This window comes from Chromohalobacter sp., from assembly GCF_039830575.1.
GTDB lineage: Bacteria > Pseudomonadota > Gammaproteobacteria > Pseudomonadales > Halomonadaceae > Chromohalobacter > Chromohalobacter israelensis.
On record NZ_JBDOOX010000014.1, the window covers coordinates 1 to 113398 of the forward strand.

The window sequence follows — 113398 nt, forward strand, 5'->3', positions numbered from 1 at the left end:
AGCGCCCACATGAATTACCTGATCGACTTGTTAAAGAGCATCTCGTTTTCGCCAAAGCGCCTAACGAGGAAGGCGTATTCTACCGATACCGCCGTGATTGTCAAGGCAAAATGCCTGTCGGGACAATCCGTCACCGCGTCCGAACATCCGCGCGATGAGTGGCGACTCGAGAGATGCGCATTTTACCGAAACCGGCGCGACTGTCAAGCGAGATCGTTCGGAGCGAACCTGAAAATCTCAAGCAAGTCAGTCACTTGCGAACCTCTTCCACCGCTGGCCACGAGGTCCGTCGCCGGCAGCGGATGCGTACTTTACGGATCCGCCGCCGTGAACGCAAGGGGGCGAGACAAAAATAATGCCTCGAGATCACTCGCTTGTCACACGTCCGACATCAACCTGTGCCTGCGGGCTTGTCGCCTCCAGGGGGCGGCTGACGTCATGAAGCAGATCGAGAATCGAGCGGTAGGGAATGCCGGCATGCTGGCTCAGCCCCATCTCGCAGGTACGCGAGTTGGAGTACCCCGCCTCGCAGCCACGCACGGCATCGGCCAGCCCCCGTAGTGCCGACGCGTTCAACTCCGGCACCGTGAACCCTTTGTCGCCGGCAAACCCGCAGCACGTGATGTCCGGAGGCACCACGACGTCGTCGGCGCAACGTTTGGCCAGGGCGAGAAACTTGTCATCCAGTCCCATGCAGGTGCTCGAGCAAGTGATGTGCAACGCAATACGCGCCCGCTTCGGCGTGATCGACAGGCGCGGCAACAGGTGGTCGTGCGCGAACGCAACGGGCTCTTGTATCTGCAGCCGCTTATCCAGCCGCTCACGCATGCGCTGCGTGCACGGGCTGGTATCGCACAACACCGGATAGCGCCCATTCTGAGAGGCCAGCAACAGCTCACGGTTGAGCTCGCGCGCCTTGTGATCCGCCTCGGCGAACTGCCCCCGGGACTGAAACGCCATGCCACAGCACAGGTGGCCGATCATCGCCGGCATGACGACCTCGAAACCGGCCTTTTCCAGCAGCGCCAACGTGGTCCGGGTCACGGCCCGGGCTTGCGCATCCTGGCGCGAGGTACCGAAGACGCGTGTGGCACAGGCAGGCAGATAGACGACCTTGTCGCCCCGGCCGACGGGCGGCTTGCCGGCACGGCGCTCCAAGATGCGCACCGGTGCCGGCCCGGGAAGACTCGGCGACCATTGCGGTAAACGTGCCCCGCTCAGGTGTCGCGCCCCTTTCGACAACGCTCCCATCAAGCGTGTCCCCAGCACGCCATGGGTCAGGTCGAGGACGCGCAGTCCGCCCCGTCCCAGTCGCGTGGTCCCTGAAAAGTGGCGGCCGATGAGGTGCGCCGCGGCACCGTGTTCGGCGACCTGCCGGTGCCGCCATTCACGCACGAGGTCCCCGGTATTGATCCCGACCGGGCACTGCGTGGCGCACAGGCCATCCGCCGCACACGTATCGATGCCCTGATATTGGTAGGCGTCGCGAAGCGTCGCCAGGCGCGATGCGTCCTCCTGCCCACCGGAGGCTTCGAGCCGCGCCATTTCGCGTTGAATCACGATGCGCTGACGTGGTGTCAGGGTCAGCTCCCGCGACGGACATACCGGCTCGCAGAAGCCGCATTCGATGCACTTGTCCACAATGGGATCGGCGGCAGGCAGCGGCTTGAGGTTGTGGATATGCTGCTCGGGATCGCGACTCAACACGACATCGGGGTTGAGTACATTATCCGCGTCGAAGAGCGCCTTGATACGCCACATCAACGCATACGCCTCGGCGCCCCACTCACGCTCGACATACGGCGCCATGTTGCGCCCCGTCCCGTGCTCCGCCTTGAGCGAACCGCCATACTCGTCGGCCACCAGGGTCGCGACGTCCTCCATCAATGCGGCATATCGCTGTATCTCGGCCGGCGTCTCGAAGCCCTGGGGAAAGACGAAGTGCAAATTGCCTTCCAGCGCATGCCCGAACAGGATGGCGCCCTCGTAGCCATGGCGCCGGAATGCCTCGGTCAACGCCGCCACCCCGGCCTCGAGACATTCTATCGGGAAGGCGACATCCTCGATGATGACCGTGGTTCCCACGTCACGCACCGCGCCCACGGCAGGAAACAGTCCCTTGCGCACTTTCCAGTACCGCGCGTACTCCTCGGGATCGCGCGTGAAGCCCAGCGGCTCCAATGTCTTGATGCCCTCGAGCGCCGCGTGCACCGCCGACATCTGCTGTGTCAGCGTCGCCTCGTCCTCGGCACGCACATCGATGAGCAGTGCCGTGGCAGCGGCGGGCAGCGTCTTGAGGCGCTCCGGCATGCCTGGACTCCCCTCCACCGAGCGCAAGGCCGCTCGATCCATCAATTCGACCGCCGACACCGGCGCCGACTTGAGCGCGAGCGTGGCTCGACACGCCGTGGCCATGTCGGGGAAGAAGGCCAGCGCCGCCGTTTTCAGAGGCGCATCCGCCACGGTGTCGTAGGTAATGGCACTGATGAAGCCGAGCGTTCCCTCGGAGCCGATCATCAGGTGGGCGAGAATATCGAAGCCATCCTCGAAATCGACCAGACTATTGAGCGCGTAGCCGGTGGTGTTCTTGAGCCGGTACTTGTGACGAATGCGCTCGGCCAGCGGCGCGTTTTCCCGGGTCTCTCGCCCCAGCCGCTCCAATGCCTCGAGCAGCGCGGCATGCGAGTCGCGAAATGCCGCCCGGCTATCCGCATCCGCGGTATCGAGCAGCGTGCCGTCGGCGAGAATGACGCGAATGTCACGCAGCGTGCGATAACTGTTCTGTGCCGTGCCGCAGCACATGCCCGAGGCATTGTTGGCGGCGATCCCTCCGATCATGCAACTGTTGATCGATGCGGGGTCGGGACCGATCTTGCGCCCGTAAGGGGCCAGCAACTGGTTGGCGCGGGCCCCGATGATGCCGGGTTGCAGGCGGATCGCCCGTCCCGCGTCGAGGATGCGGTAATCGCGCCACCCCTGATTCAACTGAACGAGCACCGAGTCGGTCACCGCCTGCCCGGAAAGCGACGTCCCCGCCGTGCGAAACGTCACCGGCAGGCACCGACGCCGGCACTCGGCGAGCACGCCCATCAGTTCTTCTTCGCTGTCGGGGCGGACGACCAGTTGCGGGATCAATCGATAGAAGCTGGCATCGGTGCCATAGGCGAGCAATCGCAGCGGGTCGTCAATCAGGCGCTCGGCGGGCAGGATCCCGCGCAGTGCCTCGTGCAGCTCTTCGTAAGGCTTTTTCATCATGAGTCCCGATCGGTCGACAGCGAAAGCAAGACCGGGGCATCGACCGCCACCCCGTTGCGCCCTTGTCTCGGCGGCCCAGGCGCTCGCGCGACGACGGCACCCGAGCCGCGATCATTACAGGCTCGGCGAAAGCGTGCGTTCGATCGACGCCGCCGCAGACCCGGTGACCAGCGAATCCGAACCCAGCTCGGCGATGGAGCGCGCGCCGGTGAGCGTCATCGCGACCCGCATCTCCTTCTCGAACAGCTCGAGCAGGTGGGCAACGCCCGCCTCGCCGGCGGTGGCCAGCGCATAGATATAGGCACGCCCCAACAATATAGTATCAGCCCCCATGGCGATCATCCGCACGACATCGAGCCCATTGCGCACGCCGGAATCGGCCAGGATGGCCAGGTCGCCCTTGACCGCATCGGCGATCGCCGGCAGGGCACGCGCGGTGGAGGGCACACCGTCGAGCTGACGGCCGCCGTGATTGGACACGACGATGCCATCCGCGCCGAAGCGCACCGCATCACGGGCATCCTCGGGGTCGAGAATGCCCTTGATGATCATCGGCCCGTCCCAGAACTCGCGGATCCATTCCAGATCCTTCCAGGAAATGGAAGGATCGAAGTTGTTGCCGAGCCAGGCAATGTAGTCTTCGAGCTCCGTCGGCTGGCCGCGATAATCGGACACGTTGCCCAGATCGTGCGGCCGGCCGTGAAGCCCCACGTCCCAGGCCCAGGACGGATGCGTCACGGCCTGCAGCATGCGCCGAAGGCCCCCGTGCTTGCCGCTCATGCCGGAGTGCGCATCGCGATAGCGCGCGCCGGGCACCGGCATGTCGACCGTGAAGACGAGCGTCTTGACGCCGGCGGCCTTGGCACGCTCCAGCACATGCTTCATGAAGCCCCTGTCCCGCAGTACATAGAGCTGGAACCAGAGAGGCCGCTCGATGGCCGAGGCCACCTCAGCGATGGGACACACCGACACCGTCGACAGCGTGAACGGGATGCCTTTCGAGGCCGCGGCGCGCGCCGCCTGCACCTCGCCGCGCCGGGCATACATGCCGGCCAGCCCCACGGGGGCCAGGGCGACGGGCATGGCCAGAGGTTCGCCGAACAGCTCGGTCTCCAGGGACAAATGGGACATGTCCTTCAATACGCGTTGACGCAACGCGATACCGGCAAGATCCTCGACATTGCGACGCAGCGTATGCTCGGCGTAGGCGCCCCCGTCGGCATAGTGAAAGAGAAAGGGCGGAAGGCGTCGCTTGGCGGCGTGACGGTAGTCCGTGGAAGCGGAAATGATCATGACGAACCCTGTGCAAATGAGGCGCTGGCGATGAGCGATCGCCGCGGCAACATCTCTAGCCTCGGCGATATTGGTATTACCAATTTACAATATACATCGGATCAACTTTATGGCCGGTCATTGGCAAGGTCAACTCGCGAACAGCGGCAGACGGCGAAACCGGCTCATACTTTAGTCACTTGCTTCCGCAAATGCCCTGCTGGCTCTGCATCAGCGAGACTCCATGCCCATTCGCAGGAGGCTTGGGGCAGCGCGTGCAATCGCGTAAAATTGGTAATACCATTTATCAGACGATCACTACACTGGCGATCCTACGCCCAGCAACGAGCAGCGTCCCATGGCCTATCAACGCGTCAGACAACCTCGCCTCGCCGATGTCATCACCGAACGGCTCGAAGCCATGCTCCTCGAAGGCAGCCTCAAGCCGGGGGAGAAACTGCCCCCCGAGCGTGAACTGGCCGAGCATTTCGGCGTGTCGCGCCCCTCCCTGCGCGAGGCCATCCAGAAGCTCGCGGCGCGCGGCCTGCTGACCAGCCGCCAGGGCGGCGGCACCTTCGTGTCCGAGCAACTCAACAACAGTTACAGCGATCCGCTGCTGGAAATGCTCGCCCGCCACGGCGAGTTCAATCTCGACCTGCTCGAGTTTCGCGACGCACTGGAAGGCATCGCCGCCTACTATGCCGCCCTGCGCGCCACGCCGGCCGACAAGGCCATGTTGAAAACCCGCTTCGAGGCCCTGGAGGAAAGCTACCGGCATCCCGACCGTGCCAGCGACCCGATGCGCGAGGCACGTGCCGACGCGGCCTTTCACCTGGCCATCGCCGAGGCAGGCCATAACGTCCTGCTCCTGCACACCATGCGCGGCCTGTTTCACCTGCTGGAAAAGAGCATCGTCGCCAACCTGGCCCACCTGTTCGAGAAGCCCGATTCTCGCGACCGCCTCATGGACCAACACCGCGCCCTCTACGACAGCATCATCGCCGGCCACGCCGACGAGGCCCGGACACGTGCCCACGAACACCTGATCTTCGTCGAGGAGGGGCTGCTGGAGCTCGAGCGCGCCGAAACGCGCGCCCAGCGTGCGCAGCGTCGCTCCCAGGGGCTTCCCGAACCCCGGGCATGAATCGTACCCGTCAGCGAGTCGTCACGGCGAGGGCCACAAGGCCACGCCACGCCCTACCAGCTCCCACAGCGTGGTCCAGGGCGGCAGCCAGGGCGCGAGGGCGACCCCCAGCAGAAGCATCAGCACGGCATTGCCGGGTTCGCGGTAGTCGAACAGCTTGAAGGCGGTGCCGAAGGAACGCTTGAGCCGCGAGCCGACCAGGTCGACGCTGTACAGCTCGTCGAGCAAGAGGTGAATCACCGCGCCCAGGCTCAGCGCCATGCCCTGCGCCCAGGCCATCGGCGCCGGCTGAGCCAGCAGATGAAAGCTCATCGCCGCCGTGCCCATGCCGCACAGCAGACTCGCGAGCAGCGAGTGCCAGACGCCCCGGTGCACGGTGAACCGCTTGAAGATGGCGCCGGCGAGGTAGCGTACGCCGACGTACAGCCCGCCGCAGGCCATGACCAACGGCCCCGGCGCCAGGCGCGATTGCAGCCATAGCGCCCCGGCGATCACCGCCAGGACCGCCAGCAGCGTGAAGATCAGGCGGATGGCATGCGAGTGGTCGGAGTCGATGTCGGGCAGGATCCCGCCAAACGCCGTCAGCACCGCCAGCGGCCAGCCTTCGTTGAGACTCCACAGGCTCGCCTGCCATCCCGCATAGGCCGCCAGCGCGCCGCCGCCCAGGGCAACGCCGAAATGTGTACGAAAGTTGGCCATGGCCCGCCCGAAACGCCCCTCGACAATACTGGATGAAAAACCAGATTATGCGGCTTCGCGACGAGACAAAACAATGCGTTGAACGAGAAAAGACGGACCGCGCAGGCCATGCCGGCAGCGTTACACGGAAGGCTGGGCCAAGTAGTCGTCCTTGAGCTTGACGTAATTGCCCGCCGTATACGTGAAGAACGCGCGCTCGCCCTCCTTGAGCGCGCGCAGCGGCTTCGCAGGGTTCCCGGCATAGACGTGCCCGCTTTCCAGGCGCTTGCCCGGTGTCACCACGGCTCCGGCGGCGATGATCACCTCATCCTCGACGACCACGCCATCCATGACCGTGGCGCCCATGCCCACCAGTACCCGACTGCCGATGGTGCACCCATGCAGCAGCGCCTTGTGACCCACCGTCACGTCGTCACCGAGCGTCAGCGGATAGCCCTCGGGGTTATAGTCGCTGGCATGGGTGATGTGCAGCACGCTGCCATCCTGGATGCTGCAGCGCGCACCGATGCGGATGCGGTGCATGTCGCCGCGAATCACGGTCATCGGCCATACCGAACAGTCGTCCCCCAGGGTAACGTCGCCCAGCACCACGCAGGCGGGGTCGAGGTAGACCCGTGCGCCCAGGCGCGGCGTCATTCCCTGAAACGTCCGCAGTGTCATCAGCTGTCTCCTTGTCCTGTTGTCGTTGCCAATAGGGTGGCATGCCTTGCGGCGGCTCCCCTCACCAAAGCGCCGAGAGCAGTACGATCACCAGCAGTGGAATCGACACGTAGCGCACCACGCCGCGCCATAACCGGAAACCGCCGGGCCCGGCATCCAGCGCTCGCATCGCTTCGCTGGCCGGCATGACCCAGGCGGCGAAGATCGCGATCAGCAAGCCGCCGATGGGCAGGAAAATCTCGGGCGGCACCGTGGTCACCAGCTCGAAGAAGTTCATGCCCGCAACCCATGTCACCTCCGACAGGGTCGAGAACGAAAACACCGACAGCAAGCCGACCATCCAGACCAGGGTGCCGATCAGCGCCGTCGCCTTGCCCCGCTTGAGGCCGGCATCGGTGAAGATCGCCACCATCGGCTCGGCCAGGTTGATCGACGAGGTCCAGGTCGCCAGCAGCAACAGCAGGAAGAAGACGCCCAGCCATAACGACCCGCCCGGCAGGTCGGAAAAGGCGATCGGCAGAGTCACGAACATCAACCCCGGCCCCTCGCCGGGATCCATGCCCTGCGAGAAGACCACCGAGAAGATCGCGATCCCCGCCAGCAGCGCCACGGTGATATCCAGCACGGCCACCGCCATCACTGCACGTGGCAGGCTCTGATGGTCGGGCATGTAGGCGCCATAGGCCATCAACGCGCAGGCGCCCACCGCCAGGGTGAAGAATGCATGTCCCATGGCATTGAGCACCACGCTCAGGGTGATGGCATCGAGGTCGGGCGCGAACAGCCATGTCATGGCGGTGCCGAAGCCATCGGTCGTCACGGCATAACCGGCCAATACCACCAGCAGGATGTAAAGAAGCGGCATCAACAGGTTGTTGAGTCGCTCCAGGCCACCGGAAATGCCCGCCGCGACCACCGACATGGTCAGCAGCATGAAGAGCGTGTGATTGAACGTCATGCGCAGCGGGTCGGCGAGGAAGGCCTCGAAACTGGCCCCGATTTCAGCCGGCGTCCGGCCACTGAAGTTGCCGTTGACCGACTCGATCAGATACTCGATCGACCACCCCGAGACCACCGAATAGAACGACAGGATGAAGAACACCGTTATGGCGCCGAACAGCCCCAGCCAGCGCCAATGCGGCGACACGCCCGCGTGACGCGCCAGGTGCGCCAACGATTGCATCGGCCCGCGACGACCGGCACGCCCCACCAGGATCTCGGCCATCATGATCGGCAGCCCCAGCACCATCACGAACGCCACGTACAGCAGCAAGAAGGCCGCTCCGCCGTTTTCGCCCGTCATGTAGGGAAAGCGCCAGATGTTGCCCAGCCCCACGGCCGCCCCGGTCACCGCGAGAATGAAGGCACGTCGCGACCCCCAGCGTTCCAGCGTTTCACTCATGGCGTTGTATCCTTCGTCGCACGACTCATGGCGCACCCGCGCCGAAAGCGCCAAGCCTAGCAGGCGCGGGGATGGCGGCCAATTGCCGCAACATTGAAAGCAGCCGGGGCCACCCCCACCTATGCTTCATTCACACGTTCATATCGAGGTGCCCATGTCACGCAACCCCTTGCTCGAATCGCATGTCCTGCCGCCGTTCGATGACATCCAGCCCGAGCATGTGGTGCCGGCCATCGAGCAGCTCCTGGCGGAGAATCGCCGTGACATCGAGGCCCTCGCCCAGCAGTCGCAGATCAGTTGGGAAAGCCTCGCCGCACCGTTGGAGGCCCTCAACGACCGGCTCTCCCAAGCCTGGTCGCCCGTGTCGCACCTCAATTCCACCATGAACAACGAGGCGCTGCGCGAGGCATATCAGGCCTGTCTCGCCATGCTGTCCGACTACAGCACCTGGCTCGGCCAGCACCAGGGACTGTTCGAGGCCTTCACGCGCCTCAAGGAAAGCGACGAATACGCACGTCTCGAGGAGGGCCAGCAGCGCTCCATCGACAATACCCTGCGCGATTTCCGTCTCGCCGGTGTCGATCTTCCCGAGGACCGGAAACGCCGCTATGGCGAGATTCAAGCGCGCCTGTCGGAACTGGCCAACACGTTCTCCAATCATGTGCTCGACGCCACCCAGGCATGGCACCTCGACCTGACCGACGACACGCGCCTTGGGGGCCTGCCCGACAGCGCCCTGGCCACGCTCAAGGCCAATGCCGAGGCCAAGGGCGTCGACGGTTACCGCATCACGCTCGACTTCCCCAGCTTCTACCCGGTGCTCTCCTTCGCCGACGACCGCGCGCTGCGTGAAGAAGTCTATACCGCCTTCGTGACCCGTGCCTCGGACAAGGGCCCGCACGCCGGGCGTTTCGACAACGCCCCGATCATCGAGGAAACGCTGCGTCTGCGTCGCGAACTGGCCGAGCTGCTCGGCTTCGACACCTATGCCGACTATTCGCTGGCCACCAAGATGGCCGACTCGCCCCAGCAGGTACTGGGCTTCCTCGGTGACCTGGCCGATCGTGCGCACCCCCAGGCCCAGCGCGAATTCAACGAGCTGGAGGCCTTCGCCCGCGAATCGCTGGGACTCGAGACGCTGAAGCCGTGGGATATCGGCTATGCCAGCGAGAAACTGCGCGAGGCACGCTATGCCATCTCCCAGGAACAGCTGCGCCCCTACTTCCCGGCCCCCAGGGTGATCGAGGGACTGTTCCAGGTTACCGGCACGCTGTACGGCATCGATTTCGCCGAACGTGACGACGTGCCGCGCTATCACCCGGACGTGCGCTACTTCGAGATCCTCGACGGTGATACGCCCATCGCCGGCTTCTACCTCGACCTGTATGCCCGCGAAGGCAAGCGTGGCGGTGCCTGGATGGACGAATGCCGTGTGCGGCGCACCCGCGAGGACGGCAGCCTGCAGCTGCCCGTCGCCTACCTGACCTGCAACTTCACGCGCCCCGTGGGCGGCAAGCCCGCCCTGCTCACGCACGACGAGGTGCTGACGCTCTTCCACGAGTTCGGGCATGGCCTGCACCACATGCTGACGCGGCAGACCGTCGCCGATGTCTCCGGCATCAATGGCGTCGCCTGGGATGCCGTCGAGCTGCCCAGCCAGTTCATGGAAAACTTCTGCTGGGAGCGCGAGGGGCTGGACATGATCGCCGCCCATGTGGATACCGGCGAAAAACTGCCTGACGCCCTGCTCGACAAGCTGCAGGCCGCACGCAACTTCCAGTCAGCCATGGGCATGATGCGCCAGCTCGAACTGTCCCTGTTCGACTTCCGCCTGCATCATGAAAGCCAGGCGCCCAGTGCCGACGAGGTCCAGGCCCTGCTCGACGACGTGCGCGACAAGACATCCGTCACGCCGCGCGTCGACTTCAACCGTTTCCAGAACGGCTTCGGCCATATCTTCGCCGGCGGTTATGCCGCAGGCTATTACAGCTACAAATGGGCCGAAGTCCTCTCGGCGGATGCCTACAGCGCCTTCGAGGAAGCCGGCATCTTCGACACGGCGACGGGCCAGCGCTTCCGTCAGGAAATTCTCGAACGGGGCGGTTCGCGCGACGCCGCCGCCTTGTTCGAAGCCTTTCGGGGACGTGCACCGAGCATCGAACCGCTACTGCGCCATTCCGGCATCGAGAGCGCCGAGGCGGCCTGACGGCGCGTTCGAGCCCAACTTTCGACCGGGCCGCACGCCCGGTCGCCGTTTCAAGAGGAGTGCGTGATGACGGCTACCCCCAAGCGTTTCATCGCCGGCGCCATCTGCCCGCGTTGCGCGGCCATGGACCGCATCCGTGCCTGGGAGCAGAACGGCATTCGCTACCGCGAATGCGTCTCCTGCGATTATCTGGAACAGCTGGCCATCGACGAAAACGGGTTCGCCACGGACCTGCCCACACGCGTCAATCAGCCGCGCGAGGAAGACACCTCGGACGACATCCAGACCGTTCGACTGATCGACCCGAGTGACGGCAAGACGCACTGACGCCGAGCCGCGCGGCACCGTCATGGAATGAAAAAGGCTCCCGATCGGGAGCCTTTTCGCGTTGCGCCATTACCGAGGTGCCTTCACTGGGACCAGGTGCCGCAGGCGACACGCTTGCCGCCGCCACCCAGCTTGGGTTCATCGCTGTAATTGTCACCGCCGGCGTGCACCATCAGCGCACGGCCCTGGAGATCGGATGCTTCCAGGCGTGGCGCCAGCACCGGAGTCGTGGCATTGCCGTCGTCGTCGACCATCAAGACCGGCAGATCTCCGAGATGCCCGTCGCCGTAAGGGCCCTGGTGCGTGCCGGTGTCCTCGGGATCGTAGTGGCCGCCGGCAGCACCGCCCGGCACCGTTTCCCCGTCCTGCTCCGAAGGCTGGCAGCTCGGGTTCATGTGCACGTGGAACCCGTGCATGCCGGGTTCGAGACCTGACAGATCCGGGGTCAACAGCAGGCCGTAGTCGGTATCCTCGAGCGTGACGCTGCCGACGCTGTCGCCGGTGCCTTGCGCATTGACCTGATGCAGCTCGATGTCGTGTTGCGCTGCCTGGGCACTGCCCAGCATCAGCAAGGCGCCACCGAGGCCGAGTGCCATCTGCGAGATACGTAGCATGCCTTTCTCCTGTCCATGAGTGAGACGTCTACGTGTGTCAGGCTAGACGACAGCCGCGAACGGCGCCATGACTCAGGTATCGCAGCGCAGGTTGTCGAGCACCCGCAGCGCCGGCGTCGCCTGGTTCAGTGTATAGAAGTGCAGCCCCGGCGCACCGCCATCGAGCAACCGCTGGCAGAGGCGCGTAACGACCTCGCTGCCGAACGCCTGGATGCTCTCGCTGTCATCGCCGTAGGCCTCCAGCTGCTTGCGGATCCAGCGGGGAATGTCCGCGCCGCACGCGTCGGAAAAGCGCGCCAGCTTGGTGTAATTGGTGATCGGCATGATGCCCGGCACGATCGGCGCCTCGACGCCCAGTGCCCGGGCACGCTCGACGAAGTGGAAGTAGGCGTCGGCGCTGAAGAAATACTGGGTGATGGCCAGATCGGCCCCGGCCTGCATCTTGCGCACGAAGTTCTGCAGGTCGTGCTCGTAGCTGGGGGCCTGGGGGTGGGCTTCGGGATAGGCCGCGACCGCGATCTGGAAATGGTCACCGGTTTCCTCGCGGATGAACTCGACCAGCTCGTTGGCATAGCGCAGCTCGCCCATCCCCCCCATGCCGGAAGGCAAGTCGCCGCGCAACGCCACCAGGCTGTCGATGCCCGCCTCGCGAAAACTCGCCAGGCGCTCGCGCAACTCGCCCTTGTCGCTGCCGATGCAGGACAGGTGCGGCGCGGTGTCGATGCCGCACTGGCGCACCGTCTGCACGGTCTCGAAGGTGCGTGCCTGCGTCGAGCCACCAGCGCCGTAGGTCACCGAAAAGAAACGCGGACGCCGCTCGGCCAGCGTGTCGCGCACGCCTTTCAGCTTTTCCCGTCCCGCCTCGGTGCTGGGTGGAAAGAATTCGAAGCTGACGCCCAGCGGATGCTCGCGAGTGCTCATCGTACAACCCTCTTCGTGACATGGCGCGACCGGCATCGGGTCACGTGACTAATGGATGCCGCGCATTCTGCCGTGCCCCACCCGCGCTGACCAATGAAAGTTTCTCGGCTTGGCATTAATCCGGATCATAGCGCACACGTATACCGCCCCGCTCAGGGGTGCGTGGTCGACGTGACCTGGCAATCGCCACCGGTCAGGCACGCCTCACCCTCGACCTGCAGGGTCGCGTGGCTGATCCCGAAACGCTCGTGCAGGCGTGCATAGGCGGCCTTGAGCATCACCGCATGCGACATGTCATCGCGCACCACCAGATGCAGGCTGAGCAGCGGATCCTGCGGCGTCAGCCCCCAGACATGAAGATCATGCACGCTCACCACGCCCTCGATGTCCTCCAGGGCCGCGCGAATCCCGTCGACATCGATCCCCTCGGGGGTGCCTTCGAGCAGGGTGTGGCCCGAACGCCGAACGATCTTCCAGGCGCCGCGCAGAATCAACGCCGCCGCCAGCATCGACAGCAACGGGTCGATCGGCATCCATCCGGTCGCCATGATGACCAGCGCGGCCACGATGGCCGCCACCGAGCCCAGCAGGTCGCCCATGACGTGCAGCAACGCCCCGCGCAGGTTGAGATTCTCATGGTCGCCGCCATGCAGGATCCTGAAGACCACCACATTGACCAGCAGCCCCAGCACCGCGATGGCCAGCATCGGGGCAGCCATGACCTCCACCGGCTGAAAGAAGCGCTGGACGGCGGCGATCAGGATCCACACCGCAATCCCCAGCAACGTCAGCCCGTTGATGAAGGCCGCCAGCACCTGAAAACGCTGGTAGCCAAAGGTACGCCGCTTGTCCGGCGCCTTGTCGCCCATGTAGAAGGCGAACAACGCCAGCCCCAATGAAAAGCTGTCGCTGAACATGTGCCCGGCATCGGCCAGCAACGCCAGCGAGCCCGAGATCCACCCACCGATCGCTTCCGCGAGCATGAAGCCGGCGGTCAGGTACATGGCGAGCTTGACGCGCTTGGCGCTGTCGGCGGTGACCGTCGGCGCGTGCTCGTGGTGATGGTCGTGGTCGTGGTCGTGGTCGTGGTCGTGATCATGCGGCGCATGATCGTGACCGGAAGACGAATGTCCCATTGGCGTCATGCCTCTCGGTGACTTTTCTCCAGTGTAATGTCTGGAGTGGACTTCAGGGTCAATCGTCGGAGACCGTGATACGCCGCGGCGCACGCAACCAGCCACTGCCGATCAGCATGCCCAGCGTGATCAGGCCGGCGGCCAGCACCAGCCACAGGGTCGCGGTGGCATAGCCGGCCGCGATCAGCACCAGCGTCGAGAGCAATGGCGTGAAATACGCCAGCAGCCCCAGCAGGCGAAGGTCGCCGTGCTTGACGCCCACGTCCCAGGTGAAGAATGCGCTTCCCACCGGGCCGAGGCCCAGACCGATCACCCCCAGCCAGCCGATGCCCTGCGGCCACCGCGTGGGCTCGAACCACCAGTGGCACAGCCCCGCCAGCACGGCCGTCACCAGGCAGAATCCACCCACGGCCGCCGTGGGAACCGCACGAGTGGCACGCGACAGCACCGAATAGCCGCTCCACAGGAAGGCACAGGCAAAGGCAGCGACATAGCCCAGGGTGCTGCCCGAGGCGCTGACATCGCCGCCCACCAGCAAGGCCGCGCCCACAAAGCCCAGCAACGCCCCCACGATATGGCGCACGCGCAGATGCTCGCCCGGCAGCAACGCCACGAACAGCACGATCAACAGCGGCCACAGGTAGCTGATCAGCCCCGCGTTGGCCGGAGGCGCGTTCTGCTGGGCCACGAAGTACAGCGCGTGATAACCGAACAGCCCGCCCACGCCCAGCGCCCAGACGCGCGGCGGCTGGCGCAGGGGCGCGCGCAGCGACTCGCCGCGCACGCGCAGCCACACCACGAAGCACAGGAAGGCCAGACCGAAAGCCAGCGCGGTGAGCAGAAACGGCGGCACCGGCCCCGCCAATTGCGTCAACGCCGCCAGCAATGCCCAATTGAGTACCGTGGTGGCACCGATCCAGGTGGCACGGCGAGACGCGGACTCCTCGAGTGACATGTCGACTCCCCTTGCAGATACGAACGAGCGCTCAGCCTGCCATGCGCGCGGCCCGCAAACTTGTCGAATCCTGACCCGAGGACGTCCGCATTGGGTGCATTGCCAGCGCATCAGGGACAGGGCAAAGCGAAGGTTTCTGGCCATGGATGGCAAACCTGGTGTCCAGGAACGGGGGCACAGCGCCCTCGCGAAGCCCCGTGGCTGAAAAAACACCGATGAGGCAGCGGCCCTCCCTTTTTCCAGGTCTGCCCAACAAGGCGCATAACGGGCATCATGGTCGCTCATCATCAGGAATGCCGCATGTCTCACGTCGACCTTTCCCAACCGCTGTGGATGCTGCTGATCTTCGTGGCACTGGGCTGGCTCTGCACGCGCCGGCTGGCCATCGACCCGCGCCCCATCGCCACGCTGCTGATCTATCTCATCGCACCGCTGACCTTCTTTCGCGGGCTTTATCTGGGCGAGCCTTCGCCGGCCTTGCTCGGTCTGACGGCCGGCATGTTCGTGCTGGCCAGTCTGCTGTGCCTGGTGACTCATGCCGTGGCGCGGCGTGGGTTCGCTCCGCAGGAGGCCGCCCTGCTGGCGTTCTCCGCGGGTACCGGCAACACCGGTTATTTCGGGCTGCCGCTGGCCATGGTGCTGCTGCCGCCCGAGGGCGTCGCCGCCTATCTGTTCTGCCTGCTCGGCATCACGCTCTTCGAGTTCACCGTGGGCTTCTACATCAGCGCACGGGGCCGATTCTCGGTACGCCAGAGCCTTGGCAAGATCGTGCGTCTGCCACTGGTCTACGCCTTTCTGGCAGCACTCGGCGCCCATCACCTGCCATGGTCGGTGCCTGGTGCGGTGATCGAAGGGCTCGACTACTTTCGTGCCAGCTATACCGTGCTCGGCATGATGATCATCGGCATGACCCTCGGCGGTGTCTCGCTGCGCGAGTTCGATGCCCGCTTTCTCGCCGCCAGCATCGCCGCGCGCTACGTGATGTGGCCGCTGGTGATGCTCGGCCTGGTGCTCGGCCTGCAGGCGACGACAGGGCTCTCGACGACGATGACCGGCGTGCTGCTGTTGCTGGGGGTGGTGCCCATGGCGGCCAATGTCGTGGTGATCGCCATGGAGCTCGACATGCGGCCCGCCAAGGGCGCGATCGCCGTTCTCGTGACGACCGTGGCCGCGCCGCTGGTGATTCCGCCCTACCTCGACATGCTGTGGCGACTCGCGGGCCTCGACTAGACACTGGACGGCTGACGTTGCCGCCACTGGCGCGGCGAGCATGCGTGGTGGGCCCGAAAGGCGTGTGCGAAGTGTGCGCTATCGTGAAACCCGCAGGCTTGTGCAATCTCGGTGAGCGTCAGCCGGGGGTCGCGCATCAGCTCACAGGCACGTTGAAGACGCCGCGCGGTCAACCAGGCGTGCGGGGCGACCCCGGTCAAATGCCGGAAACGGCGTGCGAAGGCGGCCTCCGTCATGTGACAGCGCGCCGCCCAGTCGCGTATCCGCCAGGGATACGCCAGGTCGGCCTCGACTGCCGGCAACAGGTGCAGCAGCCGCAGGCGTGGCGAGGCATGCCGCGTCCGGCCTTGCGCGAGCAGCGCATGCAGACGGGCCGCCAACTGGTCGGGACGCGCCTCGAGGAGCATCTCGCCCCCGCCCAGCGCCGCAGGCGGCAGGCGACGCGGCGCGATATCGGCCAGTCCGGCCGCCTCGCACCAGGCCACGGGCAGATCCAGCACCAGGGTGCGGTTGCGTCCCGGCGCCAGATAGTGATGCTCGCTGCCGCTGGGAATGGCGACCCATTGCCCGGGCTCCACGTGCGCCCCTTCGCCGCCGGCTTCCAGCTCGACGACGCCCTCGAGCCCGATCAGCCACTGATGGAACCCGTGACGATCGGTCAAGACGCGATCCGGATATTCGCGCACCTCCACGCGCGGCATGCCGCCCTCTTCCGTCATGGCATTCCCTCACTCGGCCAGGAACCCGCCGGCCGCCCCATAGACGCCGGCGCCCACCAACGTGGCCAGCCCCACGTTAGGCGTCAAACGCTGCACCAGCAACACCGCCGCCGCGCCCAGCGCCAGGCGCACCCCGCCGCGCCAGTGCGGCGCCTGCCACCACAGGTCGCTCATCGAGAGGACGATCAACGCCGCAATGGCGGCAAGCCCCAGCGCTCCGAGAAAGCGGCTCAGCCAGCCCTCGCCACGCGCCAGGCGCGTTCCGGAGAGCAGCGGCAGATACCGTATCAAGAAGGTGCCCAGGCCCGCCGCGACCACGATGCTCCACCATGTCATGTCGTCGCCTCCTCGGAGCATGCGGGGCGAGGTCGACGGCTGCCCACCGCGGCTCCCGCCAGCATGCCGACCAGCATGGCGACATGCCCCGGCCACCACACCATTCCCAGCAGCGTAGCGCCGGCGGCCACCGCCACCACCGGCCATCGCGCACGACGCCACGCCTGCGCCAGCAAGGCCAGAAACAACGCCGGGAGCACGAAGTCGAGCGCCTGCGCCACGTAGCCGCCATCGCTTGCCCACCCCGCCCCGACACCGGCTCCCAGTGCCGTACCGCCGACCCAGGCCAGATAAGCGCCCGCGGCAAGCCCGAGACACCAGGCGGGGGAGAGGGGCCGGGACGCTCCTTTCGCCATCGCCGTCGCGAAGACCTCGTCGGTCAGCCCGAAGGCCAGCCAGGGCGCCAGGCGGCGCGGCATCGAGGTCAGCCGCGTGGCCAGTGCCGGTCCGTAGAACAGGTGGCGCAGATTCATCATCACCACGGCCGACAATACCGTGAGTCCGCCGCTGCCCGCGGCCATCATCGCCACCATCACGAACTGGCTGGCGCCGGCGAAGACCAGCAACGAAATCGCCACCGCCTGCCACGGCGACAGTCCCGCCTGCACGCTGATCACCCCGAACGAAAACGCGATCGGCGCATACCCCACCGCCAGCGACACGCTGTCACGCAGGCCGCGCCGGCCCGACCGCCACGCCGAGACCGCTACCGCATCATCGCTCATGCGTCCTCCCACTGCTGCGGATAGAGAATCGTCACCATCGCCTGCGTTGCGCCCAGCAAGGCTTCGTAGCGATGGTCGAGATCCGCGTCGAACTCATGCTGTTCGCCCGCGCGGCACACGGCCAGCGCCCGGGGCGTGCCCACGCGCAGTGTTCCCTCCACCACCATGACGCGCTCGCGCACGCCACGCGGATGGCCTCGCGAATGCTTGATTTCGCCCGACGCGAGCTGCATGAGATACACCTCGACCCGCGGCGATTGCCGTCCCCGGGCCACGACCTGCACCTGCCCGCCACCGGGCTCGCCGACCGTCACACCGCCTGTTTTCTCGGCCAGCAGCTCGCTGAACGTCACCCCCAGCGTATTGGCCAGGGTCCAGAGCGTTTCGATGGTGGGATTGCCGCGACCGGCCTCGAGCTGCGAGAGCGTCGACTTGCTGATCGCCGCTCGTTCGGCCAGCGCGCTCAGCGAGTAACCGCGCGCCTCGCGGAGACGGCGCAGGTTGGCGACGATGACGGGAGTCGGTGATGGCATGCGGCATCCATTGAAAAGAACGGTTTCGTTCTTTTTAACGAACGACAGATCAAAAAACAAGGGCGCCCGAAGGCGCCCTTGCCTGCCCGATCACGCCACCTTGGGCGTTTCCTGCTTGGCCAGCAGGAAGAGTCCCAGCGCGATGACCGCACCAATGACGTCGCTGATCAAGCCGGGGTAGATCAGCGTCAAGGCCCCGGCCGCCGCCAGCAGGCGCCAGAAGGGATTGAGAGGACGACGCAGGTAGCCCTCCACCGCCACGGCCAGCAGCAATACCCCGACCACGCCGGTGACGACGACCCACAGGATGTTGGCCAGCGTGGCGTCGATCATCAGCATGCTGTGCGCGAACACGAACATGTAGGGCACCACGAACCCGGCGATGGCCAGCTTCATGGCCTGGAAGCCCGTGGCATTGGGCGAGCCGCCACTGATGCCGGCACCGGCATAGGCAGCCAGGGCCACCGGCGGGGTCAGATTGGCGAACAGCCCGAAATAGAACACGAACATGTGCGCCACGAAGATCGCCGTCTCGTTGCTGCCCGCCAGCTCGCGGAACAGCGGCAGGTTGAGCAGGATCGGCGCCGCCATGGTGCTGGTGATGATATAGGTCGGGATGCTCGGCAGCCCCATGCCCAGCACGATGGACGCGATCATGGTCAGGAACAGGGTCACCAGCAGCTGCAGCATCGGAATGGGAATCTGCTGTCCCAGCGCCACCACCGCGTCGGCGGCTTCCAGGGCGATGCCGGTGAGCGTGGCGATCCCCACGATGATGCCCACCGCGCCGCAGGCCACGGCCACGGGAATGGCATTGCGCACGCCATCGTGCATCGCATCGCGGCAATCGGCGATGTCCATTTTCTCCGCCACCAGGCCGAGCTTGGCACGCAAGGCATTGATCGCCACCGGCACGGCGATGATCACGAACAATGCCCAGCGGCTTGCCGTCATGTCGGGCTGGGCATATCCCTCGAGCAAGGCGCGCCATTGCGGCTCGAAGATCAGCAGCGCCAGAATCGCGCTGACCCCCAGGGTGACACGACGCGTCCCGCAGATCAGCACGGTCGCGGCGATCGACCAGAATGCCGCGAAGAACGGGGCGCGACCGTCGAAGAGCAGCCACAGCAGTACCACCATCGGCACCAGCAGGTGGCCCCGCTTGAGCATGACGGCCTTGAGCGGCGTCAGTTCGGAACGCGGAATGCCCTCCAGCCCGTTGCGCAGGGCGCGCAGATGCACCTGGAACAGGACCCCGAGGTAGAAGAGCAGCGCCGGGATGATGCCGGCCAGGATCACCTGGGTGTAGGGCACCGACAGCACCTCCGCCATGATGAAGGCCGCCGCCCCCATGATCGGCGGCAGGATCTGCCCCCCGACACTGGCCGAGGCCTCGACGGCCCCCGCGAAATTCGGCTTGTAGCCGGTACGCTTCATCAACGGAATGGTGAACGCGCCGGTGGTCACGACATTGGCGATCGCCGAACCATTGATCGACCCCAGAAAGCCGCTGGCGATGACCGCCACCTTGGCCGGCCCGCCGCGGGTATGTCCTGCCACGGCAAGCGCCAGGTCATTGAACAGCTGCCCCAGCCCCGACTTGCCCAGGAAGGCGCCGAACAGGATGAACAGAATGATATAGCTGGCCGATACCCCGATGGCGGTGCCCAGCAGGCCTTCGGTGATGAACACCAGGTGCGACATCACCTGGCGGCCGGTTGCCATGATGATCGTTTCATTCAGCTGTGGATAGAACGACAGCTTGGCGTAGAACCCATACACCAGAAAGATCGTCGCCAGCAGGGTCAGCCCCCAGCCGGTCGCGCGCCGGGTGGCGTCGAGCACCAGCAGGATGGCCAAGAAGCCCACCAGCATGTCGATGTCGTTGATCCGCCCCGCCGAGGCGATGACGCGCTCGGAAACCACCAGCATGTAGACGCCGACACCGAATGCCAGCACCGCGAGGATGGCGTCACCCCACGGCACACGGTCGCGCGCGCCCTTGCGGGTCAGGGGATAGAGGATGAACGTCAGCCCCAGCAGGGTGTAGAGGTGGATGCTGCGCTGCGCCACGTCGACCAGCGGGCCGGAAAACGACGTGTACAGGTGGAACACCGCCAGCACCACCGCCACCACGGTAACGAACTTGAGCACGAAACCGGGCAAGGCGTCGCGCACCAGGCTCTCGCGATCGAACTTTTCCAGCGCTTCCTTGACCGCCTTGTCATCCCCTTCGGCGGCCTGCGCGTATTTCTCATCGGACATGATGACCCTCGTTCCCGTCTTGCGGGAGATTACGACAACCAGGGACGCACCAAGGCCGGCAATGCCTGCCACAGGGGCGCCCTGAGAATGCTGAACGTCAATATCGGTGGGGGCTCGTCATGCGCCAGCGCGAACGTGTGGCCGGCGTAACGCATGCGATAGCGCTCGGCGGCGGCAGCCTGGACGGCGAGCGGGTCGACAACGCGGTCGATCCCCGTCATCACGACCCAGCCATCCTCGAGATGGGTCTCCTTGCCCGCCGAGGCCGGCACGCCCGCGCCGAAGGTCTTGAAGCGGGTACCGGTGATTTCGATGGCGCCATCGCCGGTCACCTCGAACCACTCTTCCCAGTCTTCCTTCTCGACCGAGTGCATCCAGCGCAGCGTAAAGCGCGTGCCTTCCCACCCCGGAAAGGCATACCGCCACTGGGCACCGTCGCGCACCACGAGCCAAGGCAATGGATAAGCAAGCGTGGCGACCATTACGGTCGCCACGGCGAGTGCTATCCAGCCTGTCTTACGTCTCATGCGTATGGCCACTCATGCCTTGCAAGACGGCCATACGCCGAACGAGGGCAGGTTAAGACCCGGTGCCGGCGCTGTCCGCATCCTCGCCATCGCTCGACGCATCGTCTTCGGAGAGGGTGTCGTAGAACGCCTGTGCCCCGGGATGTACCGGCGCCACCAGGTTCTGGTTCATGGTCTCGGGATCGAACTGCTTGAGCGCGCCCACGGAGACGTTCTCGGAATTGAGGTAATCGTAGAAGCGCGCGGTCAGTTCCTCGGCGACGTCATCCCGCATGTCGCTGCCGACGATCAGCATGTTGCGGATCGCCACGGTATCGACTTCCGCATCGAGGTCGTAGCGCTCGGGAGCGCCCGCCGGCAACGTGTAGGTCTCGTAGTACGGATAGGCCTCGAGCAGCTTGTCCGCCACCTCGCCGGTGACCGGCACGAAGGTGATATCGGTGCTCTGCATCAGCCCGGTGATGCTCGAGTTGGGCACCCCGGAAGTAAAGAAGGCCGCATCCAGGTTGCCGTTGCTCATGCCGGTCACGCTATCGGCATAGCCGGTGTGGCTGACCTGGGCCAGGTCGTCGTAGCTGAGCCCCGCGGACTCGATGACCTTGGCCGCGCTTTGCTCGACCCCGGAACCGACCTTGCCGACACCGACGCGCTTGCCCGCGAGGTCGGAGATGCTCTCGATCCCGCTATCCTCGGTGGCCACGACCTGTACCACGTTGGGGTAGAGCCCTGCCAGCGCCTGGATATCGGCCGGCTGCCCGTCGAACTGGTTTTCGCCGTTCACGGCGTCATAGGCGACGTCGCTCATCACGATGGCGACCTGGTTGAGGCCGTCGGTGATGTTGTTGATGTTCTGCACGGACGCCCCGGTCGAGACGACCTGCACATCATCGACCAGATCACTGGCCTCGAAGACGCTCTTGAGCGCGCCGCCGATGGGATAATAGGTACCGCCGGTACCGCCGGTGCCGAAGATCAGGCTGACCGCATCGGCGCTTGCAGTCTGCGTGCCGTCTTCGCCGCTCTCGCCATTGCCGTTGCCGCCATTCCCCTCGGACGCCTGTTCCTGGGAGGTCGTCTCACCGTTCTGCGTCGTCTCGTCGGCATCGCCGCTGTCGTCGCCGCAACCGGCCAGCAAGGCACCGGACAGCCCCAGCGCGGCCGCCAGCATCAAAGTACGAGTCGCCATAGCCAATCATCCCTTGGTTGTCCACGAAATCGTGGTCGTTGAAATATCGACTCCCTAGCTTACGAGGCACGACGAATGGATACCATGTCAGCACCCCACCTTACGACCAAAGTAGTATATGCTCTCGCCGTCGACGGGTTGCCATCAGGCGACGGGCGTCCTACGCAAAAGCCCCGGCGAACCGGGGCTTTGCGGACGATGGCGCGACACACCGCTGCATGTCGCTCGATGCTCGTGTCGAGGCGTCCTCAGAGGCCTGCCGCCTGACGCAGCGCGTCGGCGCGGTCGACCTTCTCCCACGGGAACGCCGTGAAGGTCTCGACATGCTGCTTGCCGCCCACGTCGGTCCAGGTGTAACTGGTCTCGAAGGGCTCGCGGCCGAAGTGACCATAGGCGGCCGTCAGCTGATACATGGGATGCAGCAGGTCGAGCATGCGCGTGATCGCGTTGGGGCGCAGATCGAAATGCTCGCGCACCAGCTCGACGATCTTGGCATCGCTGATCTTGCCGGTACCGAAGGTATCCACCGACACGGAGGTCGGCTCGGCCACGCCGATGGCATAGGAGACCTGGATCTCGCAGCGCTCGGCCAGGCCCGCCGCGACGACGTTCTTGGCCACGTAGCGGCCGGCGTAGGCGGCGCTGCGGTCGACCTTGGAAGGATCCTTGCCGGAGAACGCGCCACCGCCATGACGCGCCATGCCGCCGTAGGTATCGACGATGATCTTGCGGCCGGTCAGTCCGCAGTCGCCCACCGGCCCGCCGATGACGAAGTTGCCGGTCGGGTTGATGTGATACTTGGTGGTCTCGGTCAGCCATTCGGCGGGGATCACTTCCTCGATGATCTCGCGCTTGACCATTTCGCGCAGCTCGTCCTGATCGATGTCCGGATCGTGCTGGGTGGAGAGCACCACGGCGTCGACGGCACAGGGCTTGCCCTGCGCGTCGTAGCGGAAGGTCAACTGACTCTTGGCGTCCGGGCGCAGCCACGGCAGCAGCCCGTGCTTGCGCAGCTCGGCCTGGCGCTCCACCAGCCGGTGCGAGTAATGGATCGGCGCCGGCATGTAGGAATCGGTTTCGTTGGTGGCATAGCCGAACATCAATCCCTGGTCACCGGCTCCCTGATCCTCGGGTTTGGAACGATCGACCCCCTGGGCGATGTCCACGCTCTGCTTGCCGATCAGGTTGAGCACGCCGCAGGTGTTGCCATCGAAGCCCACGTCCGAAGAGGTATAGCCGATATCGTTGATGACGCGACGAACCAGATCTTCCAGGTCGACCCAGGCGGAGGTCGTGATTTCGCCGGCCACGATGGCGACACCGGTCTTGACCATGGTTTCGCAGGCCACGCGTGCCTGCTTGTCGCGGGCGATGATGGCATCCAGCACCGCGTCGGAAATCTGATCGGCGATCTTGTCCGGGTGTCCCTCGGAGACGGATTCGGAAGTAAACAGGGAGTATTCGTTCATGGCGTCCTCGACTCTCTCTATCACGTGCTGGCGAGCCGGAACACGACCGCCATCGAAAGGAGATGAAACTACGCCGCAGGCCACCCGGAATGGCGGGCACGACGCATGACAGGTCCGGCGCGAGACGAAGCCGGCTCGGGGGTGCAGAGTTTACACGCTGGCTGACTAGCTGCCTAGCGATTGGCGACCGGCGGCATTTGATGCCACGCGGCTTCTCGGCGACAATACCCGACCGAATTCCCGGGGCCCGCCGAGGCGGCGTCCCCGCTCGATATCGGCGGCGCTGGAAGAAGCCCGTGCGTACCCGCGTACGGCCATCTCCCCGCGTCGCTTTACCCGATGCCGTAGGCGAGGAGCTGACCAATGCCGTCCCGTTTCGAAATGGCCAATGCCATTCGCGCCCTGTCCATGGATGCCGTCCAGAAGGCCAACTCCGGCCACCCCGGCGCCCCCATGGGCATGGCCGATATCGCGCAGGTGCTGTGGCACGATTACCTCGCGCACAATCCGGCCAACCCGCACTGGGCCAACCGCGACCGTTTCGTGCTCTCCAACGGGCATGGCTCGATGCTGCTCTACTCGCTGCTGCACCTGACCGGCTACGACATCTCGCTGGAAGACCTGCAGAACTTCCGCCAGTTGCACTCGAAGACCGCCGGCCACCCGGAACTCGGCTATGCACCGGGCATCGAGACCACCACCGGCCCGCTGGGCCAGGGGCTGGCCAACGCCGTGGGCATGGCCATCGCCGAGCGCACCCTGGCCGCCCAGTTCAATCGTCCCGGCCATGACATCGTCGACCACCACACCTACGTCTTCGTCGGCGACGGCTGCCTGATGGAAGGCATCTCGCACGAAGTGGCCTCGCTGGCCGGCACCCAGGGGCTGGGCAAGCTGATCGCCTTCTACGACGCCAACGGCATCTCCATCGACGGCGAAGTCGAAGGCTGGTTCACCGACGATACCGCCAAGCGCTTCGAGTCCTACGGCTGGCACGTGGTGCCCAACGTCGACGGTCACGACCCCGAGGCCGTCAAGGCCGCCATCGAGCTGGCCCGCACCAACGACGACAAGCCCAGCATGATCATCTGCAAGACGATCATCGGCTTCGGCGCGCCCAACAAGCAGGGCAAGGAAGAGAGCCACGGCGCGGCGCTCGGCGAGGACGAAGTCGCCGCCGCGCGCGAGCAGCTCGGCTGGTCGCATCCGCCCTTCCACGTGCCCGAAGACATCTACCAGGCCTGGGACGCCACCCAGCGCGGTCGCGAGGCCGAAGCCGACTGGGACGCGCGTTTCGCGCGCTATCAGGCGGCCTACCCGGAAGAGGCTCGCGAACTCGAACGCCGCCTCAAGGGTGAACTGCCGGCGGCGCTGACCAGTGAAAAGCTGATCGAAGAGGCCCAGGAAAAAGGCGAAAGCCTCGCATCGCGCAAGGCATCGCTGGCGTGCCTCAACGAGCTCGGCCCGCAACTGCCCGAACTGCTGGGCGGCAGCGCCGACCTTGCGCCCTCCAACCTGACCTTCTGGAAAGGCGCCAAGGCCATCACGCAGTCCGAGGCCAGCGGCAACTACCTGCATTACGGCGTGCGCGAATTCGGCATGGCCGCCATCATGAACGGTATCGCCCTGCACGGCGGCTTCGTGCCCTACGGCGCGACCTTCCTGATCTTCATGGAATACATGCGCAACGCCGTGCGCATGGCCGCCCTGATGGGGCAGCGGGTCATCCATGTCTTCACCCACGACTCCATCGGTCTGGGCGAGGACGGGCCGACGCACCAGCCCATCGAGCAGCTCACCACCCTGCGCTCGACCCCCAACCTCGCCACCTGGCGCCCCTGCGACGCCGTGGAGACCGCCGTCGCCTGGGACGCGGCTCTCAAGCGCCAGGCCGGCCCCAGCGCTCTGGTGCTCTCGCGCCAGGGATTGCCGCATCAGGCTCGCAGCAAGCAGCAGCTGGCGGATATCGCGCGCGGCGGGTACATCCTGAAGGATAGCCAGGGCACGCCGGCGCTGATCCTGATCGCCACCGGCTCCGAGGTCGGGCTGGCGATGGACGCCGCCGCCGAGCTGGAAAACGCCGGCACGCCGGTGCGCGTGGTTTCCATGCCGTCCACCGACACCTTCGACGCCCAGGACGCCGACTACCGGGAAGCGGTATTGCCCCGTGCCGTCACCGCCCGCCTGGCCATCGAAGCCGGACATCGTGACTTCTGGTTCAAGTACGTGGGCCTCGACGGACGCATCGTCGGCATGACCACCTTCGGCGAATCCGCGCCGGCGGGCGACCTGTTCAAGCACTTCGGCTTCACCGTCGATAATGTCGTCGCCGAAGCCAAGGCGCTGTTGTCGTGAGCGCTGCTGCCTGGCCGCCGGCCAGGCAGTGACTCGGCACCCGTGACTGAAAACGCCCGGCAAGCATGGCTTGCCGGGCGTTTTCGTTGGGGCCGCGTGTCCGCGGCATCGCCGTCCAGATCAGTCGTCGAGATAGGCGGCATGCAGGACACGGTCAGCATGCCCCAGCCGGCTGGACGCCGTATTGTGCTGGTGCCAGTAGGGATACAGCAGCGCCGGACGGCTGACTTTCTCGATGGCGGCGATCTCGTCGGGCCCGAGCGTGAGCTCGGCGCTCGCCAGGTTGTCCTTGAGCTGCTCATCCTTGCGGGCGCCGATCACCGCAGTGGACACGCCGGACCGGGTCAGCGTCCAGGCCAGCGCCACCTGGGCGGCGGACACGCCGTGCCCGTCCGCCACCTCGACCAGCACGTCGATCAAGTCGAAGAGCCGGTCCTCATCGTGGATCGGCGGCTCGGTCCAGCCCTGACTGAACCGCGTGCCATCGAGATGGCGCTGGTCGCGGCGATACTTGCCCGAGAGCAGGCCGCCGGCCAGCGGGCTCCAGACCATGGTGCCAAGCCCCTGGTCGACGGCCGCCGGCATCAGTTCGTACTCGGCGTCGCGAGCCTGAGCGGTGTAGTGGATCTGCTGGCAGATCGGTTTGATGAAGTCGTGCCGCTCGCAGACCTGAAGCGCCTTCATGACGTGCCAGGCGGACCAGTTGGAAACGCCGTAATAGCGAATCTTGCCGTCGCGCACCAGCTGATCCATGGTGGCCAGCGTTTCTTCCAGCGGCGTGCTGCCATCCCACTGGTGCATGAGGTACAGATCGAGCCAGTCGGTCCGCAGACGCCGCAGGCTGGCCTCGCACTGGCGCAGGATATGGTGACGCGACAGCCCCTCGTCATTGGGGCCGTCCCCCATCGGGAAACGCACCTTGCTGGCCACCAGCACCGACTCGCGCCGGTCCGCGAGTACCTCGCCGAGGATCTCCTCGGAGCGCCCCTCGGAATACATGTTGGCGGTATCGAAGAAGTTCACGCCCCGCTCGGTAGCCATGTCGACCTGGCGCTTGGCACCGGCGAGATCGGTCTCGCCGACGCTGGCCATCTTGCCGACGCCGCCGAAGGTCATGGTGCCCAGCGTCAGTGATGATACGCGCAGACCGGACTGGCCGAGATGACGATACTCCATGCTGACTCTCCTGATTGATGACGAAATGGCGACCGTCACCTGCATCTCGCGTGAAGACGGCCGCCCGGGCGACGATCAGCCCTCCCGCGCGGGAGGTGCCATGAACTCGGGGCCCACGGGGTCTGTGACGTGCTCGTCGATGATGGCATCGATATCGCGCAGATCGCTGGCAGTCAGCGACCAGCCGTCAAGGGCGTCCAGGGGCGCCACCTGGTCCGGGCGCCGCGCTCCCCACAGAGCGATGGCATTGGGATGGGAGTCGAGCACCCAGCGCACCGCCAGGGCCAATACCGGCTTGTCGTGACGCTCGCGGGCGAGCTGCGTCAGCGCCTCGACCGCCGCCAGGTACTGCGTGAAACGGGGGGACTGGAACTTGGGATCGGATTGACGCAGATCGTCGCCGGTGAAGGCCGAATCCGCGTGCATCTTGCCCGTCAGCAGACCGCGGCACAGCGCACCATAGGCCAGAAAGACCAGCCCCTCGCGCCGCGCATAGGGAATGATGTCGCGCTCGGCGTCGCGCTCGAACAGGTTGAGCGGCGGCTGCACGCTGTGCAGCGGCGCCACCCGGCGAAAGGCATCGCACTGCTCAGCGCTGAAGTTGCTGACGCCGATCGCGCGGATCTTGCCGTCACGATAGAGGCGCTGCATGGCGCTGGCGGTTTCTTCCATCGGCACACGGGGGTCCGGCCAATGGATCTGGTACAGATCGATCGCTTCGGTGCGCAGGCGCCGCAGCGAGTCTTCCACTTCCTTTTCGATGCGCGCCGCCGAGGCATTGCGGACCACGCCGTCGCTGCCTTCCTGCCACTCGAGCGCCGTCTTGGTGGCGAGCACCACCTTGTCACGCTGCCCGTACTCGGCCAGCGCCCGACCGACGACCTCCTCGGAATGCCCGAACCCATAGGCCGGCGCGGTATCGATCAGCGTAATGCCGCGATCCAGGGCGGCATGAATGGTACGCACCGCATTGGCGTCATCGGCACCGCCCCATTTCCAACCACCGATGGCCCAGGTGCCGAGCCCCACTCGTGATGGCGTGAGGTCGGTCCCCGGTATGGTGATGCTTTCCATGTTGCTCTCCTTTGCCTGTCGACGGCATGCGTGCCGCTGCCTCGAAACGCTATCAAGCGTGGTCGCCGGCGGTGGCTTTGACAAGCAACGAATTCTGGCCCTAGGCTAAGCGCAACTTATCCTGGGGGAGCCGAACATGGCGCGAACGCTTCCGCCTCTGGGCGCGCTGCACTGCTTCGAGATGGCAGCGCATCACGGCAGCTTCGCGCGCGCCGCGAAGGCACTCACCCTCACACCGGCGGCCGTCAGTCAGCAGATACGCCAGCTCGAGTCACGCCTGGGCACGACACTGTTCCTGCGCCACCCACGCAGCGTCGAGCTCACGCCCGCCGGCAGGGAATACGCCACCGCCATCGGCCTGGCCCTGGATCAGATCGCCGTGGCCACCGAGCGCGTCGTCGGACACCATGCGCCGCACCGGCTGACGATTGCGACCACCCCTGCCTTTGCTGCCAAGTGGCTGGTCTCCCGCCTGATCGATTTCCAGGGCCGGTACCCGGACCTCGAGGTGCGTCTGGTCACGTCCAACTCCCTGGCCGATATGGCACGCCAGGACATCGATGTCGCGATACGTTACGGGCAGGGCCGGTGGCCGGGCCTGGAAGCCACGCCGTTGATGCATACCGACCTGTTTCCGGTATGCAGTCCTGCGCTGCTCGCTCGGGGCCCCTCGCTCATCCGACTGTCGGACCTGCGAGAACATGTCCTGCTTAGGCTCATGCACGATGAATGGCCCACCTGGCTACGCCACATGGGGATATTGGAGGGGGAAGAGCTGGAGACCGGCGAATGGCGTCCGGGTCCCCGCTATGCCGACGCGGGGCTGATGATCCAGGCGGCCCTCGCCGGCCAGGGCGTGGCACTCGGCCAACGCGTGCTGGTGGCCGACGATCTCACCGCGAAGCGGCTCGTGCGTCCTTTCGAGGCCACGTTGCCCAGCGCCCAAAGCTATTGGCTGGTCATGCAGCCCGGCAATGCCGGGCTGCCCAAGGTGCGCGCCTTCCAGGCATGGCTGGACGAGGCGGTCAGCACGTGGCGTCTATCGATCACCGCCGATGGTGGCGCGGCTCAGAACGCCCAGTCTTCGTCCTCGGTGCGCTCCGAACGCCCGATGACGTAGGAAGAACCGGAGCCGGAGAAGAAGTCGTGGTTTTCCTCGGCTCCCGGCGAGAGCGCCGCCAGGATCGCGGGATTGACCGCTTCGGTGGCGCCGGGAAACAGCGGCTCGTAGCCCAGGTTCATCAACGCCTTGTTGGCGTTGTAATGCAAGAACGCCTTGACCTCTTCGGTCAGCCCCACGTCGTCGTAGAGCGATTCGGTGTAGTGCACCTCGTTGTCGTAGAGCTCGAGCAGCAGGTCGAAGGTGGCATCCTTGATCTCCTGCTGGCGCTCGGCACTTTCCCTGGCCAGCGCCTGCTGGAACTTGTAGCCGATATAGTAGCCGTGGACCGCCTCGTCGCGAATGATCAGGCGAATCAGGTCGGCGGTATTGGTCAGCTTGCCGCGACTGGCCCAGTACATCGGCAGGTAGAAGCCGGAGTAGAACAAGAACGACTCGAGGAACACGCTGGCGACCTTGCGCATCAGCGGATCGTCCATGCGGTAGCGGTTGAGAATCAGCTCGGCCTTGTTCTGCAGGTGCGGATTCTCCTCGCTCCACCGGTAGGCGTCGTCGACGTCGCGGGTGGCGCACAGCGTCGAGAAGATCGAGCTGTAGGAGCGCGCGTGCACCGACTCCATGAAGCTGATGTTGGTGAACACCGCCTCCTCGTGGGGCGTCACGGCGTCCTCGATCAGCGTCGGTGCGCCGATGGTTCCCTGGATGGTGTCGAGCAGCGTGAGCCCCGTGAAGACACGGATGGTCAACGTCTGCTCCTGCTCGGTCAACGTGTTCCACGCGCTCACGTCGTTGGACAGCGGCACCTTCTCGGGCAGCCAGAAATTGGCGGTGAGACGGTTCCAGACCTCGAGGTCCTTCTCGTCCTGCAGACGGTTCCAGTTGATGGCATCGACGCGCGTCAGGTGACGCGGTGTCGCGGTAGCGGTCATGGCGGTTCTCTCATTGCCGACGGCGAGGCTGGCCGGTCGCCACGCCTCGCCGATGATCGTGATGGAAGTGTCTATGGCTCGGGCACGTCGCCTGCGGTCACAGGGTGCAGGAAACGCAGCCCTCGACTTCCGTGCCTTCCAGTGCGGCCTGGCGCAGACGCACGTAGTAGAGCGTCTTGATGCCCTTGCGCCAGGCGTAGATCTGCGCCCGATTGATGTCGCGCGTGGTCGCGGTATCACGGAAGAACAGCGTCAGCGACAGGCCCTGGTCGACGTGCTGCGTCGCCTCGGCATAGGTGTCGATGATCTTCTCGGGGCCGATCTCGTAGGCGTCCTGGTAATAGTCCTGGTTGTCGTCGTTGAGATACGGCGCCGGGTAATAGACGCGTCCCAGCTTGCCTTCCTTGCGGATCTCGATCTTCGACACCACCGGATGGATGCTCGACGTCGAATGGTTGATATAGGAGATCGAACCGGTCGGCGGCACCGCCTGGAGGTTGCGGTTGAAGAGCCCATGCGCCATGACCGAGGCCTTGAGCTCGCGCCAGTCCTCCTGGGTCGGCACATGGATGCCGGCCTTGTCGAACAGCTCGCGAACACGCGCGGTACGCGGGCCCCACGCCTGCTCGGTGTACTTGTCGAAGTAGACGCCGCTGGCGTAATCCGACGCCTCGAACCCGGCAAAGGCGCGACCGCGCTCGATCGCCAGACGGTTGGAGGCACGCAGCGCATGGTAGGTCACGGTGTAGAAGTACAGGTTGGTGAAGTCCAGCCCTTCCTCGCTACCGTAGTGAATGTGTTCGCGGGCCAGGTAGCCATGCAGGTTCATCTGCCCCAGGCCGATCGCATGCGACTGCTTGTTGGCCTCGGCGATCGACGGCACCGAGCGGATGTCGCTCATCTCGGACACCGCGGTCAGCCCACGAATGGCGGTCTCGACCGTGGCCCCGAAATCGGAGGAGTCCATGGTCTTGGCGATGTTCAGCGAGCCGAGGTTGCAGGAAATGTCCTCGCCGATGCGCTCGTAGCCCAGGTCCGCCTCGTAATCGGACGGCGTGTTGACCTGGAGGATCTCCGAGCACAGGTTGCTCATGTTGATGCGCCCGGCGATCGGGTTGGCACGGTTCACCGTGTCCTCGAACATCACGTACGGATAGCCCGACTCGAACTGGACCTCCGCCAGCGTCTGGAACAACTCGCGCGCGTTGATCTTGGTCTTGCGGATACGCGCATCGTCGACCATCTCGTAGTACTTCTCGGTGACGCTGATGTCGCCGAACGGCTTGCCGTAGACGTTCTCGACGTCGTAGGGCGAGAACAGGTACATCGGCTCGTTGCGCTTGGCCAGCTCGAAGGTGATGTCCGGAATCACCACGCCCAGCGACAGCGTCTTGATGCGGATCTTCTCGTCGGCGTTCTCGCGCTTGGTGTCGAGGAAACGCAGGATGTCCGGGTGGTGCGCGTTGAGATACACCGCGCCGGCCCCCTGACGCGCGCCCAGCTGGTTGGCGTAGGAGAAGGCGTCTTCGAGCATCTTCATGATCGGAATGATGCCCGAGGACTGGTTCTCGATATGCTTGATCGGCGCTCCCGCCTCGCGGATGTTGCTGAGCAGGAACGCCACGCCGCCGCCACGCTTGGAGAGCTGCAACGCCGAATTGATGGAGCGCCCGATGGACTCCATGTTGTCCTCGATGCGAAGCAGAAAGCAGGACACCAGCTCGCCGCGCTGCTTCTTGCCGCAGTTGAGAAACGTCGGCGTGGCCGGCTGGAAACGCCCATGGATGATCTCATCCACCAGCTGCCGGGCCAGCGCCTCATCGCCCTGCGCCAGGGTCAGCGCGACCATGCAGACGCGGTCCTCGAAGCGCTCCAGATAGCGCCGACCATCGAAGGTCTTGAGGGTGTAGCTGGTGTAATACTTGAAGGCGCCGAGGAAGCTCTGGAAGCGGAACTTCACGGCATAGGCGCGCTCGAACAGCGACTTGATGAAAGGAAAGTCGTACTGATCGAGCACTTCCTGCTCGTAATAGTTCTCCGCGACCAGGTACTCGAGCTTTTCCGCCAGCGTGTGGAAGAACACGGTGTTCTGATTCACGTGCTGCAGGAAATACTGGCGCGACGCTTCACGGTCCGCGTCCAGCTGCAGGCGGCCCTGATCGTCGTAGAGATTGAGCATCGCATTGAGCGCATGGTAATCCAGCGTCTGCGTCGCCCGGCTCGCCTCGACGGCGGGTGTCTTCTCGGTGAGTTCCACGGTGTCATCCAACATCTGTCATCTCCATCGCCAGGCACGCGCGCACCTTGGCGACATCCTCGGGCGTTCCCATCAATTCGAAGCGGTGCAGCAACGGCACCTCGCACTTGTGCGCCACCACGCGACCGGCCAGGCCGAAGGCGGCACCGAAGTTGGTGTTACCACCGGCCACCACGCCCTGAATCAAGGCGCGATTGCGGGGATCGTTCAAGAAACGGATCACCGGGCCCGGCACCGCCGTGCGTGGGTCGCCATCGCCGTACGTCGGCAAGATCAGCACATAGGGGCGCGTCACGCGCAGCGGTGCGTCGTTGCGGCTACGCGGAATGCGCTGGGCCGGCACGTCCAGCTTTTCGACGAAGCGCCGCGTGTTGCCCGACTGGGTGGAAAAATACACCACATCGCACATGTTGCCCCCCTGCATGCTCACGCCAGCTGACGAATCAACTCGGGACGAAATCCGGACCAGTGTTGCTCATCGGGCGTCACCACCACCGGCAGCTGACGATAGCCCAGCGATTCGACGGTCCGTACCGCCTCGGGGTCCACGCTGATATCCACCACCGTGTAGTCGAGTCCCTGCTTGTCGAGGGCCCGATACGTGGCGTGGCACTGCATGCAATCCGGCTTGCTGTAAATCTTGATGCTCATGAGAATGATAAGCCTTTGTTTTCGCAATAGGTGCAGAGAGAGGTAAAAAACCGCCAGGTCATGACGCGATGGCGCCTTCGGCCACCGCCTCGCAATACACCATATATGGTAGTACAAACTGGGAGGTTCGCATAGATATTGACGACGGAGCGAGAATTCGGTACACGTCACGTCCCGTCGTCAACCAGGCGCCCGACAGGTGGGTGAGATGCCTCAGTGCCGCGCCAGATAGCCTTCCATCAGCCACTGCAGCGGCGCGATCCGACGCGCGGCGCCCAGGGCCAGGTGACGCGCCAGACGCGCCGGCGGCCGCGTATCGCCGTACAGCGCCACCAGAGCACGCGAGGCATGCCACAGCGGCACGATCGCGCGCTGGTGGTGACGCGCATAGCTCGCCAGGCCCGCCGCTGCACCGACATCTGCCGTCGTCCCGGCGTGACTCGCCAGCGCCTCGACCAGGCGACGTACGCTGGCCAGCCCCACATTGAAGCCGTGTGCCGTGACGGGATGCAGGCCCAGCGCCGCGTCGCCCACCAGGGCCACGCGATCGGCCACCAGGCGGTCGGCGTGGCTGACCGTGAGCGGATAATCGTGCAGCGCATCGAGGCATGTCATCTCGCCCACACAGCCCCGGTAAAGCCGTGTCGCCTCGGCCGCGAACGCCGTCGGCGACATGGCCTCGAGACGCTCGGCATCCTCCGGGGGCAGCGTCATCACCAACGACGCGGTGTCCCCTGCCAGCGGCAGCAATGCCAGGCCGCGCTCGCCGTGGAACCATGACCACGTCGTCTGCCGATGGGGACGCTCATGCGCCATGCGACGCACCAGCAGGCGTTGGCCGGTATCGTGAATCTGCGCGGAAAGCCCCGCCAGACGGCGGGTGACCGAGAGGCGCCCGTCCGCGGCCACCACCAGGCGCGCCGGAATGTCGCGCTGGTCATCGAGCCGTACGCTACGCCAGTCGGCGCCACCGTTCAGCGCTTGCACGCCGTGCCCGGTGATGAGCTCGATACGGTCGACGTCTCGCACGGCCTCGAACGCGGCACGTCGAATGAGGTGATTGGCGACGAGCTGGCCGATGCCGTCCTGCGCCTCGCCCCGCGCACTGGCCAGCGTCATGCCATGGGGCGGATCGCCATTGTAGAGGCGCGCCTCGCGAATCGGCGCCATGCGGTCCTCGGGAATGGAGATGCCCGCCGCCGCCAGCTGCCTGCGCGAGGCATGCGTCAGGGCGATCTCGCGTCCATCGTCATCGGGCGACGCCAGCGCCTTCCAGGGCGCCCGATCGATCACCGTCACCGTCAGGCCAAGCGCCGCCAGCTCCAGCGCCAGGCACAGTCCGACCGGCCCCGCGCCGACGATGGCGACATCACGGGTCGCGACGTTCTCGGCAACGACATCCTGGTCAACGACATCCTTGATCGCGATACCTCCGGCAGGTTGCGGCATGCGCTCTCCGCATCGAATGAGCGTGCCCCGATCGGACACGCCGCCATCATAATCGGCACGACGCTCGCGCGACACAGGCGTGACAATGGGTCGCGACCTTACCGAAACGCACGACGGCCCGGCAAGGCCGGGCCGTCGTCGTCAGGAAAGGCCATCGCGCATTATGCGATGGTGACCTCGGGAGAGAGGTAGACATCCTGAATGGCATTGAGCAGTTCGGCGCCCTCTTTCATGGGCTTCTGGAACGCCTTGCGGCCGGAGATCAGGCCCATGCCACCGGCGCGCTTGTTGATGACCGCCGTACGCACGGCTTCGCCCAGGTCGGAATGGCCTTTCGATCCGCCGCCGGAGTTGATCAGCCCGGCACGCCCCATGAAACAGTTCGCCACCTGATAGCGAGCCAGATCCACGGGATTGTCGCTGGTCAGCTCGTCGTAGACTTTGTCGTGGGTATGCCCGAAGCCGACCGCACGATAGCCGCCGTTGTTCTCCGGCAACTTCTGCTTGACGATATCCGCCTTGAGGGTCGCCGCCATGTGGATCGCCTGGCCGGTCAAGTCCGAGGCGACATGGTAGTCCGTGCCCTCGTGCTTGAATGCCGGATTGCGCAGATAGGACCACAGCACGGTGACCATGCCCAGTTCATGGGCGCGCTCGAAGGCTTCGCTGATTTCCTGAATCTGGCGCCGGCTCTCGGGCGAACCGAAGTAGATGGTCGCCCCCACCGCCACGCAGCCCATGTCATGCGCCTGCTCAACCTGCGCGAACAGCGTCTGGTCGTAGATCGCCGGATAGGTCAGCGTCTCGTTGTGATTGAGCTTGAGCATGAAGGGAATCTTGTGCGCATAGCGGCGCGCCACCGAGGACAGCACGCCCAGCGTCGAGGCCACGCAGTTGCAGCCGCCCTCGATGGCCAGCTCGACGATGTTCTTGGGGTCGAAATACTGAGGGTTGGGCGCGAACGATGCCCCGGCGGAGTGCTCGATGCCCTGATCCACCGGCAGGATGCTGACATAGCCGGTGCCGGCCAGACGGCCGTGATTGAACAGCGTCTGCATGTTGCGCAGCACATGCGGGCTGCGGTCGCTCTCCGCCATCACCCGGTCGATGAAGTCCGGCCCCGGCAGATACAGGTCTTCCTTGCGAAACGTCTGGCACCGGTGCTCCAGCAGTGTTTCCGCTTCGGCTCCCAGGAGCCCTGCGATATCGGTCATATAGCTTCCTCCCTGTCATCCAAGCCTGGCAATGCGCACGGCGTGGCAGCCGACGCGGTCGTCAGGCTGGCACATGCCTGTGGAGCATAGCAATTCACGCGCGCCGCGTAATCGCAAAGGTGACGCCCGAGGGGCACGTCACGCTCTGGTATGATACGCATCAAGCTCCGACACCTTCATGCAAGGGCCCATGCGCATGCTCTCCATCCTGCGTGGTTTTCTCGGCCTGGCGGCATTCCTGCTGCTCGGCGACATCGTCGTCAGGACATTCGCTCTCCCGCTCTCCAGCGGCGTGGCGGGTATGTTACTGCTCACCTCATGGCTGCTGCTGTGTCGCCGGCCGGGGCACGGCCTGACCGCCGCCAGCCAGCCGTTGATCGGCATGCTGGCCCTGCTCATCATGCCCGGCGTGGTGGGCATCTTCTTTCAGGCGGGCGAATTCGCCGGACAATGGCCGACGATTTTCATCGCCTTGATCGCGGGCACGCTGCTCAGTTCGTGGACCACGCTCTGGCTGATGCGTCGCCTAGTCCCCGATACGCGGGACAATGCCCATGAGTGAGCTTTTACTTCGTCTCGAGTCTCTGGCCGGCGAGCTTCCCCAGCGCACGGAAACCGCCATCGTCCTGACCCTGGCGGCCTATTTCGCCGGTCTGCGCCTGTTCGCCTGGCTGCGCTCCCCTGCCTGGTGTCCGCCGATTCTGCTGGCCTCGTGCCTGCTCGCCCTGTGGCTGGCGCTGCTGCCGCTGGACTATGCGGGATATCGACAGGGCGTGGAATGGCTGACCTGGCTGCTGGGCCCCGCCACTGTGGCCCTGGGCGTGCCGCTCTATCAGCAGGTGCATCACATTCGGGCGCTGTGGAAGCCGATCGCGCTCACCCTGCCGCCCGCCGCCATGCTCGCGGCCGGTTACGCGGTGGGCATCGCCTGGCTGCTGGACGCACCGCCTCGAATCCTGGCCTCGCTGGCGCCCAAATCGGTCACCGCGCCCATCGCCATGGGCATCACGCAAGAGCTCGGCGGCTCGGTATCGCTGCTCATGGGAGCCCTGCTGATCACCGGGGTGATGGCCACGCTCGGCATCACCTTCATGGCTCGCGGCTGGCGGCTCGAGGACGAGCGCGTCATCGGCTTCGCACTGGGCATCAACGGGCATGCCATCGGTACCGTGCGTGCCTTCGAGATCGGCCCCACCGCCGGCGCCTTCGCCTCGCTGGGCATGAGCCTGACCGGGGTGTTCACGGCCCTGTGGTTACCCTTGATGTGGCACCTCATGGCCTGATCCCGAAGGGGCCGCCTCTTCTCTCTTCGCTTTGAAATGTCCGATGTCTTGAGCTGAATCGTGTCATGCCGCTCGGACGGCACACGGCCTTGGGCAAGCGGGGCGTAACTGCGCTAATATCGGCGCTTTACCGTCGAACCGGGTTTCCCGAGCGTCTTCCCATGTCCTATCGCATCGCCATCAATGGTTACGGCCGCATCGGCCAGAGCGTGCTGCGTGCCCTGATCGAGCGCCGGGAAACCGCGCTGGAGATCGTGGCCATCAACGAGCTCTCGGATCTCGATACCATCGCCTACCTGACGCGCTACGACACCACCCACGGCCGTTTTCCCGGCCAGGTGGACGCCCGCGACGGCCAGTTGTACATCGACGGTCACGCCATCCGCGTGCTGTGCGAGCCGGACCCTGCACGCCTGCCCTGGGATGAACTGGGCATAGACCTGGTGCTGGAATGCTCCGGCAGCTTCAAGGACCGCGCCACTGCGGAACAGCACCTCGCTGCCGGGGCGCAACGACTGCTCTTCTCGCAACCCGCCGAGGCCGATGTCGACGCCACCATCGTGCATGGCATCAACGACGCGGAGCTGCGCGCCGACATGCGCATCGTCTCCGCCGCGTCCTGCACCACCAATTGTCTGGTGCCGCTGCTGACGGTGATCGACGAGGCCTTGGGGCTCGAGCATGGCGTGACCACCACCATTCACTCGGCAATGAACGACCAGCCGGTGATCGATGCCTATCACAAGACCGACCTGCGGCTGACGCGTTCGGCCATGCAGTCGATCATCCCCGTCGATACCGGGCTGGCACGCGGCATCGAACGCCTCATGCCGCATCTGGCGGGGCGCTTCGAATGTCTGCACGTGCGCGTGCCGACCATCAACGTCTCGGCCATGGACATGGCGCTCTCGGTGCGCCGGGCCACGACCGCCGCTGACGTCAATGCGCTGCTGCAAGCCGCCAGCCACGAACGGCTCGGTGGCTTGCTCGGTCACACCCAGGAGCCGGTGGCATCGGTCGACTTCAACCACGATCCGCGCTCGGGTATCGTGGACGCCACCCAGACCCGCGTGGCCGGCGGCCACCTGATCAAGATGCTGTGCTGGTTCGACAACGAATGGGGCTTCGCCAACCGCATGCTCGACGTCAGCCTGCGCTGGCTGGCGCTCGCCGGCGCCGAGACCTCGTCCGCAGCCTCGACGCATGCGCCGTCCCGCGTGTCGCCGTTGCCGTCTGATACTCCGTCATTCAAGTGAGGAACACGCCCATGAACGTGCGCAAGATGACCGATCTGGATCTCGCCGGAAAACGTGTATTGATTCGTGAAGACCTCAACGTGCCCATCAAGGGCGACCAGGTCACCAGCGACGCGCGCCTGCGCGCCTGCCTGCCGACCATCCAGGCCGCGCTCGACGCCGGCGCCCGGGTCATGCTGATGAGCCACCTGGGGCGTCCCACCGAGGGCGATTCCGCCGACGAGTTCTCGCTGGCACCGGTGGCAGCGCGCCTGGGCCAGCTGCTGGGACGCGAAGTCCGCCTGGAGAAGGACTACCTCGACGGTCATGTGGACATCGCCGACGGCGACGTCGTCCTGCTCGAGAACGTGCGCTACAACAAGGGCGAGAAGAAGGACGACGAAGCGTTGTCCAAGGCCTATGCCGCACTCTGCGACGTCTACGTGATGGACGCCTTCGGTACCGCCCATCGCGCGCAGGCCTCGACCCACGGCGTGGCCCGCTACGCCCCCACCGCATGTGCGGGCCCCCTGTTGGCGGGCGAGCTCGACGCCCTGGAAAAGGCCCTGGCCACGCCAGCGCGCCCGATGCTGGCCATCGTCGGCGGCTCCAAGGTGTCCACCAAGCTCGACGTGCTCACCGCGCTCGCCGAGAAGTGCGACCAGTTGATCGTCGGCGGCGGCATCGCCAATACCTTCATCGCCGCGGCGGGCTACAACGTCGGCAAGTCGCTCCATGAGGCCGACCTGATCGATCAGGCCAAGGCCCTCATGGCCAAGGTCGACATCCCGCTGCCCACCGATGTGGTGGTCGCCACCGAGTTCTCCGAACAGGCCGAGGCCACGGTGAAACCGGTCGACCAGGTCGGTGACGACGAGATGATTCTCGACATCGGTCCGGACACCGCCGGGCGCCTGGCCGCACTGCTCGAGAACGCCGGCACCATCCTGTGGAACGGCCCCGTCGGCGTGTTCGAGATCGACCAGTTCGGCAAGGGCACCGAGACCCTCTCGCGCGCCATCGCGGCCAGCGCGGCGTTTTCCATCGCCGGTGGCGGCGACACCCTGGCAGCCATCGACAAGTACGGCGTCGCCGACGACGTCTCCTACATTTCCACCGGCGGCGGCGCCTTCCTCGAATACGTGGAAGGCAAGCAACTGCCGGCCGTGGCGGCCCTCGAAGCCGCTTCCCGGTAACCCGAACGACTCCAACCACCATGCCACGAGCGGCGGCCTGCGGGCCGCCTTGTACTTTCAGAGGAATCACACTCCCCATGGCTCTGATCAGCCTGCGTCAACTGCTCGACCACGCCGCCGAACACGCCTACGGCGTTCCCGCGTTCAACGTCAACAACCTGGAACAGATGCGCGCCATCATGGAAGCCGCGGACCGCACCGACTCGCCGGTGATCGTGCAGGCCTCCGCGGGCGCCCGCAAGTACGCCGGTGCGCCCTTCCTGCGTCACCTGATCCAGGCCGCCGTGGAAGAATTTCCGCATATCCCGGTGGTCATGCACCAGGACCATGGCACCAGCCCCGGCGTGTGCCAGCGATCCATCCAGCTCGGCTTCTCGTCGGTGATGATGGACGGCTCGCTCAAGGAGGACGGCAAGACGCCCGCCGACTACGCCTACAACGTCGACGTCACCCGTCGCGCGGTGGAAATGGCGCACGCCTGTGGTGTCTCGGTGGAAGGCGAGCTGGGTTGCCTGGGCTCGCTGGAAACCGGCCAGGCCGGCGAGGAAGACGGCGTCGGCGCCGAAGGCACGCTGGATCACAGCCAACTGCTGACCGACCCCGAGGAAGCCGCCCAGTTCGTCGCCGCCACCCAGGTCGACGCCCTGGCCATTGCCATCGGCACCAGCCACGGCGCCTACAAGTTCACGCGGCCGCCGACCGGTGACATCCTCTCCATCCAGCGCATCAAGGAAATTCACGCCCGCATCCCCGACACCCACCTGGTGATGCACGGCTCCAGCTCCGTGCCGCAGGAATGGCTGGAAGTCATCAACGCCCATGGCGGCGAGATTCCCGAAACCTACGGCGTGCCGGTGGAAGAAATCGTCGAAGGCATCAAGCACGGGGTGCGCAAGGTCAACATCGACACCGACCTGCGCCTGGCCTCCACCGGCGCGGTGCGCCGCTTTTTGGCCGAAAACCCCAGCGAATTCGATCCGCGCAAGTTCCTCAAGGCGAGCGTCGCCGCCATGCGCGACGTGTGCATCGCGCGCTTCGAAGCCTTCGGTACCGCCGGCCAGGCCAGCAAGATCGCCCCGATCGACCTCGAGCGCATGTTCGAACGCTACGCAAGCGGCGAGCTGGCCCCCAAGGTGAACTAAACACGCCTATGAATTAGGCCACTGTAGCCAAAACCGCGGAGCCTTTGCCTTCGCGGTTTTGTGACTTCGTGCGGACACGCTCTATTACTGCTTAAAACATCCCGGGCGCAGCGCAACAGCTTCATGAGGTCTCCTCCAACAGGCCTCGGGCCTTCAGTTCCCCCCAGAAAGCATCGGGAATATTGCTCGAAGCCAGTGCATGATTTCGCGTCACCTGCTCGGGTGAGCGCATGCCGGCCATGACATTGACCACGGCAGGGTGCCGCCACGGGAAGGCCAGTGCCGCCGCCGGCAGGGAGACCGCGTGGGCGTGCGCTACCGCAGCGAGCTCACGGGCACGCGCGATGACGGACTGGGGCGCCTGACCATACTCGTACCAGGCGTCGGCGGGAGGCTCGTCCCGCGCCAGCAGGCCCGAATTGAACACGCCTACGGCTACGACTCCGACGTTGCGTTCCAGACAGGTCGACATCAGTCCCACCTGCTCCTGCTCCAGCAGGGTGTAGCGCCCCGCCAGCATGATCAGGTCGGGCGAGGCCTGATCGACGAACCGCTTGAGCATGGCGGCATCCTTGGACCCCACTCCCCAGGCCGAGATCACCCCCTGCTCGCGCAATCGGTCGAGTTCAGGCACCGCGCCCGCCAATGCTTCCTCGAAACGGTCCGAGGGCTCTTCGGGGTCGTGGATCCAGAGAATGTCCACGGACGTCATGCCGAGGCGCTCGAGCGAGGCCGTCAGGCTCTGCCTCACCCCCTCGGCGGTGTAGTCACGCACGCGCATCAGCTCGTCGGCCACATGGAAGCCATTGACCTCGTCACTGCCCTGGGGCGAGGGATTGGGCGCCAGCAGACGCCCCACTTTGGTCGAGATGACGTAGTCCTCCGGAGATCGTCCTCGCAGAGCCTTGCCCAGGCGCTGCTCGGAAACCCCGAGTCCGTAGTGAGGCGCCGTATCGAAAAAGCGCAGCCCGAGCTCCCAGGCGGTGTCGACGGCGTCCAGGCAGTCCCGTTCGGGGGTCACCCGGCCCATGTTACCGAACTGTGCCGTTCCGACTCCCAGCCCTGCAAAGGCTCGCTGAAGCTTGGCGGGAAGGTGTCGCGAGAGGGTCGATGCGGTCATCGTGCGTTACCTCCTCTGGTAGACATTCATTGCGTTGTTCACTGCGACGGCGGAGTGCTGAGCAGCGGGCAAGCGCGCGAGTACCCGATCACACCAGTCCGAGGGGTCCTGGCTGACGGGGTGGTCGCTGCCGATCAGGCAACGCTCGACGCCGAAGGTACCAATAGCGACGTCGAGAATGTCGGCAGCACAGCATTCTAGTTCGTCGGCATCCCGGCACTCAGCCGGCAGTCCGGAGAGCTTGCAGTACACCGCGTCGCGCTCGGCAAGACGCGCCAGGTTACGCGCCCATCGGTCACGAGCCGCCGCATCGCGCACATCGGGCTTGCCCATGTGATCGAGCACCACCGTCAACTCCGGCACCTGCTCGATCAGTGTCAGCAGGCGCGGCAACTCGTAATCCCTGACGCAGGCATCGAAGGGCAGTCCACAGGCGGCCAGCCGTTTCAAACCGTCGAGAAAGGTTATCGAATCGAACAGATCACGGTCCTGCAGCAGGCGCCTGACCCCGACCACTTGAGGTATGTCGGCGACGCGCTCCAGCCACTCCGAGACCAGCGGCTTTTCCAGCGGGACGCTGACCACGACCCCGTGGACACTGGGCGTAGCGTCAGCGACACCGATCAGCCAGTCGGCCTCCTCGGCGGGGTCGGTGGCATCGGCTTCGACCAGCACGAAGCGTCTGTCCTGGCGGTCGGGAATCACCGCCTTGGCGGGCAGACCCGCATCGTTCAACCAGGGGATTCGCACCGCGGCGGTATCCCAGACATGGAGATGAGTATCGATCATCAGGGCACGCCTATCGTCAGCAGGAAGTTGGAGTAGGGGCGGCGCTCGCCGGTGGCGATCAGCAAGCACACGTCCGGCGCACGGCAGGCGTCGTAGAATGCCCAACGCTCGAGCCCAGACCAGGCGATCGTCTGGCCGTTGCCGTGGCGATGCCCGGCCAGGCGTTGCTGGCAATCGACGACGGTCTCCGAGGCCTTGCCTTCGGCCGTGGCCATGAAGGTGATGGCCTCCACGGCGACGGACTGCGACACCGCATCCATCACCGCCTGGGCGGGCACCATCCCCTCGCAGAGATTGAGATACACTCGGGAAGCGGTAGCCGGCGCCCCCGTGGAGTGCGGGTAGAGCGCATCGGCGACGAGTATCTTGGCGCCGTGCCCCGCGGCGGCGAGAGCATGCAAAAGAGGCGGATGCAGCAGTGGTCCGTTGATCATGCCGTCATCACCTGTCGACGCTTGACCCATTCAGTACCGTCCGGCCATGCCCAGGCGGCCAGCGTCTCGGCCTTGATCTCTGCCGCATATCCTGGGCGAGTCGGCAAGACATAGGCGCCCTGACTGACGTGGCAGGGGTCCACGAAGTGCTCGTGGAGATGATCGACGAATTCGGCCACGCGCCCCGCCACAGGGCCCGATACCGCGATATGATCGATCATCACCAGATGACTGACCAGCTCGCATAGCCCGACCCCGCCAGCATGCGGGCAGACGGGCTTGCCAGACTTCTTCGCCATCAGCAGCACCGGGATGATCTCGTTGATACTGGCGAGCCGGCACGAGTCGATCTGTACGAAGTCCACCGCGTCCGCCTGCAGCAACTGCTTGAATAGCACCCGATTCATACCGTGCTCGCCGGTGGCAACCCCGATCCCCCGCTGCCGAACACTGTCGGCGATACGTCGATGCCCCAGCACGTCGTCCGGGCTGGTCGGCTCCTCGATCCACAGCAGGCCATGGTGCGCCAGGGCCTCGACGCGCTCGATCGCCTCGGGGACTTCCCAGATCTGATTGGCGTCGATCATCAACATCTTGTCGGGGCCGATCACCGAGCGCGCGATACCCAACCGGCGCTCGTCATCAGCGGGATCGCCACCGACCTTAAGCTTGATGTGCTGGTAGCCCTCGTCCATGGCCTCTCGGCAGAGCCGGGCAAGCTTGTCGTCCGAGTAGCCCAGCCACCCAGGCGATGTGGTATAGCAGGGAAACCCTTGTTCGCTCAGTTCGGCGATTCGCGCCTGGTGGAAGGGCCGCTGCTCCTCGAGCATCGCCACCGCCTCCCCGGCGCTCAGCACATCGCCGAGATAGCTTAGATCCAACTGCTCGACGAGCACCTCCGGGTCCATCTCACAGATCAGCCGCCACAGCGGCACCTCCGCATGGCGGGCAGCCAGGTCCCAAACGGCGTTCATCACCGCCGCCCGGGCCAGATGCACGACCCCCTTGTCGGGGCCCAGCCAGCGCAACTGCGAATCCTCGGCGAGCTCCCGGTAGACTGTTCCCGGCGCCCGGCACACCTGGGCCACGTCCCGACCGACGAGCTTAGCGGCCAGGACCTCCATGGCCTGAAGGCAGATCTCGTTGCCGCGCCCGATGGTGAAGGTAAACCCGCAGCCATAAAGTGTGCTGTCATCGGTTGCCAGCCTGAGATAGGCCGCGGAATAGTCGGCGTCCTTGTTCACCGCGTCGGAGCCGGCGTTGCTCTCGGAGGTTGGGAAACGTAGATCTACCAGTTCGATGGTGGTGATGACAGGCACGTCATGCCCTCCTGATTAATCAGATGTATTAAGGTGCCAGCGACAATTCCGATAGAATGGTTACCCGCGACCCCGAGCCGGAGACCCATTGCATGCCGCCCCTTTCGCCGTCCGACAGCGATCAGCGCCGCCCCTCCCAACACGAAGTGGTCATTCAGGGCATCCAGGAGATGATCGTCTCCGGCGAGATCTCCTCGGGCGACCGGCTTCCCGTCGAGTCGATCCTCGCCACCCGCTTTGGCGTCTCGCGCAGCTCGCTTCGCGAAGGCGTCAGGGCTCTGGTCGCCATGGGTATCCTCGAGACCCGCCAGGGTTCAGGCACCACCGTCACTTCGCTCGACCCGGGGCTGCTGCTGAAGCCCTTGGAGTTCTGGGCCGGCATCCAGGCGGGGAAGTCGTCCCGAGACCTGCACGGCGTACGCCAGGCCCTGGAGGTCGAAGCTGCCGCCGTGGCGGCGATGCGTCGCACCGACGAGGACATCGAGCGTCTGCAGGCCATCCTCGACGACGCCGAGCCGGCCATCCGCGCACTCGATCACGAATCCGCCATGGCCGCCGACCTGACATTCCACCTCACCCTGGCGCGCATCTCCCGCAACTCCGTGCTGATCGCGCTGCTCGAGGCGCTCTCACGCCCCACCCTGCGGATGCGGCTGTGGCAGTCCATTCATCGCAGCGGCCGTCTCGCCATCACCCACCAGGAGCATCAAGCCATCCTCAATGCCGTGATTGCCGGCGACCCCCGGGATGCCCATGCCGCCATGCAGTCACACCTCTCCCAAGTCGCCGTGGTACTGCGGGACGCCTCAGGCAATGCGTCTTAGGCGAGGTCGCCGTCACTGGCCTCTCCCACGCGCGGATGCTTCTGGACATAGACGCCGAAGGCCGCGATCACCGCGAAACACAGCGCCACCACCACATAGCTGATGCGTGCCGAGGTGATATCGATCACCCACCCCTGAACCAACGGCATAAGCGCACCACCGACGATCGCCATCACCAGCCCGGCGGCGCCGTACTTGGTGTCTTGCCCCAGCCCCTCGAGCGAGATGCCGTAGATGGTCGGAAAGAGCAGCGAGATGCATGCACTCAGCGACACGACGGCCACCGCACCGAGCAGGTTCCCGCTCAACACCGCCACCAGCGACAGCACGACACCGATTACACACATCCACGTCATCAGCTTGCGGGGATCCACCCGTCCCATGACGCCCACCATGACGAAGCGCGAGACTAGAAAGACCAGTAGTGAGGCTTGTAGCCAATACCCGGCCACGCTGTCGCTGACACCCAGCGTCTGGATCACGTAATGGATGGTGAACGTCCAGGTGCACGTCTGGGCGGCTACGTTGAAGAACTGGGCCACGACTCCGAAGGCATAGCGACGATTGCGCACCAACCGTCCCAGGCGACTGCCCGGCTGCATGTTTCCGTCGCGCTTGCGATCCGCCAGCAGAGGCTCGTACCGCGGCACCCTGACCATCGCGATGGCGATCGCGATCACCACGTAGACCAGAGCAAGCGTGAGGTAGGGGCCCATGACCGCCTGCAATTCCGCCGATTGCATTTCGGCCAATGCCTCTTGCGTCAGTGAGGCACGCTGCTCGGCGGTTGCCGGATTGACATTAGGAAGAATGAAAATGGCGGCCAGCAGCACACCCAGATTGGATCCCACTGGATTGAAGGATTGGGCGAAATTCAACCGCCGAGTGGCGTTATGGCGCGGCCCCATCGCCATCACGTAGGGATTGGCGGACGTCTCCAGGATCGACAGTCCCGCTGCCAGGGTGAACAGTGCCACCAGGAACATGGAGTAGGTCATCATCTGCGAAGCGGGCAAGAACAGAATCCCCCCGGTGGCCGCCAGCAGCAGCCCGATCAACACGCCGCCCTTGTAACCGAGATGCGAATTGATCCAGGCCGCCGGGACCGCCAGAGCGAAATAGGCGCCGTAATATGCAAACTGAACCAGCGAGGCCTGCAGAGCGCTCATCGAGAAGACCGAGCCGAAAACGGAGACTAGCGGATCCGTCAGGTTGCCCGCCAACCCCCAGGCGGCAAAGCAGATGACGATGAGTAAAAAAGGCAGGCGCATCCCCCGATACAGAAACGAGGATTTTTCCGGGACCGACTCTTCTCGGGCCAACGCGCTGGACGATACATCCATGAGCCACTCCTTGTCGTATTGTTATGGCTAATTGATCATATGAATTGACTCCCTGACGCTGAAACTAGATGAGGCATATTCAAATAGCAATGTATCTCATATAAGACAAACGTCTTAAAAAATAGGCGCAGAACAAGACTTGTCATTGTTTCTAAACCAAATAAAATCAAAATTTCTTTAGCGCGATAATAAAATTCGCCTCGCACAAAGACTGGCACACAAGAACTCGCCGTCGAACACGCAACAAAAGATACGATGAATGGACTGGATCCAGGCTGTCGGCGGACCGGGTCAGGACGCCAGCCGCTGCTCTGTCTCAGAGCAGTCGCCGTGAGGTCAGGCACCGGGGGCAGGTCAGCTACGAACAATAACGCCAATCACAGCAGCCCTGGCTCGTGCCTACTGCGGATTGAGCGTTTCCTCATTTACTTGACCGGTATATCCACCGTGGACACCTTCCTGTTGCTGGTGCCTGCGAACTCCTCAGGGCTCGAGCGCATGTTCGAACGCTACGCAAGCGGCGAGCTGAACCCGAAGGTCGCGTAAACGGTGGCTGCATGACGACACCGAGAGCGCCGGATGGCGCTCTCGGGACTTGTCAGGCGGGAGCGGGGCCTGGCTCGGCTCGAGCCAGGCCCCGGGCGGGACTTACTGCTCGAGGACGAACGGGTCGGTGTAGTCGTCGACATTGTCCGAGGTGATGAGGAAGCAATCGAACAGCTGCTTCTCGCCGTCCACCCCGGTCTCGCCGGTGGTGACGTACTTGTCGGCCATGCGGACCGCCATCTCCGAGAAGATGGCCACCGGCTGCAGCACGGTATAGTCCATCTCGCCGGCCTTCACGGCTTCGACCGCATCGGGCGAGCCATCGAAACCACCCACGACCACATCGTCGAGCTTGCCGGCCTCCTTCAACGCCGAGATCGCCCCCAGCGCCATTTCATCGTTGCCGCTGATCACGCCATCGATGTCCGGGTTGGCCTGCAACATGCTCTGCGTCTTGTTGAACCCTTGGGTCCGATCCCAGTTGGCCACGTCGGAACCCACCTTTTCGAGACCGGGATACTGGCTGAGCACGGTTTCATAACCGTTGGAGCGCGTGGCGGCATTGTTGTCCGACGGAGCGCCCTTGAGCTCGACGTAGCGTGCCGAGTCGCCCACGCTCTTGATCCACTGCTGTGCCCCCAGCGCGGCGCCCTGTGCGTTGTTCGACACGAGCTGCGCCTCGGCCAGCCCTTGCTGGTTGATTTCCGCGTTGATGATGAAGACCGGGATGCCCGCTTCCACGGCCTTGCGTACCGCGCCGATGGAACCGTCGGCATTGGCCGGGTCGAGGATGATCGCCTCGGCCTGGTTGGTGATGGCCGTGTCGATCTGTCGGCTCTCGGTATTGGTGTCCCCCTTGTGGGAGCTCACGTCGGCTTCATAGCCCAGCTTCTCGGCCGTCTCTTCGGCAATCTTGCCTTCGGTGAACCAGTAAGGGTTCGACGTATCATTGACGATAATCGACATCAGCCCTTTATCCTGCGCCGAGGCACCGCTCGCCAGAAGCGGAACACCCACGGCCAGAGCCGCGATAAGCAGGCGTTTTCCTTTCATGAACATAGTGGACCACCTTTACTCTTATGATTGTGCACCGGCTTTGCCGGTAGTGCTTCCCGTGGCCGGCGAGCGCTCGCTGGCGCCTTCCGGTTGCGGCGAAGTCGGCTTGCCATCGGAAGCGGGCTTGCTGTTCTTCCGACCGCTGTACTGAATGCTGTTGAGCAGAACCGCGAGAATGATGACCGCCCCGGTGAACACGGTCTGCCAGTACGACGAAACCCCGATGATCACCAGCCCGTCGGAGAGAAACCCGATCACGAAGGCGCCCAGCAGGGTGCCGCGCACATTGCCGCGACCACCGGTGAGTGCCGCACCACCGATGACCACCCCCGCGATCGCGGTGAGCTCATAGGTCGTGCCGGCCGTCGGCCCCGCCGAGGTCAACTGCGAGGACAGCACCAGGCCGGCGATCGCCGCGCAGATGCCGGACAGCACATACACCGAGACCTGCACGCGCTTGACCGGCACCCCGGAAAGCTCGGCGGCCCGCGCGTTGCCGCCGGTGGAATACACCCAGCGCCCGAACGGCGTGCGCGACAGCAGCAACAGGCAGGCGATCGCCACGGCCGCCAGGATCAACACGCCGACCGGGATGCCGAACAGCCGATTGAACCCCAGCCAATCGAACCCGGTATTGCCCAGCGCCTCGCTCCCACCGAGGTTGTTGTAGGTCAGGCCATCGGTCATCAGCAGCGCAACGCCACGGGCCACGTACAAGAGCCCCAAGGTCGCCACGAACGCCGGCACCTTGAAATAGGCGATGAGAACGCCGTTGATCGCTCCGACCAGGGCCCCCAGGCCACACGTCAGCACGACCACCACCCAGACGGGCGGATACACCACCACGCCAAAGACTTCGAACGAGACGCCCTGCATCAGAAATCCCGCGAACACGCCCGCCAGGCCAAGCGTGGACCCCACGGACAGATCGATGCCCCCCGTCAGGATCACCAGCAACATCCCCAGCGACAGCAACCCGAAGATGGCGACGTGCGACGACATGGTCAGAAAGTTGCTGGTCGAAAAGTAGACAGGCGACAACAGCGAGAAGATGACGATGATCGCGATCAAGGCGAAGAAAGCGCGCCCCTCCAGCAGCATGCGCGCCACGTCGAAACGACGTCCGCCGCCTTGCGAACGCGAGCTGGAAGCGGTTTGGTTCATATTGGACATTGTTGGGAACTCCGCGACATGAATGGATCAAGCGACCACGGCTTCGCCCGAGGCCGCCATGATGTCTTCCTTGCTGGCATCGGCACCGAACTCCGCCGCGATGCGACCGCGACTCATCACCACGATGCGGTGTGCAATGCTCAGGCATTCACCGACCTCAGAGGTCGAAAACACCACGGCCAGCCCTTCCCGAGCGGCGCCCTCGCTGAGCAACTTGAACACTTCGGCCTTGGCACCGATGTCGATCCCCCGGCTCGGCTCGTCGAGCAGCACCACCTGGGGCCGGGTCGCCAGCATCTTGCCGATCACGACCTTCTGCTGGTTCCCGCCGGACAAGGAGCCGATGGCCGCTTCCGCACCATCGGCCTTGATATGCACGTTCTCGATCGAGGCCTCGACGACATGGCGTTCGCGACGACGCGACGTCACCAACCCCTTGGTAAAGGCCCCGATGCTGGCGAGCGACAGGTTCTCGCCCACCGACATCGTCTGCACCAGGCCATCGCGCTGCCGATCCTCGGGTACCAGCACCAGCCCCTTGGCGATGCGCTCCGCGATACTCAGCCGCGAAATGTCCTCGCCGTGCAGACACACACGCCCCGCGCTCATCTCGCCGCGCCCGGCGACGCTTTCCAGCAGTTCCGTGCGTCCCGCTCCCATCAGCCCGTAGATGCACACGATTTCCCCGGCGCGCACCGCCAGCGACAGGTCATCGACCACGTGGCGCCCGGGCACGGTGGCGTCGGGCACCGACACGCCCTCGAGGGAAAGCATGACCTCGCCCATGGCATAACCGCCCGGCGGCGAGCCGAGGTCAAAGTTCTCGCCCACCATGTTGCGCACGATCCATTCCAGGTCGATGTCCTCGCGGCGGGCATAGGCCGTCATCGCCCCATCGCGCAACACCACGGCGTGATCGGTAATGAGCAGCGCTTCTTCGAGATGGTGGGAAATGTAGACGATGGAGACGCCCCGGCTCTTGAGGTCTCGGATGACCCGAAACAGCACCTCGACCTCGGAAGCGCTCAATGCCGAGGTCGGTTCGTCCATGATCAGAATGCGTGAATTCACGGACAGCGCGCGGGCGATTTCGACGATCTGCTGCTGCCCGAGGCGCAGATCCTCCACCAGCGTCAGCGGATCGATGGGTTCGTCCAGCTCCTCCATCAAGCGTCGCGCCTGACGCTCCTCCTCCGCATAATCGATCCCCGTGGCACCGCGCAGCTCGCGCCCCATGAAGATGTTGTCGCGAACGCTCAGGTTGGGTGCCAGGCTCAGCTCCTGGTGAATGATCGACACCCCCAGGCGCTGCGCGTCCGTGGTCGAGGAGAAGCTGACCGGCTCGCCCTCGAGCAGAATGTCTCCGGACGACGGCCTGATGACCCCCGAGAGGATTTTCATCAGGGTCGACTTGCCCGCTCCGTTTTCGCCGAAGAGCGTGGTGACCTGCCCGTAGTGGATGTCGAAATCGACGTGCTTCAGCGCCTGAACATTGCCGAAGGACTTGGCAACATTACGTGCCGACAGGATCACCCTTCCGACGCGTTCGTCCTGAGATGCGGCTCGTTCGTTCATCGCTCACCCCGGCTCATTGAACGTCAAACGCAACCGGCGTGATGAGCCAGTTAGCGGGATTGATCAACTGGAAAACGCCCGTCACGGTGACGTTTTTCCCCTCGAGTGCTTCCCGGTCCAGCCCCGCCAGCACCTGGGCCTTCATGGCATCGTTCAGCGCCGCGCCGGCGTTCTGATATTCGATCTGGTTCTTGAATTGCCCGAACTCGATCTCGCCCGTGGCATCGCGCAAGACCGTGCCATTGATGGCGGGCCCCGTCTGAACGCGAATCGTCAGATCGCCCGGCGCCGCGTCGGTTTCGATGACATAGGTCCCCGAACTGCCCTCACCCACGACGCCGGAGACGGTCACCGGAATGATGGGCCCGATGCCCGCCGGTACGCCGTACCGCTCGCCGGCGGCACTGCGATCTTCGTCGAGAGCACTCGCCAGCTCGCCGACGCCGACGGCACGTGCCTCGACATCGTCACGAATTTCCGGGAACGTCTCCTCGGCGAATTGCGCCAGCTTCGAGCCTTCGCCCTCGGCATCCGCCTCGATCGGCATGACCTTGGTATCCCATGCCATGACGGCAAGCAGAACTACCACGGCACCTGCCATCAGGATGCTGCCGCGCCCCTTGCGCGATGGCTTGGCGGACATGGCGGCGGTACGTGTATTCATGGTGCGCGCCCCTGAGGTCTCGTTGGTGAATGGTCAAAAGAGATGCAGGTCCCGGCGCCCGGGCTCTGACATCAGGCGCCGGGCACGAGGATGACCTTGAGCGCGCTGCTGTCGTGCCTCATCAGCTCGATGCCCTTGTGGAAATCCTCCAGCGGCAGCTTGTGGGTCACCACCCCGTCGGTGGGGAAATCGCCGCTCTCGATGCCCTCGATCACGTGCGGATAGCAGTACGGCCCCAGGTGCGCACCGAGCACGTCCAGTTCCTTGCGATCGCTGATGATGCTCCAGTCCACGGTGACCGGATCCTTGAACACGCTGAACTCCACGAAACGTCCCAGCTTGCGCAGCATCGCCAACCCCTGCTCCACGGACTTGGGCGCGCCGGTGGCCTCGATGTAGATGTCGCAGCCATAGCCGTCGGTCATGTCCTTGACGATCTGGACCACGTCTTCCTCGCTGGGGTTGAGCACCACATCGGCCCCGAACTTGCGGGCCAGCTCCAGGCGCTCGCCGTGCAGATCCAGCACCACCAGCTTGGCAGGGCCGGACTTCTTGGCGGGACCGATCATTCCCAGCCCCAGGGTGCCGGCGCCGGAGAGGACCACCACGTCGCCCAGTTGAATCTGTGCCCGCTCCACCGCATGCATCGAGCAGGAGAACGGCTCGGTCAGCACGATGTTCTCCACCGGAACGTTTTCCGGCAGCTTGTGGTTGATGGCCTCTCGGGGAAACTTCATGTACTCGGCCATGCCGCCGTTGACGTTGTTCTGGAAGCCGTAGACGTCATGCTTTTCGCACATCCAGTACTGGCCGCGATGGCAGAAACGGCAGTCCCAGCACGGCACGATCTGCTCGGAGATCACGCGGTCGCCGATGTCGAATCCCTTGACGCCAGGCCCCAGCTTGACGACATGGCCGACGAACTCGTGGCCCGGGATCATGGGCGCCTTGATGTACGGCGGCTGCGTCTCGTCGCCCCAGAAGCTCGGCGCCCCCTCGTACGCCTTGAGATCACCGGCGCAGATCCCGCAGGCCTCGACCTTGATCAGAATCTCCTTTTCGCCAATCTCGGGTACCGCGACTTCTTCGAGACGATAGTCCTCCGGCGCATACGCGACGATCGCGCGCATCGTCTGCGGGATATCGGGGGACGGGGTGAGCGTATCGTTCATGACGGCCTCCACTGAGCTTGCGTGTTCTGTATCATTTGATCTTGTGTTGCTCAAATGAATTAACGCTTTTCAGTATAGCCAGGTCAATGAACTCGGCGAGGTTTTCGTCTTATACTTTAGGATTGCCGTACAAGTAACTGAAAATAAAAAGGAAAAAAGAAAAGGCAGTAAAAATGACCCATGATCTGGCGCCATGATTACCCATAGCAAAGACGATCACATGAACAAATTCATGTTCATGTGATCAAACTCTCTCCCTGTCATGCGACGAATGCCTCAAGACGCCTGAGAGGTCGTCGCCTCGTCCAGGCGCAGGATGGTGTGAGCGTTGGTGACGCTAGTGGCCAAGGTATCGATGACGCCCGTACGCAGGGCGCCGAGAATCCCCGCCGCCTTGGTATTCTCGCTGGCGATGGCCACGACATCGGGAATTCGCGCCAGATCGGTGATGGTCAGGCCGATGACCCGCCCCTGCATCGGCGTTTCCGAGGGGCGGCCATGCATGTCGATGAAGTCATACCCCATCATGTCGCCCACCGTGCCCGACAGGCGTGCCTCGGCGATTTCCTGCGGCGTGAACCAGCCCATGCGCACCATGTTGCTGTCCTCGCTGAGGTCGCCCACGCCGATCAAGGCGACATCCGCCCGCCGCGCGCGGTCCAGGGTCTGGCGCACGGTGGGGTTTTCATACATCGAGTCGCGCAGCGCCGGATTCTGCACGAGCGCCGGCGCATACAGCGTCTCGCTTTCCCCGCCGTACTTCATCGCCAGTCGGCGACAGATATGATCGGGATTCATGTACTCCCCGGCGCGCAGGGATCCGCCGATCGCGCAAACGAACGAGCATTTGCGCTCCCCCTGTTCGAACACGTTATCGGCCACGGCCCCTACATTGCGTCCCATGCCCACCGCCACGATCGAACCATCGTGCAGCGAACGAGAGAGATGATCCGCCACCAGGCTGGCCACGCCGGAACGCTGGGTATCCGGATCGGCGTGATCGAGCGCGATCAACGCCCGCTTGATGCCGAAACGCCGGATCAGCGCCTGTTCGAGCTCGGCGCTCACCGCCGGGTGCTGGCGCACGCGTACGTCGACGATGCCCTCGGCATGCGCGCGCTTCAACAGGCGCCCGGCCTTGACGCGCGAAATGCCCAGCCGGTTGGCGATGGCCTCCTGGGTCTCCCCCTCCACGTAATACAACGTGGCGATTTCGGTCATCAGCGCAACATCGGCGCTCTCGGCACGTTCACTCATGACTGCTCCTCACGCGATCCGCTCGAACGATGCGCACAAGATACCACAGCGAACAAGCGCGCTCTCGGCGATCAGACGCGCGGCGGGTCACGAAAGGTTTCGCGCTCGTAGGCCAGGATGCGCGCCACTTTCTCGCGCGAGCCACCGCCGGCGAACTCGGTCGCCAGGAACGTCGTGACAATGGTCTTGGCCAGCTCAGGGCCCACCACGCGAGCGCCCAGCGTCACGATCTGCGCATCGTTGCTCGAGCGCGCCTTGGCGGCCGAATAGGTATCGTGCGCCTGGGCGGCACGAATGCCACGCACCTTGTTGGCCGAAATCGCCACCCCGATGCCGGTACCACACACCAGCACCCCGCGTTCGACCTCTCCCGCCTCGATGGCACGTGCCACCTTGACCGCTACATCCGGGTACAGCACCGGCTCGGCATCATAGGTGCCGAAGTCCACCGCCTCATGTCCCAGCGCTCGGACGTGCTCGATCAGCAACGCCTTGAGCTCGTAGGCGGCCTCGTCACCCCCCAGGGCAACGCGCACCGGGGCCGTGTGACCGGCCGTGCGTGAATCTGACATGTCTCGTCTCCCTAACGAATCCTCCCACCTGCGATCGATCATCCGCTTGAATCGATCACGACATGTTCAAAATATCACCTAACGAACATTTGTAAAATTATATCGTGACCTCTGTCAGCCTTGGCGCCATGACAACGTCCTGCACGAAAAAGCGCAGATCCGGAATAACAAACAAAAAATCAATACCTTATGCGGATAAAAACACATTTCTCGCATATGTCACGACCAAAGTCTCACAACCTGAGCGCCGACGCGGCTTGACAGGCTCAGGCCACAAGCCTAAACATCTGATCAGTTAAAGATCATTCTATACAGTCCTATCCATGACGTGACCGCCAGCCCGTCGAAGCCCGGCCCGGCGCCGACGGCCGCAACAGCCACAACAAAGGCCACAACGAACAAGAGGAATACGCCATGCAACGCATCATCAATGACCCCGACAATGTCGTGGACGATGCGCTCAAGGGTTACTTGCGCGCCTCCCCGACGTTACTCGCTCCCACCGACCACCCGCGTGTTCTCAAGTACGCTGGCCACACCGGCGACAAGGTCGGCGTCGTGACCGGCGGTGGCTCGGGGCACGAGCCGGCGTTCTTGGGGTATGTGGGCGACGGGCTGTGCGATGCGGTGGCCGTCGGCGAAATCTTTTCCTCTCCCACCGCGGATGCCTTTCTCGAGGCCTTTCGTGTCGCGAACCGCGGCCAGGGCGTCGCCTGCCTGTATGGCAACTACGCCGGCGACAACATGAATGTGAAGATGGCCAGGCAAATGGCCGAGCTGGAGGACATCGACGTCAAGACGGTGATCGCCCGTGACGACGTTGCCTCGGCCCCGGCCACGCAGCGTGACAAACGGCGCGGCGTCGCCGGCGAGGTCATGATGTGGAAAATCGGCGGCGCGGCGGCGGCGCGCGGCGATAGCCTCGACGAGGTGATACGGCTCGCGCAGAAAGCCGTCGACGCCTGCTCGAGCATCGGCGTGGGGTTGAGCAGCTGCACCATTCCCGCCAACGGCAAGCCCAACTTCTCCATCGAGCCCGGGCACATGGAACTCGGGATCGGCCATCACGGCGAACCGGGCATCGAAGTCGCGCCGCTGACCAGCGCCGACGCCATTGCCTCGGCCATGTGCGATCCCGTGCTCGCCGACCAGGACTTCGCCGGCAGCGAGGTCGCGGTGCTGGTCTCCGGGCTCGGCGCCACGCCGGTGATGGAGCTCAACCTGCTCTACGCCCATGTCGCCGACCGGCTGGAGGCCGCCGGGGTGAAGGTTTACCGCACCGATATCGGCAACTATTTCACCTCGCTGGAAATGATGGGCGCCACGCTCACGCTGATGAAGCTCGACGATGAACTCAAACCGCTGCTGGATGCCCCGGCGCGTTCGCTCGCCATCACGCAGCGTTGACCGCTATCAAGGGAGACCCACATGCAATTTCTGGATGCGACCCACGGCAAGGAAATTCTCGAGGAGCTGGTCGAGGTCATCGTCGAGAACCGCAACTATCTCAGCGAAGTCGACGGTGCGATCGGCGACGGCGACCATGGCATCAACATGGCCAAGGGGTTCCGGCTCTGCGGCGAATCGATCGCCGGTCAGTCGCTGTCGCTTTCCAAGGCGCTGGGCACGCTCGCCACGACCCTGATGGGCTCGATCGGCGGGTCCATGGGGCCGCTATACGGCAGTCTCTTCATGGGCATGGCCAAGGCGGTCAAGGACAAGGACGCCATCGACGCCAAGGACTTCGGTGACATGCTGGCCGAGGGGCGCCAGTCGCTCGAGCAGATCAGTGACGCCAGCGTGGGCGACAAGTGCCTGCTCGACACCCTGGTACCCGCCATCGACGGCTACCGCCATGCTCTGGATGCCGGGGAGGATTTCCCCCAGGCACTGCAGGCGCTGCGCCACGGCGCGCAACGTGGTTGCGACTCGACCCTCGAGCTGGAAGCCAAGATCGGCCGCGCCGCACGCCTCGGGGAACGCTCGCGCGGGCACCTGGATGCCGGCGCGGTCTCCTGCTGTCTGCTGCTGACCCGCTTGGCCGACAGCACCGAGCGTCGCCTGGAAAAGGCCGCCGCCTGACCGCCGATCACGGCCGTTCGCACCTCCTTCCATTTCCCGGCCCACGGCGCTGTTCTGCCGTCGTGGGCGCCATCGCCCGCATCCAGCGGCGGAGCTCATCATGGTTTCACAACTCGACTCACTCAAGGCGCAATCCCTGGTGGTCGCCGACACCGGCGATCCCGCCGCCATCGAGCGCTACCGGCCCGTCGACGCCACCACCAATCCTTCGCTGATCCTCAAGGCATTCGAATTGCCTGACTATCAGCCCCTGATCGACGAGGTGCTCGACGAAGCGCGCCGCGAAGGTCGGCATGACGCCGACCAGCTGGAACGCATCGTCGACCGGCTCTCGGTGGGCATCGGCAGTGAAATCGCGCAACGCATTCCCGGGCGAGTCTCCACCGAGGTCGCCGCCAAGTACTCGTTCGACACCCAGGCCAGCATCCGCAAGGCCCACGAACTGGTGGAGCGCTACGATGCCCTGGGGGTCGGCCGCGACCGCGTCCTGATCAAGCTTGCCTCGACCTGGGAAGGCATCCGTGCCGCCGAAGTGCTCGAAGGCGAAGGAATTCAGTGCAATCTGACGCTACTCTTCAGTGAAGCGCAGGCGCAGGCCTGTTTCGACGCCGGCGTGTTTCTGGTCTCGCCCTTCGTGGGGCGTGTCACCGACTGGTACCAGAAGGAAACCGGACAGACCTTCGGTCCCGACGACGATCCCGGGGTCCAGTTCGTGCGCCAGGTATGCGAGCGTGCCGACCAAGGCGGATACGACACCGTGGTCATGGGCGCCAGTTTCCGTACGCCCGAGCAAGTCCTGGCGCTCGCGGGCTGCCCCCGCTTGACGATTTCTCCGGCCCTGCTGGAGACGCTCGACGCGCGCGAGGGCGGCATCGATGCCCAGGTCCGTTTTCGTCGACCACCGGCCCGGCCTGCGCCAGCACTCGACGAAAGCACTTTTCGCTGGCGACACAATCAAGACCCCATGGCCATCGACAAGCTGGCCGAAGGCATTCGACGCTTCGCCGACGACCAGGCTTGTCTCGAGGACCTCATTGCCGATCGTCTGACCGGCTGAACCCGCTCACGGAGGAGATCACGATGCCTTCCCGCTTCACGCTGGCCAATGCCATTCGCGCCCTTTCGATGGATGCCGTGCAGGCCGCCAATTCCGGCCACCCGGGCGCCCCGATGGGCATGGCCGATATCGCCCAGGTACTGTGGTGCGACCATCTCAAGCACAACCCCGACAACCCGACCTGGCCCGACCGTGACCGCTTCGTGCTCTCCAACGGCCACGGTTCGATGCTGCTGTATTCGTTGTTGCATCTCAGTGGCTACGATCTGGCCATCGAGGACCTCAAGGCCTTCCGCCAGCTCCACTCGCGCACGCCCGGGCATCCGGAACTGGGCTACACCCCGGGCGTCGAGACCACTACCGGACCGCTGGGTCAGGGGCTGGCCAACGCCGTGGGCATGGCACTCGCCGAACGCACCCTGGCCGCGCAATACAATCGTCCCGGCCACGACATCGTCGATCACCGCACCTGGTGTTTCGTCGGCGACGGCTGCCTGATGGAAGGCATCAGCCACGAGGCATGCTCGCTGGCCGGCACCCAGGGCCTCGGCAAGCTGACGGTGTTCTACGACGACAATGGCATCTCCATCGACGGCGAGGTCGCGGGATGGTTCAGCGACGACACCGCCAAGCGCTTCGAGGCCTACGGCTGGCAGGTGATCGCCGATGTGGACGGCCACGATCCCGCCGCCATCGAAGACGCCATCATTGCCGCCAGGCGGGACACGCAGCGCCCCACCCTGATCATCTGCAAGACGGTCATCGGCTTCGGTGCACCCAGCAAGCAAGGCACCGAGGCCTGTCATGGCGCGGCCCTGGGAGAAGAGGAAGTCGCCGCCGCACGCCAGCACCTTGGATGGCCACATCCGCCGTTCCACGTCCCCGAGGAGGTCTATGCGGGCTGGAACGCCGCCGAAGCCGGCCGCGGCGCGGAAGCGCAATGGCGGCAACGATTCGCGCAATACGCCGAGGCCTATCCGGAGCTGGCCGAAGCGCTCGAACGCCGCTGGCGCGGCGAGCTGCCGGGCGACCTGGGCGGCAGCGCTCTGATCGAGAACGCCCAGCACGCCTGCGATACGCTGGCGTCACGCAAGGCCTCGCTCGGCGTGCTCAACCACCTGGGACCACGCCTGCCGGAACTGCTGGGCGGCAGCGCCGATCTCGCACCTTCCAACCTGACGATCTGGGATGGCGCTCGCGCCATCTCGGCCCAGGCGCCCGACGGCAACTACCTGCATTACGGGGTCCGCGAGTTCGCCATGGGCGCCATCATGAACGGCATCAGCATGCATGGCGGCTTCATTCCCTACGGAGCCACCTTCCTGACGTTCATGGAATACATGCACAACGCCGTGCGCATGGCGGCCCTCGCCCGGCGGCAGGTGATCTTCGTCTATACCCACGACTCGATCGGCCTGGGCGAGGACGGCCCCACTCACCAGCCCATCGAGCAGCTCAACGCCTTGCGCATCACGCCGAACCTGGCCACCTGGCGGCCCTGCGATGCGACCGAGACCGCCGTGGCATGGCTCGCCGCGCTCAAGCGACAGACCGGCCCCACGGCCCTGGTGTTCTCGCGTCAGTCGCTTCCCGGTCAGCAGCGCGATGTCGCTCAGCTCGCCCATGTCGAACGCGGCGGCTACGTGCTCGACGATTGCGAGGGCACGCCCGAGCTGATCCTCATCGCCACCGGCTCGGAAGTCGGCCTGGCCATGGAAGCGGCCGCCGAACTCGACGGCCAGGGGCGTCGCGTGCGTGTCGTCTCGATGCCATGCACCAGCGAGTTCGATGCGCAAAGCGCCGACTACCAGGAAACGGTGCTGCCGGCCGCGGTCACGCGCCGCCTCGCCATCGAAGCCTCGCATCCGGATTATTGGCGCAAGTATGTGGGGCCGCAGGGACGCATCATCGGCATGTCCGGCTATGGCGAGTCGGGCAAGGCCGAGGACCTGTTCCGCCACTTCGGCTTCACCGTCGAGAATGTGGTGGACACGGCGCTCGCCTTGCTCGATTGACCCGCCCGGCGACATGACTCGGACGGTCGTGTCGCCATCCGGTGTGCCGGGCTCGGCACTCGCTCAGGGGCGCCGCGACTCGATGGGTTGCGGCGCCCCCTTGATTCTCGTCGCGGTCATCGCAAGAAAGGGTATGAGGCCAGCAGGAACGGCTACCTCAGGAAGACTCGTCACCGACGACCCCGTTAAGGAGGATGACATGAGCCGCAAGACTCTCACCGCCGTCAACCCCGCCAATGATCAGGTACTCGGCGAGCACGAGATGCTCGACGACGCCGGATTGGCCGACAAGATGAATCAGGCCCGCGAGGGCTATGCCGAATTCCGCCATTTGCCGGTGGCAGACCGCCAGCGCCGGCTGACGGCACTGGCCGACTTGATCGACCAGCATCAGCGCGAAATGGCCGAGATCATCGCCCACGAGATGGGCAAGCCCTTCCATCAGGGGATTGCCGAGACACAGATTTCCTCGGCCATCGTCCGCTTCTACGCCGACAATCTGGAATCCCTGCTCAAACCCCAGCCACGTCAGGTGGAAGGCGCTCAAAAGGCCGAAATCGTTCACGACCCGATGGGCGCCGTGCTCGGCGTGATGCCGTGGAACTACCCGCTCTATCAGGTGGTACGCTTCGCTGCGCCCAACCTGGCGGGTGGCAACGTCTGCCTGCTCAAGCATGCCTCCAACGTCCCGGGCTGCGCCAAGTTCATCACCAAGCTGTTTCACGATGCGGGCTTCAAGGAAGGGACCTTCACCTGGCTGCCGATCGGCTCCGACAAGGTCGAGGGCATCATCCACGACCCGCTGGTATGCGGCGTCACGCTCACCGGCAGTGAAGACGCCGGCCGTGCCGTGGCCAAGATCGCCGGCGAGGCCATCAAGCCCAGCGTGCTCGAACTCGGCGGTATCGACCCGCTGATCGTGCTCGACGATGCCGACGTCGACAAGGCGGTGGAGCTGGCCGTGGACGGCCGCTTCGACAATACCGGGCAAAGCTGCGCGGCATCCAAGCGCCTGATCGTGGAACGCCCGATGCTGGAGCGCTTCACCGAAAAGCTCATCGACCGCGTGCAGAAGATGCGTATCGGCGATCCCATGGACGGCGACACCGAAATCGGCCCCATGTCGCGCAAGGACCTGCGCGACGACCTGCACGACCAGGTGCAGCGGGCGATCAAGCACGGTGCGCAGCTCGAGACCGGCGGCGAGGTGCTCGACCGTCCCGGCGCCTGGTATGCGCCCACGGTGCTGACCAACGTCGCGCCCGGCAATCCGGCCTTCGACGAGGAGCTGTTCGGTCCGGTGGCGTCGGTCATCGTCGCCGATGACGCCGAGCACGCCATCGAGCTGGCCAACAACTGCCGCTACGGTCTGGGCGGCACCGTGGTCGGCCAGGACGTGAAGCGCGCCGAACAGGTCGCGCGCCGTCTCGAGGTCGGCATGAGCTTCGTCAATCGCCCCACCACGCCCTTCGCCGAGCTTCCGTTCGGTGGCGTCAAGGAAAGCGGTTACGGTCGCGAGCAGAGCGAATACGGCTTCGGCGCCTTCCTCAACGTGCGCACGGTCTACATCGCCGAATAAGCGGAGCGTGAACGCACCCAACGCAAGCGCCCCCGCCCGATATGGGTGGGGGCGCTTTTTTGTTCGGCGACCGCGATGTCACGTCATGGGCAAGGCCGGCCATGGCGCGACCGGGGCTCTGCTGAGCCGGGCCCTTCAGATATAGGCGCTGGACGTGCGTGCCTGAAAGCCGCGATAGGCGCTCTCGGTCATCATTCCCAGCACACGGCCTGCATGCTTGCCAAAACGCTTGAGCAGAGTCGGTCGCGCAGTCGAAATCGTCATGGATAACGTGCCTGTGTCGGTGGATATCCAGACATTATACCTTGGTCTTTGGACCTTGGTCTAATTTCTGCACCTGGAGCGCTCCCGACGTCAGGCACTTTCTGCCAACTGCCTGCTGGACGATACCGACTGAACCGTGCCTAGAAGTTGTAGTTGATGAATCCGCCCACGTAGGCCTGGGTCGCATCACCAATCTCGTCGACGATGGGACTGTCCTTGGCGTCGCCGGTCAGGCGCGACACGCCGACCAGGCCCGTGACGGACCACGTCCGCGTGAGATAATAACTGGCACTGGCATCGGCACCGAAGCGGAAATAGCCCTCGCTCGGCGAGTACGCATCCAGCCCGGAACGCCGGCTCTCCCGCGCGGAAATGCCGAACATGTCCTCGGTCCAGGCGTCGCTTCCATAGGCGACGTTCGGGCCCAGCGAAACGGAAAGCCGCTGGGTCAAGCGCGAGCGCCAGTGCGCCTTGGCGCTGACATGGTAGCCATCCACGTCACCGCTCAGCGGCGTTTCCACGGCCGCGCTGTACTGCCAATGGCCCTCGGTGTATTCGGCCCGCAGGCCCGCCGTGACTCCGCCGTCGACTTCATCGAGACGATGCAGGTCATCGTCGTTGTCGCGTCCGAAGGTGTAACCGAGAAACGGCGATACCCGCCAGCCATCCCGATTGATGACGTTCCAGCCCACGCCATCGCGCGCGTTGATATACAGGCTATCGCCATAGGTCAGGTCAACCGACGGCCATACGGACGTTTCGTAGTCATCGCTTCCCAGATAATCGGGAGCATGGATCGCCCCCGCCCCCAGACTCCCTTGCCAGCCGCTGTCCTGTGCCTGGCTGGGCGTTGCCACCGCCAGCATTGGTAGCGCCACGGCCAACGCCGCGTATCGATATCCTGCCTGCATGTCGACCGACTCCCTGGATTCATTGCATGACCACCGGCTGACCGCCCGCCACTTGCAGGCACGCACACCCGGCCCTTTACATACGATATCGTAGGTATCCCTGGTGCGCCAGCCGTGCCAAGCACACCCGATACGCCAACACCTCGGCAACGTCGTCGCGATCGCAGGCCGGTTCGCTCAGCAGGCTGGCCAGCACATAGTCATCCTCCAGCGCCCGGCCGGACCCGGCACCCTGGTGGGGCAACATGGCGTGGGCGACATCGCCCACTAGCAGCACCCGATCACGGACATAACGCGGCAATTCGGGGGAGTTCGTGCAGGTCCGGCGATCCGGCGTGGCTCTCTTGGCGCTCAGCGAACGCCGTCGGACGCCCGCTCCGTCTCGTGCCGTGCGGTGTAACGGCGATGCAGGACATTGTAGGCGATGGCGCCGACCACCACGCCCCAGAAGGCCGAGCCGAGCCCCAGGAAGCTCACGCCCGAGGCGGTGGCCAGGAAGGTGATCACCGAGGCCTCCAGGTGCTCCTTGTGGGCGGCGAAAGCGCTGACGTTGCTGGCGATGGCGCCGATCAGCGCCAGGCCGGCCAGCACCGCCACGAACTCGCCGGGCAGCGAGGTGAACAGCAGTACGATGGTGCCGGCGAAGGTGCCGCCGATCAGGTAGAAGATGCCGTTGGCGACCCCTGCCACATAGCGCTTGTCACGATCCGGGTGCGCCTCCTCGCCGGTGCAGATCGCCGCGGTGATAGCCGCGATCACCGTGGTGATGCCGCCGAAGCAGGCGGTGGCCAGCGACGTCAGGCTGGCCACGGTGACGATCGGCCGGGCCGGTGTGTCGTAGCCGGAGGTGCGCAGGATCGCCATGCCCGGCAGGAACTGCCCGGTCAGGCTGACCAGCACCAGCGGGATCGCCAGACCGAGCGTGCCCTGCCAGGTCCATTCGGGAGCAATGAAGATCGGCGAGGCCAGCGATAGCGTCACGCCCTCGAGGCTCGCGTCTTCCAGAGCCACCGCCAGGCCGACGCCGATGACCAGCAGAAACACCAGGCAGTAGCGCGGCGTCAGGCGCTTGAACACCAGGTAGGCCAGCAGCATGCCGATCACCAGCGCCGGCACCGTGGCCAGCGACTCGAAGACACCGACCCCGAACTGGAACAGGATACCCGCCATCATGGCACTGGCGATGCCGGGCGGGATCAACTGGATGATGCGATCGAAGGAGCCGCTCACGCCGACAATGAAGATCACCGCCGCCGCGGTGAGATAGGCGCCCACCGCCTCACCGAGCGACAGCTCGGGAAACAGTGTCACCAGCAGCGCCGTACCCGGCGCCGACCAGGCCGTCACTACCGGCACGCGCAGCCAAAGACTGAGGCCGATACCGGACACGGCGGCCCCCATGGAGATCGCCCAAACCCAGGAGGACATCATCGCCGGTGAGATATCGGCGCTCTGGGCGGCCTGGAAAAAGATGGCCAGCGGCCCGGCGTAGGAGACCAGCACCGCCACGAAGCCGGCGGTCATGGCGGGAATCGACCAATCATTGAAGCGTCGCATGTCGAGTTCCTTGGCATGATCGGAGCGGAGACGCCAAGCTGACGCCACCGCAGGAGAAAAAGGACCCGTACTGCCAAGCAATCACGGGCCAACGATGGATGAGGGAGCGCGAAGCTGGCCTGATGTCAGGCGCTGGACTCGTGAGCGGCCCGACGAATGAACTCGAAGTCCCTGGTCTCGAAGACCAGTGAAATGAAAACGCCCAGCACCAAGGCCCAAAAAGAGGCGCCGATGTCCAGGATCTGCAGCCCGGAGGCGGCGATCAAGAAGGAGAACAGCCCGCCCATCTCGTGCTTGCCGGAGAAGGTCATGTGCATGGCCGAGGTGATCACCTTGAGCAGCGCCAGGCCGGCGACGATGGCGATGAAATAGCCCGGCATGGCCTCGATCAGGCTGACCACGTAGCCATAGAAGGGCGCGCCCACCACGAAGATGGCCCCGGTGATCACCGCCGCCACCCAGCGCTTGTCCGGCTTGCCGGCCTCGGGCGACGAGCAGATGCCGGTCATCGGCGCGGCGATACAGGTGCTGTGCAGGTTGAAGAAGGCCGAGATCATGGTGCCGAAGCCACCCACGGCGGTGATGGCATTGGCCGGCACTTCCTTGTAACCCATGCCCTTGACCAGGCCCACGCCGGCGGGGGTCTCCATGCCCACCAAGATCAGCGCCAGCGGCAGGCCGTAGGCCAGGAAAGCCTCCAGGGTGAACTCGGGGACGATAAATTCGGGGAAGGTCACCGAGAACTCGACGCCGGAGAAGTCGACGCCCGAATAGGCCATGTAGGCGATACCGGCCAGCATGGCCACGATCAGCGGCGGCACACGACGCAGGAAACGCGCCGACAGGAAGAACGCCAAGATCATGATCACCGCTGGTACCAAGGCATTCTCCAGCGGCGCGACCATGTTGAGGCCGAACTTGAGCAGGATGCCGCCAACCATGCCCATGACGATCGGCATGGGGATCAGCTTCATGACAATGCCCATGACCCCGGCGAGTCCCGCCACCAGCGAGATGGCCCCGGCGATCAGGGTCGCGCCGAGGGCCGCCTCCAGCCCCACCACCGGGATGATGGCGGCGAACAGTAGCGCCCCGGGGATGGAGTTGGCCATCGGCAACGGCAGCCGATAGTAGGCGGGCATGAAGAGCCCGAACAGGCCGTTGATCAGCAGGTAGCTGATGACCCAGATCATGATGAAGTGGGGATCGAGGCCTGCGGCGGTGCCGGCACTGATATGGATCACGCCGGCGCTGAGGCCGAAGATGCCGGCCACGACGCCCGCACTGGCGTTGTCGACGTTGAGGTCGCGGATGAAATCAGCCGGCGCGTGCCGCAGGCTGACCCCCTTCTCGATGTGTTTCATGCTGTGCTCCGGATGTTGTTGTCATTGATATCAGGGGCTTCCCGGCGCCGCCCCGCATGGGCGGCGTTCGGTTTTGCTGGCGTTAGCTGGTTGGCCTTGACGGAAAAGTCACCGAGCGCAGGCCTGTTCAGCGAGGCCTAACCGAGGTCTCCCCCGGCCACCGGCAATACACTGCCGGTGATGTAGCTGGCCTCGCTTGATGCCATGAACAGGATCGGCGCGGCCATCTCGTCCAGGGTGCCGTAGCGGCCGAACAGGCAGCTCTGCCTGGTCTGGTCGATATGCGCCTGGAACCAGGCCTGCTCGGTCTCGTTGCGCGGCGCCGGGGTGCCCCGGGAGACGCGCCGCGGCGGCGCCTCGGTGCCGCCGGGGGCCGTGGCCACCACGCGGATGCCGTGCTCGGCGTACTCGAAAGCCAGCGAGGCGGTCATGGCGTTGACCCCGCCCTTGGCCGCCGAGTACGGAATGCGATGAATGCCGCGGGTCGCCGCGGAGGAGACGTTGACGATCACGCCGCCGCCCTGCTCGACCATGGCCGGCAGCGCCGCCCGGCAGCACCAAAGCGTCGGCATCAGCGAGCGGGTGACCTCGGCAGAGATCTCGGCGGCGGTGAACTCGGTGAATGGCTTGAAATTGATTGCCCCGCCCACGTTGTTGATCAGGATGTCGATGCGACCGAAGTGCGCCAAGGTCTCGCGCATAGCGCCCTCGGCCCCCTCGAAGCTCTCCAGATCGGCCAGCAGGGCGATGGCTTCGACGCCCTGCTCGGTCAGCTCGGCGGCCAGCTCCTGCACGATCTCGGCGCGATCGACCAGCGCCAGGCGAGCGCCCTCCGCGGCCGCCTGCTCGGCGACGCGACGGCCGATACCTTGGGCGGCGCCGGTAATCACCATCACCCGATCCTGGAAACGTTGGCGACTCATGCGGCCTCCCCGGTTGCCTGATTGGGTGTGAACTTCTCGTAGTGGAAGTTCTGGGGTGCGATGCCCTGCTCGTCGAAGTGCTTGAGTACGGCGTCGACCATCGGCGGTGGACCGCACAGATAGACGTCGACATCGCCGTCGTGCAGCACTTCGGCGTCCATGTGGTGAGTAACGTAGCCCTTGCGCGGATGGTCGCTGCCCTCGTCGACCACCACGGTGGCGTAGGAGAAGTTCGGCAGCCGCGCCTGGAGGGCGTCCAGGGCATCGGTCTTGACCAGGTGATCGTCCTTGTTGACGCCGTAGATCAGGTGAATCGGCTGCGCGCAGCCCGAGCGAGTGCCGCCCTGCCCCTCCTCCTGCGTCCGGGCCAACTGTTCGAGCATGGAAAGGAACGGTGCCAGGCCGGTGCCGCCGGCCAGCATCAATACCGGACGCGTCATCTCGCGTAGGTAGAAGCTACCCATCGGCCCGGTCAGTTCGAGGCGCTCGCCCGGCTTGCAGCGCTCGGTAAGATAGCCGCTCATAAGTCCTTCCGGCACATTGCGAATCAGGAAGGTGGCCCGCGATTCGCCCGGCCGCGAGCTGAAGGAGTAGGAGCGATGCGCCTCGGTGCCCGGCACGCCGATATGGATGTACTGGCCGGGCAGGAAGGTCATCTCAGACCCTTCATCCAGATCGATGGCCAGCTCGATGCTGTCCTCGGAGAGCTGCTCGACCTCGGCCACGGTACCCTCGACCTTGCCGACCGCCGCCTTGCACAAGCTCGAGGCCACCGGCACCTGAATGACGCAGTCGGTCGAAGGCACCATCTGGCAGGTCAGCACCTGACCTTCGGCGGCCTCCTCGTCGGACAGCGCCTCATCCAGATACTCGTCGCCCAGATCGAAAGCACCCTGCTCACAGTGCCCTTTGCAGGTACCACAGACGCCGTCGGAGCAATCCATGGGCAGGTTGACCTTCTGCCGGTAAGCGGCATCGAGGACGGTCTCGCCTTCCTTGCAGCCGATGAAACGGGTGACCCCGTCTTCGAAGTTGAGCGCGATGGTATAACTCATGGTCGTTCTCCTCACCCGTTCCAGATGACGCCATCAGATGTGATAGACGTCGATGACCTGGTGGATGTAATCGTTGTTCAGGACCACCTTTTTACGGGTGATCAGCGGCGCCTCGCCCGATACATCCAGCGTGTAGAAAGAGGTGCCGAAGAACTGATTGGTCTGCTGGTAACGGTGACTCAGGGTGTGCCAGTTGAAGCGCAGCTCCACCGTATCGCCCTCCTGCGAAAGCACCTCCAGGTTGGAGACCTGGTGGGTGGTGCGCGGCTCGGGGATGCTGGTCGCCCCGGAGCGCTCGGTCTTGATGCGGTAGACGCGGTCCTCGAGCCCCTCGCGATTGGGATAGTAGATCAGCGAGATCTCGCTCTGCGGGTCCTCGGTCAACCGGTCGTCGTCGTCCCAGGCCGGCATCCAGAACACCACGTTCTTGCTGTAGCAGGTCAGCCACTCATCCCATTCGCGGTCGTCGAGCAGGCGCGCTTCCCGATGGACGAAGGCCTGGATATCCAGAAAGTTCATGCTCATGGCGATGCTCTCCTCTTCTGTCGCTACGGTGCTCAAGCGGACTCGGTGGCGATGAACTGGCTGCGTTCCTTGTCGATGGCACGCAGCATCTCGGCGACCCAATGCTTGTGATGCATCACGTACAGGCCTTCATCCTCCGGTGATGCGCCACTGAGCAACGGTTTCATGTCGATCGCCTTGGCATTGTCGTCGGCGCCTTCGATCCATTGTTTGGCGCCACGGGAGAGATCGTTCCACTCGGCATCCAGGCCGGCATAGCCGCTCTGACAGGCACGGAACTCTTCCAGATCATCCGGGGTGCCCATGCCGCTGACGTTGAAGAAGTCCTCGTACTGGCGAATACGCAGCGCACGGCTATCGGCGGATTCGCCCTTGGGCGCGAAGCAGTAGATGGTGACTTCGCTCTTGTCCACGGCCAGCGGGCGGATGACGCGAATCTGGGTGGAGAACTGGTCCATCAGGTAGACGTTGGGATACAGGCAAAGATTGCGGGTCTGGTTGACGATGGAATCGGCCCGCGCTTCACCGAACTCCTTTTCCAGCCACTCCTTCTGTGAATAGACCGGGCGCACCTCGGGGTTTAGCAGGCGCGTCCACAGCATCATGTGGCCGTTCTCGTAGGAGTAGAAGCCGCCCAGGCTCTTCGACCAGCCATTGGCATCCACTGCCTTGGTGCCGCCGGCGTCGTAGTTGCGCCGCTCCATGGTCGATGAATAGTTCCAGTGCACCGTGCTGACGTGGTAGCCGTCGGCACCATTCTCGGCGCCCAGCTTCCAGTTGCCGCTGAACGTATAGGAAGACGTGCCGCGCAGGACCTCGAGGCCTTCCGGGGCCTGATCGACGATGTTGTCGATGACCTTGGTGGTCTCGCCCAGATGTTCGGTGAGGGGCTGGACGTCCGCGCTCAGGCTACCGAACAGGAAGCCGCGATAATTCTCGAAGCGCGCGATGCGCTTGAGGTCGTGCGAACCGTCCTGCTTGAAGCCTTCCGGATACGCGCCGGTCTTCTCGTTCTTGGCCTTGAGCAGCTTGCCGTCGTTCTTGAAGGTCCAACCATGGAACGGGCAGGTGAAGGTGCCCTTGTTGCCACGCTTCTTGCGGCACAGCGTGGCGCCGCGGTGGGCGCAGGCATTGATCAGCGCGTGCAATTCGCCCTGCTTGTCGCGGGTGATGATTACCGGCTGGCGGCCCATGGTGACGGTCATGTAGTCGCCCGGCTCAGGAATCTGACTCTCGTGGGCAAGGAACAGCCAGTTGCCTTCGAAGATATGCTTCATTTCCAGCTCGAAGAAGGCCGGGTCGGTAAACATGCTGCGGTGGCAACGGAAGATGCCGCTCTCGGGGTCATCGACGACGGCGCCGCGAACCCGCTCCTCGAGACGATCAAGCTGAGTGGTCATGATCATGCTCCTCATGGTGTCTTGGTCGCCGCTGCTTCCCCATCTCTCTCGGCATCAGGCCCGGGTGACCCGCCCCATCGACGGGACGAGGGGAAGTCAGCGGTGATCAGTATTCGTCAGGAATGTGCCGGAATCAGGCCTCGGCCACGGCCTTCTGTGCCCGTGCCTCAACGTCTTCCTCGAGGGCACGCGGACGCTTGTGACGGCTCTGCAGGTCGGGATCGGACGTCCTGGCCAGTTCGACATCGAAGATCACTTCGGTGAACGGCCCATCCAGGCCACGCTTTTCGGCCTCGGTTGCGTCCTCGATGCGCTGAGCCTCGACTACCAGCTCTTCACGGGTGGCGAAGGCGAAATCATCGAAAGTGTAGGGGTCGCCGGCCAGATTGATCTGGGTAGTCAGATGACGGTACCCCGGCGCAGAGATGAAAAAGTGAATATGCGCCGGGCGCTGGCCATGGCGGCCCAAGGCCGACAGCACCTGGTCGGTTGGGCTTTCCGGAGGTACGCCATAACCGGAAGGAATGATGCTGCGCACCCGGTAGCGCCCTTCCGCGTCGACCATGATGGTCCGGCGCAGGTTGTAGTCCGACTGGGACGGATCGAAGAAGGAGTAGTTGCCCTTGGAATCGGCGTGCCATATCTCGACCTGGGCGTCAGGGATCGGGTTGCCGTCGGTATCGCGGACCAGCCCGGTCAGCCACATGATCTCGGCGTCGGTATCCGTGCCATCATCCATGCGTGCCTCGCCCTCACTGACGGGAGCACCGGCCACGTACAAGGGCCCTTCGATGGTGCGCGGCGTACCGCCACTCAGGCCGGCCTGCTCGTCAGCCGCATCCATGCGCATGTCCAAGTAGTGATCGAAGCCCAGTCCCGGCGCCAGCAAACCGAACTGGCCGGCCTTGCCCAGTTCATTCAACAGGCTGACGGTGGACCAGAACTCCTCGGGCGTGACGTCGAAGTCATCCATCAGTTGGTACACATCGGACAGCAGGCGATGCATGATCTGCTTGGCGCGCGCATTGCCACCGGCTTGCTCGAAACCACTGACGGTATTCAAAAATTCCTGAACTTCGCGGGTATCGTAAATCTTGACGGTCATGGTCGTTACCTCACTTGTTGTAGTCATTGGTCGTCTATGAACTGGCGTGGCTAGATGTACCTGGGGCCTGCAAGGTCTCGCTCTCGTTCAGACATCCCCATCGCGTACGGACGACGGGTGGCGGCATAGCGGCTTGACGCGGATATCCATGTAAGGGAACAGCGGCAAGCCACTGATGATTTCCTGGAGTTCGGCGTTGTCCTCGACATCGAAGACACTGACGTTGGCGTAGCTGCCAGCGACCCGCCACAGGTGGCGCCATTTGCCCTGGCGCTGCAGATCCTGGGAATAGGCCTTCTCGGTCGCCTTGATGTCGGCGGCCTTCTCGGCCGGCATGTCGGGGGGCAGCTTGACGGTCATTTCGACGTGAAACAGCATGATCGGTCTCCCGAGTGGATGATTGGCCTCGAGCCTCAGCCGTCCTTGCGGCGGTAATGGCTCAGCTTGTCTTCATCGAGGGTGATGCCCAGCCCCGGCCCCTTGGGCAGCTCGGCCCCGAACTCGTGGTAACGCAGCGGCTCGGCAACGATGTCGTCCTGGAGCAGCAGCGGGCCGAACATCTCGGTGCCCCAGGTCAGGGTGTCGAGGGTCGCCCAGGCATGCAGCGAGGCGGCGGTGCCGAGCGTGCCTTCGAGCATGGTGCCGCCGTAGAGGCCGATACCCGCCGACTGAGCTACATGCGCCAGCTCGAGCGCTCCGCACGGCCCTCCGGACTTGGCAATCTTCAAGGCATAGGCACCGCTGAAGCCGTCCGCGGCCAGCGTGAAAGCGTCACGTGCGTCCTGGATTGCCTCGTCGGCGAGCATTGGCACCTGGAAGCGCTGCGACAGGCGAACCAGGCCGGCGAACTCCCGCGCCGGAATGGCCTGCTCGATCAGCTCGATGCCAGCGTCTTGCAGGGCGGCGATACCGCGTACGGCCGTGGCCTCGTCCCAAGCCTGATTGACGTCGACGCGAACGCTGGCGCGGTCACCCAGGGCCGCCTTGATGGCCGCTACGTGACGCACGTCGTCGTCGACGGCATTGGCGCCGATCTTGAGCTTGAAATCGCAGTGGCGACGGTCGTCGAGGCGCTGGAAGGCTTCGTCGATGTCCTTGCAGGTATCGCCGCTGGCCAGGGTCCACAGTACGGGCAAGTGCTCGCGCTGCGCCCCGCCGAGCAACGCGGCCACGGAGAGTCCCAGGCGCTTGCCCTGGGCATCGAGCAGCGCAGTTTCCAGCGCCGACTTGGCGATGGCATTGCCGCGCACATGGCGGCTCATGCGTGTCCGCAGCAGATTGATATTGGCCGACGGCTGGCCGACGAGCAGCGGTGTCAGGTAGGTATCGATGTTGCGCTTGATGCTTTCCGGGCTTTCCGGGCCGTAGCTCAGCCCACCGATGGTGGTGCCTTCGCCCAGCCCCTCGATGCCATCGGAGTGGCGCATGCGCACGATGACCAATGTCTGGCAGGCCATGGTAGTCATCGACAGCTTGTGCGGCCGGATGGTCGGCAAGTCGACCAGATGGGTTTCGATGGTGTCGATCACGGCGGACATGCGTGGCTCCCGAATAGCGCCCTGTGATGGATTGAAGGCAGTTTGATTGCGCGCCGGAGGGGAAACCAATATCGTTTGGGTGTCCTGCCATACCCAGGAGGTATCATGGAGCTGCGTCACTTGCGCTATTTCTGCGTCGTGGCCGATGAGCTGAACCTGACCCGGGCGGCGCAGCGCCTACACATGGCCCAGCCGCCTTTGACAAGGCAAATCAAGCAGTTGGAAGACGAAATTGGCGTTACGCTGTTCGAGAGGAGTCGACGCGGGCTGACCCTGACCACGGCGGGCCAGTTCTTCTATGAGCATACCTTGCAGGTACTGGAAAAGCTCGACACGACAATCACGGCTACCCGGCGCATTGCGCGCAGTAACCTGTTGATGTTCGGGATAGGTTTCGTCCCTTCGCTGTTCTATGGCCAACTGCCGCTGCTGGTACGCGGTTTGAGACAAAAGGATAATGTCGAGCTGTCGCTGGTCGAGCTGACCACGGTGCAACAGATTCAGGCGCTCAAGGCCGGACGCATCGACATCGGTTTCGGCCGCCTGCAGATCGACGATCCGGACGTGGAGCAGGAGGTTCTGTTCGAGGAGCCATTCATCGCCGCGCTGCCGGCCGGACACCCCTTGGAAAACACCCAGCCGACCCTGGCCGAGCTGGCCAGATACCCGCTGATCCTGTTTCCGGCATCGCCCAGACCGAGCCTTGCCGACGTCACGCTGGGCCTGTTCCGGCGCCGCGGGCTCAAGATCAGCGTGGCCCAGGAGGCCAACGAGCTGCAGACGGCACTCGGCCTGGTGGCCTCGGACCTGGGGATCACCCTGGTCCCCGAGCAGGTCGGCCGGCTCAAGCGCGACAACATCGTCTATGTGTCACTCGCCGAGAAGCACATCACCACGCCGATCATTTGCAGCCGCCGCCGCGGCGAGCCGCCTTCGCCGGTCATGCAGGAGGCCAATGCCATCCTCGAGGTGCTGGTCGAGAACCGACGCAGCGGCCGATACCCCTGAAAAGACGTGTCCATGACTCGATATGAACTACCGATGTCGGACCGGAAACGGTGCCAACCGATAGGTGACCATGACGCATCTGTCTTACGATGACAGACGGAAGCGTCGCCTGAACCAACTAGCAGAGGAGTCTTGGAGTGGCAGAATGGATTTACTGGCTGGACCTGGCGGGCGTGATCGTCTTTGCGCTGTCGGGCGTGATCATTGCCTGCCGCTCGAGGATGGATCCGTTCGGCATGCTGGTGCTGGCCGCGATGACAGGCATCGGCGGCGGTACCCTGCGCGATCTGTTACTGGGCATTCGCCCGGTGTTCTGGGTCACCGACCCCACCTATCTATGGGTGATCATCATCACCGTCGTGTCATCGATCGTCGGCTTTCATTACATTCACCGGTTATCGCGCATCGTCCTGCCCGTACTCGATGCCTTCGGGCTCGCCATCTTCACCATCATCGGCGCTCACAAGGCATTGGCGCTGGGCCATGGAGGTACCGTCGCTGTCTTGATGGGACTCCTCACCGGTGTCGCGGGCGGCATGCTGCGCGATGTCCTCGCACGGCGGGTCCCCATGGTGCTGCGCCAGGAAATCTATGCGACTGCCTCCATCGCAGGCGCCACGGCATACGTCACCCTGTACACGCACCCTATCCACCCCTACGCCACTATCGCGCTGCCTATCCTGGTGATCCTGGCGCTGCGTCTCAGCGCCATCTACTGGCGTCTCTCCTTGCCGGTATTCGCCTGGATCACCTCGCCAGCCGAGCCCTCATCGCGCAGCACCATGAACAACGCGGCGCCGTCGCCGAGCGAGATAGAAAAGACGCCTCGTTCTAAAGCCCGCGTGCGAATGCTTTCGCCCAAGCGACGGCGCAGATAGCCATTGCCAAGAAATTATTAGCACGCTACATTGTTGCCATCATTCCCTTCAGGAACGTTTCAATGGCATCCCCTAAGCTGTTCTCGCCGCTCACGCTCGGCCGGCTCGAATTGCCCAATCGCATCGTCATTTCACCGATGTGCCAATACTCCGCCGACGAAAACGGCAGCATGACCGACTGGCACAAGATTCATCTGGGGCATCTCGCCCTCTCCGGAGCAGGACTCTTGATCGTCGAGGCCTCCGCCGTCGCGCCGGAAGGACGCATCACCTCTGGTGACGTGGGGCTCTATTCGGACGACAACGAGCAGGCGATGGCACGTGTACTCGAGTCCGTTCGTGCCCACTCGCCGATGCCGGTCGGCATCCAGTTGGGCCATGCCGGACGCAAAGCCTCCTGTCAGGCACCTTGGGAAGGCGGGGCTCAGCTAAGCCTGGAAGAGGGTGGCTGGCAGACCGTGGCGCCTTCCGCCGTGGCGTATCAGGACGGGCAGCGTCCGCCACAGGCGATGAGCCTAGATGATATCGAGCAGCTCAAGGCGAACTTCGTCGCCTCGGCCAAGCGCGCCGAGCGTCTGGGTTTCGAGCTGATCGAACTGCACGCAGCACATGGCTATTTGCTGCACGAGTTCTTGTCGCCGCTTTCGAACCAGCGCGATGACGAGTACGGCGGCAGTCTGGAAAACCGCATGCGGATCGTGCTGGAAATCTTCGATGCCGTGCGTTCGGTCTTCCCGGACGACAAGCCTGTGGGTATCCGTATCTCCGGAAGCGATTGGGTCGAAGGCGGCTGGAATCTGGAGCAAAGCGTCGAGTTGGCCAAGGCTCTCGATGCCCGCGGCTGCAGCTTCATCGACTGCTCCGGTGGTGGCCTGGACCCACGCCAGACCTTGAACGTCGGCCCCAACTATCAGGTACCGTTCGCTCGCCGCATGAAGCAGGAAGTCGCCATGCCGGTGATTGCTGTTGGCCTGATCACCGAACCGGAACAGGCAGAAGGCATCGTCTTCGGTGGCGAAGCGGACGCCGTCGCGCTGGCCCGCGGCATGCTCTACGATCCGCGCTGGCCGTGGCACGCCGCCGCCAAGCTCGGCGCTACCGTACATGCCCCGAAGCAGTATTTGCGCAGCCAGCCGCATACGCTCAAGAAGCTATTCGGCTAACGCGACATTCACGCGTCGTAGGCGTTTTTCATCTTCGGCAAGAAGCGTATGAATCTATGGATTCATACGCACCACCGGCTTGATGGTCCTGCCGGACTTGGAATCCGCGAATGCCTCTTCCAGGGCGTCGAACTCGTAAAACGTCACCAGCTTGTCGAACGGGAATTGCCCCTGGCGGTAGTAGTCGATGAGCTGGGGGATGAACACCTTGGGCACCGAGTCGCCCTCGATCACGCCCAGCATGGTCTTGCCTTCCGCCATCAGGTCATTGTGCACATCCAGCGTGACCTCCGGCGTCACCCCCACGATGGCCAGCTGGCCCAGCGGGCGCAACGCATGCAGCCCCTGGCGCACCACCTGCGGCACGCCGGTCGTTTCGACGGCGTAGTGCGCCCCCGCGCCGGTCACGGCACGAATCTCCTCTACCACGTCCACCTGGCGGCCGTTGAAGACATGCGTGGCCCCCAGCTCCCTGGCGAGCGACAAGCGATTGTCGTGCACGTCGACGGCGATGATCCGTGCGCAGCCGGCGATACGGGCCGCCATGACGGCGCTCAACCCCACCGCGCCACAGCCGTAGACCACCAGGCTGCTGCCGGACGCAGGCTTGAGGCGATTGAGAACCGTGCCGCTCCCGGTCTGAACGCCACAGCCCAAGGGGGCCAGCAAGCCCAGGTCGAGGTCCGGATCCACCTTGACCGCGTTGCGCTCATGCACCACCGCATGGGACCCGAACGAAGACTGCCCGAAGAAGGTGGACACCGCTTCGTCACCTCGATGCAGGTAGCAGGTCCCGTTCTCGGCACGCCCGCCGAAATTCAACTCGTTCATGCGCATGCACACGGTAGGGTGACCGGTCAGGCAATGCTCGCATGCGCCGCAATGGGCAAACGACAGCACGACATGGTCCCCCGGCGCGAACGCCGTGACCTCGCTCCCCACGGCTTCCACCACCCCGGCGCCCTCGTGCCCCAGAACGACGGGAAACGGCGTCAGTTCCAGGTCCCGGGCGACGGCATCCGTGTGGCACACCCCGGTGGCCACGATGCGCAGGCGCAACTCGCTGGCCCCCGGCTCGGTCAAGGTCAGGGTCTCCACCGAGAAGGGCCCGCCCTTGTCTCGCGTCACGGCCGCTTTGATTTGCATGGAAAGCTCCTCACGACGTTGCGGTGAACGTCCCCGGGCCATGCCTCGGCCCGGGTATCGTTCCCGACTGCGGGTTAGAACGGATACTGGCGCGGCTCATGCTGCAGCGTGATCCAGTGCTCCGTGGTGAATTCGTCGATCGCCCAGTCGCCGTTGAAGCGGCCCAGGCCGGAGTTCTTTTCGCCGCCGAACGGCGCATGCGGCTCGTCGTTGACGGGGATGTCGTTGACATGGGTCATGCCCGCCTTGATGCCCTGCGCAAAACGCACGCCGCGTTCCAGGTTGCCCGTGAAGACCGCACTCGACAGACCGAACTCGGTGCGGTTGGCCAGCTCCAGCGCATGCGCTTCGTCACGCGCGGATTGAATGCCCACCAGCGGCCCGAAAATCTCCTCGTCGGCCAGCTCCATGTCCGCCGTGACATCGCCGAACACGTGCGGCGGCAAGACATTGCCCTCGGGGTCGCCCCCGGTCAGCAAGGTGGCGCCCTCGGCATGCGCCTTGGCGATCTTGGTCTGGAGCCCCTCGAGCTGCTTGGCGTTGATGATCGGCCCGACAGCGGTTTCGGGGTCGGCGGGGTCGCCCAGGCGCAATGCCTTGACGCGTTCGACGAAGCGGGCAGTGAAGGCGTCACGCAGCGGTTCTTCGACGATGATGCGATTGATCGCCATGCAGATCTGGCCCTGATGGAGGAACTTGCCGGCCACCGCCGCATCGACCGCCTGCTCGACATCGGCATCCGCCAGCACCACGAAGGGACTGTTGCCGCCGAGTTCCAGGGCGACGTGCTTGAGGTGCTTGCCGCCGCTCGCCAGGCGACCGATATTCAGCCCCACGGGGGTGGAGCCGGTGAAGGTGATCAACGAAGGCACGGGGTGCTCGACGAAGGCATCGCCGATCTCGGAACCGGCACCGACGACGACGCTCAATACGCCCGGCGGCAGCCCCGCCTCTTCGAAGATGCGTGCCAGCAGCAGCCCGCCGGTCACCGGTGTGTCACTGGCAGGCTTGACGACCACCGCGTTGCCCAGCGCCAGTGCCGGCGACACCGAGCGAGCGCTCAGGTTGAGCGGGAAGTTCCACGGGCTGATCACGCCCACCACGCCCAGCGGTGACCGATAGACACGACTTTCCTTGCCGGGAATGTCAGACGGCAGGATGCGCCCGTGGGCCCGGGTCGGCATGCTCGCCGCTTCCTGGGTGATCGCCCGTGCCGCGTTCCACTCGATCTGCGCCTTGATCCGCGTACTGCCCGACTCGCGAATGATCCAGTCGATGATCTCGTCACGGCGCTCGTCGAAGATCGCCACCGCGCGCCGCATGACATCGCCACGCGCGTTCGGTCCCAGTGCCGCCCATTCGGCCTGGGCCGCCTGCGCATGGCGGTAGGCATCGTCCAGGTCATGCCGGTCGGCCATCGCCAGATCGAGCAGCGTTTCCCCGGAATATGGATTGGTCACGGTCAGGCGGCGCTCGGCACTTCCCTGGCGCCAGCGTCCCGCGATCGGCTGGGCATCCTGATCGGCAAACAGCGGTGCTTGTGTCATGTATCTCACCTCAATCGTCATGCGAAGACGCGCCTCGTCGGGCCGCGTCGTGGTCATGCGAGCCTAGCCGGATAATTAATACGCAGACTAATAGTAATGATCAATCAACTTGATACCCCGCGGCGACTCCATGGCCTAGGACTCCAGGGGCTCATAGGGCAAGCCGACGTAGTTCTCGGCGATGGTCGTCAGGCCTGCCTCGGAGCCGGTGACATAGTCCAGCTCGGCTTGTTGCATGCGGGCGCCGAAATCCTCGTCCTCGGAAAACTTGTGGAGGATCGAGGTCATCCACCAGGAAAACCGCTCGGCCTTCCAGACACGCTTGAGACAGGTCTGCGAATAACGCGGCACCAGGTCGGTGCGGCCCTCGTGATAGACCTTGACCATCAGGCGATACAGCGTGTTGACGTCGCTGGCCGCCAGGTTGAGCCCCTTGGCGCCGGTCGGCGGCACGATGTGCGCGGCATCGCCGACCAGGAACAGCCGCCCGTGCTGCATCGGCTCGGCCACGAAGCTGCGCAACGGCGCGATGCTCTTCTCGAGCGAGGGACCGGTCACCAGATTGGCCGCGACGTCCTCGGGCAGGCGGCGCTTGAGTTCCTCCCAGAAGCGCGCATCGGACCAGTCCTCGACCTTCTCGTCCAGCGGCACCTGCACGTAGTAGCGGCTGCGGGTCTGGGAACGCATGCTGCAAAGTGCGAAGCCCCGCTCGTGGCGCGCATAGATCAACTCGTCGGAGACCGGCGGCGTGTCGGAGAGCAGCCCCAGCCAGCCGAAGGGATACACCCGCTCGAACGTCTTCAGCCGGTCGGCGGGAATCGACTGGCGCGAGACGCCATGATATCCATCGCAGCCGGCGACATAGTCGCAGTCGAGCCGCTGCGTTTCGCCGTTGTGCTCGAAGGTGATGTACGGGGCGTCGGTTTCCAGATCGTGGGGCTGCACCTTGTCCACTTCATAGAGCGTCTGGCCGCCCTCGGCGGCGCGTGCCTCCATCAGATCCCGAGTCACCTCGGTCTGCCCGTAGACCATGACCTGCTTGCCGCCGGTCAACGCCGCGAGGTCGATACGCACCCGACGGTTGTCGAAGGCCAGCTCGACGCCGTCGTGCGGCAGGCCCTCGGCATCCATGCGGCGGTCGACACCGGCTTCGCGCAACAGATCGACCATGCCCTGCTCCAGTACGCCGGCACGGATGCGGCTCAAGACGTATTCGCCGCTGCGCCGCTCGAGGATGACGTTGTCGATCCCCGCGCGTTGCAGCAACTGCCCCAGCAGCAGTCCGGAGGGGCCGGCACCGATGATCGCGACTTGGGTTTTCATGGCAATCTCCTCTTATTCGGGTCTGGCAGCACGGCCAGTCATCGAGTTGCATTTTTCACCGATGGAAACCCGCGAATAAGACAAAATCCCCGCATGAATTTATACTTTCCCAAGATCCGGCCGTAACTTTGGTCGAAGCCTCGACTTTCGTCGCACAGGAGATTGCCATGTCGGCATCGCCCAATCGCACCATTCCCGTCTTTCAGCTGTATGGCGAAACGCACCAATGGCCGACCCCCGACCTGCTGCATTGCGAGTCCATCGCCGAGCGCAGCCGACTGCACGATTGGCATATACGGCCGCACCGCCACGCCGATCTCGTGCATGTGTTGCATATCGCGCACGGCGACGTGAACCTGACCTTCGAGGAGGGTGCGCAGCGTCTGACGGGGCCGCTGCTAATCGTGGTGCCGGCCATGACGGTGCACGCCTTTCGCTTCTCGCGCGATGTCGACGGGCATATCGTGACGCTGGCCATGCCGCTGGCGCGGCATATCGCCGACACCCTGCATCCCCAGGGGCAGATCCTGGCACGCGCGGCGTTTTACCCGCTTGCCGACCAGCCGGAACGCGCCCCCATCGCCACGCTCGTCGAACAGCTCGATGCCGAGTACCGCCATCCCGCCGAAGGGCGCGACGCCTTGCTCGAAGCCTTGCTCAACAGCTTGCTGGTGCTCGCTTCACGGCGCGCGACCCGACGCCAGGCGCGTCCCGCGTCACGCCAGCATGAGCGGGGCGAGGCGCATCTGGCCCGCTTTCAGCAGCTCATCGAAGCCCACTACCATCAACAGCCCAGTATCCCCGAGTTCGCCGAACGCCTGGGCATCAGCAGCGCGCATCTCAGTGCGGTCTGCCAACGCCTCGCCGGCCGCAGCGCCCAGCAGCTGCTGCACGAACGCGTCCTCCTCGAGGCCAAGCGCCACCTGACCTATACCAACATGACCATCGGCCAGGTCGCCGAACGGCTCGGCTTCAAGGAGCCGGCCTATTTCACGCGCTTCTTCAAACGCCATGTCGCCTGTTCCCCGAAGGAATTCCGCCAGCGTCAGGCATGAGGCTGACGACAGCGGCCCCGCAGCCGCTTTGGATCCAAAGACCTCATGTCGCGTTCGGCGCTTGCCCCACGCCGCCCAGCCCGAACAGCGTGCCGTACCGCAGCCCGATGTAGGCATGCTCGCGCATCAGCATCTCCGCCCGGGCTCCCTCGCCGCGCGATAGCGCCTGGAACACGAGCTGGTGCTGGGCATGTGCCATGCGCAACTTGCCGTATTCGCGATCCAGCGCCGCGTCATCGATGATGATCGAATCGGCCGAGGCGAAGGGCAGATGGTCGTTGCGCGCGATTGCATCGTGGATCACACGGCTGCCGGTGGCACCGACGATGGCACGATGAAACTCTTGGTTGAGGGTGGCCCAGAGCTCGATATCCGCCTTGACGAGATACCCCTTTTCCAGCAGCGCCTCGCCCCGTGACAGGCAATCGCGCAACTGGGCCTCGACCTCCTGCGGCACGCCCTGTTCGGCCAGACGGCGCGCCGCCAGCCCCTCCAGGGCCCCGCGCACCTCCACCGCACAGAGCACGTCCTCTTCGGAGAACTGACGCACGACATAGCCGCGGGTCCCGGTCTTCTGCAGCAGCCCCTCCTGCTCGAGCGTGCGGAAGGCCAGCCGCACCGGCATGCGCGATACCTGGAGCCGTTCGGCGACATGCAGCTCCTTGAGGCGCTCGCCGGGCGCGTAGACTCCTTCGCTGATGAGCTTGCGCAAACTGGCGATGACATTGAGGCGACCATTTTTTTCCGATTTTTCCGGCATCTACGCGCTCCTGTCGATGCTCCCATTTTTGGATCCAACTAAAGGCTAACTTGACGCTGGGAGGCCTTAAAATCTTTACTTTGGATCCAAAGAATAATAATCCCTATTCATCATGAGGAGATTACCATGTTCCCCAAGAACACTTGGTACGTGGCCTGCACGCCGGACGAGATCGAAGAAAAACCGCTCGGCCGCACGATCTGCAACGAACAAATCGTCTTTTTCCGTGCCGAGGGCGGCCAGGTCGCCGCCGTCGAAGACTTCTGCCCTCATCGCGGCGCGCCCTTGTCGCTGGGTTTCGTGCGTGACGGTCAACTGGTATGCGGCTACCACGGCCTCGAAATGGGCTGTGACGGCAAGTGCTCCAGCATGCCGGGCCAGCGCGTGCGCGGCTTCCCCAGCATTCATGCGTATCCCGTCGTCGAACGTCACGGCTTCATCTGGGTCTGGCCCGACGATGCCGAGCAGGCCGACCCGGACCAGATCCCCGAGCTGCACTGGGCCAACGATCCCGAGTGGGCCTATGGCGGCGGGCTTTATCACATCAACTGCGATTACCGCCTGATGATCGACAACCTCATGGACCTGACCCATGAGACCTACGTGCATGCGTCCAGCATCGGTCAGCCCGAGATCGAGGAAGCCGCGCCGGAAACCAAGGTCAACGGCGACGAGGTGCTGACCATCCGGCACATGGAGAACATTCCCGCGCCGCCGTTCTGGCAATCCGCATTGCGCGGCAACAACCTCGCCGACGACGTCCCCGTGGATCGCTGGCAGATCTGTCGCTTCACGCCGCCCAGCCACATCCTGATCGAAGTGGGCGTCGCGCACGCCGGCAAGGGAGGCTACGACGCGCCGGCCGATGCCAAGGCGTCGAGCATCGTGGTGGATTTCATCACGCCGGAAACCGAGACCTCGATCTGGTACTTCTGGGGCATGGCCCGCAACTTCAATCCGCAGGACGAGGCGCTGACCGAGCAGATCCGCGAGGGCCAGGGCAAGATCTTCGCCGAAGACCTGGAGATGCTCGAATCCCAGCAGCGCAACCTGCTCCGCTATCCCGACCGCCGTCTGCTGATGCTCAACATCGACGGCGGGGGCGTCCAGGCGCGACGGGTCATCGACCGCATCCTCAAGGCGGAAGCCGAAAACGCGCAGCCGCAGCAGGCCGCCACCGCCAGTTGATGGATCTTGCACAACGAAGGATCGGCGCGCGCCGATCCTTTCCCGGTTCGCCGTTCACCCGGCAGTAGGTCATCCCATGAACGATAGTACGCTGTCTCTGTTCGTCAGAGTCACCCAGAAACGCCAGGAAGCCGAGGATATCGTCAGTTACGAGCTGTCCGATCCTCACGGGCGCCCCCTGCCCGCCTTCAGTGCCGGCGCGCATATCGATGTGCGCGTCAAGGAAGGCGTGATTCGCCAATACTCGTTGTGCGGTCATCCGGAAGAACGCGATCGCTACTTCATCGCCGTCCTGCGCGAGCCCAGTTCTCGCGGTGGCTCGGTCGCCATGCACGACGAGATCGAGGAGGGCGATCTGCTGCAGATCAGCGCCCCCAAGAACCACTTCCCCCTCGAGCCCGCCAAGCGTTCGGTCCTGTTCGCCGGCGGCATCGGCGTCACGCCGATCCTGTGCATGGCCGAACGCCTGTCGCACACCCAGGCCCAATTCGAGATGCATTATTGCGCCCGCTCGCGCGAGCGCATGGCCTTCGTCGACCGGCTCGCGCAGTCGGCCTATGCCGATCGAGTGCATTTCTATTACGACGATGCGCCGGAAGCCGGCAAGCTGGATGTCGCGGCCGTCGCCGGTGAACCGAACGACGAGACGCATATCTACGTCTGCGGCCCGAGCGGCTACATCGACCACGTCATGTCGACCTGCAAGGCCCAGGGCTGGCCATCGTCGCAGCTGCATACCGAGTATTTCAGCGGTGTGGAGACGACGTCCGAGGACGATGAAAGCTTCGAGGTGAAGATCGCCAGCAGTGGCGCGACCTTCTCGGTGCCCAAGGACAAGAGCGTCTACGAGGTATTGAGCGAGAACGGCATCGACATCATGGTGTCGTGCGAACAGGGGGTCTGCGGCACCTGTCTGACGCGAGTCCTCGAGGGCGAACCGGACCATCGCGATCTCTACCTCGACGACGACGAACGGGCCGCCAACGACCAGTTCACGCCGTGCTGCTCTCGCGCCAAGAGCAAGACGCTGGTGCTGGACCTGTAAGCCCCGCCCCTCCCTTCTGGCGGTGTTCCGATGCCCGCGGGACACCGCCGCTCTCAAGCGTTTCCCGCACGATGCCCCGCGAGCGCGACGAACGCGGAGCGTGCCGCCGTGCACGTGACGACACCCTCCCTGGCCCTCGAGCGGCAGCCCCGCCGGCACGTACCGGAGGGTATCGCGACCATGCGCCGACAACGGCCGGATGGTCGCGTCCGATGCCCTCCCGCCTGACACGTTACCGCTTGGTCGCATAAACAAAGGGATAATGTCTCAAAATACGAGATTATTACATAATCCAGTTCCCTAGCATGACAACAAGCCGTTCGCGAAGGTCTTAGGAGGCAACATGAGCCATCTCACAACAAAAACTGTCGCTTTTGCGGCGCTTCTCCTGTTCGCCTCGGCGACACAGGCACAGCAACTCGGCATCGGCACGATGGGTCAGGGCACCAGTGGATATTCCATGGGCGCCGCCATTGCACGCGTGCTCTCGGACAACGGCATGGACGCGCTGGTGCAGCCCAGTGCAGGCACCAGCGCCTATCTGCCTTTGATCGACATGGGAGAGCTCGACCTCGGCATTGCCAATGCCATCGAGGTCAGCGACGCGGTCTCGGGTCATGGCTACTTCGAAGGCCACGCCCTGGAAAACATCGCGCCGGCCGCGCGTCTCTATCCGTTCAGGGTGGGAGTCTTCGTGCGCGACGACAGCGACATGCAGACGGTCGCCGACCTGGCCGGGCACGCCGTGACCTATGGCTTCACCAGTCAGGCCACGATGAATCGCGTGCTGGACGCGATACTCGCCGCAGGCGGCATCGGCCCCTCCGACATCGAACAGGTCATGGTGCCCAACATCATACGTGGCGCGGAGGCTTTCGTGGCCGGTCGGGCCGACGGCGCCTTCTTTGCCGCCGGCTCCGGCAAGGTGACCGAGGTCGACGCTTCCACGGGCGGCGTCCGCTTTCTGCCCCTGCCGGGAGACGACGAGGCGGAAGCCCGCCTGCAGGAGGTCGTCCCGCAAGCCTATGTGGAGACCCTCGAGCCACGCGAAGGGCTGACGGGCATCGACGCGCCCATGCCGGTCATGGCCTATGACTACATGCTGGTCGTGGGCGCTCATGTGCCCGACGAGACGGTGGCGCGCATCGTCACGACCCTGCGTGACAACAAGCAGGCGCTTGTCGACTCCTTCAGCGCGTTTCGGAGCATGGATCCCAAGGCGATGCATGTCGATATCGGCGTGCCCTACCACCCCGGCGCGCTCAGCGTACTGAACGACAACGACTAAGACACGCGCCCCGCGGGCGCGGCGACGGGCCCGCGGAAGGCGCGTCCATCTCCGCGCTCGCCGCCCGGATTTCGCCACTATTCAGATTGATGGATGACAGCCATGCCCCTCTCGTCTCCAGGCACTCCCCGACAACCTGCTCCCTATGGCCTGCTGACGATGACGCTGGCCACGATCATGACCCTCTGCGCCATTCTTCAAGCTCTGGATATTCCCCAGCGGCTTGGGTTCAGCCTATATACCGAACAGTATCTGGCCGCGATCCTGGCCTTCGCGCTCGGCATGACCTTTCTCGTGGCCCCCCGTTTCACCGGGCGGCTGCGTCTCCTCGATCCAGCCCTGGCGCTGGCGGGATTTTGTGCCGCGGGCTATATCGCCCTGAGCTATCCCACGATCGTCAACGAACTGGTCTACCGGCCCGTGGACGGCCTGATCGTCAGCCTCATCATCGGCTTGCTGACAATCGAAGCCGTGCGCCGGCTGACCGGACCGGGGCTGACCATCATCGTGGCCCTGTTCCTCGCCTACGGCCTCGTCGGCTACCTGCTGCCCTTCGGAATGACGCGTCAGATCCTGTGGGACAGGCTCGCGATCTATGTGGTCATGGATACCAACGGCCTGATCGGCTTGCCGTTGATGGTCACGGCCAGCATGGTCTTTTCGTTCATCTTCCTGGGCCAACTTCTCGTCAGCTCCGGTGGCAGCGCATTCTTCAACGACCTGGCCCTGGCCCTGGTCGGACGTTCGCGCGGCGGGGCCGCGAAGATAGCGGTGGTCTCGTCCTTTCTCTTCGGCAGCGTCTCGGGCAGTGCCGTCGCCAATGTCGCGGCCTCGGGCGGTGTCACGCTGCCACTGATGCGCCGGGCGGGATACAAACCCCACATGGCCGCTGCCATCGAAGCCCTGGCGTCCACCGGCGGGCAACTGGCCCCTCCGATCATGGGGGCGGCCGCCTTCCTGATGGCAGAGTTCCTGCAGATTTCTTTCGCCACGGTGATCCTGGCGGCGGTGATCCCTTCCTTGCTCTACTACCTGGCGATCTTCTTCTACATCGATGCTCACGCCGCCGCGAACGGCATGTCCCTGCCCGAAGACGTGGAAATTCGTCCGCTGCGACGCGTGCTGGCGGATGGCTGGCAGTTCGTCGCCCCGTTCGTGATCCTCATCTTCGGCCTCTTCGGCCTGAACTGGCGGCCGGAACTCGCCGCGCTCGCAGCTGCCCTGGCCTTGGCCGTGCTGGCGTTGGTCTTGCCCTACCGTGGCAAGCGCAGTCACCTAGGCGACCTGCTGCGCGCCTTTCCCGACGCGGGCAAGGGCATGATCGAGATCGTCGTCATCGCGGCCGCCGCCGGGATGGTCATTGGCGTCCTGAACATCTCGGGCCTGGCGTTTTCCCTGACGCTGGACCTGGTGGCGATGGCAGAAGGTAGCCTGCTTTTGCTGCTACTTATCGCGGCGCTCGTCAGTGTCGTGCTGGGCATGGGGATGCCCACCGTCGGGGTCTACGTGCTGTTGGCCAGTCTCATCGGCCCCGCCCTCGTGCAGGCCGGCATAGACCCCATTGCCGCACACATGTTCCTGCTCTATTTCGGGATGCTCTCGATGATCACGCCCCCCGTCGCCCTGGCCAGCTTCACCGCCGCGACCATGGCCGGCGCCGAAGCGATGAAGACCGGCTGGCAGGCATTCCGCATGGGCTGGGTGGCTTACCTGATCCCATTCGTCATGGTGTTCGAGCCGGGGCTGGTCATGCAGGCCGCGCCCATCGATATCGCATGGCAACTCCTCGGGGCGCTGGTGGGCGTCTGGTTCGCGACCGGCGCCATCTACGGCTATCTGACCCGGTCCCTGGGCATCGTGGAGCGCGTGCTTCTGGGTATGATTGCGCTGGCGGGAATATTACCGTTCTCGCTGGGCTGGGGTGGCCATCTGGTCAATCTGCTGGCCATCTGCGCAGGCGTGATTCTCATATTTCGCACTCGGTTGATCTCGAGTCTATCTGGAAGGAGTTGATTGGTGGCCGAAGGAAGCTCCTCATCAAGCCTTACGCGGCTGATGTCGATCCTCGACATTTTCACCGAAACACGGCCGGAGTGGTCGTCGGACGACATGATGACCGAGCTCGGTTATCCACGTCCGACGCTGTACCGCTATCTCAAGGTCCTCACCGATGCCGGCATGCTCGCCTCCAACGGGCATGGCATCTATACGCTCGGCCCCAAGGTCGTCGAGATGGATCACCTCCTGCGGTTATCCGACCGTCTTGTCGCCATCGGACGCCCCGTCGTCGCACAACTGACCGAGCAGTACGCCTGTACCGCCTTTCTCGTGCGCTGGTACCGCAACCGGCTCCTCTGCATGCACTCTGAGACGTCGCTTGAAGCCCCGCTCAGCAGCTACCCCCGCGGTCGCGTCATGCCCATGAACCGTGGGGCCATCGCACGCACGATCCTCGCCCACCTGCAATCCCGCAAGGCACGCAAGATCATCGAATCCTTCGCGCCCGAGGGACCCGAAGACGCCCGCAAGGCCTATATCGCCGAGCAAGCCTCGGCGCTGCGTTCGGTGCGGCGCAACGGCTACGCCATCGCGTTCGGCGAGGTCACTCCCGGTGTGGTCGGCGTCGCTTCGCCGATCTTCGACGAAGCCGCAGAACCCGCCGGTGCGCTGTGCATGACCATGCGCCAGGAAGACTGTCCCCATGAGTTGCGCACCCTGATCACGCAGGCCGTGCCCGCCGCCGCCAACAGCATCACCGTGACGCTGCGACAGTCCCGACATACCGGCACGGACCACACCCACCTCCCCCCACAAGAGGAAGTTAAAGACCGATGAAAAATCAACAAGATGCGGATGTCATCATTTCAGGGGGCGGCCCCGTCGGCATGGGGCTGGCAATCGAGCTGGGCCAGCGCGGCATCGACGTTCTGGTGATCGAAAAACATCCGTCGCCGCAGCGAGTGCCCAAGGGACAGAACCTGACGCAACGAACGATGGAGCATTTTCGCGCCTGGGGCGCTGAGTCCGAACTGCGCGCGGCCCGCACCGTGCCGGCCGGTTTCGGGATCGGCGGATTGACCAGCTACGGCACGCTGCTGGGGGACTATCATTACGACTGGATGAAGCGCGAACTCGTCCACGCCTATTACGGCGCCGACAACGAGCGGCTACCGCAATATGCCACCGAGGACGTCCTGCGCGCCCGGGCGGCCTCTCTGGACAGCGTGACGCTGCTGACCCGCCGGGAAGTCCGTGATGTTCGCGAGGATGCGGAAGGCGTGAGCGTCATGGTTCACGACCGCACCGACGGTACGGAGGCGACGTTCCGCGCCGCCTATGCGGTCGGCGCGGATGGCAGCCGCTCGGTGGTACGCGAATCCGCCGGCCTGACCCAGACCGTCTTCGACCACGACCGCTTGATGGTCCTGCTGGTCTTCCAGTCCGATACGCTGCATCGCGCCCTGCTGGACAAGCATCCCGGCAAGAGCTTTTTCAATGTCCTGCACCCGGATCTCCAGGGCTACTGGCTGTTCTTCGGGCGCGTCGACCTGGAAGGCGAGTTTTTCTTCCATGCGCCGGTGCCCGACGGCGAAGATCCGGAGACCTTCGACTTCCAGGGGTACGTCGAACGCGCCGTCGGCCAATCCATCGACATGCATATCCGTCATCGTGGATTCTGGGATTGTCGCGTTGCCATCGCCGACAGTTACGGCAGTGGGCGCACCTTCATCGCCGGGGACGCGGCGCATAACCATCCTCCCTATGGCGGTTACGGCATCAACACCGGCTTCGAGGATGCCCGCAACCTCGGCTGGAAACTCACCGCGCGCCTCCAGGGCTGGGGCGGCCCCGAGCTGCTGTCGTCCTACGATGCCGAGCGCCGGCCGGTCTTCTGGTCCACCGCCAAGGACTTCATCGAGAAGTCCATCGAGACCGACCGCGAGTTTCTGGCCAGCCATGATCCGGCCACGGACCCGGCCGCCTTCGAGGCCGTCTGGTCCGCTCGTGCGCGTGGCGCAGTCAACGAAGTCGGCGACTTCCAGCCCAACTACCGTGGATCTCGCATCGTGGCCGGCCCTCGGGACGGCGCCGCCAGCGCGAAGGGAGCACATAGCTTCACCGCCCGGCCGGGGTATCACCTCGCGCCACGGGCGCTTCCCGAAGGTGGCACGACCCACGACCGGCTCGGCCCGGGGTTCTCGCTGATCGCACTCGGACAAGCCAGCGCCGCGGCACGTTTGGCCGAGGACGCGGCCCGATTGCATATTCCCTTGACGGTCATCGAAAGCGCTGCCCCGGGAAAGGAGGATGAAACGGCCGACTACGGCGCATCGCTCATTCTCGTGCGTCCCGACCAGTTCGTGGCCTGGGCCGGCGATAGACTGCCCGATGATCTCGACACGGCCGGCATCCTGAAACTGGCCGTCGGCGCCTGAGGGTCGTGAACGCTCGACCGTGAGCGAGGCGTCCTGACGTAAACGCCGTGAAGGTCGTGAAGAACGCGCCACGGATGGCAGGAAACCCCATGCGGTTTCCTGTCATGCGTCCCTAGGGTGCATTCCCCTCGGCGTCGTCATCGGACGCGAACCGTTTGGCCAGGCCATCGATGAACTGCCGCTGCGTGAAGCTCAGCCCCGCGTCGCGCCGATAGGTCACGCCGATGTGTCGCCGGTTGTCCGGCAACGTCACCGGCACGCGCACGAGCCCCGGCGGCAGTTCGCGTACCTTGCGCGGCGAATACAGCAATAACGCCAGGCTCTGACTCTCGCGTACCATGCTTTCAGCGAGATGGAAGGTCACGATCTCGCAGGTCTGCACCGGCGGCGTCTTCCCCATGCCCAGGAAAAGCCGCTCGAAATAGGCCCGTATCGGCGTCCCCGCCGGCGCCACGATCCAGGTTTGACGTGCCAGATCTTCCATCGACACGGATCGCACGGCGCAAGGGTGATCCGAGCGTGCCAGCACCGTAATGGCCTCTTCCGCCAGCGGCAGCTCGGCCAGCTCATCGTCCTCCCCGAGTTCGCGCAACAAGCCGACAACCAGGTCGATTTCCCCGCGGCGCAGGGCATCCGTCAGCATGACGTAGCTGCCGGTCACGGCCGACAGGCGCAGTTGAGGATACGCCACCAGCAAGTTGCCGAAGGCCTGGGCAACGCGTTCCTGCTCGCAGAACGGTGTCATTCCCACCGCCAGGCGCCCCGTCACCTCGCCGGCCAGATGTCCCAGGCGCTCCTGCAGCGGTTGCATCCGGGCGCACATGCGATCGCGCAACGCCACGAGCCTCTCCGCCAGAGGCTCGGCACGCAGTCCCTCTCCCGAGCGCTGGAACAACGGGCTCCCCAGCCTGACCGAGATGGCGCCCAGAGTACGGCTGACGCTCGACTGGGACGTCCGCAACCACTTGGCCGCCGTTGTCGTCTTGCCCGAGTGCACTACCGCCGCCACGCATGCCAGATCGCGCCAGCGCAAATCCAGCGGCAGCGGCAATCGGGTCAACCCCGCCGCCATCAACGCATCACGCTCGTGCAGCAACTCGGCCATCACCTGCGTGCAATGCTGGCGGACGATTTCCCCTTCCGGCGTCGGTTCCGCCCCGCCCCAGCCGCGCTGAAACAGGCGGATTGCCAGTACTGATTCGGCCCGATGAATGGTACGCGACAGACTGCTTTGGCTGATGTTCAGTCTTCGCGCAGCCGATGAAAACCCCCGCTGCTCGGCCACCGCCAGGATGGCACGAATTTCACGAAGGGAAAGACCTGGCGATACCGTGTCATGCGACATTATCAAGACTCTTGGCAGCCGATGTTGACTATATCAAAGATGCAAAGCGCTATTTCATTTCCGCATGAGACGCCCTCTCCTTTTTCCCCTAACGTCAAGAAAGACGACGTGGATCGGCAGCCAAAAGAGGCAACAACATGCATGGCCAACATCAAGCCGCAGTGGTTCTCGAGCGTCGACCGCTGACCGAGCGCATCTGCGAAATCACGCTGGGCAAGGCCGATGGAACCGCGTTGCCCGCCCCCCGTGCCGGTGCGCATGTCGAGCTTCGCTTTGGCGGCAAGGATGGACGATTCTTGCGGCATTATTCGCTTGTCGGTCCACTCGACCTCACCAGTTCCCACGAGCCTTTCTGGCGCATTGCCGTACAGCGCGAGAACCGCCGCCGAGGGTCCGATTACATCCATCGGCATGTCACCCCGGGCACCTCTGTGCTGGTATCCCCCGCCCTCAGCCCCTTTCGGCTGACCGCCGATGAAGGCCCCGTTCTACTCATCGCGGGCGGTATCGGCATCACCGCGATTCTGCCCATGCTGCGCGCCTGCGTGATGCGCCGTCGCGAGGTTCGCATGCTCTACATCGGCCGCAGCCGTGCCGCCATGGCCTATGTCGAGGACGTCGAGGCGTTGGGCGGCGACGCCGTCACCGTGCACGACGCGACATCATCCCGTGGCCGACCGGACCTTGAGGCATTGCTCGCCCGTCAGCCCGCCGATACCACGGCGTACGTATGCGGCCCCCCGGCGTTGATCGAGGGCACCCGCCAGGCGGCACGACGGCTGGGATGGCCGGCGGCGCGCGTGCGTCATGAAGTCTTCAACCCCGCCCACAAGGAAGAAGATCAAGCCGTCACGGTGCATACCCGGGGGACGAGCGTTCACGTCTCGCCCGGCCACACCCTGCTGGAGGCACTCGAAACGGCCGGTGTCGAGACCTTCTCGGACTGTCGGCGCGGAGAATGCGGTCTGTGCATCACGCCGGTCAGCAACGTCGAAGGCGATATCGACCATCGCGACCGCTTTCTCTCTGCCGACCAGAAACGCGGCAACCGGCAAATCGCCCTGTGCTGCTCCCGTCCTCGCTCGACGTCGATCGAGCTCGATCTCTAGATGACAAAAAGCAATAAAGGAGGCCATCGTCATGCCCCATGCCAATCAAGCGATACCGCTCGATGAAGAAGCCATTTTCGACGCCATGCCCATGGAGGGAGAGGGCCAGTTCGCCAACCATGCCACGCCCTTGATTCGCAACTGCTGGTATGTGTGCGCACGGCGCGACGAAGTGGGTCGCACGCCCATCTCACGCCGCCTGCTCGATACGGACGTCGTCATGTATCGCACCCGGGACGGCCGCCCGGTGGCCATGCACAACCGCTGCCCTCACCGTGCCTTTCCGCTGGCGAAGGGCCACGTGGAGGGCGACCGGCTGGTGTGCGGGTATCACGGCATGCAATTCGAGCCCGACGGGCTTTGCGCGCACCTGCCCGCGATCTCCCATGTGCCCGCCAATGCCTGCGTGCAGACCTACCCCATCGCCGACCGCGGCCCGTTGACCTGGATCTGGATGGGCGATGCCAACCTCGCCGACGAGGCACTGATTCCCGAACTGCCCTGGCTGGCCTCCTCCGAGTGGGGCAGCGTGACCGGCGACTTTCATATCAAGGCCGACTATGTCTCGATGCATGAAAACCTCATCGACCAGACCCACTTTCCCTTCCTGCATCCAGGCACGGTGGGCACCCCCGAGTACGCGCGGGCCAGCATGAACGCCACCACCGAGGGCGATCAGGTGCTGATTCATCGTCGACTGGACAACGCGCCGCCTCCGGGCATTTACGGAAAACCGGCCGATATCATGCACAAGAACGTCGACCGCACCTCCGAGGCACGCTTCGTCTCTCCTGCCGTTCACATGGCCCACGCCAGGATCTTCGATCCACAGCCGGAGCCCGGAAAGCCCTCGGTTTATGGCTACTACATCACGCATTGCTTCACGCCCGAGTCCAACCATTCCATCCACTACTGGTGGTTCAATTCTCGCGACTATGGCATCGACGACACCGACATCGATGCCTTCATGTACGAGGCCAGCATGCAAGCCTATTACGAGGACGTGGAAGCGCTGGAATGGATCATGGACGTCGTGCTGACCGACAACGAAGCCCAGCAATTCGAGTTGAGCTTCGCGCCCGACAAACCCGGCCTGATGGCCCGGCGAATCATGCACCGCCTGGCGATGTCGGAGCGCGGTTGACACATCACCTCGTCGGCAAAACACCATCTATTGCCGAGCGTCGCCGAAAGGACTGGGTAGCCGCTACCCAGTCCTTTTCGTATTCACCCTGGCGATTTTCAGATCGGCATCGTCACGCCGCGCCAAGCAGCCCATGCGGATCCAGCACGAATTTGCTGGCCACGCCGGAGTCGAACTGCTGATAGCCCTGCGGTGCATCTTCCAGGGAAATGACCTGGGCGTTGACGATCTCGGCGATATTGAGTCGCCCGTGCAGGATCGCCTGCATCAACTGGCGATTGTATTGCACCACCGGCGTCTGCCCGGTATGGAAGGAATGTCCCTTGGCCCAGCCCAGGCCGAAGCGCAGGCTGAGATTGCCGCTCTGGGCCGCTTTCTCGGCGGCACCGGGATCCTCGGTGACATAGAGCCCGGGGATGCCGATCGAGCCGGCTTCGCGGGTCACTTCCATCATCTGGTTGAGCACCACCGCCGGCTGTTCCTTGCCGCCATGGCCCACGGCCTCGAAGCCCACGGCGTCGATGGCACTGTCGACCTTCGGTTCGCCCACCACGGCGGCGATCATCTCGCCCAGGCGATCGTGACGGCTCAAGTCGATGGGTTCGAAGCCCATCTTGCGGGCGTGTTCCAGGCGCTGCTGGTTGAAGTCCCCGATCATGACCACCGCGGCCCCCAGCAGGTGCGCCGATGCCGCCGCGGCAAGCCCGACCGGGCCGGCCCCTGCCACATAGACCGTCGAGCCCGCGCCTACCTTGGCATTCAAGGCACCATGGAAGCCGGTCGGCAGGATATCGCTCAACATCGTCAGGTCGCGGATCCTGTCCATCGCCTGATCGCGATCCGGAAACTTGAGCAAGTTGAAGTCGGCATACGGCACCATGACATAGTGCGCCTGGCCACCGACCCAGCCGCCCATGTCGACGTAGCCGTACGCCCCGCCGGCACGCTCGTCGTTGACGTGCAGACACAGCCCGGTGTGGCCTTCCTTGCAGGTCCGGCAGCGGCCGCACGCGACGTTGAACGGCACCGAGACCAGGTCCCCGATGTCGAGAAACTCGACGTCCTTGCCCTTCTCGATGACCTCGCCGGTGATCTCGTGACCCAGCACCATGCCCGCCGGCGCCGTCGTGCGGCCACGCACCATGTGCTGGTCGGAACCGCAGATATTGGTGGAAACCACCTTGAGGATCACCCCATGTTCAATGGCCTTGCCACTGGGCGCTTGCATCTTGGGGTAAGCAATGTCCTGAACCTCGACCTTGCCGGGCCCGGTATAGACGACACCACGATTATTAGCCATCTTCGACCTCTCCTGCTGAGAATGGGCCGATACCGCACCCGGTATCGGCATAGCGGGACCGGCGCCCACCTGACGCATGGCACCTAGTCCATCATCGTATCGGGAAGAAACAGCACGATATCGGGAAAGACGATCAACAGCCCGATGGCCGCGATCATCACCAGCCAGAACGGCATGACACCCTTGAAGATGTCGCGCAGCGGCACGTTGGGTGCCACGGACTTGACGATGAAGACGTTCACGCCCACCGGCGGGCTGATGAGCCCCATTTCCAGTGTCAGTACCACCAGCACGCCGAACCAGATGGGATCGAAACCCAACTGGGTGATGACCGGGAAGAAGATCGGCATGGTCAGCACCAGCATCGCGAACCCTTCCAGGAAGCAGCCCAGCACCAGGTAGCAGGCCAGTATCAACAGCAGGACGCCATACGGCCCGATATCCAGGGCCATCAGGAAATCGCCCAGGGCCTGCGGGATATGGCTCAAGGCCAGAAAGGGGTTGAGCATGTGCGCGGCGATCAGAATCAGCATCACGGTCGCCGTGGTGGTGATGGAGCTTTGTGCCGCCCGCCAGAAGGAAGCCAGGGTCAGCTTGCGCATGGCGGCACCGAACAGGATCGTCAGGCCGGCGCCCACGGCGGCGGCTTCCACGGGAGAGAAGATGCCCGAGTAAATGCCGCCGATCGTCAGCAGGATGATGATCAGGATCGGCATCGCGCCCAGCAGCCCCTGCTGCTTCTCGCGCCATGACGTCTTGGGACCGGAGGGCGCGAGAACCGGCTTGATGGTGGCCAGCAGCATGATCAGGAGCACGAACAGCAGACACAGCATGATCCCGGGCAACACGCCCGCCAGGAACAGGCGGCCGATGGACTGCTGCGTCAAGATGGCGTAGATCACGAAGCCGGTGGAAGGAGGAATGAGGATCCCCAGCGTCCCCCCGGCCGCCACCGAGCCCGTGGACAGCTTGGCGCTGTAGTTGAAACGCTCCATCTCGCTCAGCGAGACGCGTCCCATGGTCAGTGCCGACGCCACGGAGGAGCCGCAGAGCGCGGCGAAGCCGGCACACCCCACCACCGTGGCCGACGCCAGACCGCCCCGCACCGAGCCGATGAGCGCATAGGCAGCATCATAAAGCTTGCGGCTCATGCCCGCCTCGGTGGCGATATTGCCCATCAAGATGAACAAGGGAATGACGATCAGCTCGGCGTTCGAGGCGATGGTAAAGGTTTCGCTGGCCAACAGGCTCAAGGCGGAATTGAGGCTGTCGAGCACGGTGATTCCCCCGAAGCCCACCACGAAGATCGCGAAGGCCACGGGAATTCGCAGTACCAGAAGCGCCAACAGCGCCAGGATGCCCAGGGCACCCACCAGCTCGGTACTCATAAGTCCTCTTCCTTTTGCAAAGACGCGTGCCGGTGGGATGACGTCAATGACGTCGAAACGATGCGCGCCAGCATGGAAAGTGCCGTCAAGAAGGCAAAGAACGCCACGATGTATTGGAACGGTGCCTTGGGGATCGCGATGATGTTGGTGCTCAGGTTGAGCAGCTTCGACATTTCCGCCGCGCCGAGCATCGTGTAGCCGATCGCCGTGAAGATGGCACACCCCAGGACCCAGCCCGCCATATCCAGCCAACGATTCATCCGCGCGGGAAACTTGTCTTCGAAGATATCCACGGCGATGTTGCCGCCCTGCCGGTCACAGAGGGCCATGCCACCGAACACGATGATGACCATGGTCATTTGCGACAGGTCCTGACCGCCCGGCAAGGGGGCGCCGAACAGGCGCCCCGTGACATCGATCAAGGTCACCGATACTGCAAAGATCAGCGCCAGGGTGCCGAGGATGCTGGACAGGTTCACCAGCCCATCCAGCGTGCGGGTCACCCGCGTGCGAAAGCGACTCATCGGGAATTCACTCCCCACGCATGGCGTCTAGCACGTCATTGGTGCCCTTTTCCGCCAGACGCTGCTCGCGGAAGTCATCAGCAATGCGCTCGAACGCGGCGATTTCTTCCGGGTCAAGCTCGATCACCTCGTTGTCGGCATCCTCGCGAATGGCCTTCAGGGTTTCGTTGGCACGCGCATTCCAGCCTTGTTCTCCGCTGCGGGAGAGTTTTTCGCCACTGTTGTCGTCGATGGCTTGCTGGAATTCGGCGGAAAGGCTGTCGTATTTGTTCTGGTTCATGGCCAGATAAAACATGATGTGGCCCAGGGGAGCTCCCACCGAATAGACATTGGCCACTTCATCGAGCTTGAAGTCGTTGACGGCACTGGCGCCGGTCACCAGGCCATCGATGAGACCGGTTTGCAGCGAGTTGTAAATCTCGCCGGCGGGCATTTGCACGGGCGTGCCGCCGTAGGCATCGATCAGTGCCGCCGTCATTTCTCCCGAGACACGAATCTTGAGTCCTTCGAGATCTTCGGGCGTGCGGATTTCTTCATCTTTCATGATGAAAATGTTCGGCTCGCTGACCCAGAGCGCCAGCGGCTTGGTGCCGGGAAACTCACTCTTCAACTGGCCTTCATAGGCATTCCAGAGCATGTCGTAGCCATGCATGTCGTCGGGAATGGCACCGGGCATTTCCACGACCATCGATTTCTTGAATTGCGACGAGGTGTACCCCGGCAATCCCCAGACGATGTCCGCCACCCCTTGCAGCACGCGCGGGTATTGTTCCGTGGGGCCGGAACCCAGCTCGCCTCCCGGATAAACCTTGATTTCCAGCTCTCCGTTCGTCTGCTTCTCGACACCCTCCTTGAGGGGATAAACGACGGCACTGTTGACGACATGTGCCGGCGATACGAAGTGTGCAAGCTTCAAGGTTTCAGCGGCGCTCACGCCGGCATTGGCGGCCAGTGCCACGCCAGCGGTCAGGGTTAATAGGGCACGGCTTTTTAACGTTTTCATTCCGGCGTCTCCCGACTTTTATTAAACTTTCGTCTTATTTTATTCTCCGGTTTCCCACGAGGATGCATAAAGAAACGGAGCCTGAAAGCACCGTACCCGGCCCTCAGTCACGGCAACAAATTCAAATCGCGTGCTTGGGTATACGTTTTTGCTATCCCGGTCACGCCCGGGTAGACGAGGAGGGGTCGGCCATGCGCTCCCCAAGCGTCAGCAAGATGTCCTTGAGGACTTTCAAGGCCTGGGTCGGGGAGTCGTCGGCACGTGTGGTGATGCCGATCGGGCGGAGCGTGCCCGTCAGCTTGATGGGAAGCAGCGCCAGCTGGCCGCTCTGGACTTCGAAGAACACCTGATGGGGCGAGACCAGCGTCACGCGGTCGCTGTCGAGCAGCAGGGTGCGAATCGTGCTGAGATTGCCGGACTCCACCACGACCGAAGGCGGTTGCAGGCCGGCACTGCGAAACTCCTGCTCGAAACTCACGCGCGCCGGCGTGCCCTGCCGGGGGGCGATCCATTGCGCATCGAGCAGATCGCTCAATTGCAGCGCGGCGTGCTTCATCAGGGGATGACCGTGGCGTGCCGCGACGGCGAGGCGATCATGGAAGAGACGCTGCTGATGCGTGTCCTCGCTGGTACCCGCCTGGCGCAGCGCACCGATGAGGATATCGATCTCGCCATGACGCAGCGACTCGAACAGGGCGTCGTAGGTGCCCTCGATGATCGTCACGTTCAGGCCCGGCAATTCACGCAACAAGGCATCCACGGCATGCGGCACCAGTAGCGAGCTGGAAAGCGGCAAGGTACCGATCACCACGCGACCCCGCACCTCGCCCTGCCAGGCGGAGAGGTCATCGCTGACCAGGGACAGCTCGCGCAAGGCCATCTTGGCATGACGAATCAGCACCGCACCGCCATCGGTGGCCAGCATGCCGCGTTGCGTGCGCAGGAACAGCGCGATGCCCAGCAGGCGTTCCAGGTCGCGCAGATTGCCGCTGACCGCCGGCTGGGTCAGTCCCAGGCGTTTGGCCGCCAGGGGCTCGTTATGCAGGTCGGCGACGGCCACCAGCACCGTCAACTGACGATGCGACAAGCGCTGCGGGAGGCGCTCGAAATTGCCCTCGGGGTGCAGACGTGCCAGCGCGGTCTCGGCCTCGATCAACTGCTGCAAGGCACGCCGGAAGCGATGCAGGACTATCTTCCCCGCCGTGGTGCATAACATGCCGCTGCGATGGCGCTCGAACAGCGCCAGGCCGAGCTCCTTTTCCAGGTCACGCACCGCCCGTGTCACGGCGGGTTGCGACAGATGCAATGCCTCGGCCGCCCGCATCACGCTGCCCGCCTCGGCCACGGCGATGACCGCACGCAAGCGCCGCATGTTGGGTGCGTAATCGAATGCCTCGCGATGCAGTTCGGTCATGGCTGACCTCTTCGACATGAATCTGCGTCCAGCATGCCGCATGGCGGCGCCGCGCGATATGCCATAAAGGGAGCATGGCCATCCGCGCCGTGGCGGGGATCGGCGCATAAGCAAAACGCATATTGACGCCAGCGAAAAACATTATTCGCGTTTCGGGCAAGCTGACAGGATGAAACCATCGTCTTCAACGGTAGGTTATCGCTCATGACTGTCGCGTCTTCTTCTCCCGCTGGCCTGGTGGTCAGCGCACACTCGGCGGATTTCGTATGGCGGGCCGGTGGCGCCATCGCCCTGCACGCCCGGCAGGGCTATGCCATGCATATCGTCTGCCTGTCGTTCGGCGAACGGGGCGAATCCGCCAAGCTGTGGCGCCAGGGCAACATGAGCGAGGAAAAGGTCAAGGCGGCCCGCCGCGAGGAAGCCGAAGCCGCCGCCGCGGCCTTGGGGGCCAGCGTCGAGTTCTTCGATATCGGCGACTACCCCATGCGCGCCGACAAGGAAACGCTGTTCCGGCTCGTCGAGGTCTATCGCCGCGTGCAGCCCGAGTTCGTGCTCACGCATTCGCTCAAGGATCCCTACAACTACGATCACCCGCTCGCCACCGACCTCGCCCAGGAAGCCCGCATCATCGCCCAGGCGGAAGGCCACAATCCCGGCGAGACCATCGTCGGCGCCCCGCCCGTCTACTGCTTCGAGCCGCACCAGCCGGAGCAATGCCAGTGGCGCCCCGACGTGCTGCTCGACATCACCGAGGTGTGGGACGACAAGTACCGCGCGATTCAGTGCATGGCCGGCCAGGAACACCTGTGGGAATACTACACCCGCGTCGCCCTGCAGCGTGGCGTGCAGGCCAAGCGCAACATCGGCATCACCGCGAACAAGAACATCCAGTATGCCGAGGGCTATCAAAGCATCTTTCCCCGCGTCACGGAGAATCTGGCATGACGACCTCGCTGGAAACGCCCGGTATCGTCGTACGCGACATTCCCCGGGCCAAGCGCGAACACATCGATGCCCTCGGCGAAGAGGGCGTCGCCACCGTGCATGAAGCCCAGGGCCGCAAGGGACTGCTCGACCCCGCGATCCGCCCCATTCAGCAGGATCGCGGCATCAGCGGCTCGGCGGTGACCGTGCTGGTCTCGCCCGGCGACAACTGGATGTTCCACGTCGCCGTGGAGCAGTGCCAGCCCGGCGACATCCTCGTGGTGGCCACGCGCTCGCCCTGCGTCGACGGCTATTTCGGCGATCTGCTGGCCACCTCGCTGCAGGCCCGCGGCGTGCGCGGCCTGGTCCTCGACGGCGGCGTGCGCGACACTCGCATCCTGCGCGAAATGGGCTTCGCCGTCTGGTCGCGCGCCGTGCATGCCCAGGGCACCGTCAAGGAGACCCTGGGCTCGGTGAACATTCCCGTCGTCTGCGCCGGCCAGTGGGTCAACCCCGGCGATATCATCGTCGCCGACGACGACGGCGTGGTCGTGGTGCGTCGCGACGAGGCCGACGGCGTGGTCGCCGCCAGCCGCAAGCGCGCCGCCGCCGAGGAAGACAAGCGCGTGCGCCTGGCCAATGGCGAACTGGGCCTCGACATCTACGACATGCGCCAGCGACTGGCCGACAAGGGGCTGACCTATTACGACGACCCGCAGGCGCTGGCACGTGCCATGGAGTCCTCGTCATGAGCCAGACGCGCATCCCGTGTCTGCAGATGCGCGGCGGCACCTCGAAGGGGCTGTACTTCCTCGCCGAGGACCTCCCCCGCGACACCGCCCGGCGCGATGCGGTATTGCTCGCCGCGATGGGCTCGCCCGATGCGCGTCAGATCGACGGCCTGGGCGGGGCGACCTCGCTGACCAGCAAGGTCGCAATCGTCGACCGCCCGACCCGGGACGACGTGGATGTGGATTATCTTTTCGCCCAGGTCGTCGTCGACGCCCCGCGCGTCGACTATGGCCAGAACTGCGGCAACATCCTCGCCGGCGTCGGCCCCTTCGCCATCGAGCGCGGCTGGGTGACGGCATGCGACGGCACGACGCCGGTACGCGTGCACATGGTCAACACCGGCCAGGTGGCGATCATCCATGTCCCGACCCCCGGCGGTAGCGTCGCGTACGCCGGCGACGCCCAGATTTCCGGCGTGCCGGGCAGCGCCGCCCCCTTGATCGTCGAATTCCAGGATACCGCCGGCTCGAGCTGTGGCGCCCTGCTGCCCACCGACCACCCCCGCGACACCGTCGAGGGCATCGACGTGACCTGTCTCGACAACGGCATGCCGGTGGTCCTGCTGCGTGCCGAAGATCTCGGCGTCAGCGGTCACGAAAGCTGCGCCGACCTGGAGGCCAATACCGCGCTGCGTGAACGCCTCGAACGCATCCGCCTGGCGGTGGGGCCGCGCATGAATCTGGGCGACGTCAGCGAACGCACCGTGCCCAAGATGACCCTGATCGCCGCGCCTCGGCATGGAGGCAGCCTCGCCACGCGCTCGTTCATTCCGCATCGCTGCCACGAGGCCATCGGCGTACTCGGTGCGGTCAGCGTGGCCAGCAGCTGCCTGGTACCGGGCACCGTGGCCGACGGGCTGGCGGTGCTGAACGAGGGACCGACACAGCGCCTGTCGATCGAGCACCCGACCGGCGAGTTCACCGTCGAGTTGACCCGTGACGCGGACGGCGAGATCGTCCGCGCGGGACTGCTGCGCACCGCCCGACTGCTCTTCGAAGGCCACTTGCATGTGCCGCGTGCCGTCTGGAATGGCGACACCGCGGCCCACTCCAACGGAGCCGCTTCATGACATCCGTACCGCTATTGCCGCTGCCGGGCCTGCTGTGCGACGACGCCGTCTGGACCGAGGTGCGCGAACATCTCGTCGCCCCTACGCTGCCCACGCCCGACTACGGCATGGCCGATTCCATCGGTGCCATGGCCGACATTGCCTTGCAAGACGCGCCCGAGCGCTTCATCGCGGTGGGCCATTCCATGGGTGGCCGCGTCGCCCTCGAGATCCAGCGACGCGCACCGCAGCGTCTCGCGGGCCTGGCGCTGCTGGATACCGGCTTCCGCGGTCGGGCGGCGGGAGAAGCGGGCCAGCGCGAACGCGAAAACCGTCACGCGCTGCTGGCCAAGGCCCGCCAGGACGGGATGCGCGCGATGGGCGGCACCTGGCTGCAAGGCATGGTGCACCCCGAACGGCTCGACGACGAAACACTCGTCGAGGCGATCCTGGCGATGATCGAGCGCAAGGATCCCGACACCTTCGCCGCCCAGATCGACGCGCTGCTGGCCCGTCCGGACGCTACCGAGCAACTGGCCGGCATCGCCTGCCCGACCCTGCTGCTGTGCGGACGCCAGGATGCCTGGAGTCCGCTGGAACGCCACGAGGAAATGGCGGGGCTGATTCCCGGCAGCCGTCTCGAGGTCATCGAGGAGGCCGGCCACATGAGTCCCATGGAGCGCCCCGCCGCCGTCGCCCGGGCGCTCGACCACTGGAGAAACCACGCATGACCGCCTTGTCCCACGAAGCCCGAGCGGCCATCGAACAGGCCTGCACCCGCCTGGTCCTCGATGCCGCCGCCGCCACCGACCGTCAGGACTATGCCGGCCTCGTGGCGCTTTTCACGCCGGACGGCCAGCTGTTTCGGCCCACCGCTCCCGAGGAACCGCTCGCCGGGCGCGACGCGATCCTGGCAAGCTACCAGGCACGCCCGGCACAGCGCATCACGCGGCATTTCTGCAGCAACATCCGTGTCCAGGTGGAAAGCGCCGAGCGCGCGCGGATCAGCACCTACGTGCAAGTCTTCGCCGCCGATACCCAGCACGCGCCGGACGGCCACTTCGGCTGGCCGTTGGCGGGGCGCACCATGATCGGTGAATTCGACGACCTGTGCGTCCTCGATCAGGGTGCCTGGCGCTTTGCCGAGCGCCACGCACGTTTCGTCATGCATCGCGATGGCTGACGCCATGCGTCACCTCACCAGCCACCACACAATAGAAAAGGAAAAACACGCCATGTCGGATGCACAAGAGCGCTGGGGCATTCCCGGCACCTATGTCTTCGACCTTGCGCTCTCGCGACAAGGGTATGCCATCAACAAGATGTGCAACTCGCTCAAGTTCGACGAGAACCGCGAGGCCTTCAAGGCCGACGAAGAAGCCTACATGGAACGCTACGGCCTGTCGGAAGAACAGAAACAGGCCGTTCGCGAGCGTGACTGGCTGCGCCTGACCCAGCTCGGCGGCAACCTGTTCTTCTTCCTCAAGCTCGGCGCCACCCTGGGCTACGGCCTCTACACCATCGGCGCGCAGATGCGCGGCGAGAGCTACGAACAGTTCATGTCCACCCGCAACGTGCCAGGAGCAACCTGATGGGCAAGATCGTCGCCGGTATCGGCTCCTCCCATGTGCCCTCCATCGGGCGCGCCTACGACCAGAAAAAACAGGCCGATCCCGCCTGGCAGCCCCTCTTCGACGGTTACGAGCCCGTCAAGCGCTGGCTGGCCGAGGAGGTCAAGGCCGATGTCGTCATCCTGGTCTACAACGATCATGGCACCGAGTTCTTTCTCGACCGCTATCCCACCTTCGCGCTGGGTGTGGCCGACAGCTACGAAGTGGCCGACGAAGGCTACGGCAAGCGCCCCTTGCCGGACTTCCCCGGGGATGCCGCCTTTTCCGAGCATCTCGCCAACCATCTGGTCGCCGACGAGTTCGACCTGACCCTGTGCCAGGAAATGGCCCTGGACCATGGCTTCCTCACCGCCATGCCCCTGCTCTGGGATCACGACGACACCGCCTGGCCGGTCAAGGTCGTGCCGCTGCTGGTCAACGTCATCCAGCACCCTCTGCCCACCGGCCAGCGCTGCTTCAAGCTGGGAGAGGCCATTCGGCGCGCCGTCGAGGCCTACCCCGAGGACACGCGCGTCGTGGTGGTCGGCACCGGCGGCCTCTCGCACCAGCTCAATGGCGAGCGTTTCGGACACATCAACGAAGAGTGGGACAAGCAGTGGCTGCAGCGCATTCAGGACGAACCCCGCGAGCTTGCCGCCCTGTCGCACAAGGAAGTGATGACGGCGGCCGGCGCCGAGGGCGGTGAAGTCATCATGTGGTTCGTGATGCGCGGCGCCATGACCGAACGCGTCGAGGAAGTGCACCGCTTCTACTACGCCCCGATGACCACGGGCATCGGTCTGCTCGCGCTCAACAACAGCGACTGACCTTCCGCTCTCGCACGAGGTATCGAAGATGGCACGTATCATCGGCGGACTCGCCGTTTCCCACACCCCGACCATCGGCTTCGCCGTCGACCATGAAAAACAGCAGGAGGCCGCCTGGGCACCGATCTTCGAAAGCTTCGCGCCGATGACGCAGTGGCTGCAGGACAAGCGCCCCGACGTGCTCTTCTACATCTTCAACGACCACGTGACGTCGTTTTTCTTCGACCACTATTCCGCCTTCGCGCTGGGGGTCGACGACCATTACGCGGTCGCCGACGAAGGCGGCGGACCGCGTGACCTGCCCGCCATCGGCGGACACGCGGCGCTCTCGCGGCATATCGGCGAGAGCCTGATGGCCGACGAGTTCGACATGGCGTTCTTTCAGGACAAGCCGCTCGATCACGGGCTGTTCTCGCCGATGTCGGCCCTGCTGCCGTTCGAGGAGGGCTGGCCGGTCGAGGTCGTGCCCCTGCAGGTGGGCGTCCTGCAATTCCCGATCCCCAGCGCGGCGCGTTGCTACAAGCTGGGGCAGGCACTGCGCCGCGCCATTGAAAGCTACCCGGATGATCTCGACGTCGCCATCGTCGCCACCGGCGGCGTTTCGCACCAGGTGCACGGCGAACGCGCCGGCTTCAACAACCCGGAGTGGGATGCGCAGTTCCTCGACCTGCTGATCGACGATCCCCAGCAGCTCACCCAGATGACCCAGGCGGAGTTCGCCACCCTGGGCGGCCTGGAAGGCTCGGAAGTGATCACCTACCTGATCATGCGCGGCGCGTTGTCCCACTCCGTGATCAAGCGCCACCAGGATTATTACCTGCCGTCGATGACCGGCATCGCCACGTTGATTCTCGAGAATCAGGCGCGGCCCAACCCCGTCGACCTGAGCGAGCGCTATCGCCAGCACAGCCGTCATCAACTGGCCGGCATCGAGGCGCTGGAAGGTACCTACCCCTTCACGCTCGAGCGCAGCCGCAAGGGCTATCGCATCAACCGTTTCCTGCATCGGCTGATCGAGCCCGACTGGCGCGAGCGCTTTCTCGCCGACCCTGAAGCGTTGTTCGACGAGGCGGCTCTCAGCGAGGAGGAACGCCGCTTGATCCGCGAGCGCGATTGGCGGGGCATGATCCACTACGGCGTCATCTTTTTCCTGCTGGAGAAACTCGGTGCCGTCATCGGCACGTCCAATCTCCATATCTACGCTGCCATGCGCGGCGAGAGCCTGGAGGAGTTCCAGAAGACCCGCAATCAACAGGTCACTTACTCGGTGGCCCGCCGCCAGGGTTCCGGTGACGCATCCTCTGCCGAGACTTGATAAGCTGTCGCTTTATTTCATTACCACCCGGGAACGTTCGATGGTTCACAAAAAGGCAATTGCGTATTCCGTCTCATTCGCCGCGTTCCTGGGCCCTTTTACGCAAACCGTCTACGTTCCCATTCTCCCCGAGCTGCAGGACACCCTGGCCACCAGCCAACTGCTGATCAATGCCAGCATCTCGGTGTTCACCTTCATCATCGCCTTCATGCAGATTCTCTACGGTCCGCTGACCGACACCTGGGGGCGCAAGAAGGTGCTGCTGCCCGGCATCGCCCTCTATGTCGGGGCCTCGATCGGCTGCTTCTACGCCGACCACATCGCGTCATTGCTCTTCTTTCGCGTGTTCCAGGCGGTGGGCATCGCGACGGGGTCGGTGGTCGCCGTGACCGTCATCGGCGACCTTTTCCGGGATGAGGAACGCCTCAAGGCCATGGGGACCTTTCAGATGATGGTCGCCCTCGGCCCCGTCGTCGGCCCGGTGGCGGGGGGCTTCATCGCCGACCAGCTGGATTATCATTACGTCTTTTTGGCGCTGGCCGTCGCCGGGGCGCTGATCGGCATTCTCAATCTGGCATTGCTCCGGGAGACCAAGCCTGCCGGCCCCGCGCGCAGGATCGACATGGCCGAATACGCACGCATCGCGCGCGACCGGCAGGGACTGACCATCGGCATTCTGGGTTTCGTGCAGTTCTACATTTACTACAATTTCCTGGTCTATCTGCCGGTGATACTCGATCAGGGCTACACGCTCTCCGTGGCCCAGAAGGGGCTGATGTTCCTGCCGCTTTCCGTCGCCTTGATGCTGGGAAGCTTCCTGAGCAGTCGTGTTCAGAAACGTCTGTCGACGGAAAGCCTGCTGGTGATCACCGCCTTGTTGTGTGCCGTCGATGTGATGGCTTTCCTCGTGACGTCGATGCATTCGCTGGCGTCGCTCATCGCGACCACCTGCCTCTTCGGCCTGCTGCTCGGGCTGTCGCTGCCCGCCCAGACCGCACTGCTGACGCGCGTCTTCGTCACCCACCGCGCCACCGCAGTGGGGCTCTACAACTTCTTCCGCTTCATGGGCATGGCCTGCGGCCCGTTTCTCGGTGCCCTGCTCTTCGACCTTGGCGGGCTCACACTGCTGTTCAGCATCGCCGCCCTGCTGTTTCTGCTCATCGCCCTGCTCGCCCATCGCAACCTCATGCCCGTCCGCCGCGCCCGGGCATGAGTGCATTGCCAATCACCGGCCATTCACGCCTAGAATGAGAGGACATGGCCCGCGCCTGACGCGGGCGCCGCTCCATGCGAGACGCTCACCGACAACAGGAGTCCTCCCATGTCATTGACGCCGTCCAACATGATCGCGCTGGGCTCACCGCTACCGGCGTTTCGGCTTCCCGATGCCGAGGGCCGGGAGGTCGACAGCGCGGATTTCGCCGGGCGTCCGGTCCTGGTCGCGTTCATCTGCAATCACTGCCCCTTCGTCAAGCACATCGCGGATGCCTTCGCCGATTTCGCCCGCGAGTATCAGGCCAGGGGGCTGACGGTGGTCGCCATCAACAGCAACGACTTCCACGCCCATCCGGACGACAGCCCCGAGCGCATGCGCGAGGAAATCGACGCGCGCGGCTATACCTTTCACTACCTGGTGGATGAAAGCCAGGATGTCGCCCGCGCCTTCGAGGCGGCCTGCACTCCGGATTTCTTTCTCTTCGACCACGAGCACCGGCTGGCCTATCGAGGGCAGTTCGACGCCAGCCGCCCCAGCAAGGAGACGCCGGTCACCGGGGAGGACCTGCGCGCCGCCGCCGATGCGGTGCTCGCCGACCGCGCACCGGCAGCGCAGCAGACGCCGTCCATGGGCTGCAACATCAAATGGAAGTGAGTGATGTCCAGCATGCGCGGGAACGGATCGCCGAGGCCCTCGCGCCGACACCGCTGTTGCTCGACCCGACGCTGTCCGAGCGGCTGGGACGGCGCGTATGGCTCAAGGTCGAGTCATTTCAGCATACCGGCTCCTTCAAGGCGCGCGGTGCGCTGAACTGGCTGCGCACCGCCGGCGACGAGGAACTCGCCGGCGGGCTGGGCGCCGTGTCCGCCGGCAACCACGCCCTGGCGCTGGCCTGGGCGGCACGCCGGACAGGCGTCCCCGTGACCATCGTGATGCCCGAGAATGCCAGCCCCTTCAAGGTGGAGGGCAGTCGCGCGCTGGGCGCGGAGGTCATCCTGCACGGCGACATCAACGCGGCCTGGGCCTTGATGCACCGATTGGTCGAGGAGCGCGGCCTGACGATGGTGCACCCCTACGACGATCCGCGCATCATCGCCGGCCAGGGCACGCTGGGCCTCGAGAGTCTCGAGCAGGCGCCGGACGCCCAGGCGATTCTCTGTCCCGTCGGTGGCGGCGGCCTGATCGGGGGCATCGGCGTGGCATCTTCGGCGTGGCGGCCCGAGCTCTCGCTGATCGGCGTGGAGCCCCGCGGAGCGGCGAGCATGGCGCATGCCTGGTCCCAGGGCGGCCCCGCCAGGCTCGACGGTGTCGCCAGCTGCGCCAAGAGTCTCGCTGCCGCCATCGTCGGCGAGCACACCTACCCGCTCAGTCGCCGGCACGTCACCGAGCTCGTCGCGGTGGACGAGGACGCCATCCACCGCGCCATGCGCCACTTGCTCTACCAGGCCAAGCTGGTCGTCGAGCCCGGCGCGGCCGTGGGGGTGGCCGCTCTGCTCGAAGGTGGCGCCACGCTGCCCTCGCATGGCGATGTCGTCGTGGTGGTGACCGGGGGCAACCTGGGAGGCGAAGAACTGGCCGAATTCCTGTAGGGCGTCGGCGACGGCTCATCCCCCGCCCGGCATCATGCGTCGGCGACGCCACGTCGTATGGCGATTTCCGCGAACGCTTGGTAATCGCGCTCGCTGAAGAAGCACAGTGTCACCCGGAGATCATGGGTCGCCAGTGCGTCATGCAGCGTATCGATCACGATATGGGCGGCATCGTCGAAGGGGTAACCGTAGACGCCGGTGGAAATCGCGGGGAAGGCAATGCGTCGGCACCCCGTCTCGGCCGCCAGCGCCACGGCATTGCGATAGCAGTTGGCCAGCAGGTGGGATTTATCGCGCGTCTTGGCGTAGACCGGGCCCACGGTGTGAATGACATAGCGGGCCGGCAGCCCGAATCCCTCGGTCAGCGCGACCTCGCCGTCCGGCAGGCCATCGGGCCAGTGCGTCTCGCGCAGCGCGCGGCAGGCCCGCTTGAGCGCGGGTCCCGCCGCGCGATGGATGGCGCCATCCACGCCACCGCCGCCCATCAAGGAATGATTGGCCGCGTTGACGATGGCATCGACATCGAGGCGGGTAATGTCGCCGCTCACCACGTCGACACGCCCCGCCCATAGCGTCAGGGACATGAGCCTCTCCTCCATCGGACCATGTCCCTAGCCTAGCAGTTGGCTCAGAAGTCGAAGAACACCGTCTCCCCTTCGCCCTGCAGCCGGATATCGAAGCGATAGCGCACCTTGCCTTCGCTCTCTTCGCGCTTGGCGATCAAGGTCTGACGGCGCGTGGGGGATTCCACCGCATTGAGCACCGGGCAAGCCGCGTTGGCCTCGGCTTCGTCCTCGAAGTACAGCCGTGTGTGCAATTGCATGTTGATGCCGCGCGCGAACACGGCGAGCGTGACGTGCGGTGCCATCATGCGTCCGTCGCGACGCGTGACCTGGCCCGGCTTGATGGTGTGGAAGCACCACTCGCCATCGTTTTCCACCGTGGTCGCGGTGCGTCCGAAACTGTTGAACGGCGCCTGCAGGTCGAACTCGCACTGATAGTGTCCCTGGGCATCGGCCTGCCAGGCTTCCAGCAAGGCATCGCGCACCAGATCGCCGTTGCCGTCGATGACCCGCCCTACCAGCTCGATGGGCTGTCCTTCGGCCTGCGGCGATGCCAGACGGTTCCAGATCTCCTCCTCGCGCGGCGGCAGGCCGGCGATATCCAGGGCCAGGCCGATGTGCACATAGGGACCGGCCGTCTGCGACGCGGTTTCGCGCAGCATGAGCGCGGCGCAGGGCTGGGAATTCGGCTGTTGCATGGTTTACCCCTGATTCTCGAAATAGGTTTGCAGTTCACCGCGAACGACCAGGTCGAAACGGTAGGCCAGGCAATCCATCGAGCGGCTGCGCGCCATGTCGAGACGACCGACCATGGTCTCGACGGCTTCGGGATCGCGCAGGGTCTGCACGATGGGGCACAGCGGAATCAGCGGGTCGCCCTCGAAGTACATCTGGGTGATCAGGCGCGTGGAGATCGACGGTCCCATCACCGAGACGTGGATGTGCGCCGGCCGCCAGCTGTTGATGTCGTTGGGCCAGGGGTAGGGGCCGGGCTTGATGGTGCGGAAACGGTACCAGCCCTCGTCGTCGCTCAGGCAGCGTCCCACGCCGCCGAAATTGGGATCGAGCGGTGCCAGGTAGCCATCCTTCTTGTGACGGTAACGGCCGCCGGCGTTGGCCTGCCACATTTCCACCAGGGTGTTGGGCACCGGCTTGCCGAACTGATCGACGACGCGTCCGAACAGCAGGATGCGTTCGCCGATGGGCAGCCCCGCCCGGGCCTCGTCGTCGGCGCGGAAGTTGAGCAGCAGGTCGTTGTCGTGCGGGCCCATGCGCAGGCGCGTGAAATCCGGGCCGGCAAGCTCCGAGACACTCGGCGTCTGCAGACTGACGTAGGCCTGGCTGGGAGAGCGCGCCACCGTCGTCTTGTAGCCCGGCGCATAGGCCGGGGGGTGCCAGTTACGGTCGCGCTCGACGAAGCGCTTGTTATCGTTGAGAGGCATGCGAGTCTCCTGATCGAAAGGACCGCGGCGCCAGCGAACGCCGCGATGACATGCCTCATTGTCCGCGCTGGGCCCCGGCTGCCAATTGAAATGCCTGCCCGCCCCCATAACCCCATGGCTATATCGGCCAAAGGTCTATGCGACGAAAGCACGAACCATCTCGGCTCCGGATTACGTTCCCTCGGGGCTGTCCGCGCGCTCGGCGACGCTCGCGTGCAGGCATTCGCGCAGGATCTCGACACCGTCACTGGGCGGCAGAGCGATGTTGGTGCACAGGCCCACCGAACCGCCGCGCGATTCGAGGCGCACGGGGAGCCGCCGCAGGCGACCCTCGTGCATGTCGTCACGCACGGCATCCAGCGGCGCCACCCAGACGGCATCGCTGCGCATGGCGTAGCGACGGCTCAGCGGCAACGACAGGGTTTCCAGCGCGATGCGCGGCGGCGTACCGCCTCGCTCGACCCAGAAGCGCTCGACCTGATCGCGCAGGGTGGTCGACGTCGGCGGAACGATCCAGGGATAAGCGCCGAGCTCCTCGTCGACCCGCACCTTGGATGCCAGCAGGGGATGATCGACGCGCACGGCCAGCACCAGCGGCTCGTAGTACAGATGCTCGAACTGCAGGCCGCGGATCTCGCGCGCTTCGCTCATGCGCCCCGCCACCGCGTCCAGCTCGCCGGCCCGCAGGCGCGACAGCAAGTACGCGCTGGGGCCGGTGACGACGTGCACCCGCAAGGCCGGCGCGCGGCGGTGCAAGCGATGCAGCGCCAGCGGCAGCAGCCCTTCCTCGACGGTCGACAGCGCGCCCATGCGCACCACGGTATCGTGCTGGGCCGCGTCGCGAACCGCTTGAAAGCCCTCCCCGAGGCTGCGCAGCGCCGGGCCCGCGTGGCGCAGCAGCGTCTGTCCCGCGGCGGTCAGCGTGGCCCCCTGCGGGCTGCGCTCGAACAGCGTGGCGTCGAGCATCTCCTCGAGCTCGCGGATCGTCTTGGACATCGCCGGCTGGGTGATGGAGAGCGCCTGCGCCGCCTTGGCCAGGCTCTGCAGACGCGCGACCTCCTGAAACGCCATCAAATGGCGCAGCTTGACGCGAGCGCTCAGCATCGCAGTGTCCTCACGGGTGGCGGGCGCGGACCCGGCGCGTGCGCCGTCATCTCGCGCCTCGCCCGGGTCAGCCTCGATGCATCGAGGATACCAGCCGCCGCGCGGTACCGGCCACGGCGCAGTCCAGCCAAACGATCAGCGGGCGCAGGCACCATCCCGCAGGGACAGCGCCTGCTCGTATACCGCTCGTGCGTTGTCGATGCCGCGTTCCTCCAGGCGTTCGAGGTAGCGCTCGGTGCCACGCTTCAAGGGGCCTGACCACTGCGGATCGTTCAGGGGATCCTCGACGTGGTGGATGGTGTCGCCCTGCTCGCGTGCCTGCGCCTTGCCTTCGCTATCGAGTCGATAGAAGACCTCGCCCGCCTTCTCTGCCCAGCCCATGCCGGTATTGGCATCGATGGCCTCGCGTGCTTCCGGCGACAGCGCCTCGTAGGCATCGCGATTCATGGTCGCCATCAAGGCGCCCGTGTAGTAGGGAATATCCAGGTGATAGCTGGCCAGTTCGTTGACCTGGAAGACCTTCATGGCTTCCCAGGGAAGGCTCAGACCATCGATCACGCCACGCTGCAGCGAGGTGTAGATGTCCGGTGCCGGCATGCCCACCGGGTCGGCCCCCATGCTTTCCAGCATGTCGCTGGAGACTTCGCTGGGCGTGCGGATGCGCAGGCCCTCGAGATCCGCCGGCGTTTGCACCTCCGTGTCGCGTGTGTGCAGCGGTGCCGGACCAGTCGTGAACAGGAACAGCAGATGGGAGTCGGCGTATTCGTCCCCCAACGCCCCTTCATCGTAAAGCGACTGCAGGATACAGGCGCCTTGCGGTGCACTGGCCGATACCCCCGGCAACTGCACGATCTCGGTGAGCGGAAAGCGCCCCGCCGTATAGCCCTGCAGCGTGACGGTGATATCGGCGACGCCGTTGACGACGCCCTCGTAGGCGCTGCTGGCCTTGCTCAGTGTCTGCGAGGGATAGATTTCCACCTCGAGCGCACCATTCGCGTCTTGCGTGACCTGATCGGCCCAGGCCTTGATCAAGTCCTGATTGACGGCGGACTGCGCCGGCCATAGATGGCCCAGGCGCAACGTGGTGTCGGCGTGAACGCCGGTGGCGGCGGTGAGGCCGAGCCCCAGCAGGCAATAGGAGATGGCGTGCTTCATGGTGATACCTCGTTATCATTGTTGGATGTTCACTGACATGGCGCTCGTCGAACGCCCAAGCCCTCAGGGCTCGATGGTCGTTGTCGGCACCTCGATCACGCGCGGCCGATCATCGGCAAGGGCCGCTTTCAGGGCTGCCTCGAAGGCTTCCCGGGACGCCGCCTGCTCGGCCTCGACGCCATAGCCCTCGGCCAGGGCACAGAAGTCGAGACCGGGCACGTCGAGACCAGGCGAATCCTCCGCGTCCAGCAGACGGGAGAACCAGCGCAGGGCACCGTAGGTGCCGTTCTTCAAGATCACGAAGACCACCGGAATGCGATATTGCGCGGCGCTCCACAGCGCGGTGATGGCGTAATTTGCCGAGCCGTCGCCGATCACCCCGATCACCCGGCGTTCGGGGCAGGCCAGCTGCACGCCGACGGCCGCCGGCAAGCCGAAGCCCAGCCCGCCGGCGGCGGGAAAGAAGTAACTGCCCGGGTGGCGCATTTCCACGCGCTCCCAAAACGCCGTGACCGTCGAGGTGGATTCCTTGACGTAGATCGCGTCCTCCGGCGCCATCGCGTTCATGACGTCGAACACCGTCTCCGGTGTCAGCATCCCCTCGGGGTCGACCTGCGGCTCGGGGTCGGCTTGCGGCTCGGGACGCGCCCGACCGCTTTGCCGGACACGCGGCACCAGCAGGTCCAGCATGGCGTGGATGTCACCCACCAGGGCATCGCCCATGGGCGCCCGCGCGGCCTCCTGCATGTCGCAGGTCAGGTGAACCAGTTCGGCGCCATCGGGCAGGTAACGCCCCGGTGCGTACTGGTGATACCGGAAGACCGGCGCACCGATGACGACGATGAGATCGTGACCGTCGAGGCGGTCCGAAATCCCCTGGATCGCCGCCGGCAGGACACCACGAAAGCAGGCATGACGCGTCGGGAAAGGACAGCGCGAGGCCGACGGCGCCACCCAGGCCGGCGCATTCAGGCGCTCGGCCAAGGCCACCGCCAGGGCATTGGCGCCATAGGCGTCCACATCCGGCCCCAGCACCAGCACCGGATTGCGGGCCGCGTTCAGGCGCTCGGCGAGCGCCTCGACCTGGGCCTCGGCGGGTTGCGCGGCGCTCGCCACCTGACGGGCGCTGAGCAGCGCGGCATCGTCATCGACCGCGTGCCCCCAGTCATCGTGGGGAATCGACACGTAAACCGGACCGCGCGCCGGCAGGCAGGCCGTGTGGATCGCCTGGCTCAGGGCCCGTGGCACGTCCTCGGGACACGCCGGCTCGTAGCTCCACTTGACCAGGGGGCGGGGCAGTTGCGGCGCATCGACATTGGCCAGCATCGATTCCACGCCGATCATCGAACGGGCCTGCTGTCCCGCGGTCAGCACCAGCGGCGAATGCGAATACCAGGCGTTGGTCAAGGCGCCCATGGCATTGCCGGAGCCGGCGGCGGCATGCAGGTTGACCAGCGCCGGCGCCCCGCTGGCCAATGCGAAACCGTCCGCCATGCCGACGACCACACCTTCGTGAAGACCGAGAATATAACGAAAATCGGCAGGAAAATTCTTGAGGAAAGGCAACTCATTGGAGCCGGGATTTCCGAAAACTGTCGTCATCCCCTGACGCCGCAACAAGTCATAAGTCGCAGAATGAACGGTTGGCATAACCACCTCGAAACGTCGTGTTCTTGAACGATAGTTTTCTTGCCAATACCACTCAAATCATTATTCTTTCTAAACAAAATAAATGGGACTTATTCGGATGCGCCCTATCGACCTCAATCTCGTACGGACATTCGTGACGCTTTATGAGTCAGGCAGTGTCACGCTCGCCGCCCATAAGCTCAATGTGACGCAACCTTCGGTCAGTTATTCCCTCTCCC

Annotated in this window: 106 protein-coding genes (1 of these 106 cut by a window edge); 41 read left to right on the top strand and 65 right to left on the bottom strand. The window is 64.6% G+C overall.

Features of this window, described 5'->3' with window-relative positions; all coding sequences use genetic code 11:
* Nucleotides 1–366: 366 nt before the first annotated feature.
* Both ABGX75_RS13880 and lldD read right to left on the bottom strand, forming a co-directional pair.
* Nucleotides 367–3252 carry an FAD-binding and (Fe-S)-binding domain-containing protein gene (locus tag ABGX75_RS13880; protein WP_347411046.1) on the bottom strand — a complete coding sequence of 962 codons (2886 nt, stop codon included), beginning with the start codon at nucleotides 3250–3252 and terminating at the stop codon, nucleotides 367–369.
* A gap of 117 nt (nucleotides 3253–3369) precedes the next feature.
* Nucleotides 3370–4548: an FMN-dependent L-lactate dehydrogenase LldD gene (gene lldD / locus ABGX75_RS13885; protein ID WP_011505712.1), complete on the bottom strand. Its 1179-nt coding sequence runs from the start codon at nucleotides 4546–4548 to the stop codon at nucleotides 3370–3372.
* A gap of 337 nt (nucleotides 4549–4885) precedes the next feature.
* Between lldD and ABGX75_RS13890 the strand changes: the two genes are divergently transcribed.
* Nucleotides 4886–5671 carry a GntR family transcriptional regulator gene (locus ABGX75_RS13890; protein ID WP_110060798.1) on the top strand — a complete coding sequence of 262 codons (786 nt, stop codon included), beginning with the start codon at nucleotides 4886–4888 and terminating at the stop codon, nucleotides 5669–5671.
* Nucleotides 5672–5692: 21 nt separating this feature from the next.
* Here ABGX75_RS13890 and ABGX75_RS13895 read toward each other — a convergent pair whose 3' ends face one another.
* The 3 genes from ABGX75_RS13895 to ABGX75_RS13905 all read right to left on the bottom strand — a co-directional run bounded on the left by ABGX75_RS13895 (nucleotide 5693) and on the right by ABGX75_RS13905 (nucleotide 8432).
* A complete protein-coding gene (locus ABGX75_RS13895) occupies nucleotides 5693–6370 on the bottom strand; it encodes a metal-dependent hydrolase (RefSeq protein WP_011505710.1) in 678 nt (225 codons plus the stop codon).
* Between the two features lie 120 nt (nucleotides 6371–6490).
* On the bottom strand, nucleotides 6491–7030 hold the full coding sequence (locus ABGX75_RS13900; RefSeq protein ID WP_011505709.1) for a gamma carbonic anhydrase family protein: 540 nt from the start codon (nucleotides 7028–7030) through the stop codon (nucleotides 6491–6493).
* Between the two features lie 61 nt (nucleotides 7031–7091).
* Entirely contained in the window at nucleotides 7092–8432 is a 1341-nt protein-coding gene (locus tag ABGX75_RS13905; RefSeq protein WP_011505708.1) for a sodium-dependent transporter, read from the bottom strand.
* A gap of 154 nt (nucleotides 8433–8586) precedes the next feature.
* On the opposite strand from ABGX75_RS13905, the gene prlC reads away from it, so the two are divergent.
* On the top strand, nucleotides 8587–10638 hold the full coding sequence (prlC, locus tag ABGX75_RS13910) for an oligopeptidase A (protein ID WP_347411047.1): 2052 nt from the start codon (nucleotides 8587–8589) through the stop codon (nucleotides 10636–10638).
* 66 nt (nucleotides 10639–10704) lie between these two features.
* Nucleotides 10705–10965 (top strand): YheV family putative zinc ribbon protein, encoded by a 261-nt coding sequence (locus tag ABGX75_RS13915; RefSeq protein WP_011505706.1) that lies wholly within the window; start codon nucleotides 10705–10707, stop codon nucleotides 10963–10965.
* An 83-nt stretch (nucleotides 10966–11048) separates the two neighbouring features.
* On the opposite strand, the gene sodC is transcribed toward ABGX75_RS13915, so the two are convergent.
* From sodC to ABGX75_RS13935, 4 genes are all read right to left on the bottom strand, one after another.
* Nucleotides 11049–11579 carry a superoxide dismutase family protein gene (gene sodC, locus ABGX75_RS13920; RefSeq protein ID WP_035414801.1) on the bottom strand — a complete coding sequence of 177 codons (531 nt, stop codon included), beginning with the start codon at nucleotides 11577–11579 and terminating at the stop codon, nucleotides 11049–11051.
* Nucleotides 11580–11651: 72 nt separating this feature from the next.
* Entirely contained in the window at nucleotides 11652–12500 is an 849-nt protein-coding gene (metF, locus tag ABGX75_RS13925) for a methylenetetrahydrofolate reductase [NAD(P)H] (RefSeq protein WP_347411048.1), read from the bottom strand.
* Nucleotides 12501–12652: 152 nt separating this feature from the next.
* Entirely contained in the window at nucleotides 12653–13636 is a 984-nt protein-coding gene (locus tag ABGX75_RS13930) for a cation diffusion facilitator family transporter (RefSeq protein WP_347411049.1), read from the bottom strand.
* A 58-nt stretch (nucleotides 13637–13694) separates the two neighbouring features.
* Nucleotides 13695–14591 (bottom strand): EamA family transporter, encoded by an 897-nt coding sequence (locus ABGX75_RS13935; RefSeq protein ID WP_011505702.1) that lies wholly within the window; start codon nucleotides 14589–14591, stop codon nucleotides 13695–13697.
* A 300-nt stretch (nucleotides 14592–14891) separates the two neighbouring features.
* Here ABGX75_RS13935 and ABGX75_RS13940 point away from each other — a divergent pair, with 300 nt between their 5' ends.
* Nucleotides 14892–15821, top strand: coding sequence for an AEC family transporter (locus ABGX75_RS13940; protein ID WP_011505701.1), 930 nt, complete (start codon nucleotides 14892–14894; stop codon nucleotides 15819–15821).
* Here the strand turns inward: ABGX75_RS13940 and ABGX75_RS13945 are convergent.
* The 8 genes from ABGX75_RS13945 to metK all read right to left on the bottom strand — a co-directional run bounded on the left by ABGX75_RS13945 (nucleotide 15818) and on the right by metK (nucleotide 23581).
* Entirely contained in the window at nucleotides 15818–16540 is a 723-nt protein-coding gene (locus ABGX75_RS13945; RefSeq protein WP_244846464.1) for an AraC family transcriptional regulator, read from the bottom strand. The genes ABGX75_RS13940 and ABGX75_RS13945 overlap by 4 nt on opposite strands.
* Nucleotides 16541–16549: 9 nt before the next feature.
* Nucleotides 16550–16876, bottom strand: a complete 327-nt coding sequence (locus ABGX75_RS13950; protein WP_035414804.1) for an AzlD domain-containing protein — start codon at nucleotides 16874–16876, stop codon at nucleotides 16550–16552.
* Nucleotides 16873–17601, bottom strand: a complete 729-nt coding sequence (locus tag ABGX75_RS13955; protein ID WP_011505698.1) for an AzlC family ABC transporter permease — start codon at nucleotides 17599–17601, stop codon at nucleotides 16873–16875. The genes ABGX75_RS13950 and ABGX75_RS13955 overlap by 4 nt, the downstream gene beginning before the upstream one ends.
* Nucleotides 17598–18134 (bottom strand): XRE family transcriptional regulator, encoded by a 537-nt coding sequence (locus ABGX75_RS13960; protein WP_347411050.1) that lies wholly within the window; start codon nucleotides 18132–18134, stop codon nucleotides 17598–17600. Before ABGX75_RS13960 ends, ABGX75_RS13955 begins: the two co-directional genes overlap by 4 nt.
* Before the next feature lie 90 nt (nucleotides 18135–18224).
* The gene (locus tag ABGX75_RS13965) at nucleotides 18225–20399 is read right to left on the bottom strand and encodes a TRAP transporter permease (protein ID WP_011505696.1); all 2175 of its coding nucleotides are present in this window, start codon (nucleotides 20397–20399) and stop codon (nucleotides 18225–18227) included.
* A gap of 29 nt (nucleotides 20400–20428) precedes the next feature.
* Nucleotides 20429–20926, bottom strand: a complete 498-nt coding sequence (locus ABGX75_RS13970) for a DUF1850 domain-containing protein (RefSeq protein WP_347411051.1) — start codon at nucleotides 20924–20926, stop codon at nucleotides 20429–20431.
* Between the two features lie 52 nt (nucleotides 20927–20978).
* Nucleotides 20979–22112 carry a TAXI family TRAP transporter solute-binding subunit gene (locus tag ABGX75_RS13975; RefSeq protein WP_035414812.1) on the bottom strand — a complete coding sequence of 378 codons (1134 nt, stop codon included), beginning with the start codon at nucleotides 22110–22112 and terminating at the stop codon, nucleotides 20979–20981.
* Nucleotides 22113–22360: 248 nt separating this feature from the next.
* The gene (gene metK, locus ABGX75_RS13980; protein WP_128689768.1) at nucleotides 22361–23581 is read right to left on the bottom strand and encodes a methionine adenosyltransferase; all 1221 of its coding nucleotides are present in this window, start codon (nucleotides 23579–23581) and stop codon (nucleotides 22361–22363) included.
* A 363-nt stretch (nucleotides 23582–23944) separates the two neighbouring features.
* Between metK and tkt (ABGX75_RS13985) the strand changes: the two genes are divergently transcribed.
* Entirely contained in the window at nucleotides 23945–25936 is a 1992-nt protein-coding gene (tkt, locus tag ABGX75_RS13985) for a transketolase (protein ID WP_011505692.1), read from the top strand.
* A gap of 120 nt (nucleotides 25937–26056) precedes the next feature.
* Here the strand turns inward: tkt (ABGX75_RS13985) and ABGX75_RS13990 are convergent, their stop codons facing one another.
* Nucleotides 26057–27112 (bottom strand): aldo/keto reductase, encoded by a 1056-nt coding sequence (locus ABGX75_RS13990; protein ID WP_035414816.1) that lies wholly within the window; start codon nucleotides 27110–27112, stop codon nucleotides 26057–26059.
* 75 nt (nucleotides 27113–27187) lie between these two features.
* Nucleotides 27188–28186 (bottom strand): aldo/keto reductase, encoded by a 999-nt coding sequence (locus tag ABGX75_RS13995; protein ID WP_347411052.1) that lies wholly within the window; start codon nucleotides 28184–28186, stop codon nucleotides 27188–27190.
* A gap of 136 nt (nucleotides 28187–28322) precedes the next feature.
* Between ABGX75_RS13995 and gcvA the strand changes: the two genes are divergently transcribed.
* Nucleotides 28323–29306 carry a transcriptional regulator GcvA gene (gene gcvA, locus ABGX75_RS14000; RefSeq protein WP_179152612.1) on the top strand — a complete coding sequence of 328 codons (984 nt, stop codon included), beginning with the start codon at nucleotides 28323–28325 and terminating at the stop codon, nucleotides 29304–29306.
* Here the strand turns inward: gcvA and nrdF are convergent.
* The 6 genes from nrdF to ABGX75_RS14030 form a co-directional block, all read right to left on the bottom strand.
* Nucleotides 29255–30235 (bottom strand): class 1b ribonucleoside-diphosphate reductase subunit beta, encoded by a 981-nt coding sequence (nrdF, locus tag ABGX75_RS14005; protein WP_011505688.1) that lies wholly within the window; start codon nucleotides 30233–30235, stop codon nucleotides 29255–29257. The genes gcvA and nrdF overlap by 52 nt on opposite strands.
* 97 nt (nucleotides 30236–30332) lie before the next feature.
* Entirely contained in the window at nucleotides 30333–32507 is a 2175-nt protein-coding gene (gene nrdE, locus ABGX75_RS14010; protein ID WP_083831064.1) for a class 1b ribonucleoside-diphosphate reductase subunit alpha, read from the bottom strand.
* Nucleotides 32497–32901: a class Ib ribonucleoside-diphosphate reductase assembly flavoprotein NrdI gene (gene nrdI, locus ABGX75_RS14015; protein ID WP_011505686.1), complete on the bottom strand. Its 405-nt coding sequence runs from the start codon at nucleotides 32899–32901 to the stop codon at nucleotides 32497–32499. Before nrdI ends, nrdE begins: the two co-directional genes overlap by 11 nt.
* A gap of 17 nt (nucleotides 32902–32918) precedes the next feature.
* Complete coding sequence (nrdH, locus tag ABGX75_RS14020) at nucleotides 32919–33143, bottom strand: glutaredoxin-like protein NrdH (RefSeq protein WP_035414820.1); 225 nt, start codon at nucleotides 33141–33143, stop codon at nucleotides 32919–32921.
* Between the two features lie 213 nt (nucleotides 33144–33356).
* Nucleotides 33357–34592 carry a 5-demethoxyubiquinol-8 5-hydroxylase UbiM gene (ubiM, locus tag ABGX75_RS14025; RefSeq protein ID WP_347411053.1) on the bottom strand — a complete coding sequence of 412 codons (1236 nt, stop codon included), beginning with the start codon at nucleotides 34590–34592 and terminating at the stop codon, nucleotides 33357–33359.
* 161 nt (nucleotides 34593–34753) lie between these two features.
* Nucleotides 34754–35806, bottom strand: a complete 1053-nt coding sequence (locus ABGX75_RS14030) for a class I fructose-bisphosphate aldolase (RefSeq protein WP_035414821.1) — start codon at nucleotides 35804–35806, stop codon at nucleotides 34754–34756.
* Between the two features lie 178 nt (nucleotides 35807–35984).
* Between ABGX75_RS14030 and ABGX75_RS14035 the strand changes: the two genes are divergently transcribed.
* The 5 genes from ABGX75_RS14035 (at nucleotide 35985) to fba (ending at nucleotide 40662) form a co-directional block, all read left to right on the top strand.
* Nucleotides 35985–36368 (top strand): CidA/LrgA family protein, encoded by a 384-nt coding sequence (locus ABGX75_RS14035; protein ID WP_224113904.1) that lies wholly within the window; start codon nucleotides 35985–35987, stop codon nucleotides 36366–36368.
* The gene (locus tag ABGX75_RS14040; protein WP_347411054.1) at nucleotides 36361–37089 is read left to right on the top strand and encodes an LrgB family protein; all 729 of its coding nucleotides are present in this window, start codon (nucleotides 36361–36363) and stop codon (nucleotides 37087–37089) included. Before ABGX75_RS14035 ends, ABGX75_RS14040 begins: the two co-directional genes overlap by 8 nt.
* Before the next feature lie 161 nt (nucleotides 37090–37250).
* On the top strand, nucleotides 37251–38345 hold the full coding sequence (locus ABGX75_RS14045) for a glyceraldehyde 3-phosphate dehydrogenase NAD-binding domain-containing protein (RefSeq protein WP_224113905.1): 1095 nt from the start codon (nucleotides 37251–37253) through the stop codon (nucleotides 38343–38345).
* Nucleotides 38346–38356: 11 nt separating this feature from the next.
* On the top strand, nucleotides 38357–39520 hold the full coding sequence (locus ABGX75_RS14050; protein WP_128689762.1) for a phosphoglycerate kinase: 1164 nt from the start codon (nucleotides 38357–38359) through the stop codon (nucleotides 39518–39520).
* Between the two features lie 77 nt (nucleotides 39521–39597).
* Nucleotides 39598–40662, top strand: a complete 1065-nt coding sequence (fba, locus tag ABGX75_RS14055; RefSeq protein ID WP_011505678.1) for a class II fructose-bisphosphate aldolase — start codon at nucleotides 39598–39600, stop codon at nucleotides 40660–40662.
* Between the two features lie 121 nt (nucleotides 40663–40783).
* On the opposite strand, the gene ABGX75_RS14060 is transcribed toward fba, so the two are convergent.
* Genes ABGX75_RS14060 through ABGX75_RS14075 form a run of 4 tightly spaced genes read right to left on the bottom strand, consistent with a single transcriptional unit; the run spans nucleotide 40784 to nucleotide 44324 of the window.
* A complete protein-coding gene (locus tag ABGX75_RS14060; RefSeq protein WP_179152609.1) occupies nucleotides 40784–41782 on the bottom strand; it encodes an aldo/keto reductase in 999 nt (332 codons plus the stop codon).
* 6 nt (nucleotides 41783–41788) lie between these two features.
* Entirely contained in the window at nucleotides 41789–42571 is a 783-nt protein-coding gene (locus tag ABGX75_RS14065) for an amidohydrolase family protein (RefSeq protein WP_179152608.1), read from the bottom strand.
* Nucleotides 42571–43005 carry an RbsD/FucU domain-containing protein gene (locus tag ABGX75_RS14070; RefSeq protein WP_011505675.1) on the bottom strand — a complete coding sequence of 145 codons (435 nt, stop codon included), beginning with the start codon at nucleotides 43003–43005 and terminating at the stop codon, nucleotides 42571–42573. Before ABGX75_RS14070 ends, ABGX75_RS14065 begins: the two co-directional genes overlap by 1 nt.
* On the bottom strand, nucleotides 43002–44324 hold the full coding sequence (locus ABGX75_RS14075; RefSeq protein WP_011505674.1) for an L-fuconate dehydratase: 1323 nt from the start codon (nucleotides 44322–44324) through the stop codon (nucleotides 43002–43004). The genes ABGX75_RS14070 and ABGX75_RS14075 overlap by 4 nt, the downstream gene beginning before the upstream one ends.
* Before the next feature lie 92 nt (nucleotides 44325–44416).
* Between ABGX75_RS14075 and ABGX75_RS14080 the strand changes: the two genes are divergently transcribed.
* Nucleotides 44417–45148 carry a FadR/GntR family transcriptional regulator gene (locus ABGX75_RS14080; protein WP_011505673.1) on the top strand — a complete coding sequence of 244 codons (732 nt, stop codon included), beginning with the start codon at nucleotides 44417–44419 and terminating at the stop codon, nucleotides 45146–45148.
* Here the strand turns inward: ABGX75_RS14080 and fucP are convergent.
* From fucP to ABGX75_RS14120, 8 genes are all read right to left on the bottom strand, one after another.
* Nucleotides 45145–46491 (bottom strand): L-fucose:H+ symporter permease, encoded by a 1347-nt coding sequence (gene fucP, locus ABGX75_RS14085; RefSeq protein WP_011505672.1) that lies wholly within the window; start codon nucleotides 46489–46491, stop codon nucleotides 45145–45147. The genes ABGX75_RS14080 and fucP overlap by 4 nt on opposite strands.
* Before the next feature lie 648 nt (nucleotides 46492–47139).
* A complete protein-coding gene (locus tag ABGX75_RS14090; protein WP_244846461.1) occupies nucleotides 47140–48090 on the bottom strand; it encodes a D-ribose ABC transporter substrate-binding protein in 951 nt (316 codons plus the stop codon).
* Between the two features lie 24 nt (nucleotides 48091–48114).
* Nucleotides 48115–49266 carry an ABC transporter permease gene (locus ABGX75_RS14095; RefSeq protein WP_035414830.1) on the bottom strand — a complete coding sequence of 384 codons (1152 nt, stop codon included), beginning with the start codon at nucleotides 49264–49266 and terminating at the stop codon, nucleotides 48115–48117.
* A 27-nt stretch (nucleotides 49267–49293) separates the two neighbouring features.
* Nucleotides 49294–50841 carry a sugar ABC transporter ATP-binding protein gene (locus ABGX75_RS14100; protein WP_011505669.1) on the bottom strand — a complete coding sequence of 516 codons (1548 nt, stop codon included), beginning with the start codon at nucleotides 50839–50841 and terminating at the stop codon, nucleotides 49294–49296.
* 13 nt (nucleotides 50842–50854) lie between these two features.
* Nucleotides 50855–51505 carry a DUF2291 domain-containing protein gene (locus ABGX75_RS14105; protein ID WP_011505668.1) on the bottom strand — a complete coding sequence of 217 codons (651 nt, stop codon included), beginning with the start codon at nucleotides 51503–51505 and terminating at the stop codon, nucleotides 50855–50857.
* A 71-nt stretch (nucleotides 51506–51576) separates the two neighbouring features.
* Nucleotides 51577–52677, bottom strand: a complete 1101-nt coding sequence (locus tag ABGX75_RS14110; protein ID WP_011505667.1) for an erythritol/L-threitol dehydrogenase — start codon at nucleotides 52675–52677, stop codon at nucleotides 51577–51579.
* 276 nt (nucleotides 52678–52953) lie between these two features.
* Complete coding sequence (locus ABGX75_RS14115) at nucleotides 52954–53934, bottom strand: sugar-binding transcriptional regulator (protein WP_011505666.1); 981 nt, start codon at nucleotides 53932–53934, stop codon at nucleotides 52954–52956.
* 71 nt (nucleotides 53935–54005) lie between these two features.
* The gene (locus ABGX75_RS14120; RefSeq protein WP_110060812.1) at nucleotides 54006–54506 is read right to left on the bottom strand and encodes an RpiB/LacA/LacB family sugar-phosphate isomerase; all 501 of its coding nucleotides are present in this window, start codon (nucleotides 54504–54506) and stop codon (nucleotides 54006–54008) included.
* A 414-nt stretch (nucleotides 54507–54920) separates the two neighbouring features.
* Between ABGX75_RS14120 and ABGX75_RS14125 the strand changes: the two genes are divergently transcribed.
* From ABGX75_RS14125 to ABGX75_RS14145, 5 genes are all read left to right on the top strand, one after another.
* Nucleotides 54921–55913, top strand: a complete 993-nt coding sequence (locus ABGX75_RS14125) for a dihydroxyacetone kinase subunit DhaK (protein WP_011505664.1) — start codon at nucleotides 54921–54923, stop codon at nucleotides 55911–55913.
* A gap of 21 nt (nucleotides 55914–55934) precedes the next feature.
* The gene (gene dhaL / locus ABGX75_RS14130) at nucleotides 55935–56588 is read left to right on the top strand and encodes a dihydroxyacetone kinase subunit DhaL (RefSeq protein WP_011505663.1); all 654 of its coding nucleotides are present in this window, start codon (nucleotides 55935–55937) and stop codon (nucleotides 56586–56588) included.
* A gap of 100 nt (nucleotides 56589–56688) precedes the next feature.
* Nucleotides 56689–57645, top strand: coding sequence for a transaldolase (tal, locus tag ABGX75_RS14135; protein WP_110060813.1), 957 nt, complete (start codon nucleotides 56689–56691; stop codon nucleotides 57643–57645).
* Nucleotides 57646–57668: 23 nt separating this feature from the next.
* Nucleotides 57669–59660, top strand: coding sequence for a transketolase (gene tkt, locus ABGX75_RS14140; protein ID WP_110060814.1), 1992 nt, complete (start codon nucleotides 57669–57671; stop codon nucleotides 59658–59660).
* A 199-nt stretch (nucleotides 59661–59859) separates the two neighbouring features.
* Nucleotides 59860–61239, top strand: coding sequence for an NAD-dependent succinate-semialdehyde dehydrogenase (locus ABGX75_RS14145; protein WP_181396241.1), 1380 nt, complete (start codon nucleotides 59860–59862; stop codon nucleotides 61237–61239).
* 135 nt (nucleotides 61240–61374) lie between these two features.
* Here the strand turns inward: ABGX75_RS14145 and ABGX75_RS14150 are convergent, their stop codons facing one another.
* From ABGX75_RS14150 to ABGX75_RS14205, 12 genes are all read right to left on the bottom strand, one after another.
* Nucleotides 61375–61503 carry a hypothetical protein gene (locus tag ABGX75_RS14150; protein WP_256985256.1) on the bottom strand — a complete coding sequence of 43 codons (129 nt, stop codon included), beginning with the start codon at nucleotides 61501–61503 and terminating at the stop codon, nucleotides 61375–61377.
* A gap of 140 nt (nucleotides 61504–61643) precedes the next feature.
* The gene (locus tag ABGX75_RS14155) at nucleotides 61644–62414 is read right to left on the bottom strand and encodes a MipA/OmpV family protein (protein ID WP_110060816.1); all 771 of its coding nucleotides are present in this window, start codon (nucleotides 62412–62414) and stop codon (nucleotides 61644–61646) included.
* Nucleotides 62415–62490: 76 nt separating this feature from the next.
* Entirely contained in the window at nucleotides 62491–62715 is a 225-nt protein-coding gene (locus ABGX75_RS14160) for an FAD-dependent monooxygenase (RefSeq protein WP_256985255.1), read from the bottom strand.
* 50 nt (nucleotides 62716–62765) lie between these two features.
* Nucleotides 62766–63971: a benzoate/H(+) symporter BenE family transporter gene (locus ABGX75_RS14165; protein WP_110060818.1), complete on the bottom strand. Its 1206-nt coding sequence runs from the start codon at nucleotides 63969–63971 to the stop codon at nucleotides 62766–62768.
* A gap of 125 nt (nucleotides 63972–64096) precedes the next feature.
* The gene (locus tag ABGX75_RS14170) at nucleotides 64097–65335 is read right to left on the bottom strand and encodes a benzoate/H(+) symporter BenE family transporter (RefSeq protein WP_110060819.1); all 1239 of its coding nucleotides are present in this window, start codon (nucleotides 65333–65335) and stop codon (nucleotides 64097–64099) included.
* Between the two features lie 137 nt (nucleotides 65336–65472).
* On the bottom strand, nucleotides 65473–66258 hold the full coding sequence (gene benD / locus ABGX75_RS14175; protein WP_110060820.1) for a benzoate diol dehydrogenase BenD: 786 nt from the start codon (nucleotides 66256–66258) through the stop codon (nucleotides 65473–65475).
* Nucleotides 66255–67313: a benzoate 1,2-dioxygenase electron transfer component BenC gene (benC, locus tag ABGX75_RS14180; protein ID WP_110060821.1), complete on the bottom strand. Its 1059-nt coding sequence runs from the start codon at nucleotides 67311–67313 to the stop codon at nucleotides 66255–66257. Before benC ends, benD begins: the two co-directional genes overlap by 4 nt.
* A 33-nt stretch (nucleotides 67314–67346) precedes the next feature.
* A complete protein-coding gene (gene benB, locus ABGX75_RS14185) occupies nucleotides 67347–67838 on the bottom strand; it encodes a benzoate 1,2-dioxygenase small subunit (RefSeq protein WP_110060822.1) in 492 nt (163 codons plus the stop codon).
* A 32-nt stretch (nucleotides 67839–67870) separates the two neighbouring features.
* The gene (locus ABGX75_RS14190) at nucleotides 67871–69238 is read right to left on the bottom strand and encodes a Rieske 2Fe-2S domain-containing protein (RefSeq protein WP_110060992.1); all 1368 of its coding nucleotides are present in this window, start codon (nucleotides 69236–69238) and stop codon (nucleotides 67871–67873) included.
* A 133-nt stretch (nucleotides 69239–69371) separates the two neighbouring features.
* Nucleotides 69372–70343 (bottom strand): catechol 1,2-dioxygenase, encoded by a 972-nt coding sequence (gene catA, locus ABGX75_RS14195; protein ID WP_110060823.1) that lies wholly within the window; start codon nucleotides 70341–70343, stop codon nucleotides 69372–69374.
* An 87-nt stretch (nucleotides 70344–70430) separates the two neighbouring features.
* A complete protein-coding gene (gene catC / locus ABGX75_RS14200) occupies nucleotides 70431–70721 on the bottom strand; it encodes a muconolactone Delta-isomerase (protein WP_110060824.1) in 291 nt (96 codons plus the stop codon).
* Nucleotides 70722–70756: 35 nt separating this feature from the next.
* Complete coding sequence (locus ABGX75_RS14205) at nucleotides 70757–71881, bottom strand: muconate/chloromuconate family cycloisomerase (protein WP_110060825.1); 1125 nt, start codon at nucleotides 71879–71881, stop codon at nucleotides 70757–70759.
* Nucleotides 71882–71986: 105 nt separating this feature from the next.
* Here ABGX75_RS14205 and ABGX75_RS14210 point away from each other — a divergent pair, with 105 nt between their 5' ends.
* From ABGX75_RS14210 to ABGX75_RS14220, 3 genes are all read left to right on the top strand, one after another.
* Complete coding sequence (locus tag ABGX75_RS14210; RefSeq protein ID WP_110060826.1) at nucleotides 71987–72889, top strand: LysR family transcriptional regulator; 903 nt, start codon at nucleotides 71987–71989, stop codon at nucleotides 72887–72889.
* 137 nt (nucleotides 72890–73026) lie between these two features.
* Entirely contained in the window at nucleotides 73027–73767 is a 741-nt protein-coding gene (locus ABGX75_RS14215; protein ID WP_110060827.1) for a trimeric intracellular cation channel family protein, read from the top strand.
* Between the two features lie 62 nt (nucleotides 73768–73829).
* On the top strand, nucleotides 73830–74930 hold the full coding sequence (locus tag ABGX75_RS14220) for an NADH:flavin oxidoreductase/NADH oxidase (RefSeq protein WP_110060828.1): 1101 nt from the start codon (nucleotides 73830–73832) through the stop codon (nucleotides 74928–74930).
* A gap of 54 nt (nucleotides 74931–74984) precedes the next feature.
* Here ABGX75_RS14220 and ABGX75_RS14225 read toward each other — a convergent pair whose 3' ends face one another.
* The 3 genes from ABGX75_RS14225 to pobA all read right to left on the bottom strand — a co-directional run bounded on the left by ABGX75_RS14225 (nucleotide 74985) and on the right by pobA (nucleotide 78946).
* Nucleotides 74985–76076, bottom strand: coding sequence for an NAD(P)-dependent alcohol dehydrogenase (locus ABGX75_RS14225; protein WP_110060829.1), 1092 nt, complete (start codon nucleotides 76074–76076; stop codon nucleotides 74985–74987).
* Nucleotides 76077–76150: 74 nt separating this feature from the next.
* On the bottom strand, nucleotides 76151–77623 hold the full coding sequence (locus ABGX75_RS14230; RefSeq protein ID WP_110060830.1) for an aldehyde dehydrogenase family protein: 1473 nt from the start codon (nucleotides 77621–77623) through the stop codon (nucleotides 76151–76153).
* Nucleotides 77624–77758: 135 nt separating this feature from the next.
* Nucleotides 77759–78946 carry a 4-hydroxybenzoate 3-monooxygenase gene (gene pobA, locus ABGX75_RS14235; protein ID WP_110060831.1) on the bottom strand — a complete coding sequence of 396 codons (1188 nt, stop codon included), beginning with the start codon at nucleotides 78944–78946 and terminating at the stop codon, nucleotides 77759–77761.
* 167 nt (nucleotides 78947–79113) lie between these two features.
* Here pobA and ABGX75_RS14240 point away from each other — a divergent pair, with 167 nt between their 5' ends.
* Complete coding sequence (locus tag ABGX75_RS14240) at nucleotides 79114–80001, top strand: helix-turn-helix domain-containing protein (RefSeq protein ID WP_110060832.1); 888 nt, start codon at nucleotides 79114–79116, stop codon at nucleotides 79999–80001.
* Nucleotides 80002–80044: 43 nt separating this feature from the next.
* Here ABGX75_RS14240 and ABGX75_RS14245 read toward each other — a convergent pair whose 3' ends face one another.
* Nucleotides 80045–80761, bottom strand: coding sequence for a GntR family transcriptional regulator (locus tag ABGX75_RS14245; RefSeq protein ID WP_011505653.1), 717 nt, complete (start codon nucleotides 80759–80761; stop codon nucleotides 80045–80047).
* Between the two features lie 126 nt (nucleotides 80762–80887).
* On the opposite strand from ABGX75_RS14245, the gene ABGX75_RS14250 reads away from it, so the two are divergent.
* The 6 genes from ABGX75_RS14250 to ABGX75_RS14275 all read left to right on the top strand — a co-directional run bounded on the left by ABGX75_RS14250 (nucleotide 80888) and on the right by ABGX75_RS14275 (nucleotide 88718).
* Nucleotides 80888–81949: an aromatic ring-hydroxylating dioxygenase subunit alpha gene (locus ABGX75_RS14250; protein WP_347411055.1), complete on the top strand. Its 1062-nt coding sequence runs from the start codon at nucleotides 80888–80890 to the stop codon at nucleotides 81947–81949.
* Between the two features lie 76 nt (nucleotides 81950–82025).
* A complete protein-coding gene (locus ABGX75_RS14255; RefSeq protein ID WP_110060833.1) occupies nucleotides 82026–82994 on the top strand; it encodes a PDR/VanB family oxidoreductase in 969 nt (322 codons plus the stop codon).
* Nucleotides 82995–83337: 343 nt separating this feature from the next.
* Nucleotides 83338–84282, top strand: a complete 945-nt coding sequence (locus tag ABGX75_RS14260) for a TAXI family TRAP transporter solute-binding subunit (protein ID WP_347411056.1) — start codon at nucleotides 83338–83340, stop codon at nucleotides 84280–84282.
* 102 nt (nucleotides 84283–84384) lie between these two features.
* Entirely contained in the window at nucleotides 84385–86295 is a 1911-nt protein-coding gene (locus ABGX75_RS14265) for a TRAP transporter fused permease subunit (RefSeq protein WP_347411057.1), read from the top strand.
* A gap of 3 nt (nucleotides 86296–86298) precedes the next feature.
* Nucleotides 86299–87117: an IclR family transcriptional regulator C-terminal domain-containing protein gene (locus ABGX75_RS14270; protein WP_110060993.1), complete on the top strand. Its 819-nt coding sequence runs from the start codon at nucleotides 86299–86301 to the stop codon at nucleotides 87115–87117.
* Nucleotides 87114–88718, top strand: a complete 1605-nt coding sequence (locus ABGX75_RS14275) for an FAD-dependent oxidoreductase (protein WP_110060836.1) — start codon at nucleotides 87114–87116, stop codon at nucleotides 88716–88718. Before ABGX75_RS14270 ends, ABGX75_RS14275 begins: the two co-directional genes overlap by 4 nt.
* Nucleotides 88719–88830: 112 nt before the next feature.
* Here the strand turns inward: ABGX75_RS14275 and ABGX75_RS14280 are convergent, their stop codons facing one another.
* The gene (locus ABGX75_RS14280) at nucleotides 88831–90063 is read right to left on the bottom strand and encodes a LysR family transcriptional regulator (protein WP_110060837.1); all 1233 of its coding nucleotides are present in this window, start codon (nucleotides 90061–90063) and stop codon (nucleotides 88831–88833) included.
* A gap of 137 nt (nucleotides 90064–90200) precedes the next feature.
* Here ABGX75_RS14280 and ABGX75_RS14285 point away from each other — a divergent pair, with 137 nt between their 5' ends.
* Nucleotides 90201–91172 (top strand): PDR/VanB family oxidoreductase, encoded by a 972-nt coding sequence (locus tag ABGX75_RS14285; RefSeq protein WP_110060838.1) that lies wholly within the window; start codon nucleotides 90201–90203, stop codon nucleotides 91170–91172.
* Between the two features lie 31 nt (nucleotides 91173–91203).
* Nucleotides 91204–92316, top strand: a complete 1113-nt coding sequence (locus ABGX75_RS14290; protein WP_110060839.1) for a Rieske 2Fe-2S domain-containing protein — start codon at nucleotides 91204–91206, stop codon at nucleotides 92314–92316.
* A 112-nt stretch (nucleotides 92317–92428) separates the two neighbouring features.
* On the opposite strand, the gene fdhA is transcribed toward ABGX75_RS14290, so the two are convergent.
* The 5 genes from fdhA to ABGX75_RS14315 all read right to left on the bottom strand — a co-directional run bounded on the left by fdhA (nucleotide 92429) and on the right by ABGX75_RS14315 (nucleotide 97945).
* Nucleotides 92429–93616: a formaldehyde dehydrogenase, glutathione-independent gene (gene fdhA, locus ABGX75_RS14295; RefSeq protein ID WP_011505643.1), complete on the bottom strand. Its 1188-nt coding sequence runs from the start codon at nucleotides 93614–93616 to the stop codon at nucleotides 92429–92431.
* An 83-nt stretch (nucleotides 93617–93699) separates the two neighbouring features.
* Nucleotides 93700–95004, bottom strand: a complete 1305-nt coding sequence (locus ABGX75_RS14300) for a TRAP transporter large permease (protein ID WP_011505642.1) — start codon at nucleotides 95002–95004, stop codon at nucleotides 93700–93702.
* Nucleotides 95001–95528, bottom strand: a complete 528-nt coding sequence (locus tag ABGX75_RS14305; RefSeq protein ID WP_011505641.1) for a TRAP transporter small permease — start codon at nucleotides 95526–95528, stop codon at nucleotides 95001–95003. The genes ABGX75_RS14300 and ABGX75_RS14305 overlap by 4 nt, the downstream gene beginning before the upstream one ends.
* A 7-nt stretch (nucleotides 95529–95535) precedes the next feature.
* On the bottom strand, nucleotides 95536–96531 hold the full coding sequence (locus tag ABGX75_RS14310; RefSeq protein ID WP_179152589.1) for a TRAP transporter substrate-binding protein: 996 nt from the start codon (nucleotides 96529–96531) through the stop codon (nucleotides 95536–95538).
* Between the two features lie 160 nt (nucleotides 96532–96691).
* Complete coding sequence (locus tag ABGX75_RS14315) at nucleotides 96692–97945, bottom strand: LysR family transcriptional regulator (RefSeq protein ID WP_110060841.1); 1254 nt, start codon at nucleotides 97943–97945, stop codon at nucleotides 96692–96694.
* Nucleotides 97946–98149: 204 nt separating this feature from the next.
* On the opposite strand from ABGX75_RS14315, the gene galB reads away from it, so the two are divergent.
* The 11 genes from galB to ABGX75_RS14370 all read left to right on the top strand — a co-directional run bounded on the left by galB (nucleotide 98150) and on the right by ABGX75_RS14370 (nucleotide 107266).
* A complete protein-coding gene (galB, locus tag ABGX75_RS14320; RefSeq protein WP_011505638.1) occupies nucleotides 98150–98890 on the top strand; it encodes a 4-oxalmesaconate hydratase in 741 nt (246 codons plus the stop codon).
* On the top strand, nucleotides 98887–99621 hold the full coding sequence (locus ABGX75_RS14325; RefSeq protein ID WP_110060842.1) for a 4-carboxy-4-hydroxy-2-oxoadipate aldolase/oxaloacetate decarboxylase: 735 nt from the start codon (nucleotides 98887–98889) through the stop codon (nucleotides 99619–99621). Before galB ends, ABGX75_RS14325 begins: the two co-directional genes overlap by 4 nt.
* Nucleotides 99618–100730 carry a 4-oxalomesaconate tautomerase gene (locus ABGX75_RS14330; protein WP_110060843.1) on the top strand — a complete coding sequence of 371 codons (1113 nt, stop codon included), beginning with the start codon at nucleotides 99618–99620 and terminating at the stop codon, nucleotides 100728–100730. Before ABGX75_RS14325 ends, ABGX75_RS14330 begins: the two co-directional genes overlap by 4 nt.
* Entirely contained in the window at nucleotides 100727–101440 is a 714-nt protein-coding gene (locus ABGX75_RS14335) for an alpha/beta fold hydrolase (RefSeq protein ID WP_011505635.1), read from the top strand. The genes ABGX75_RS14330 and ABGX75_RS14335 overlap by 4 nt, the downstream gene beginning before the upstream one ends.
* The gene (locus ABGX75_RS14340) at nucleotides 101437–101892 is read left to right on the top strand and encodes a nuclear transport factor 2 family protein (protein WP_110060844.1); all 456 of its coding nucleotides are present in this window, start codon (nucleotides 101437–101439) and stop codon (nucleotides 101890–101892) included. The genes ABGX75_RS14335 and ABGX75_RS14340 overlap by 4 nt, the downstream gene beginning before the upstream one ends.
* Before the next feature lie 52 nt (nucleotides 101893–101944).
* Complete coding sequence (locus ABGX75_RS14345; RefSeq protein WP_011505633.1) at nucleotides 101945–102301, top strand: extradiol ring-cleavage dioxygenase LigAB, LigA subunit; 357 nt, start codon at nucleotides 101945–101947, stop codon at nucleotides 102299–102301.
* A complete protein-coding gene (locus ABGX75_RS14350; protein WP_011505632.1) occupies nucleotides 102301–103146 on the top strand; it encodes a class III extradiol dioxygenase family protein in 846 nt (281 codons plus the stop codon). Before ABGX75_RS14345 ends, ABGX75_RS14350 begins: the two co-directional genes overlap by 1 nt.
* A 28-nt stretch (nucleotides 103147–103174) precedes the next feature.
* Nucleotides 103175–104461, top strand: a complete 1287-nt coding sequence (locus ABGX75_RS14355; protein ID WP_347411058.1) for a gallate dioxygenase — start codon at nucleotides 103175–103177, stop codon at nucleotides 104459–104461.
* A gap of 40 nt (nucleotides 104462–104501) precedes the next feature.
* The gene (locus tag ABGX75_RS14360; RefSeq protein WP_347411059.1) at nucleotides 104502–105674 is read left to right on the top strand and encodes an MFS transporter; all 1173 of its coding nucleotides are present in this window, start codon (nucleotides 104502–104504) and stop codon (nucleotides 105672–105674) included.
* Between the two features lie 108 nt (nucleotides 105675–105782).
* A complete protein-coding gene (locus ABGX75_RS14365; protein WP_179152582.1) occupies nucleotides 105783–106331 on the top strand; it encodes a thioredoxin family protein in 549 nt (182 codons plus the stop codon).
* Nucleotides 106322–107266, top strand: coding sequence for a threonine/serine dehydratase (locus ABGX75_RS14370; RefSeq protein WP_181396242.1), 945 nt, complete (start codon nucleotides 106322–106324; stop codon nucleotides 107264–107266). Before ABGX75_RS14365 ends, ABGX75_RS14370 begins: the two co-directional genes overlap by 10 nt.
* Before the next feature lie 32 nt (nucleotides 107267–107298).
* Here ABGX75_RS14370 and ABGX75_RS14375 read toward each other — a convergent pair whose 3' ends face one another.
* The 6 genes from ABGX75_RS14375 to mdlC form a co-directional block, all read right to left on the bottom strand.
* The gene (locus tag ABGX75_RS14375) at nucleotides 107299–107850 is read right to left on the bottom strand and encodes an O-acetyl-ADP-ribose deacetylase (RefSeq protein ID WP_110060849.1); all 552 of its coding nucleotides are present in this window, start codon (nucleotides 107848–107850) and stop codon (nucleotides 107299–107301) included.
* Between the two features lie 44 nt (nucleotides 107851–107894).
* Nucleotides 107895–108527 (bottom strand): protocatechuate 3,4-dioxygenase subunit alpha, encoded by a 633-nt coding sequence (gene pcaG / locus ABGX75_RS14380; RefSeq protein ID WP_110060850.1) that lies wholly within the window; start codon nucleotides 108525–108527, stop codon nucleotides 107895–107897.
* Nucleotides 108528–108530: 3 nt separating this feature from the next.
* Nucleotides 108531–109271 carry a protocatechuate 3,4-dioxygenase subunit beta gene (gene pcaH, locus ABGX75_RS14385; protein WP_011505620.1) on the bottom strand — a complete coding sequence of 247 codons (741 nt, stop codon included), beginning with the start codon at nucleotides 109269–109271 and terminating at the stop codon, nucleotides 108531–108533.
* Between the two features lie 171 nt (nucleotides 109272–109442).
* The gene (gene pcaQ, locus ABGX75_RS14390; RefSeq protein WP_347411060.1) at nucleotides 109443–110375 is read right to left on the bottom strand and encodes a pca operon transcription factor PcaQ; all 933 of its coding nucleotides are present in this window, start codon (nucleotides 110373–110375) and stop codon (nucleotides 109443–109445) included.
* Nucleotides 110376–110510: 135 nt separating this feature from the next.
* Nucleotides 110511–111530: a TRAP transporter substrate-binding protein gene (locus ABGX75_RS14395; protein ID WP_110060852.1), complete on the bottom strand. Its 1020-nt coding sequence runs from the start codon at nucleotides 111528–111530 to the stop codon at nucleotides 110511–110513.
* A gap of 63 nt (nucleotides 111531–111593) precedes the next feature.
* Nucleotides 111594–113180 carry a benzoylformate decarboxylase gene (mdlC, locus tag ABGX75_RS14400; protein ID WP_110060853.1) on the bottom strand — a complete coding sequence of 529 codons (1587 nt, stop codon included), beginning with the start codon at nucleotides 113178–113180 and terminating at the stop codon, nucleotides 111594–111596.
* A 97-nt stretch (nucleotides 113181–113277) separates the two neighbouring features.
* Between mdlC and ABGX75_RS14405 the strand changes: the two genes are divergently transcribed.
* A protein-coding gene (locus tag ABGX75_RS14405; RefSeq protein WP_110060854.1) for a LysR family transcriptional regulator crosses the window boundary here: on the top strand, nucleotides 113278–113398 show its 5' portion. 806 nt of this gene lie beyond the right edge of the window; only the first 121 of its 927 coding nucleotides appear in the window; it begins with the start codon at nucleotides 113278–113280; its stop codon lies off the right edge, out of view.

Excerpts from the sequence above, each read along its gene's own strand:
- ABGX75_RS14285 (WP_110060838.1), top strand. The coding sequence starts at position 90,201 with ATGCATGGCCAACATCAAGCCGCAGTGGTTCTCGAGCGTCGACCGCTG.
- fdhA (WP_011505643.1), bottom strand. The coding sequence starts at position 93,616 with ATGGCTAATAATCGTGGTGTCGTCTATACCGGGCCCGGCAAGGTCGAG.
- ABGX75_RS13945 (WP_244846464.1), bottom strand. The coding sequence starts at position 16,540 with ATGACGGAAGAGGGCGGCATGCCGCGCGTGGAGGTGCGCGAATATCCG.
- ABGX75_RS13900 (WP_011505709.1), bottom strand. The coding sequence starts at position 7,030 with ATGACACTGCGGACGTTTCAGGGAATGACGCCGCGCCTGGGCGCACGG.
- ABGX75_RS14090 (WP_244846461.1), bottom strand. The coding sequence starts at position 48,090 with ATGAAAGGAAAACGCCTGCTTATCGCGGCTCTGGCCGTGGGTGTTCCG.
- tal (WP_110060813.1), top strand. The coding sequence starts at position 56,689 with ATGGTTTCACAACTCGACTCACTCAAGGCGCAATCCCTGGTGGTCGCC.
- ABGX75_RS14245 (WP_011505653.1), bottom strand. The coding sequence starts at position 80,761 with ATGCCGGAAAAATCGGAAAAAAATGGTCGCCTCAATGTCATCGCCAGT.
- sodC (WP_035414801.1), bottom strand. The coding sequence starts at position 11,579 with ATGCTACGTATCTCGCAGATGGCACTCGGCCTCGGTGGCGCCTTGCTG.
- ABGX75_RS14305 (WP_011505641.1), bottom strand. The coding sequence starts at position 95,528 with ATGAGTCGCTTTCGCACGCGGGTGACCCGCACGCTGGATGGGCTGGTG.
- ABGX75_RS14290 (WP_110060839.1), top strand. The coding sequence starts at position 91,204 with ATGCCCCATGCCAATCAAGCGATACCGCTCGATGAAGAAGCCATTTTC.
- catC (WP_110060824.1), bottom strand. The coding sequence starts at position 70,721 with ATGCTGTTTCACGTCGAAATGACCGTCAAGCTGCCCCCCGACATGCCG.
- ABGX75_RS13915 (WP_011505706.1), top strand. The coding sequence starts at position 10,705 with ATGACGGCTACCCCCAAGCGTTTCATCGCCGGCGCCATCTGCCCGCGT.
- ABGX75_RS14310 (WP_179152589.1), bottom strand. The coding sequence starts at position 96,531 with ATGAAAACGTTAAAAAGCCGTGCCCTATTAACCCTGACCGCTGGCGTG.
- ABGX75_RS14100 (WP_011505669.1), bottom strand. The coding sequence starts at position 50,841 with ATGAACGAACGAGCCGCATCTCAGGACGAACGCGTCGGAAGGGTGATC.
- ABGX75_RS14120 (WP_110060812.1), bottom strand. The coding sequence starts at position 54,506 with ATGTCAGATTCACGCACGGCCGGTCACACGGCCCCGGTGCGCGTTGCC.
- ABGX75_RS14240 (WP_110060832.1), top strand. The coding sequence starts at position 79,114 with ATGTCGGCATCGCCCAATCGCACCATTCCCGTCTTTCAGCTGTATGGC.
- ABGX75_RS14300 (WP_011505642.1), bottom strand. The coding sequence starts at position 95,004 with ATGAGTACCGAGCTGGTGGGTGCCCTGGGCATCCTGGCGCTGTTGGCG.
- ABGX75_RS13975 (WP_035414812.1), bottom strand. The coding sequence starts at position 22,112 with ATGGCGACTCGTACTTTGATGCTGGCGGCCGCGCTGGGGCTGTCCGGT.
- fucP (WP_011505672.1), bottom strand. The coding sequence starts at position 46,491 with ATGGATGTATCGTCCAGCGCGTTGGCCCGAGAAGAGTCGGTCCCGGAA.
- metF (WP_347411048.1), bottom strand. The coding sequence starts at position 12,500 with ATGAGCACTCGCGAGCATCCGCTGGGCGTCAGCTTCGAATTCTTTCCA.
- ABGX75_RS14060 (WP_179152609.1), bottom strand. The coding sequence starts at position 41,782 with ATGACCGCATCGACCCTCTCGCGACACCTTCCCGCCAAGCTTCAGCGA.
- mdlC (WP_110060853.1), bottom strand. The coding sequence starts at position 113,180 with ATGCCAACCGTTCATTCTGCGACTTATGACTTGTTGCGGCGTCAGGGG.
- ABGX75_RS14050 (WP_128689762.1), top strand. The coding sequence starts at position 38,357 with ATGAACGTGCGCAAGATGACCGATCTGGATCTCGCCGGAAAACGTGTA.
- ABGX75_RS14165 (WP_110060818.1), bottom strand. The coding sequence starts at position 63,971 with ATGCGACGCTTCAATGATTGGTCGATTCCCGCCATGACCGCCGGCTTC.
- ABGX75_RS14115 (WP_011505666.1), bottom strand. The coding sequence starts at position 53,934 with ATGAGTGAACGTGCCGAGAGCGCCGATGTTGCGCTGATGACCGAAATC.
- ABGX75_RS14265 (WP_347411057.1), top strand. The coding sequence starts at position 84,385 with ATGCCCCTCTCGTCTCCAGGCACTCCCCGACAACCTGCTCCCTATGGC.
- pobA (WP_110060831.1), bottom strand. The coding sequence starts at position 78,946 with ATGAAAACCCAAGTCGCGATCATCGGTGCCGGCCCCTCCGGACTGCTG.
- ABGX75_RS14030 (WP_035414821.1), bottom strand. The coding sequence starts at position 35,806 with ATGACCGATATCGCAGGGCTCCTGGGAGCCGAAGCGGAAACACTGCTG.
- ABGX75_RS14325 (WP_110060842.1), top strand. The coding sequence starts at position 98,887 with ATGACGACCTCGCTGGAAACGCCCGGTATCGTCGTACGCGACATTCCC.
- ABGX75_RS14230 (WP_110060830.1), bottom strand. The coding sequence starts at position 77,623 with ATGACACAAGCACCGCTGTTTGCCGATCAGGATGCCCAGCCGATCGCG.
- ABGX75_RS13995 (WP_347411052.1), bottom strand. The coding sequence starts at position 28,186 with ATGGAAAGCATCACCATACCGGGGACCGACCTCACGCCATCACGAGTG.
- ABGX75_RS14255 (WP_110060833.1), top strand. The coding sequence starts at position 82,026 with ATGAACGATAGTACGCTGTCTCTGTTCGTCAGAGTCACCCAGAAACGC.
- benB (WP_110060822.1), bottom strand. The coding sequence starts at position 67,838 with ATGAGCATGAACTTTCTGGATATCCAGGCCTTCGTCCATCGGGAAGCG.
- nrdI (WP_011505686.1), bottom strand. The coding sequence starts at position 32,901 with ATGTGCGATGTGGTGTATTTTTCCACCCAGTCGGGCAACACGCGGCGC.
- gcvA (WP_179152612.1), top strand. The coding sequence starts at position 28,323 with ATGGCGCGAACGCTTCCGCCTCTGGGCGCGCTGCACTGCTTCGAGATG.
- ABGX75_RS13955 (WP_011505698.1), bottom strand. The coding sequence starts at position 17,601 with ATGAGCGATGATGCGGTAGCGGTCTCGGCGTGGCGGTCGGGCCGGCGC.
- ABGX75_RS14145 (WP_181396241.1), top strand. The coding sequence starts at position 59,860 with ATGAGCCGCAAGACTCTCACCGCCGTCAACCCCGCCAATGATCAGGTA.
- ABGX75_RS13930 (WP_347411049.1), bottom strand. The coding sequence starts at position 13,636 with ATGGGACATTCGTCTTCCGGTCACGATCATGCGCCGCATGATCACGAC.
- ABGX75_RS13990 (WP_035414816.1), bottom strand. The coding sequence starts at position 27,112 with ATGGAGTATCGTCATCTCGGCCAGTCCGGTCTGCGCGTATCATCACTG.
- ABGX75_RS14350 (WP_011505632.1), top strand. The coding sequence starts at position 102,301 with ATGGGCAAGATCGTCGCCGGTATCGGCTCCTCCCATGTGCCCTCCATC.
- prlC (WP_347411047.1), top strand. The coding sequence starts at position 8,587 with ATGTCACGCAACCCCTTGCTCGAATCGCATGTCCTGCCGCCGTTCGAT.
- galB (WP_011505638.1), top strand. The coding sequence starts at position 98,150 with ATGACTGTCGCGTCTTCTTCTCCCGCTGGCCTGGTGGTCAGCGCACAC.
- ABGX75_RS13940 (WP_011505701.1), top strand. The coding sequence starts at position 14,892 with ATGTCTCACGTCGACCTTTCCCAACCGCTGTGGATGCTGCTGATCTTC.
- ABGX75_RS14070 (WP_011505675.1), bottom strand. The coding sequence starts at position 43,005 with ATGATCAACGGACCACTGCTGCATCCGCCTCTTTTGCATGCTCTCGCC.
- pcaG (WP_110060850.1), bottom strand. The coding sequence starts at position 108,527 with ATGCAACAGCCGAATTCCCAGCCCTGCGCCGCGCTCATGCTGCGCGAA.
- ABGX75_RS14045 (WP_224113905.1), top strand. The coding sequence starts at position 37,251 with ATGTCCTATCGCATCGCCATCAATGGTTACGGCCGCATCGGCCAGAGC.
- ABGX75_RS14125 (WP_011505664.1), top strand. The coding sequence starts at position 54,921 with ATGCAACGCATCATCAATGACCCCGACAATGTCGTGGACGATGCGCTC.
- pcaH (WP_011505620.1), bottom strand. The coding sequence starts at position 109,271 with ATGCCTCTCAACGATAACAAGCGCTTCGTCGAGCGCGACCGTAACTGG.
- nrdE (WP_083831064.1), bottom strand. The coding sequence starts at position 32,507 with ATGTTGGATGACACCGTGGAACTCACCGAGAAGACACCCGCCGTCGAG.
- ABGX75_RS14225 (WP_110060829.1), bottom strand. The coding sequence starts at position 76,076 with ATGCAAATCAAAGCGGCCGTGACGCGAGACAAGGGCGGGCCCTTCTCG.
- ABGX75_RS14280 (WP_110060837.1), bottom strand. The coding sequence starts at position 90,063 with ATGTCGCATGACACGGTATCGCCAGGTCTTTCCCTTCGTGAAATTCGT.
- ABGX75_RS14375 (WP_110060849.1), bottom strand. The coding sequence starts at position 107,850 with ATGTCCCTGACGCTATGGGCGGGGCGTGTCGACGTGGTGAGCGGCGAC.
- ABGX75_RS13950 (WP_035414804.1), bottom strand. The coding sequence starts at position 16,876 with ATGACATGGTGGAGCATCGTGGTCGCGGCGGGCCTGGGCACCTTCTTG.
- ABGX75_RS14365 (WP_179152582.1), top strand. The coding sequence starts at position 105,783 with ATGTCATTGACGCCGTCCAACATGATCGCGCTGGGCTCACCGCTACCG.
- benC (WP_110060821.1), bottom strand. The coding sequence starts at position 67,313 with ATGAGTTATACCATCGCGCTCAACTTCGAAGACGGGGTCACCCGTTTC.
- ABGX75_RS14220 (WP_110060828.1), top strand. The coding sequence starts at position 73,830 with ATGGCATCCCCTAAGCTGTTCTCGCCGCTCACGCTCGGCCGGCTCGAA.
- ABGX75_RS13935 (WP_011505702.1), bottom strand. The coding sequence starts at position 14,591 with ATGTCACTCGAGGAGTCCGCGTCTCGCCGTGCCACCTGGATCGGTGCC.
- dhaL (WP_011505663.1), top strand. The coding sequence starts at position 55,935 with ATGCAATTTCTGGATGCGACCCACGGCAAGGAAATTCTCGAGGAGCTG.
- ABGX75_RS13970 (WP_347411051.1), bottom strand. The coding sequence starts at position 20,926 with ATGAGACGTAAGACAGGCTGGATAGCACTCGCCGTGGCGACCGTAATG.
- ABGX75_RS13895 (WP_011505710.1), bottom strand. The coding sequence starts at position 6,370 with ATGGCCAACTTTCGTACACATTTCGGCGTTGCCCTGGGCGGCGGCGCG.
- ubiM (WP_347411053.1), bottom strand. The coding sequence starts at position 34,592 with ATGCCGCAACCTGCCGGAGGTATCGCGATCAAGGATGTCGTTGACCAG.
- ABGX75_RS14210 (WP_110060826.1), top strand. The coding sequence starts at position 71,987 with ATGGAGCTGCGTCACTTGCGCTATTTCTGCGTCGTGGCCGATGAGCTG.
- ABGX75_RS13880 (WP_347411046.1), bottom strand. The coding sequence starts at position 3,252 with ATGAAAAAGCCTTACGAAGAGCTGCACGAGGCACTGCGCGGGATCCTG.
- ABGX75_RS14170 (WP_110060819.1), bottom strand. The coding sequence starts at position 65,335 with ATGAAACACATCGAGAAGGGGGTCAGCCTGCGGCACGCGCCGGCTGAT.
- ABGX75_RS14205 (WP_110060825.1), bottom strand. The coding sequence starts at position 71,881 with ATGTCCGCCGTGATCGACACCATCGAAACCCATCTGGTCGACTTGCCG.
- ABGX75_RS14355 (WP_347411058.1), top strand. The coding sequence starts at position 103,175 with ATGGCACGTATCATCGGCGGACTCGCCGTTTCCCACACCCCGACCATC.
- catA (WP_110060823.1), bottom strand. The coding sequence starts at position 70,343 with ATGACCGTCAAGATTTACGATACCCGCGAAGTTCAGGAATTTTTGAAT.
- ABGX75_RS14335 (WP_011505635.1), top strand. The coding sequence starts at position 100,727 with ATGACATCCGTACCGCTATTGCCGCTGCCGGGCCTGCTGTGCGACGAC.
- ABGX75_RS13960 (WP_347411050.1), bottom strand. The coding sequence starts at position 18,134 with ATGCCATCACCGACTCCCGTCATCGTCGCCAACCTGCGCCGTCTCCGC.
- ABGX75_RS14080 (WP_011505673.1), top strand. The coding sequence starts at position 44,417 with ATGCCGCCCCTTTCGCCGTCCGACAGCGATCAGCGCCGCCCCTCCCAA.
- ABGX75_RS14330 (WP_110060843.1), top strand. The coding sequence starts at position 99,618 with ATGAGCCAGACGCGCATCCCGTGTCTGCAGATGCGCGGCGGCACCTCG.
- ABGX75_RS14345 (WP_011505633.1), top strand. The coding sequence starts at position 101,945 with ATGTCGGATGCACAAGAGCGCTGGGGCATTCCCGGCACCTATGTCTTC.
- ABGX75_RS14315 (WP_110060841.1), bottom strand. The coding sequence starts at position 97,945 with ATGACCGAACTGCATCGCGAGGCATTCGATTACGCACCCAACATGCGG.
- ABGX75_RS14105 (WP_011505668.1), bottom strand. The coding sequence starts at position 51,505 with ATGAATACACGTACCGCCGCCATGTCCGCCAAGCCATCGCGCAAGGGG.
- ABGX75_RS14065 (WP_179152608.1), bottom strand. The coding sequence starts at position 42,571 with ATGATCGATACTCATCTCCATGTCTGGGATACCGCCGCGGTGCGAATC.
- ABGX75_RS14395 (WP_110060852.1), bottom strand. The coding sequence starts at position 111,530 with ATGAAGCACGCCATCTCCTATTGCCTGCTGGGGCTCGGCCTCACCGCC.
- tkt (WP_110060814.1), top strand. The coding sequence starts at position 57,669 with ATGCCTTCCCGCTTCACGCTGGCCAATGCCATTCGCGCCCTTTCGATG.
- ABGX75_RS14260 (WP_347411056.1), top strand. The coding sequence starts at position 83,338 with ATGAGCCATCTCACAACAAAAACTGTCGCTTTTGCGGCGCTTCTCCTG.
- ABGX75_RS14150 (WP_256985256.1), bottom strand. The coding sequence starts at position 61,503 with ATGACGATTTCGACTGCGCGACCGACTCTGCTCAAGCGTTTTGGCAAG.
- nrdF (WP_011505688.1), bottom strand. The coding sequence starts at position 30,235 with ATGACCGCTACCGCGACACCGCGTCACCTGACGCGCGTCGATGCCATC.
- ABGX75_RS14370 (WP_181396242.1), top strand. The coding sequence starts at position 106,322 with ATGGAAGTGAGTGATGTCCAGCATGCGCGGGAACGGATCGCCGAGGCC.
- ABGX75_RS13965 (WP_011505696.1), bottom strand. The coding sequence starts at position 20,399 with ATGTCCGATGAGAAATACGCGCAGGCCGCCGAAGGGGATGACAAGGCG.
- tkt (WP_011505692.1), top strand. The coding sequence starts at position 23,945 with ATGCCGTCCCGTTTCGAAATGGCCAATGCCATTCGCGCCCTGTCCATG.
- ABGX75_RS14340 (WP_110060844.1), top strand. The coding sequence starts at position 101,437 with ATGACCGCCTTGTCCCACGAAGCCCGAGCGGCCATCGAACAGGCCTGC.
- ABGX75_RS14360 (WP_347411059.1), top strand. The coding sequence starts at position 104,502 with ATGGTTCACAAAAAGGCAATTGCGTATTCCGTCTCATTCGCCGCGTTC.
- ABGX75_RS14095 (WP_035414830.1), bottom strand. The coding sequence starts at position 49,266 with ATGTCCAATATGAACCAAACCGCTTCCAGCTCGCGTTCGCAAGGCGGC.
- ABGX75_RS14155 (WP_110060816.1), bottom strand. The coding sequence starts at position 62,414 with ATGCAGGCAGGATATCGATACGCGGCGTTGGCCGTGGCGCTACCAATG.
- nrdH (WP_035414820.1), bottom strand. The coding sequence starts at position 33,143 with ATGAGCATCAAGATTTACAGCAAGCCGGATTGCATGCAGTGCCACGCC.
- lldD (WP_011505712.1), bottom strand. The coding sequence starts at position 4,548 with ATGATCATTTCCGCTTCCACGGACTACCGTCACGCCGCCAAGCGACGC.
- ABGX75_RS14110 (WP_011505667.1), bottom strand. The coding sequence starts at position 52,677 with ATGAACGATACGCTCACCCCGTCCCCCGATATCCCGCAGACGATGCGC.
- ABGX75_RS14190 (WP_110060992.1), bottom strand. The coding sequence starts at position 69,238 with ATGACCACTCAGCTTGATCGTCTCGAGGAGCGGGTTCGCGGCGCCGTC.
- ABGX75_RS14275 (WP_110060836.1), top strand. The coding sequence starts at position 87,114 with ATGAAAAATCAACAAGATGCGGATGTCATCATTTCAGGGGGCGGCCCC.
- ABGX75_RS14250 (WP_347411055.1), top strand. The coding sequence starts at position 80,888 with ATGTTCCCCAAGAACACTTGGTACGTGGCCTGCACGCCGGACGAGATC.
- pcaQ (WP_347411060.1), bottom strand. The coding sequence starts at position 110,375 with ATGCTGAGCGCTCGCGTCAAGCTGCGCCATTTGATGGCGTTTCAGGAG.
- benD (WP_110060820.1), bottom strand. The coding sequence starts at position 66,258 with ATGAGTCGCCAACGTTTCCAGGATCGGGTGATGGTGATTACCGGCGCC.
- fba (WP_011505678.1), top strand. The coding sequence starts at position 39,598 with ATGGCTCTGATCAGCCTGCGTCAACTGCTCGACCACGCCGCCGAACAC.
- ABGX75_RS14040 (WP_347411054.1), top strand. The coding sequence starts at position 36,361 with ATGAGTGAGCTTTTACTTCGTCTCGAGTCTCTGGCCGGCGAGCTTCCC.
- ABGX75_RS13905 (WP_011505708.1), bottom strand. The coding sequence starts at position 8,432 with ATGAGTGAAACGCTGGAACGCTGGGGGTCGCGACGTGCCTTCATTCTC.
- metK (WP_128689768.1), bottom strand. The coding sequence starts at position 23,581 with ATGAACGAATACTCCCTGTTTACTTCCGAATCCGTCTCCGAGGGACAC.
- ABGX75_RS13890 (WP_110060798.1), top strand. The coding sequence starts at position 4,886 with ATGGCCTATCAACGCGTCAGACAACCTCGCCTCGCCGATGTCATCACC.
- ABGX75_RS14035 (WP_224113904.1), top strand. The coding sequence starts at position 35,985 with ATGCAAGGGCCCATGCGCATGCTCTCCATCCTGCGTGGTTTTCTCGGC.